The 81,937-nt window shown below is 66.3% G+C and carries 76 protein-coding genes and 3 tRNA genes; 34 read left to right on the top strand and 45 right to left on the bottom strand.

The features are described from left to right. Positions 1–1,804 precede the first annotated feature (1,804 nt). The 8 genes from GY24_RS04280 to rpmH form a co-directional block, all read right to left on the bottom strand. Positions 1,805–2,761, bottom strand: coding sequence for a ParB/RepB/Spo0J family partition protein (locus tag GY24_RS04280; protein WP_104474521.1), 957 nt, complete (start codon positions 2,759–2,761; stop codon positions 1,805–1,807). A 2-nt stretch (positions 2,762–2,763) separates the two neighbouring features. Next, positions 2,764–3,705, bottom strand: a complete 942-nt coding sequence (locus GY24_RS04275) for a ParA family protein (RefSeq protein ID WP_104474525.1) — start codon at positions 3,703–3,705, stop codon at positions 2,764–2,766. 561 nt (positions 3,706–4,266) lie between these two features. Then, entirely contained in the window at positions 4,267–4,896 is a 630-nt protein-coding gene (gene rsmG, locus GY24_RS04270) for a 16S rRNA (guanine(527)-N(7))-methyltransferase RsmG (protein WP_104474520.1), read from the bottom strand. A gap of 14 nt (positions 4,897–4,910) precedes the next feature. Beyond that, positions 4,911–5,495, bottom strand: a complete 585-nt coding sequence (locus GY24_RS04265; protein WP_104474519.1) for a Jag family protein — start codon at positions 5,493–5,495, stop codon at positions 4,911–4,913. Between the two features lie 7 nt (positions 5,496–5,502). Beyond that, a complete protein-coding gene (gene yidC, locus GY24_RS04260) occupies positions 5,503–6,486 on the bottom strand; it encodes a membrane protein insertase YidC (RefSeq protein ID WP_083362436.1) in 984 nt (327 codons plus the stop codon). An 8-nt stretch (positions 6,487–6,494) separates the two neighbouring features. Further along, entirely contained in the window at positions 6,495–6,803 is a 309-nt protein-coding gene (yidD, locus tag GY24_RS04255; protein WP_104474518.1) for a membrane protein insertion efficiency factor YidD, read from the bottom strand. Then, positions 6,800–7,183, bottom strand: a complete 384-nt coding sequence (gene rnpA, locus GY24_RS04250) for a ribonuclease P protein component (protein ID WP_104474517.1) — start codon at positions 7,181–7,183, stop codon at positions 6,800–6,802. Before rnpA ends, yidD begins: the two co-directional genes overlap by 4 nt. A gap of 24 nt (positions 7,184–7,207) precedes the next feature. Continuing rightward, positions 7,208–7,345, bottom strand: coding sequence for a 50S ribosomal protein L34 (rpmH, locus tag GY24_RS04245; protein WP_047408363.1), 138 nt, complete (start codon positions 7,343–7,345; stop codon positions 7,208–7,210). A gap of 426 nt (positions 7,346–7,771) precedes the next feature. Between rpmH and dnaA the strand changes: the two genes are divergently transcribed. From dnaA to GY24_RS04185, 12 genes are all read left to right on the top strand, one after another. After that, entirely contained in the window at positions 7,772–9,256 is a 1,485-nt protein-coding gene (gene dnaA, locus GY24_RS04240; RefSeq protein ID WP_104474516.1) for a chromosomal replication initiator protein DnaA, read from the top strand. A gap of 437 nt (positions 9,257–9,693) precedes the next feature. After that, on the top strand, positions 9,694–10,842 hold the full coding sequence (gene dnaN, locus GY24_RS04235) for a DNA polymerase III subunit beta (RefSeq protein ID WP_104474515.1): 1,149 nt from the start codon (positions 9,694–9,696) through the stop codon (positions 10,840–10,842). A 14-nt stretch (positions 10,843–10,856) separates the two neighbouring features. Beyond that, positions 10,857–11,747, top strand: a complete 891-nt coding sequence (gene gnd / locus GY24_RS04230; protein WP_104474514.1) for a phosphogluconate dehydrogenase (NAD(+)-dependent, decarboxylating) — start codon at positions 10,857–10,859, stop codon at positions 11,745–11,747. 60 nt (positions 11,748–11,807) lie between these two features. Next, positions 11,808–12,992, top strand: a complete 1,185-nt coding sequence (recF, locus tag GY24_RS04225; protein WP_104474513.1) for a DNA replication/repair protein RecF — start codon at positions 11,808–11,810, stop codon at positions 12,990–12,992. Further along, positions 12,985–13,506, top strand: a complete 522-nt coding sequence (locus GY24_RS04220; protein WP_193953495.1) for a DUF721 domain-containing protein — start codon at positions 12,985–12,987, stop codon at positions 13,504–13,506. The genes recF and GY24_RS04220 overlap by 8 nt, the downstream gene beginning before the upstream one ends. 121 nt (positions 13,507–13,627) lie before the next feature. Further along, a complete protein-coding gene (gene gyrB, locus GY24_RS04215; RefSeq protein WP_083362428.1) occupies positions 13,628–15,607 on the top strand; it encodes a DNA topoisomerase (ATP-hydrolyzing) subunit B in 1,980 nt (659 codons plus the stop codon). A 134-nt stretch (positions 15,608–15,741) separates the two neighbouring features. Continuing rightward, positions 15,742–18,324 (top strand): DNA gyrase subunit A, encoded by a 2,583-nt coding sequence (gyrA, locus tag GY24_RS04210; protein ID WP_104474512.1) that lies wholly within the window; start codon positions 15,742–15,744, stop codon positions 18,322–18,324. Then, a complete protein-coding gene (locus GY24_RS04205; protein WP_104474511.1) occupies positions 18,317–18,721 on the top strand; it encodes a DUF3566 domain-containing protein in 405 nt (134 codons plus the stop codon). The genes gyrA and GY24_RS04205 overlap by 8 nt, the downstream gene beginning before the upstream one ends. A gap of 70 nt (positions 18,722–18,791) precedes the next feature. Beyond that, positions 18,792–18,865, top strand: a tRNA-Ile gene (locus tag GY24_RS04200). A gap of 68 nt (positions 18,866–18,933) precedes the next feature. Continuing rightward, positions 18,934–19,006 (top strand) — tRNA-Ala (locus GY24_RS04195). Between the two features lie 752 nt (positions 19,007–19,758). Further along, positions 19,759–20,745, top strand: a complete 987-nt coding sequence (locus GY24_RS04190) for an Abi family protein (protein WP_104474510.1) — start codon at positions 19,759–19,761, stop codon at positions 20,743–20,745. A gap of 394 nt (positions 20,746–21,139) precedes the next feature. Continuing rightward, a complete protein-coding gene (locus GY24_RS04185; RefSeq protein WP_104474509.1) occupies positions 21,140–22,792 on the top strand; it encodes an SIR2 family protein in 1,653 nt (550 codons plus the stop codon). 404 nt (positions 22,793–23,196) lie between these two features. On the opposite strand, the gene GY24_RS17445 is transcribed toward GY24_RS04185, so the two are convergent. Genes GY24_RS17445 through GY24_RS17430 form a run of 4 tightly spaced genes read right to left on the bottom strand, consistent with a single transcriptional unit; the run spans position 23,197 to position 25,762 of the window. After that, positions 23,197–23,727, bottom strand: a complete 531-nt coding sequence (locus GY24_RS17445) for a hypothetical protein (protein WP_133161107.1) — start codon at positions 23,725–23,727, stop codon at positions 23,197–23,199. Further along, positions 23,711–25,084: a relaxase/mobilization nuclease domain-containing protein gene (locus GY24_RS17440; protein WP_133161106.1), complete on the bottom strand. Its 1,374-nt coding sequence runs from the start codon at positions 25,082–25,084 to the stop codon at positions 23,711–23,713. The genes GY24_RS17445 and GY24_RS17440 overlap by 17 nt, the downstream gene beginning before the upstream one ends. Continuing rightward, positions 25,084–25,494, bottom strand: coding sequence for a plasmid mobilization protein (locus tag GY24_RS17435; RefSeq protein WP_133161105.1), 411 nt, complete (start codon positions 25,492–25,494; stop codon positions 25,084–25,086). The genes GY24_RS17440 and GY24_RS17435 overlap by 1 nt, the downstream gene beginning before the upstream one ends. Continuing rightward, positions 25,487–25,762: a hypothetical protein gene (locus GY24_RS17430; protein ID WP_133161104.1), complete on the bottom strand. Its 276-nt coding sequence runs from the start codon at positions 25,760–25,762 to the stop codon at positions 25,487–25,489. The genes GY24_RS17435 and GY24_RS17430 overlap by 8 nt, the downstream gene beginning before the upstream one ends. Before the next feature lie 666 nt (positions 25,763–26,428). Here GY24_RS17430 and GY24_RS04165 point away from each other — a divergent pair. Further along, positions 26,429–26,767: a hypothetical protein gene (locus GY24_RS04165; protein WP_104474505.1), complete on the top strand. Its 339-nt coding sequence runs from the start codon at positions 26,429–26,431 to the stop codon at positions 26,765–26,767. Between the two features lie 794 nt (positions 26,768–27,561). On the opposite strand, the gene GY24_RS04160 is transcribed toward GY24_RS04165, so the two are convergent. The 6 genes from GY24_RS04160 to GY24_RS04140 all read right to left on the bottom strand — a co-directional run bounded on the left by GY24_RS04160 (position 27,562) and on the right by GY24_RS04140 (position 31,528). Continuing rightward, positions 27,562–27,792 (bottom strand): hypothetical protein, encoded by a 231-nt coding sequence (locus GY24_RS04160; RefSeq protein ID WP_104474504.1) that lies wholly within the window; start codon positions 27,790–27,792, stop codon positions 27,562–27,564. A gap of 34 nt (positions 27,793–27,826) precedes the next feature. After that, on the bottom strand, positions 27,827–28,177 hold the full coding sequence (locus GY24_RS04155; RefSeq protein ID WP_104474503.1) for a hypothetical protein: 351 nt from the start codon (positions 28,175–28,177) through the stop codon (positions 27,827–27,829). Continuing rightward, positions 28,177–28,335: a hypothetical protein gene (locus GY24_RS17610; protein WP_161498681.1), complete on the bottom strand. Its 159-nt coding sequence runs from the start codon at positions 28,333–28,335 to the stop codon at positions 28,177–28,179. The genes GY24_RS04155 and GY24_RS17610 overlap by 1 nt, the downstream gene beginning before the upstream one ends. Further along, positions 28,328–29,239 (bottom strand): metallophosphoesterase family protein, encoded by a 912-nt coding sequence (locus GY24_RS04150; protein ID WP_104474502.1) that lies wholly within the window; start codon positions 29,237–29,239, stop codon positions 28,328–28,330. The genes GY24_RS17610 and GY24_RS04150 overlap by 8 nt, the downstream gene beginning before the upstream one ends. 1,081 nt (positions 29,240–30,320) lie before the next feature. Continuing rightward, positions 30,321–30,767, bottom strand: coding sequence for a hypothetical protein (locus GY24_RS04145; protein WP_133161103.1), 447 nt, complete (start codon positions 30,765–30,767; stop codon positions 30,321–30,323). 242 nt (positions 30,768–31,009) lie between these two features. After that, complete coding sequence (locus tag GY24_RS04140; RefSeq protein WP_133161102.1) at positions 31,010–31,528, bottom strand: hypothetical protein; 519 nt, start codon at positions 31,526–31,528, stop codon at positions 31,010–31,012. Positions 31,529–31,824: 296 nt separating this feature from the next. Here GY24_RS04140 and GY24_RS04135 point away from each other — a divergent pair, with 296 nt between their 5' ends. Next, positions 31,825–33,213 (top strand): hypothetical protein, encoded by a 1,389-nt coding sequence (locus GY24_RS04135; RefSeq protein WP_104474499.1) that lies wholly within the window; start codon positions 31,825–31,827, stop codon positions 33,211–33,213. 71 nt (positions 33,214–33,284) lie between these two features. On the opposite strand, the gene GY24_RS18010 is transcribed toward GY24_RS04135, so the two are convergent. From GY24_RS18010 to GY24_RS04110, 5 genes are all read right to left on the bottom strand, one after another. Next, positions 33,285–34,034 carry a hypothetical protein gene (locus GY24_RS18010; protein ID WP_233279186.1) on the bottom strand — a complete coding sequence of 250 codons (750 nt, stop codon included), beginning with the start codon at positions 34,032–34,034 and terminating at the stop codon, positions 33,285–33,287. Further along, positions 34,021–35,685, bottom strand: a complete 1,665-nt coding sequence (locus tag GY24_RS04125; RefSeq protein WP_233279185.1) for an Eco57I restriction-modification methylase domain-containing protein — start codon at positions 35,683–35,685, stop codon at positions 34,021–34,023. Before GY24_RS04125 ends, GY24_RS18010 begins: the two co-directional genes overlap by 14 nt. Positions 35,686–35,978: 293 nt before the next feature. Further along, positions 35,979–36,719 (bottom strand): protein kinase family protein, encoded by a 741-nt coding sequence (locus GY24_RS04120; RefSeq protein WP_104474497.1) that lies wholly within the window; start codon positions 36,717–36,719, stop codon positions 35,979–35,981. Positions 36,720–36,917: 198 nt separating this feature from the next. Beyond that, positions 36,918–38,711, bottom strand: coding sequence for an ATP-binding protein (locus GY24_RS04115; protein ID WP_104474496.1), 1,794 nt, complete (start codon positions 38,709–38,711; stop codon positions 36,918–36,920). An 86-nt stretch (positions 38,712–38,797) separates the two neighbouring features. Continuing rightward, on the bottom strand, positions 38,798–39,157 hold the full coding sequence (locus GY24_RS04110) for a helix-turn-helix domain-containing protein (RefSeq protein ID WP_104474495.1): 360 nt from the start codon (positions 39,155–39,157) through the stop codon (positions 38,798–38,800). Positions 39,158–39,823: 666 nt separating this feature from the next. Here GY24_RS04110 and GY24_RS04105 point away from each other — a divergent pair. After that, entirely contained in the window at positions 39,824–40,684 is an 861-nt protein-coding gene (locus GY24_RS04105) for a hypothetical protein (RefSeq protein ID WP_104474494.1), read from the top strand. A gap of 120 nt (positions 40,685–40,804) precedes the next feature. On the opposite strand, the gene GY24_RS18220 is transcribed toward GY24_RS04105, so the two are convergent. Continuing rightward, positions 40,805–41,056, bottom strand: a complete 252-nt coding sequence (locus tag GY24_RS18220) for a helix-turn-helix domain-containing protein (RefSeq protein ID WP_407662145.1) — start codon at positions 41,054–41,056, stop codon at positions 40,805–40,807. 71 nt (positions 41,057–41,127) lie between these two features. Between GY24_RS18220 and GY24_RS17425 the strand changes: the two genes are divergently transcribed. From GY24_RS17425 to GY24_RS04080, 6 genes are all read left to right on the top strand, one after another. Then, entirely contained in the window at positions 41,128–41,577 is a 450-nt protein-coding gene (locus tag GY24_RS17425; protein WP_133161101.1) for a MarR family transcriptional regulator, read from the top strand. Next, entirely contained in the window at positions 41,574–42,674 is a 1,101-nt protein-coding gene (locus GY24_RS04095; protein WP_104474492.1) for a tyrosine-type recombinase/integrase, read from the top strand. Before GY24_RS17425 ends, GY24_RS04095 begins: the two co-directional genes overlap by 4 nt. Before the next feature lie 79 nt (positions 42,675–42,753). Next, positions 42,754–43,566 (top strand): hypothetical protein, encoded by an 813-nt coding sequence (locus GY24_RS04090; RefSeq protein ID WP_104474491.1) that lies wholly within the window; start codon positions 42,754–42,756, stop codon positions 43,564–43,566. Positions 43,567–43,800: 234 nt separating this feature from the next. Beyond that, positions 43,801–44,412, top strand: a complete 612-nt coding sequence (locus GY24_RS17420; protein WP_133161100.1) for a hypothetical protein — start codon at positions 43,801–43,803, stop codon at positions 44,410–44,412. 296 nt (positions 44,413–44,708) lie between these two features. Beyond that, complete coding sequence (locus tag GY24_RS04085; protein ID WP_161498680.1) at positions 44,709–46,943, top strand: Ig-like domain-containing protein; 2,235 nt, start codon at positions 44,709–44,711, stop codon at positions 46,941–46,943. Positions 46,944–47,006: 63 nt separating this feature from the next. Further along, a complete protein-coding gene (locus GY24_RS04080) occupies positions 47,007–47,456 on the top strand; it encodes an NUDIX hydrolase (RefSeq protein ID WP_104474489.1) in 450 nt (149 codons plus the stop codon). A gap of 106 nt (positions 47,457–47,562) precedes the next feature. On the opposite strand, the gene GY24_RS04075 is transcribed toward GY24_RS04080, so the two are convergent. Continuing rightward, on the bottom strand, positions 47,563–48,087 hold the full coding sequence (locus GY24_RS04075; RefSeq protein WP_104474488.1) for a DNA helicase: 525 nt from the start codon (positions 48,085–48,087) through the stop codon (positions 47,563–47,565). A gap of 147 nt (positions 48,088–48,234) precedes the next feature. On the opposite strand from GY24_RS04075, the gene GY24_RS04070 reads away from it, so the two are divergent. Together GY24_RS04070 and GY24_RS04065 are read left to right on the top strand one after the other, a co-directional pair. Continuing rightward, complete coding sequence (locus GY24_RS04070; protein WP_083362422.1) at positions 48,235–48,774, top strand: peptidylprolyl isomerase; 540 nt, start codon at positions 48,235–48,237, stop codon at positions 48,772–48,774. Between the two features lie 153 nt (positions 48,775–48,927). Further along, a complete protein-coding gene (locus tag GY24_RS04065) occupies positions 48,928–49,632 on the top strand; it encodes a rhomboid family intramembrane serine protease (RefSeq protein WP_324778127.1) in 705 nt (234 codons plus the stop codon). 232 nt (positions 49,633–49,864) lie between these two features. On the opposite strand, the gene GY24_RS04060 is transcribed toward GY24_RS04065, so the two are convergent. Beyond that, positions 49,865–50,107: a cell division protein CrgA gene (locus GY24_RS04060; protein ID WP_083362420.1), complete on the bottom strand. Its 243-nt coding sequence runs from the start codon at positions 50,105–50,107 to the stop codon at positions 49,865–49,867. 79 nt (positions 50,108–50,186) lie between these two features. On the opposite strand from GY24_RS04060, the gene GY24_RS04055 reads away from it, so the two are divergent. The 3 genes from GY24_RS04055 to GY24_RS04050 are packed head-to-tail and all read left to right on the top strand — an operon-like array spanning position 50,187 to position 51,796. Next, positions 50,187–50,999: a class E sortase gene (locus GY24_RS04055; protein ID WP_104474486.1), complete on the top strand. Its 813-nt coding sequence runs from the start codon at positions 50,187–50,189 to the stop codon at positions 50,997–50,999. Positions 51,000–51,002: 3 nt separating this feature from the next. After that, positions 51,003–51,161: a hypothetical protein gene (locus GY24_RS17840; protein WP_162842923.1), complete on the top strand. Its 159-nt coding sequence runs from the start codon at positions 51,003–51,005 to the stop codon at positions 51,159–51,161. After that, positions 51,158–51,796, top strand: coding sequence for an anthranilate synthase component II (locus tag GY24_RS04050; protein WP_104474485.1), 639 nt, complete (start codon positions 51,158–51,160; stop codon positions 51,794–51,796). Before GY24_RS17840 ends, GY24_RS04050 begins: the two co-directional genes overlap by 4 nt. A 28-nt stretch (positions 51,797–51,824) precedes the next feature. Here the strand turns inward: GY24_RS04050 and pknB are convergent, their stop codons facing one another. From pknB to GY24_RS04015, 7 genes are all read right to left on the bottom strand, one after another. Further along, positions 51,825–53,522, bottom strand: a complete 1,698-nt coding sequence (gene pknB, locus GY24_RS04045; RefSeq protein WP_104474484.1) for a Stk1 family PASTA domain-containing Ser/Thr kinase — start codon at positions 53,520–53,522, stop codon at positions 51,825–51,827. Positions 53,523–53,591: 69 nt separating this feature from the next. Then, positions 53,592–55,355: a serine/threonine-protein kinase gene (locus GY24_RS04040; protein WP_104474483.1), complete on the bottom strand. Its 1,764-nt coding sequence runs from the start codon at positions 55,353–55,355 to the stop codon at positions 53,592–53,594. Then, positions 55,352–56,806 carry a peptidoglycan D,D-transpeptidase FtsI family protein gene (locus GY24_RS04035; protein ID WP_104474482.1) on the bottom strand — a complete coding sequence of 485 codons (1,455 nt, stop codon included), beginning with the start codon at positions 56,804–56,806 and terminating at the stop codon, positions 55,352–55,354. The genes GY24_RS04040 and GY24_RS04035 overlap by 4 nt, the downstream gene beginning before the upstream one ends. After that, a complete protein-coding gene (locus GY24_RS04030) occupies positions 56,803–58,194 on the bottom strand; it encodes an FtsW/RodA/SpoVE family cell cycle protein (RefSeq protein ID WP_104474481.1) in 1,392 nt (463 codons plus the stop codon). The genes GY24_RS04035 and GY24_RS04030 overlap by 4 nt, the downstream gene beginning before the upstream one ends. Next, positions 58,172–59,407 (bottom strand): PP2C family protein-serine/threonine phosphatase, encoded by a 1,236-nt coding sequence (locus tag GY24_RS04025; protein WP_104474480.1) that lies wholly within the window; start codon positions 59,405–59,407, stop codon positions 58,172–58,174. Before GY24_RS04025 ends, GY24_RS04030 begins: the two co-directional genes overlap by 23 nt. A gap of 4 nt (positions 59,408–59,411) precedes the next feature. Then, a complete protein-coding gene (locus GY24_RS04020; protein WP_104474479.1) occupies positions 59,412–60,011 on the bottom strand; it encodes an FHA domain-containing protein FhaB/FipA in 600 nt (199 codons plus the stop codon). Continuing rightward, positions 60,001–60,747 carry an FhaA domain-containing protein gene (locus GY24_RS04015; protein ID WP_104474478.1) on the bottom strand — a complete coding sequence of 249 codons (747 nt, stop codon included), beginning with the start codon at positions 60,745–60,747 and terminating at the stop codon, positions 60,001–60,003. The genes GY24_RS04020 and GY24_RS04015 overlap by 11 nt, the downstream gene beginning before the upstream one ends. 238 nt (positions 60,748–60,985) lie before the next feature. Between GY24_RS04015 and GY24_RS04010 the strand changes: the two genes are divergently transcribed. Beyond that, a tRNA-Leu gene (locus GY24_RS04010) sits at positions 60,986–61,069 on the top strand. Between the two features lie 305 nt (positions 61,070–61,374). Next, on the top strand, positions 61,375–62,556 hold the full coding sequence (locus tag GY24_RS04005; RefSeq protein ID WP_104474477.1) for a cobalamin-independent methionine synthase II family protein: 1,182 nt from the start codon (positions 61,375–61,377) through the stop codon (positions 62,554–62,556). A gap of 43 nt (positions 62,557–62,599) precedes the next feature. Here the strand turns inward: GY24_RS04005 and GY24_RS04000 are convergent, their stop codons facing one another. After that, positions 62,600–64,840, bottom strand: coding sequence for an ABC transporter permease (locus tag GY24_RS04000; RefSeq protein WP_104474476.1), 2,241 nt, complete (start codon positions 64,838–64,840; stop codon positions 62,600–62,602). 257 nt (positions 64,841–65,097) lie between these two features. Between GY24_RS04000 and GY24_RS03995 the strand changes: the two genes are divergently transcribed. Beyond that, a complete protein-coding gene (locus GY24_RS03995; RefSeq protein WP_104474522.1) occupies positions 65,098–65,733 on the top strand; it encodes a TetR/AcrR family transcriptional regulator in 636 nt (211 codons plus the stop codon). 120 nt (positions 65,734–65,853) lie between these two features. Continuing rightward, positions 65,854–66,153: a hypothetical protein gene (locus tag GY24_RS03990; protein WP_104474475.1), complete on the top strand. Its 300-nt coding sequence runs from the start codon at positions 65,854–65,856 to the stop codon at positions 66,151–66,153. Between the two features lie 72 nt (positions 66,154–66,225). On the opposite strand, the gene GY24_RS03985 is transcribed toward GY24_RS03990, so the two are convergent. Both GY24_RS03985 and GY24_RS03980 read right to left on the bottom strand, forming a co-directional pair. Continuing rightward, complete coding sequence (locus GY24_RS03985; RefSeq protein WP_104474474.1) at positions 66,226–66,957, bottom strand: esterase/lipase family protein; 732 nt, start codon at positions 66,955–66,957, stop codon at positions 66,226–66,228. Next, the gene (locus GY24_RS03980) at positions 66,954–67,475 is read right to left on the bottom strand and encodes a MarR family winged helix-turn-helix transcriptional regulator (protein WP_104474473.1); all 522 of its coding nucleotides are present in this window, start codon (positions 67,473–67,475) and stop codon (positions 66,954–66,956) included. The genes GY24_RS03985 and GY24_RS03980 overlap by 4 nt, the downstream gene beginning before the upstream one ends. A 117-nt stretch (positions 67,476–67,592) precedes the next feature. On the opposite strand from GY24_RS03980, the gene GY24_RS03975 reads away from it, so the two are divergent. The 3 genes from GY24_RS03975 to GY24_RS03965 all read left to right on the top strand — a co-directional run bounded on the left by GY24_RS03975 (position 67,593) and on the right by GY24_RS03965 (position 69,971). Then, complete coding sequence (locus tag GY24_RS03975; protein ID WP_083362405.1) at positions 67,593–68,210, top strand: NAD(P)H-dependent oxidoreductase; 618 nt, start codon at positions 67,593–67,595, stop codon at positions 68,208–68,210. An 82-nt stretch (positions 68,211–68,292) separates the two neighbouring features. Beyond that, a complete protein-coding gene (locus GY24_RS03970) occupies positions 68,293–69,192 on the top strand; it encodes a hypothetical protein (RefSeq protein WP_104474472.1) in 900 nt (299 codons plus the stop codon). Then, complete coding sequence (locus GY24_RS03965; protein ID WP_104474471.1) at positions 69,189–69,971, top strand: DUF2510 domain-containing protein; 783 nt, start codon at positions 69,189–69,191, stop codon at positions 69,969–69,971. Before GY24_RS03970 ends, GY24_RS03965 begins: the two co-directional genes overlap by 4 nt. Before the next feature lie 126 nt (positions 69,972–70,097). Here the strand turns inward: GY24_RS03965 and GY24_RS03960 are convergent, their stop codons facing one another. From GY24_RS03960 to GY24_RS03920, 9 genes are all read right to left on the bottom strand, one after another. Next, a complete protein-coding gene (locus GY24_RS03960) occupies positions 70,098–70,484 on the bottom strand; it encodes a DUF1304 domain-containing protein (RefSeq protein ID WP_104474470.1) in 387 nt (128 codons plus the stop codon). Positions 70,485–70,526: 42 nt separating this feature from the next. Beyond that, positions 70,527–71,624, bottom strand: coding sequence for a DUF2804 domain-containing protein (locus GY24_RS03955; RefSeq protein ID WP_104474469.1), 1,098 nt, complete (start codon positions 71,622–71,624; stop codon positions 70,527–70,529). Positions 71,625–71,656: 32 nt separating this feature from the next. Further along, positions 71,657–72,343, bottom strand: coding sequence for an HAD hydrolase-like protein (locus GY24_RS03950; protein WP_233279183.1), 687 nt, complete (start codon positions 72,341–72,343; stop codon positions 71,657–71,659). Positions 72,344–72,392: 49 nt separating this feature from the next. Next, entirely contained in the window at positions 72,393–73,088 is a 696-nt protein-coding gene (gene nucS / locus GY24_RS03945; RefSeq protein WP_083362399.1) for an endonuclease NucS, read from the bottom strand. Positions 73,089–73,097: 9 nt separating this feature from the next. Continuing rightward, positions 73,098–74,174 (bottom strand): LacI family DNA-binding transcriptional regulator, encoded by a 1,077-nt coding sequence (locus GY24_RS03940; protein WP_104474467.1) that lies wholly within the window; start codon positions 74,172–74,174, stop codon positions 73,098–73,100. A 46-nt stretch (positions 74,175–74,220) separates the two neighbouring features. Next, the gene (locus GY24_RS03935) at positions 74,221–75,198 is read right to left on the bottom strand and encodes a nucleoside hydrolase (RefSeq protein ID WP_104474466.1); all 978 of its coding nucleotides are present in this window, start codon (positions 75,196–75,198) and stop codon (positions 74,221–74,223) included. Further along, the gene (locus GY24_RS03930; RefSeq protein ID WP_104474465.1) at positions 75,195–77,417 is read right to left on the bottom strand and encodes an arylsulfatase; all 2,223 of its coding nucleotides are present in this window, start codon (positions 77,415–77,417) and stop codon (positions 75,195–75,197) included. Before GY24_RS03930 ends, GY24_RS03935 begins: the two co-directional genes overlap by 4 nt. Before the next feature lie 53 nt (positions 77,418–77,470). Further along, positions 77,471–78,823 (bottom strand): MFS transporter, encoded by a 1,353-nt coding sequence (locus tag GY24_RS03925; protein ID WP_161498679.1) that lies wholly within the window; start codon positions 78,821–78,823, stop codon positions 77,471–77,473. Positions 78,824–79,089: 266 nt separating this feature from the next. Beyond that, complete coding sequence (locus tag GY24_RS03920; protein ID WP_104474463.1) at positions 79,090–80,352, bottom strand: MFS transporter; 1,263 nt, start codon at positions 80,350–80,352, stop codon at positions 79,090–79,092. Between the two features lie 91 nt (positions 80,353–80,443). Here GY24_RS03920 and GY24_RS03915 point away from each other — a divergent pair, with 91 nt between their 5' ends. Then, positions 80,444–81,505: a LacI family DNA-binding transcriptional regulator gene (locus tag GY24_RS03915; protein ID WP_104474462.1), complete on the top strand. Its 1,062-nt coding sequence runs from the start codon at positions 80,444–80,446 to the stop codon at positions 81,503–81,505. Positions 81,506–81,937 lie beyond the last annotated feature (432 nt).

Below are 81,937 nucleotides of genomic sequence, written 5' to 3'. Positions count from 1 at the left end.
CGAGTTGCTCGCACGAGATCAGTGTCGGGCTCGGCCAGCGCTCGCCCAATGCGCTCGGAAGTAACGGGCATGCGGAGGGCAGCCCGAGGCTGTGGGCGGGGCGCCGGCATCGATATGAGTTGTCACCTGCGAGGGGCACCTATCGCAGTCGCCCCACGCGTTGGGTGTCCCGCGAGAAGGGCTCGGGCGACCCAATTGGGCGACCGAGGTGGCTTCGGTCGCAAGCTCCCTCGAGCCACCGGGAGGGAGGGACGCCGGACACTGTGCGCGTTGTCTTGGGAGGGCGGAGGGCTGCGCTGGGGGCGGCCAGTTGGAGTGCCGGCTTCGCGCAGTGTGGCGGCGGGACAGCTGGCGGCAGGAGCTAAGTTCTGGCGCGGAGGTGACTCCGGCCGCGGGCGTCCTCGAACTGCGGGGAGAGGAACAGACGGACACCACGGACCCTCACTTGGGCAGCGGGAAGGGCTAGGGGAGCCACAGGAGCGCTGTTCTGTGGGGGAGGTGGCTTTGGTCGCAAGCTCCCTCGAGGCCACCGGGATGGAGCGACTCCGGGCACGGTGAGCGCTTGCCAGTAGCGCGGGGAAGGCCATGTCCGAGGAAGCAGACGGAGCGCCAGCTGCGCGCAGCGTGCCGGCTCGAGGGGTGGCCACAGGAACGGCGTTCGGTGGGGCGAGGTGGCTTCGGTCGCAAGCTCCCTCGAGCCACCGAGAAGAGTACTGGCCACAGCGTTGCGAGCTGCCCTCGAGCACCACGAGGGCAGCTCGCAGCGACGGACTGGAGACCGGCCGCGGCGCGTGAGGCAGCCCCGCGAGGAGCGCAAGTTGAGTTCGAGCTGCGCGCGCAGAGTGTCACCGAGAGTAGCGGCCCAGGGAGCGGCGCGCTGTGGGGATAGTGGCTTCGGTCGCAAGCTCCCTCGAGCCACCGGAGGGAGCGCCGCCAGACACCGTGGGCGGTCTCCTGGGAGCGCGGAGAGCTGCGCTCGAGCCAGGCGTATTGGAGCGCCGACTGCGCGCAGCGTGGAGGCGAGAGGGGTGGCGCCAGGAGTGCCGTGCTGTGGGGGAGGTGGCTTCGGTCGCACGCTCCCTCGAGCCGCCGGGGAGGGTACTGGGCACAGCGATGAAAGCACGCTGCGAGCAGCACGAGGACGGCTCGCGACGGCGAGTACGAGACCGGCCGCGACGGGTGAGGCGGCCCCGCGAGGAACGCCAGTTGAGTTCGCGCTGCGCGCAGCGCGGCGGCAGGAGAGATGGCAGCAGGAACGTCGTTCAGTGGGGGAGGTGGCTTCGGTCGCACGCTCCCTCGAGCCGCCGGGGAGGGGTGCAGGGAGGGCGCCAGAAGCAGGTCGATGCGGAGCGCGGAGAGCAGAGCGGAGCTACAGACGGAATGTCAGCAGAGAGCCGAGCGCTGCGCGCCTTGCTCTGCCAGGCGCGCCTCAGCTACGCACAGAACGTCAGTCCGAAAGGTGGCGCGAGAGGCGGCGGTCGGCCCGGCGCGGTGCGACGGATGAGGCTTCGGTCGCACGCTCCCTCAAGCCAGCGGGAGGGGTGCAGGCCGGGTGTAGAGAGCGTCAGATTGCGGGGGAGTCATCGCGGACGTCGGAGACGGGCGCAGGCTACGCAAGCGAGCTGCTCGCGGGGCGCGGCGCCAGCGGTCGCTGCTGACGCCCAGTCGCCGGCCGGGAAGGGGGCGCCGAACGCCCGAGGCCCGCGATGTTTCACGTGAAACATCGCGCGGATGCGCGACGCGTACAAAAATCGAGTGCCCCATGTTTCACGTGAAACATGGGGCACTCGCGAAGGCGCTGGCGTTACTTGGTGAAACCCGGCTCGCCGATCTCACCGAGGATGCGGTTGAGGTCGCCAACCGTCGCGAAGTCGATCGTGATCTGACCCTTGCGGGCACCCAGGTGCATCTTCACGCGGGTGTTCAGACGGTCGCCCAAGCGCTCGGCGATCTCGTCGAGGTGGGCCTGCTTCTTTCCGGCGTTGGGCTTGGCCGCCGGGGCGGGCTTCGGCGCCTTGCTGGCGACAGCCTCGGCGCTCCGCACTGACAGGTCTTCGTTGACGATCTTGTCTGCGAGGCGCTGCATGGCCTCGGGCTCGCCCATCGAGAGGATGGCGCGCGCGTGGCCGGCGGAGAGCACGCCGGCAGCCACGCGCATCTGCACGGGGGAGGGGAGCTTCAACAAGCGGAGCGTGTTGCTGATCTGCGGACGCGAACGACCGATGCGGTTTCCGAGCTCCTCCTGGGTGATCCCGAAGTCGCTGAGCAGCTGCTGGTAGGCCGAGGCCTCTTCGAGCGGGTTGAGCTCCGAGCGGTGCAGGTTCTCGAGCAGGGCATCGCGCAGCATGTCGTTGTCGGCTGTGTCACGGATGACGGCCGGGATCGTGTCCAGGCCAACCTCACGCGTCGCGCGCAGACGGCGCTCACCCATGACGAGCTCATACTTGCCGGGCAGCGTGGCATGCGGGCGGACGACGATCGGCTGCAGCACGCCAATCTCGCGGACGCTGTGCACGAGCTCAGCGAGGTCCTGCTCGTTGAAGACCGTGCGCGGCTGCACGGCGTTGGGCACGATGTCGGCGGGGTTCAGGTGCGCCAGACGAGCACCCGGAACGACGACCAGCTCCTCGCGGCTCACCTCGACCGTCCGAGCCGCGCCGACGGTGTCGGGGAAGAAGACGTCGACGGGACGCTCTCTCACCTCGTCGACCATGGGGATGAGTGCGCCGATACCGCGGCCGAGGCCGGTTCGCTTTGCCATACTTACTTCCCTCCAGTGCGTGCTGAAACCTGAGGTGCTCCACGACGCGCCATCTCGGCGGCCGCTTCTTGGTAGGACAGCGAACCCGAGGAGTTCGTGTCGTAGCTCACCACGCTCTGGCCGTAGCTGGGCGCCTCGGAGACGCGCACGGAGCGGGGGATGATCGTGCTCAGAACCTGCTGGGGGAAGTGATCCCGAACGTCCTGTGCCACCTGATTGGCCAGGTTGGTCCGGGCGTCGTACATCGTGAGCAGAATGGTCGAGACCCTCAGCACGGGGTTGAGGTGCTTCTCGATCATCTCGATGTTCTTCAGCAGCTGGCTGAGCCCCTCGAGCGCGTAGTACTCACACTGGATGGGGATGAGCACCTCGCTGGCCGCGACGAAGGCGTTGATCGTCAGGAGGCCGAGGGAGGGAGGGCAGTCAATGAACACGTAGTGGTACGGCTCGTCCATCTCAGCGAGGTGCACGTCGAGTGCGCGCCGCAGGCGCTGCTCACGGGCAACCAGGGAGACCAGCTCGATTTCTGCCCCAGCCAGGTGAATATTTGCGGGAACGCAGTACAGTTCGCCCTCTTCGGGGCTCTTCTGAACCACCGATTCGAGCGGGAGGTCCTCGATGATGACGTTGTAGATGCTCGGAACGTCTGCGCGGTGCTCCACACCCAGCGCGGTCGAAGCGTTACCCTGCGGGTCGAGGTCGATGACGAGCACTTTGGCGCCGAGCCGCGCGAGGGCTGCGGCGAGGTTCACGGCGGTGGTCGTCTTTCCGACGCCACCCTTCTGGTTGGAGATCGTCAGGACGCGCGTCTTCTCGGGGAGCGGCAGCACGAGCTCGGCGATTGCCTGCCGGCGGCGGGTGAGGCTCGCGACCTCCTCGGCGAGCGGTGCCTTGGCACTGGGGGAGGGGGCGCCCACCGTGGCCGACGCCGCATCCTCGGCCATGGCCGCGTGCGTGGCGGCATCCCAATCGATGGCGGCGCTGACGGCGGGCACCGAGACGCGCGCCGAGGCGCGAGCGGGGGAGGGGGCCTCGGGCGCCGCGGGCGCGGATTCGGGGCCGTGAGCGTCCGCAGGAACGGGATTCTCGATGGATTGTTTCACGTGAAACGGTGCTTCTTCCTGGTCGTCGCCCGAGTCAGCGTCGGTGAAACCGATGTCGTCGGTCTCGTCAACGCTCGGCGTCGTTGTGGGTGGGCCATTTTCAGTGCTGTGGGAGGGATCCTCCGGTGCACTTGAGTTCAGCTGCGCATCGACGATCGCGTCGAATGCGGCGAGGGAAACGCTGGGGGAGTGTGATTCCTGCTCCGCGGGGGTGCCGACCGCTGGATCCGAGACGGTATCCTCACGTCCCTTTTTGTGGAACCATCCACGGCTCGCGGCACTCGCCATCTGTAATCCATTCCCTGCGGTCGGCGTCTTCAGAATCTGCCGATGCGAGCCCGCCCAGTACTGAGCGAGCAGCACAGCATACGCCGACCACGGGATGAAAAGCCGAGACGGCGACTAACCCACTGTAGCCCGAATGACGCGAGTTTCCTCGCTCAGAATGCCCTCACCGAGGACAAGAACCTCCACGGAGCTGAGCTTGTACTTGCGAATGGCCTTCTCGGCCGCGCCGATCTCGGCCGGGGCGCCTGCGCCCTTCATGAGCACGAGCTCTCCGCCGCGCTTGAGCAGGGGAGCGGTCAACGGCAACAGCGTGCGCAGGGCGCTCACCGCACGGGCCGTCACCTGGTCGAAGGATCCCTCACGCTTGGTCTCCTCGGCGCGCGAGCGCAGAACCTCGACGTTCTGCAGGCCGAGTTCCTGCACCTGGGAGTTCAGCCAGGCGACGCGTCGCTCCATCGGCTCGATCAACACGAAGTTGACGTCGGGGCGGGCGATGGCGAGCACCAGACCGGGCAGGCCGGCACCGCTGCCCACGTCGCCGACGAGTCCGGGGCGGAGCAGGGGGGCGACGATCGCGCAGTTCAACACGTGCCTGGTCCACAGCCGGGGGAGTTCCAGCGGCCCGATCAGGCCGAGCTCCTCGCCGTGTGTCGCCAGGTTGGTGGTGAACGCGCGGCCGAGCTCCAGCTGCTCCCCGAAAACCGTTGCGGCGGCCGAGGGTTCTTCTTCGAGCGTGTCGATCATCGTTTCACGTGAAACTAGGCGCGGCGGCTGATCACGGTGTGGCGGTCGCGGCCCTCACCATCGGATTCCGAGGTGTAGCCACGCTCGCCCACGATGTCGTGCACGAGCTTGCGCTCGTAGGACGACATGGCGGGCAGTGCCGCGGAGGAGGCGCCGGCCTCGATGCGCTCGATGGCGCGGGTGACGAGGGCGGTGAGCTCTTCCTCACGGGCCTCACGCGAGCCGCCGATGTCGAGGATCAGGCGGGAGAACACGCCGGTCTTGCTCTGCACGGCCAGGCGGGTCAGCTCCTGCAGGGCGTTCACGGTGTCGGGGCGGGAGAGCACCGAGATGTTCGCGCCCTCGCCGGCGTTCACCGAGAGGTAGGCGCGGCCGTTGCGGGCATCGATGTCGATGTCGCCATCGAGATCGCAGATGTCGAGGAACTCCTCGATGTAGTCCGCGGCGATGTCGCCCTCCTGCTCGAGCTGGGCCTGGGAGGGCGCAGCCGAGCGCTCCGGCGCGGCCGACTCGAAGCTGGCGTCGAATGCTGCGGTGTCGGTGGCCGGTGCCTCGACGACCGCGTCATCGGCGGTCGGGATGTTCTGAACGTCGGTCATCTTCGTCCTACTTCTGCTCGCCGGGCTTGATTTGCTTCTTGGCCCGGTTCTTGCTGATCGGCTGCTGCCGCTGGGTCTTCTTGGCCGCTTCTTCGTCTACGACGATAACGGTTCCGTCGGTGGCGATGAGCTTTCCCTTGCGGGCGAGACGCTCCTCGCGGGCCTTGGCGGCCTCGCTGCCGGGGGTGGGCATGTTCCGGATGACGATGAACTGCTGGACCATCGTCCAGACGTTCGAGGTGAGCCAGTAGAACATGACACCGAGCGGGAATGCGACACCGGAGAAGGCGAACACCAGGGGGAGTAGGTAGAGCATGATGCGCTGCTGCTTGAACATCGGGCTCGCCTTGGTCTCCGGCGACATGTTCTTGGAGACGATCTGGAGCTGCGTGATGAACTGCGAGGCGGTCATGAGGATGACCATGATGGCTGCGATGACCATGACGGCTGCGTCAAACGGCTGGCCGGCGATCATGAGGGTCCACTGCGAGGCGAACGAGCTGTGCAGCGGGGCTACGCCGAAGAGCGAGGCGTCACCGAACTGCTTGGCGAGCGTCTCGTTGAGAGGGCCGACGCCGGACTTGCCGTGCTGTGCGTCGTTGAGCACAGAGAACAGGGCGAAGAAGATCGGCATCTGCAGCAGAAGCGGCAGGCAAGAGCTCAGCGGGTTGGTGCCCGTCTTCTTGTAGAGCTCCATCGTCTCGCGAGACATGGCCTCGCGGGAGAACTGGTCCTTCTTGCCCTTGTACTTCTCTTGGATCTTCTTCAGCTGCGGGGCAACCTCCAGCATGCGGCGCTGGTTCTTGATCTGCTTGACGAAGATCGGGATCAGGGCGGCGCGCACGACGAGCACGAGGCCGACGATGGAGAGCACCCAGGTGAGCCCGGCTGCCGGGTCCATTCCGGCGACGCCCAACACCCAGTGCCAGCCGACCAGAAGGAGCTCAACGGCCCACTTCAGCGGCCAGAGAATGATCGAGATCAAGTCCATTGTTGGGGTTAGCCCTTTCCTTGGCCTGCAACGACAAAGCCGAATGCATTCACGCGATAACGCTGAACGCGCTTGAGGGGAACATCATCGATCCCGCCCTCTGCCCAGGGGTGGCAACGCACCAGGCGTCTGACCGCAAGGGCCCCGCCCACGATGACGCCGCGATCCTGCACCGCCGTGAGCGCGTAGTGCGAACACGAGGGGTAGTAGCGACAGACATCCCCGTACAGCGGAGAAATCACCGCGCGATAGCCGCGCAGCAACAAAACTGCGATGTTGCGCGGGACGAGAAGGATCGTGGCCAGGAATCTGTTCACGATACGTTTTCTCGGCGCCGCGCAGCGCCAGGGTTCGCCGAACGCGCCAGCGAGGTGGCAAGTTCGCTTCGCATGGTCTCCCAGGAAGCGTCGGAGCTCCCAGGCAGGGCGCGAATGACGACGTCGATGCCTGGGTGAACCTGGTCAAGCAGCTCAGAGCTCGCCGCCTTGAGCCGGCGCCGCACGCGGTTACGCTGCACGGCCCCGCCGACCGTCTTGGCGACGATAAAGCCAAAACGAGCGCCCCGGGCGCCAGAAGTCTGCACTTCGGGGCCGGAACGCACGTACGTCACAAGATGAGGTGTGACGTATCTCCGCCCCCTCCGAACGACGCCTTTATAGTCGTCGGCCGTTGTGATGCGGTTCGCCTTGGCAAGCACTGGGCTTGAATGAAGCCTGGGTGCTTAAGCGGAAAGCTCGACGCGACCCTTGCGGCGACGAGCGCCCAGGATGGCGCGGCCGGCGCGGGTACGCATGCGCAGGCGGAAACCGTGCACCTTGGCGCGACGACGGTTGTTCGGCTGGAACGTTCTCTTGCTCATTGTGTGTACTCCACGTGTTGGATCTCCACGAGCCTTGGAGTGGCCGGGAAAGAAATTTGGGCAGCCAGAAGGCTGGGGTCAACCTATTAAAACTACGGCCTGCGCGGGCTGTGGTCAAACCGGAAGCCCGGCTGGCGCCGGATTCTCTACGGTATTCCCAGCTTGCGGGAGGGCCTGGGGAGGCCGCTCGTCGGGCGATTTGGAGCAAGTCCTCCAAGAGATTAGCGTAAAGCACCGAGTTATCCCCAGCAAGATGCGCGTAATTCCGGTAGTTTTGTCGGGGTTACACACAGGGGTGGATAACTCTGTGAGTACTTTTCACTTTCTCGGATGCGCCGCCCGCGGCATCCCGCATTGCACCACTGCACTGCGACGCCGAGAGGGGCATCTAGCGCCGAAGAGTCACCGAGCAAGTGTGGAGAAACAATGGCCGACGTCGAACAGCCGATCGAGAACACCTGGGCCGCGGTACTCGCGGGTCTCTCCGCCGACAGCACAATCACGCCCATGCTCTACGGATTCCTCAATCTGGTCGAGCCCAAGGGCATCGCCGCGGGGACCTTCTATCTGGAGGTGCCCAACGACTTCACCGCGAGCATGCTGAACCAGCGCATGCGCACCTCGCTGCTCGCCGCGATGAACGCCATCGGCACGCCGGCGATCGCCAACTTCTACGTGGTCGTCAACCCCGAGCTCGAGAGCGAGGTGGCCACCCAGCAGGCTTTCGAGACGCCGGAGGCCGGAACCCTCGCCGCGGCCGCGATGCCGGCCCACCTCGCCGCACCTCCGCTGGTGCAGCCGCAAGCGAATGTCGTCGAGACGCCGGCGACGCCGCAGTCCGTGTTCGAGCACAGCTCGCCGGAGCAGTCCAATGACACCCGGCTGAACCCGAAGTACAGCTTCGACAACTTCGTCATCGGGCAGTCCAACCGTTTCGCCCACGCCGCGGCCGTCGCCGTCGCCGAGGCTCCCGCGAAGGCGTACAACCCGCTCTTCATCTATGGGGACTCCGGGCTGGGCAAGACCCACCTCCTGCACGCGATCGGCCACTACGCGATGAGCCTGTACCCGGGTGTGCGCGTGCGCTACGTCAGCTCCGAGGAGTTCACGAACGACTTCATCAACTCGATCGCCAACAACCGCGGCGCCGTCTTCCAGTCCCGCTACCGCAACATCGACATCCTGCTGATCGACGACATCCAGTTCCTGCAGGGGAAGGCCGAGACCCAGGAGGCCTTCTTCCACACCTTCAACACCCTGCACGACCACAACAAGCAGGTGGTCATCACCAGCGACCTGCCGCCCAAGGCGCTCACAGGCTTCGAAGACCGCATGCGCAGCCGCTTCGAGTGGGGCCTCATCACCGACGTTCAGGTGCCCGACCTGGAGACGCGCATCGCCATTCTGCGCAAGAAGGCGCAGTCCGAGCGGATGCAGGCGCCCGACGACATCCTCGAGTTCATCGCGACCAAGGTCTCCTCGAACATCCGCGAGCTGGAGGGAACGCTGATCCGCGTGACCGCGTTCGCCAGCCTCAACCGCACGCCCGTCGACATGAACCTGGTGCAGACGGTGCTCAAGGACCTGATCACGCTCGACGAGGACAACGTCATCGCGCCGGCCGACATCATCACGAACACGGCCGACTACTTCAAGCTCACGGTCGACGACCTCTATGGCTCGAGCCGCTCGCAGGCCGTCGCCACGGCACGCCAGATCGCCATGTACCTCTGCCGTGAGCTGACGAACCTCTCCCTGCCCAAGATCGGCCAGCTCTTCGGCAACCGCGACCACACCACGGTGATGTACGCGAACAAGAAGATCAGCGAGCTCATGAAGGAGCGTCGCTCGATCTACAACCAGGTCACCGAGCTCACCAACCGCATCAAGCAGAACCACCGCTACAAGTAGGGTCTTGCGCTCGCCACGCCCGGGCCGCCAGAATATTCCACTACTCACATGTTGGGGATAACTTGTGGATAGTTAATGAGCAACTCCCGAGAAGCTGTTGAAGAATCCCGTGTTCTTGTGGGTTTGGGCCTGGTGGCACTCGGCGCAGAGCATCCACAAGGTCGTTAACGCTCACACAAGTTCAACAGGCGGGACCCGCCTAGTTCGCTGTGTATACATCGAATTAACATAGTTATCCACAGTTTCCACAGCCGTTAAGACCGTTAAAGAATTCTTAAAGAGATCTCTGATGCGACAACCTTGTGGACGGACAGGCCGCCCAGGTGTCTAAACGAATGACAAGAAACCCACGCCGTAATGGCAGGGGTTAGCATGGAGCCCAGTCCGACAGCCCCGCTGTCAGACGTAGACGACCAGCAGCGAACAGGAGCGCCTTCGTGAAGTTTCAGGCCAACCGGGATGTGTTCAGCGAGGCGGTTTCCTTCGCCGTCAAACTCCTCCCGCAGCGCACAACGCTGCCCATCCTGAGCGGCGTGCTCATTCAGGCCACCGAGACCGGGCTGATCCTGTCCTCGTTCGACTATGAGGTCTCGGCCCAGACCGAGATTGCGGCCGACGTCGAAGAGACGGGGACCGTCCTGGTCTCCGGCCGTCTCCTGGCCGAGATCGCGAGCCGACTCCCGAACGCTCCCGTGCGCTTCAGCACGGAGGAAAGCCGCATTGTCGTCAGCAGCGGGTCCGCCAGTTTTACCCTGCTCTCCATGCCGGTTGAGGAATACCCGAGCATCCCGCAGATCAGCTCCGAGTCGGGGCTCGTCCCCGCCGAGGAATTCGCCGCAGCCGTGGCCCAGGTCGCGGTCGCCGCCTCCCGCGACGATGTCACCCCCGTCATCACGGGCGTCCAGCTCGAGGTGAGCGAGAACAGCCTCGGCCTCGTCGCCACCGACCGCTACCGCGTCGCCGTGCGCGAGATCAACTGGGACGGCGGCAGCAACACCACTTCCGAGCCCATCACCGCCCTGGTTCCGGCGCGCACCCTGCAGGAGGTCGGCAAGACCTTCGGCAACGCCGGCAACATCTCCGTCGCGATCACGAACACGGATGACCGCGAGCTGATCGCCTTCACAGCGAACAAGAAGACCGTCACCAGCCTGCTCATCAAGGGCAACTTCCCGCCCGTCCGCCGCCTGTTCCCCGACACGATCGAGAACTACGCGGTGATGAACACCGCCGAGCTCATCGAGGCGACCCGCCGCGTCGCACTCGTCCTCGAGCGAGAAGCCGCGCTGCGCTACAGCTTCTCGCCCGACGGGCTCACGCTGGAGGCGATCGGCTCCGAGCAGGCCCAGGCCTCCGAGACCATCGACGCCGTGCTCACCGGAGACGAGATCGTGGTGTCGCTGAAGCCCCAGTTCCTGCTCGACGGCCTGGGCGCCGTGCACTCCGAGTTCGTGCGCATCTCGTTCACCCGCACCGAGAACCCGAACAAGCCCGGGCCGGTGCTGATCACCAGCCAGAGCTCGAAGGAGCAGCCGGGCGCCGACAGCTACAAGTACCTGCTGCAGCCGAACCTGCTCCTCCGCTGACAAAGGAGTTCCCCATGCACATCGGTCTCGTCGGCCTCGGCAAAATGGGCGACAACATGCGTGCCCGATTGCGCGCCAACGGCATCGAGGTCACCGGGTTCGACCGCAACCCGGCGGTCACGGATGTCGCGAGCATGGCCGAGCTGGTCGCCGCACTGCCGGCGCCGCGCACCGTCTGGGTCATGGTTCCGGCCGGAGCCATCACCGACGCGGTGATCGAGGAGCTGGACGGCCTGTTGGAGGCCGGCGACCTGGTGATCGACGGCGGGAACTCGCGCTTCACGGAGGACTTCAAGCACGCCGAGCTGCTCGGAGCGCACGGGATCGACTACATCGACGCCGGCGTGTCCGGCGGGGTGTGGGGCCGGGAGAACGGCTACGGCCTGATGGTCGGTGGCAGCGCCGCGCAGGTGGAGCGCGTCATGCCCGTCTTCGATGCGCTGCGCCCGGAGGGCCCGCGCGAGGAGGGCTTCGTGCACGTGGGCGAGGTCGGCGCCGGGCACTACGCCAAGATGGTGCACAACGGCATCGAATATGCGCTGATGCAGGCATACGCAGAGGGCTATGAACTGCTCGACGCGCGCACCGACCTGATCAAGGACGTTCCCGGAACGTTCAAGGCGTGGCAGCGCGGAACCGTCGTGCGGTCCTGGCTGCTCGAGCTGCTCGTGCGGGCCCTCGACGAGGACGCAGACCTCAGCGACATCGAGGGATACGTCGACGATTCCGGCGAGGGCCGGTGGACCGTCGAGGAGGCCATCGCCAACGCCGTGCCCGTCCCCACGATCAGCGCGTCCATCTTCGCCCGCTTCGTCTCCCGCCAGGAGGACTCGCCGGCGATGAAGGCCGTCGCGGCGCTCCGGAATCAGTTCGGCGGCCACGAGGTGAAGAAAGCCGACAGTTAGCGGGCCAGCGAAGCGGAGTGCAGAGCACTCTGTCAGAGGGCCCCGGCTAGGGTTGAGGCCGTGTTCGTTTCCCACCTGAGCCTCGCCGACTTCCGCAATTACGCGGTCGCCGAGGTCGAACTGCGCCCGGGGCCGAATCTGATCGTCGGCCGCAACGGCCAGGGCAAGACGAATCTCGTCGAGGCGCTGGGCTACCTCAGCACCCTCGGCTCGCACCGGGTGTCCAGCGACCAGGCCATGATCCGCGCCGGCCAGGATGCCGCGATCATCCGGGCCCGGCTCGAACACGCACAGCGCTCGATCCTGGCGGAGGTCCAGCTGAACCGGGCCAGCGCCAATCGCGCGCAGATCAACCGCTCGGCGATCAAGCCGCGGGAGCTGCCGCGCTACTTCTCCAGTGTCCTCTTCGCACCGGAGGACCTCTCGCTCGTGCGCGGCGACCCGTCCGGGCGCCGACGCTTCCTCGACCAGCTCCTGGTGCTGCGCTCCCCGCGCCTGGCCGGGGTGCTGGCCGACTACGACCGCGTGCTGAAACAGCGCAACACCCTGCTGAAATCGGCCAGGGCCCGCGGCGTGCGCGGCGACGCGCTCTCCACCCTCGACATCTGGGACGAGCGCCTCGTCGCGCTCGGCTCCGAGATCATCGACGAGCGGATGCAGCTGACCCGCGCCCTGCGGGATCCGCTGAGCCGGGCTTACCACGCCGTCGCCGGCGACGATCACGGGCCAGAACTCCGCCCGCTGCTCAGCATTTTCGGCGGTGCGGCCGCCGACGCCGAGGACGAGGGCTTCGGCGGGCCGGGTTCGACGGGCTCAGTCAGCGGCGACGGGTGGACCGCCGGCGAGAGCACCGCGGAAAAATTTCGCGACTCGCTTCGCGAGGTGCGCGGCAAGGAGCTCGACCGTGCGATCACGCTGATCGGGCCGCATCGCGACGACCTCGTGTTCATGCTGAACGCGCTCCCGACGAAGGGTTACGCCAGCCATGGCGAGTCGTGGTCGTTCGCGCTCGCGCTCAAACTGGCCGCCGCCGAGATCCTGCGCCACGAGTCGGCATCCGGCGACCCCGTGCTGATCCTGGACGATGTCTTCGCCGAGCTGGACCAACAGCGCCGCAGCCGACTGGCCGAGGCGGTGACCGGCTATGAGCAGGTTCTCATCACGGCAGCCGTGCTGGAGGACATTCCCCCCGCACTGACCGCCCACACCATCCACATCCGCGCCGGGGAGGTCGTCGATGGGTGACCAGCCGATCGGGACGAACGAGCAGACCGAGGCAGGCGAGACCGAGGCCAGCCGCGTCTATCTGCACCTCAAGGACGTGTTCGGCGGGATGCCGCGCGGGCCGCGCCTCAAGCGCAAGAAGCGCCATGACCCGACCGAGAGCCAGGCCTTCGGCGTCGGCCGCGACCCGAAGGGGCTCGGCGCCTCCCTCGAGATGCTGACGAACCAGCTCGGCTGGCGGGCGCCGCTCACCCAGGCCGAGCTGCTGAACTCGTGGGCTGCGATTGCCGGCGCGGAGACCGCGAAACACTCGACGCCGCTCGGCATCGACGAGGGTGTACTCACCGTTCAGTGCGAATCGACGGCCTGGGCAACACAATTGCGCTTGATGCGGGTCGAGATCATGACGCGCATCATCACCGAGTTCAAGGAAGCGGGCGTCGTTTCGATCCGCTTTCAGGGGCCGAACGCCCCATCGTGGAAAAAGGGCCCCAGATCGATTCCAGGGCGCGGTCCGCGCGATACCTACGGCTAAGCAAACAAATTAGGTCACCTGCGCAAATTGAGGCCGTCAGATCGCGAAATCTCCCCGGCTTGAGCGCCCTCTTTGATAGGATTGAGCGTCGCCCAAACGACGGTCAGGAGCCCAATTTCATATGACATCGGAACCGAACACGAGCGATCCAGTGCCCGAGTACGGCGCAAACGAGATCCAGGTTCTTGAAGGCCTCGAAGCGGTGCGGAAGCGCCCGGGTATGTACATCGGTTCCACCGGTCCCCGCGGTCTGCACCACCTCGTCTACGAGATCGTCGACAACTCCGTCGATGAGGCTCTCGCCGGCTACTGCGACACCATTGACGTGACGATTCTGGCCGACGGCGCCGTCCGCGTCGACGACAACGGCCGCGGCATCCCCGTCGACCTGAACCAGGGCCTCGGGATCTCCACCGTCGAGGTCGTCCTCACCGTTCTGCACGCCGGTGGAAAGTTCGGCGGCGGCGGGTACGCCGTCTCCGGCGGCCTGCACGGCGTGGGCTCCTCGGTCGTGAACGCGCTCTCCAGCCGCCTCGAGGTCGAGGTGCGCCGGCAGGGCCACGTCTGGCGCCAGTCGTTCAAGCACGGTGTCCCCGACGCGCCCCTCGCCATGGGCGAGCCGTCAGAGGAGACCGGCACCCGGATCACCTTCTGGCCGAGCCCCGACACCTTCGAGACCGTCGAGTTCGACTACGAGACGCTCCGGGCACGCTTCCAGCAGATGACGTTCCTCAACAAGGGCCTGCGCATCAACCTCACCGACGAGCGCGAGTCGAGCCGTGACGAGGAGGGCAAGCCCCGGCACAACTCCTACCTCTACGAGCAGGGCCTCAAGGACTACGTCGAGTACCTCAACAACGCCAAGAAGGCCGAGATCGTCCACGACGAGATCATCTCCTTCGAGTCGGAGGGCGCCGACAAGAAGATCGCGCTCGAGGTGGCCATGCAATGGACCACGGCGTACACCGAGAGCGTGCACACCTACGCGAACACGATCAACACGCACGAGGGCGGAACCCACGAAGAGGGCTTCCGCGCCGCGCTCACCACGCTGGTTAACAAGTACGCCCGCGAGAAGGGCATCCTCAAGGAGAAGGACGAGAACCTCTCCGGCGACGACGTGCGTGAGGGCCTCACCGCCGTCATCTCGATCAAGCTGGCCGAGCCGCAGTTCGAGGGTCAGACCAAGACCAAGCTCGGCAACACCGAGGCGAAGGCATTCGTGCAGCGCGTCGTCGGCGTCGAGCTGGCCGACTGGTTCGACCGCAACCCGAACCAGGCCAAGGACATCATCCGCAAGTCGCTGCAGGCGGCGACCGCCCGCCTGGCCGCGCGCAAGGCACGCGAGGGTGCCCGCCGCAAGGGGCTGCTCGAGTCGGGCGGCATGCCGGGCAAGCTGAAGGACTGCCAGTCGAAGGATCCGTCGATCTCGGAGATCTTCATCGTCGAGGGTGACTCGGCCGGCGGTTCCGCCGTGCAGGGCCGCAATCCGGAGACGCAGGCCATCCTGCCGCTGCGCGGCAAGATCCTCAACGTGGAGAAGGCGCGCCTGGACCGCGCACTCGGCAACGCCGAGGTGCAGGCCATGATCACCGCTTTCGGAGCGGGCATCGGCGAGGACTTCAACACCGAGAAGGTCCGCTACCACAAGATCGTATTGATGGCGGATGCCGACGTCGACGGCCAGCACATCACCACGCTGCTGCTGACGCTGCTGTTCCGGTACATGCGCCCGCTCATCGACCTCGGCTACGTCTACCTGGCGCAGCCCCCGCTGTACCGGCTCAAGTGGTCGAACTCGGCCCACGAGTACGTCTACTCCGACCGGGAGCGCGACGCGCTGCTGGTCGAGGGCCAGGCCGCGGGCAAGCGGATCCCGAAGGACAACGGCATCCAGCGCTACAAGGGTCTCGGCGAGATGGACTACTCGGAGCTGTGGGAGACCACGATGAACCCCGAGTCCCGCACGCTGCTGCAGGTCACCCTGGACGACGCGGCCGCGGCCGACGAGATCTTCTCCACGCTGATGGGCGAGGACGTCGAGAGCCGTCGCAACTTCATCCAGCAGAACGCGAAAGACGTGCGCTTCCTGGACATCTGATCGACGCTGCCGCGCAGGCGGCACCTCGATCACGGCCCGCGCCAACCGGCCCCTCCGGCCGGTTGGCGAAGCCCGCAGGGCAGGCCTGTGGAACGCACGGAAAACTTGAGTAGTAGAAGTAGACGAGAAGGCAAATGGCAGACGAAGACAACACCACCGGTGGCGAGCAGCTGAGCGCCGAGGAGCAGCAGAGCGCTGCCCACTTCGCGGCACACGGCAAGATCGACCAGGTCGACCTGCAGCTCGAGATGCAGCGCTCCTACCTCGACTACGCCATGAGCGTGATCGTCGGGCGCGCTCTGCCCGACGTGCGCGACGGGCTGAAGCCCGTGCACCGCCGCGTGATCTACGCCATGTTCGACGGCGGATACCGCCCGGACAAGGCCTTCTCCAAGTGCTCGCGCGTCGTCGGCGACGTCATGGGCCAGTTCCACCCGCACGGTGACAGCTCGATCTACGACGCCCTCGTGCGCCTGGTCCAGCCCTGGAGCCTGCGCTACCCGCTCGCGCTCGGCCAGGGCAACTTCGGCTCCCCGGGCAACGACGGCGCAGCCGCCCCGCGTTACACCGAGACCAAGATGGCCCCGCTCGCCCTCGAAATGGTGCGCGACATCGACGAGGACACCGTCGACTTCCAGGACAACTACGACGGCCGCACTCAGGAGCCCTCCGTGCTCCCGGCGCGCTTCCCGAACCTGCTCGTCAACGGCTCGGTCGGCATCGCGGTCGGCATGGCCACGAACATCCCGCCGCACAACCTGCGCGAGGTCGCCGCCGGCGCCACCTGGTACCTGGAGAACCCCGACGCGACCCGCGAAGAGCTGCAGGAAGCGCTCATGCAGCGCATCAAGGGACCCGACTTCCCGACCGGTGCCCAGATCCTGGGCACCAAGGGCATCCACGACGCCCAGCGCACCGGACGCGGTTCCATCACCATGCGCGCCGTCGTCTCGGTCGAGGAGATCCAGGGCCGCACCTGCCTCGTCGTCACCGAGCTGCCCTACCAGGTCAACCCGGACAACCTGGCGATCAAGATCGCCGACCTGGTCAAGGACGGCAAGGTCACCGGCATCGCCGACATCCGCGACGAGACCTCCGGCCGTACCGGCCAGCGCCTCGTCATCGTGCTCAAGCGTGACGCCGTCGCCAAGGTTGTCCTGAACAACCTGTACAAGCACACGCAGTTGCAGGAGAACTTCGGCGCGAACATGCTCGCGATCGTCGACGGCATCCCGCGCACACTCTCGGTCGACGGCTTCATCCACGCCTGGGTGATGCACCAGGTAGAGGTCATCGTGCGCCGCACCCAGTTCCGCCTGAAGAAGGCCGAGGCGGAGGCGCACATCCAGCGCGGCTACGTCCTCGCCCTCGACGCCCTCGACGAGGTCATCGCCCTGATCCGCCGCTCGCCGGACGTCGAGAAGGCGCGCACCGGCCTGATGGAGCTGCTCGGCGTCGACCAGTTGCAGGCCGACGCGATCCTCGCCATGCAGCTGCGCCGCCTGGCCGCCCTCGAGCGCCAGAAGATCATCGACCGCCTGAACGAGCTGGAGCTGGCGATCGCCGAGTTCCACGCGATCCTCGCCTCCGAGGTGCGCCAGCGCGAGATCATCATCGAGGAACTCGCCGAGGTCACGGCCAAGTTCGGCGACGACCGCCGCACCGAGATCATGTACGGCTACGACGGCGACATGAGCGTCGAAGACCTGATCCCGGAGGAGGAGATGGTCGTCACCGTAACCCGCGGCGGCTACGTCAAGCGCACCCGCAGCGACAACTACCGCAGCCAGCACCGCGGTGGCAAGGGAGTCAAGGGCGCCCAGCTGCGCGCGGATGACGTCGTCGAGCACTTCTTCGTCACCACCACGCACCACTGGCTGCTGTTCTTCACGAACGCCGGACGGGTCTACCGCGCCAAGGCGTACGAGATCCAGGAGGCCGGCCGCGACGCGAAGGGCCAGCACGTCGCGAACCTGCTCGAGATGCAGCCGGACGAGGAGATCACGCAGATCCTCGACATCCGCGACTACGAGGTCGCCAAGTACCTGGTGCTGGCCACCCGTGAGGGCCTGATCAAGAAGACGGCGCTCTCGGAGTACGACACCAACCGCTCGCGCGGCATCATCGCGATCAAGCTGCGCGAAGGCGACGAGCTCGTCTCGGCCATGCTGCTGAACGAGGACGACGACGTGCTGCTCGTCTCGCGCAAGGGCATGTCGATCCGCTTCCGCGCCAGCGACGAGGCCCTGCGCCCGATGGGCCGCAGCACCTCCGGCGTCGGCGGCATGCACTTCCGTGGCGACGACGAGTTGCTGGACGCATCCGTGGTCAGCGACGAGGGCTTCGTCTTCGTCGTGACGGAGGGCGGCTACGCCAAGCGCACCTCGGTGGACCAGTACCGCCTGCAGAACCGCAACGGTTTGGGCATCAAGGTGGCCAAGCTGAGCGAGGATCGGGGCGACCTGGCCGGTGCGATTATCGTCGAGGAGCAGGACGAGGTCCTTGTGGTTCTTGCCAGCGGCAAGGTGGTACGCTCTGACGTCGCCGAAGTCCCTGCCAAGGGGCGCGACACCATGGGCGTCGTCTTCGCGAAGTTTGCGGACGATGACCGCATTATCGCGATCGCGAAGAACACCGAGCGCAATCTGGAGCAGGCCGACGAGGAGTCGGCTGCCACGGAGGGCGAACCCGGGAAGGAAGATTCCGTAAATGAGTAGTACCGCAGAAAAATTCGCGAAGAAGGCGAGCCGTCGCCCGGCGGCCAAGCAGGTGCGCCTCAAGCTGGTCTACATCGACTTCTGGTCGGCCGTCAAGCTGTCGTTCCTGATCGCGGTCTGCCTCGCGATCGTCACGATCGTGGGCACCTTCCTGATCTACACGGTGCTGGACCAGACCCAGATCTTCGACGAGGCCGACAGGCTGTTCAAGGACGTCACCGGCGGCTCGGCAACGCTCACCAGCTTCATCTCGCTGCCGCAGGTGATGGGATTCACCACGGTCGTCGCTCTGCTCGACCTCGTCGTCGTCACGGCGCTCGGGGCGATCATGGCGGTGCTGTACAACTTCAGCGTGAAGGTCACCGGCGGCATCCTCGTCGGCTTCACCAACAATTAGACGCGCGCGGGCTTCACGCCCGATTTCGCCATTTCGGTTTTGGTCAGGTAGTGTCATACCTGCCCATTCCGGGGATATAGCTCAGGCGGTTAGAGCGCTTCGCTGATAACGAAGAGGTCCCAGGTTCAAGTCCTGGTATCCCCACGAATAGGCCGGATCGAGAAATCGACCCAGCCATTCATCTCGAGAAGCCTTCGCAGATCGCCTCTCGAGGGGCCTTAGCTCAGTTGGTAGAGCGCCTGCTTTGCAAGCAGGATGTCGGGAGTTCGATTCTCCCAGGCTCCACAGTTACAAGAAACGCCGGCTTCCGCTAGATCAGCGGAATACCGGCGTTTTTCGTTGGATGCAAAGCGGCTCAGGAATATCAGTTGGTAGTGATTCTGTAGAGCGTGGTAGTAATACGTGTTGGTTGCAGTGCGCCCCAGCGCGCCTTGTCGCCCGCGGAAACATGCGGGACGGTGCTGGCGATATTTCCAAGTGTGCCCCGGAAGCGCCCCAACAGCCTGGGGTCATCTGATGGCACTGCGCCTCGCGGAGGTTCACAGAGTGATCTCAGCGACAACCGCCTCGAGAGCACTCCAGTCAGAAGGTATGGTGGCATCCGTGAACGCGTTCTTACACATATGTGAGGTTTGCGGTGCTCGAGCTACCTTGACACCAGACGAGTCATACGAAGCTGGCTGGGACTATCCACCACGCACGGGTGTGGCGGGAGTAATCTCTCCGCGCAAGTGTGGCGATTGTCCGATCACAGGCACCCTGTGGTGGGCGGTCCAAGAGGGTGAGCTGGATTCGGCAGATCCATTGGGTTGGCCGGCAGCACGTCGCGAGGTGCTTGCGAGAATCTTGAACGAGCAAACGCCGGTGCCCCCTGGGTGATCCTGACACTGCCGGGGTGCCGATCTCCTCGAGCCTGCTACAGCCACGTTGACGGATGTCGGCGCCGCCCGTTAGGCTAGCTACATAAATACCAGTCCCGCTGTCCCTCACTGACTCTCGAGTCGCCGAGGTGACATGGGCTGGTTTTCTTTTTGGCCATGATGGGTAACGTGAAAGACCATCTTCCGTACGACGCCCAGCTGGCTAAGATGCTCGAGCGCGGGCTCACCTCCGCTGATCGCCCGGGCGCGATCGCAGCGCTCAAGAGGATCGGCTACTACCCCCTCTCTGCATATACCTACCCCTTTCGTGAGTCCGCTACGGATACTGACGTTAAGGCCGGGAGAACTCGCGCAGAAGCCTTCAGGCAGGGCTCAACCCTGGAAGACTCGCTAACGCTTTATGAGTTCGACCGGAAGCTGCGAGCGATTCTCTTGCAGGCGCTTCAAGAAATCGAAGTTGGTCTCGCGACCAAGATCGGCTACATCCTTGGAAAGCGTGAGGGAGATGGTCACTTGCGCATCGAATGCTTGGACGCGGCCGAGTGTAATAGGCCAAACTCTGAAGGCGAACTCGCGCACGCCCTCTGGGTGCGACGTTTCGAGAAGCTGCGCAAGGACGCCAAGGACGAGGAGTACGTCAAGCACCACATTCTCAATCACGGCGGCGAAATCCCAATCTGGGTGGCCACAGGATTCATGGACTTTGGGTGCTTGATTCGGCTGTACTCGCTGATGGACAAGCGAGATCGCAAGAAGATCGCGGAGGAGCTGGGCCTCGGCGGCAACGGAGCCGATACTCTGCACAGGTGGTTGCGAGCACTGAACATCCTTCGCAACAACTGCGCACACAATAATCGCGTGTGGAATCGCGCCACTGTCGACGTGCCGCCCAAGCCTTCTCTGCAAGTGGCGCCAGAGCATCTGCATCACCTAAATGATCTGACGAACGATCAACGCCAGAAGATATATTTGCTCATTGCGCTCACGGCGCATCTGAACCGTGCGGTCAACCCGGCCAGCACCTGGGCGTGGTCAGCTCTGCCAACGCATGCGAAGAAGCTCGGCAACGTGGGTGGCATGACCCTCGAGAACACGATGGGTTTCCCCGCCCACTGGCGGAACCTCGCACTTTGGCAGAAATGATCCCTGGAGGGGTCATTTGGTGGCGGTCCTGACCCTGTGGATAACCATGGCCTCGGTAGCTGTCGATTGAAACCGGGAAGGATGACGGCCGATGTCACCACCGAGCAATTCGAAACTGTCAGGAAAGGCGCGGGTGCCGCGGCGAAGGCCTCGAGAAGCCGCATTCTGGACGCCGTCGTCGGGCCAAGTGAAGTGCCATGCCCGCCCATCGTTAATGCCCGAACAGAGCCTCATGACAATCACAGAATCAATGACTGACGAGACCTGGTTCTGTGCCATAGTTCAGACTTGGTCGAAGGCTTTGGACTGAATGGTCCGCGAGTAATACGTGCGACTGTGGCTGCTCAATGCGGTCTGACAGGAGCGCTTCGTGCGGAAGATTGGTGGATTACAGATGGGTGAAGACGTTGCTGATCAGGCTTGCGCTGGGCCGAGTGCGGGCCGCACCGCGGTTCTCTTGGGCGCTGGCGCTTCCGCAGACGCAGGCCTGCTCCTCACATCAGAGCTTGCAGCTGCAATCATCGAGAAGGCAAATGGATTCTCAGTCAATTCTTTCGAGCCAGCGATACCTGACTGGGTTCGCGCGCTCAATGCGGCTTATGCCGGCATGGTCGGATATCGCGGAGCCCGTGGCAACAATCCGCTGTCGGCCGTCAATATCGAGACTCTAATTTCTGCGGTACGTCTGCTTCGGGCGCGTGACGACCACGAAGTTGCGCCGTTCGTTTCCTCGTGGGCACCTGCCCTCAGCAACTTTGGATCGGTTGATCTCCCGACGCAATCGGCGCGCGCCTTGTTGAGGGCTATTGCAGATTCGTCGAATAAATGGCCGGGTTTTGCAGACCGTGACGTTACTGAGGCGGTTGCCGAGATCGCGCGAGCAGCAGTTCGCCCTGACCTGAGTAGGCCATTTGCGGATGCGGAAACGTTCATCCTTAACTCGCTGGTGGAGCTTCTTGGAGGTCACAAGGATGTTGATTATTTTGAACCACTCCTGGATCTCGCACGCACCCAACCGGGCGGTGCGGATGTCATCACGCTGAACTACGACCTCACGATTGAAACGGCCGCCGCAACAGGCGGGGTCGCCATCAATCGGGGAATCGAATCCTGGCGGCCCGGCGAAAATCTCGACATTGATCCCGTCGACGGCACGCTCAACCTCTTGAAGCTACATGGCTCACTAGATTGGCGTCCTTCGGCGCCACAACATGGATCGGATCCCCAACTATCCCCACGCGGGATAGAGATCGTGAATCCTGGCATCGCCCGCGATGTTCCGCGTCCCGACTTGCCTTGGATCGTAGTAGGCGATCGGGAGAAACTTGCAACGGACGGGCCGACGCTCGCACTGAACTTCGCGGCCCGATCGGCTCTGCTCCGCACGAATCATCTCGCTGTGATCGGGTACTCCTTCGGGGACGCACATATCAATGCGATGATTCGTGACTGGCTTGCCGCGGATCCCGCTCGAACGATGTCAGTGTTGGATGTCCGATGGCCTCGTGAAAAGTATTACCGCCCTAACTTGGACTTCCGATCGGCGTTAATCGCCCGATACGGAAGACATAACGATTCTCAAGGCCAGCCGATCCTCCCGCGAGTGGTGCCACTTGAAGGCTTAGCTTCTGAGCGATTCGCGGATGTTCTACGTGCGCGTCCGGAGCAGGCCGCGGATCCGCTCGCGAGTGCAGTTACCGCGCGGGATGGTGCGGCAATCCAAGTCAAAGTCACTTGGCATGGGCCGGATCTCGCGGAGGCAACTCTATCGATGTGGCCAGAAACTAGTTCCAGATACCAGGTCACATCTAGCATCATCCTCTACGAGGACCTCCCAGCTCCCTCTTCAGATTCGGCAAACCATGGCTGGGCGCAAGACCCGTGGTATCAGGTGTGGCCAACAGGGGTCACAAAGACCGTGTATGTGCCCGCAGATACCGTGCTTCCCGTGGAGCTTCGGATCGAGGGTGCCTCAATCGTTGGAGCCCAGGGTTGGACTATCCATATTCATAACGACATAGAACGGGACCTCGAACAGCTCGGGTAGCTACTCTCCGCTGTTCACCGCACTAAACCCTTGGCCATCCTGGCCGGGGGTTTCGTGTTTCCGTCCCCAGGCGCGAGGCCCATTGAGGCGGACCAGGTTGCAAAGCGACACCCTGCGTTATGCGTTCGCAGAGAGCCACAATCCCTCGGCTTTCCCCTTGAGTAGGAGTGGGGCCATTTGGTGGCGCAACGACGTTGCGCCACCAAATGACCCCAGTGAGATCCTCGTCCCACGTGCCTACGCACGCGGAACGATAGGCGCAGGCCCGAGGTCCTTTACTTGCCGCAGCCGAGGCGAACAATGATCCAGCACGAGCACGGATTCCACCATCACCCGGGACCCCACGCGTGCGACTTGGCCGTCCATGACGGCGAGCGTCCGTTCGGGGCGTCCGCACCGGAGCATTAACGCCAGCCCTTGTAGGCCTCTGCCACCACCTTGCCGAGCTTTAGGACGAGCCAGATCGCAGCGCCTGCAAAGGTGAGCGTGGTCAGGGCGATCAGGAGCTTCTGCCACCACTCGGGTACCGAGGCAAAGCTGTCCCAGGCCCATCCGAACAATGGCCCCACACCGAAGATGCCGCCGGCCATGTCGAGCAGCTGCGCAAACACCAGCGCGACCAACGCGAACGGCAGCAGGGCCAGTGCGACGTTCCCAACGCCCCGCCACTTGAGGGCACGAGGTAGGCGCTCCATGCGTGCTTCGGCCTTCGCAAGCACCGCTATGGCCTCCTGAAGCCGCATAGCGACCTGAGTGCTCTGCTCGGCGCCCAGGGCAGCGAGGCGCTGCTCTTGTGCGTCGAACAGGGCGGCCACACGCTTCTCGCTGGCCGCGGCAACCTGTCCTACGACGACGGCTGCGACCTTGTCGGCGTCGACGCTGACGCGTGCCTTCGATTTCACCGCCACTGCAAGCTGATCAACGCTCGATGTCATGGCCTCCACTCGATCGTTTGTCTTCCGACTGAGCTCGAAAGCGGAGAGGTCGGTTTGCTTGACCGTCTCGCCGCCCGCCAGCTTCACCGTCGTGCTTCCGGTCACTGCCTCGCTTAGCAGCTTCACCGTCTCGCCGACCTCGCTGACGCTGCTCTGCAGCTTCGCGATCTCGCTTGATTGCGCCGCGGAGCTTGTCTCGGGTTCCCGAGAGGTCGACAGCCGCTCGATCACCTGCGTGCTCAAGTTCTGCGCCGTCACTAGGTCCGAGACCGTGCCCACGATCACGCTCTGTTGTTCCTGAACGGTCTGCAGCTGCGATTGCATCGACGTCAACAACTCGAACAGCTTCGAGTTCGACTGCTGCTCCTGTTCCTCTGCTTGCAATTCCTGAACTCTCGAAAGTGCGCCCATGATCCGTCTCCTCTGTAATCGTCGTCGGTAGTACAACCACCTGCGCCTGTTGTCGTGAGCGCTGCTGGTTGTACTTGAAAACCTCGTGCGCGCCCTTATGGGTGAACTCGCTTGAGAGCGAAGAAGCTTTGCGGCGACGAGTGCGTCGTTTCGGGCCGGTCTCGTCGAGACCCTTGTATGTCCATCCGGTCGACTCGTGCGCGGGCGTTCCGCCGTCTGCACTGCCCGTGATCCTGTGGACCTCTTCGACAAGCTCGATGCCGTTCTCGGCGAGCACCTCGCGGAAGTGAGCGGTGTCGACCGACCGGGAGTCGACCAGGGCGTCCTCGATCTTGTCGCCGAGTTGCTTGTCGAACTCAGAGAGGTTGCTGCTCTCGCGATCCTGCTCCCAGTATGAGCCTTGGTCTCGCGACGTGACTTTGCGGCCGTCCTTCTCGACGGTCTTGCGCTCGAGCACTTCGAGCTCGTGCTCACGCATCAACTGATCGTTGGCCTTCGCGACCATCCAATGGAGGTGGTTTCCCTGCAGTGCTTTGTTGGTCACGTCGTCGTGGTTGATCACCTTGATGTGGTTATGGGGATGCCCACCATGGCCGTCGATGTGCGTGATTACGAGCACGTCCGAGTTGGGGTGCAGCCGTTTTGCATACTCGTAGCCGAGCTCATTCACCTGCCGTACTTGCTCGGGATCGCGCGGATCGAACTCGGTGTTCTTAAAGCTCTGGATGATTGAGCGTGCTTCGATCTTGCGACCGTACTTCTCGGTCAGCGCCTCGGCCCGCGCCACGAACTCCTCCGGAGATCGGTGGTCGCACGTCATCGCCGCGACGCGATCGGTGCCGTTGGCCTTGTGGGTATGAAACCTCTTGCTGCCCTTCGCTCCGTAGAGCTCGTAGTCGACGGCGCTACGGGTCTTGGCGATTCGCTTGACATGAACGATGCTCATCAGCGGTACCCGCCAAGTTGGGTGCGCACTTCCACGAGCAGAGCTCGCAGATCTGACAATAGCTCCGTCACGGTTGCCTCGTCGTCGGCTGCAGTGATGACCAGTGCCCGACTTTGATTGCCTAGCCGAGCCAGCTGGTTCACGTTCCCGCCAACGCGGTTCACTGAGGTGCGAAGCTCGACCAGCTCGCGAGCCGGTGCCTGCGGTGCTACGTCGATCGCAGCTGCCATCGACGGCGATGGACGAGCGGCATTGACCGCGTCAAGTGCCGCCGCCCGCATGAGCACCGAAGGGGCTATGCCATCCCGTGCCGCTGCACGGAGAATGCGGTCGAGCTCGCCTTCGTTGAGGCGAACACTCACAATGCGCCTGCGATTCGGTCGCCGCGTATCTGCAATCGGATTAGCCATGATTGGCCCACTTCAGTTGCAGCGGGACCGGTGCGAGCTCTGCCTTCCGGAAGCATCCCGAGATGCTTCCGATGTCGCCACCGAACTCCGTTGCTCTGGCGAGCGTCGTCGGCGGGGCACCAAGCTCCGTCTCTCTGGCGAGCGTCGTCGGTGCGGTACTCCGATCGGTGGCACGCGACATCACCAGTTCCGCCCCGACTTCGTCGGTTCCCACGGTGAGCCGCGCACTCCCAATCGGAGTACCGCAGGTGATGGTCGTGGTAGTCATTTCTCCGCATCCCCCCCTTGTCGTTTGCTACAAAATTACTACCAACTACTCTATGGTTACCATCATCACGCAAGCAACATTTTCGTCATACATCGCTGGCGCTCGTGTTCCTCAAATGAGCTTGCGGGGGAGAGCTTCGCCCTCCCCTCGACCCCACCTGAAGGGCGCCCTGCGGGCTTGAGGTACTCGCCCTCGCGGCGAGCACCAGCGCAGACTCTGCCGCCGACAAGTTGGCAGAATCTGCGCCACGCGCGACGGCGATGAGCGTACTCGGGTGGAGCCCGGCGGTGCGCGTACCTCGACGCTCATCGTCAAGCGCATGCAAATCGACCCGTCGAAGCTTGCCAAAACGGCCGTTACGCAACCACATCGGTCGCCCGCGAAGCAGAAGCGTGGCCAGAACCTGGCCGCTCAGTGGTCACTTAGTGGCCCACCCGCTGATTGCCAGGGCAGTAGGAGTCACGTCGTGGCCACACCGTGGTCCGCGCTTGCCCACTCCGCGGCCACCACGGGAATGCAGGGCGGGTAGCGACCAGTGAGTGGTCACATCGTGGTCACTGGCCGCCCACTCCAGACCCGCACGAAGAAGCCCCGCCATCGGGATTGGATCGTCGTGATCTTGGCCAACGGCATCTGCGAGCGCGAACTTCCCCTAGCGTGGAGCCCATGGCCCTCACCCCGGAGCAGCGCGCAGCGCAGCGAAAGATCGTCGGCACGTTGACCCTCAAGAGCGGCATGTGGTTTGAACCCGATGGCCAGTTTTGCATCTGGCGAGACGAGCGCGCGTCAACGGAGTGGGGCAACGGGATTCCCGAGCTCAGCGAGCACTTTGACACGCTGGAGATTCCGTATTTCGTTCGGGTCGAGGTGCTGACCATCGGGAAGCGGAAGAAGCCCGGATTCACACTGGTGGTGCGATGGGATGACCTCCCGGCGCTGACGCGGTGGGTGCCGTCGTTCGAGAAGCAGATCGACAACGTTCGTGCCGAGATCGAGGCGTGTTGATCGGGCCATCAGGCGTTGGACGTTTTGCGACGTGGCGATGAACGAGGCAAAGTGGATGGGCTACCTCAGCGATGCAGCGTTCGTGCTCGGTGCCACAGGGGTAGTTCCGCGGGGCAGCAAGCATCCGGGACCTTGGGTCACGGCGTAGCGCGAGGCTGCTCGGAGCGGCCGCAGCTGGATGACCAGCGAGCGGCAGATGTTGCTCGACGAGCGTTTGCCGGGATGGCGGGAGTCACCGTCATAACCGGCGCCCGAGTTGAGGGAGGGCCCGCCACCCGAAAGTGACGAGCCCCGACTGCCTAGAAGAGGTCAGTCAACCACTCGCGGGCGAATGCCATGATTGCAACGACAGCTGTCTTGACAGCTACCCCAATCACGAAACGCTTACGCGAAGCGGCACCACAATGAGAACAGTTACCTGTGTTCATCGGTGGAACTCCTTCGAACGTGGCCAGACACGGGTCCGAAGGGTGCTGCTTCGATATGTCCAGAGGCGTGAGCCAATGAGGCGTCCCCAAGGGGGTGCCTTTGGATTGCAATTGCAACCCAACACACGTAGGATTCCTAGTAGTTATTACAGGGGAATCCACTTCCCTCGCGCACCACTCGGTGAGCAAGAGCCCAGACCTGCGAAGTCTGGGCTTTTATCTTGCCCGGGAGAACCTACTGGCGTAAACATCTCCCGCCGGCCCCCTCAAGGCGCGAATGCCGACTCCTCAATTGTAGGAGAAGGGCATCCGTCAATGTGGGCGAATGAGCCCGCTAGCGGATTATTCGGCAAGAACTGTGGATAACTAGCTGGCGCGCTCGACCAGCACCATCGTCCCGGTCTGCTTTCCGATGGTGAAGCGGCGGCCGAGCTCTGGACCTCCTGGCACAGTCACCTCGACGAGAGCGCCGAGTCGGATAACCTTGTCCAACGCCGAGGGCGTCACCTCGCGCACCCGGTACCCAGTGCCGTTCTGCAGGGTGACCAGATCACCGACGTGTATGTCGGCGGCCGGGAGACGTTCAGCTTTGCTCATGCGTCCAGCATGACCTGTTTGCTTCGGTTCATGGTCAAGCGCTGAACGCGTCGTCGACCAGCGCCTGCGCGGCGCGGGCGACCTCTTCCAGACGACCTTCGCGGATCGCGTTCACAGGTGTGTCGTAGTCGAGCCAGGGGTTGGCGCCGATGAACCAGAGGCGTGCGACATGCTCGCCCTCAGCCTCGACGACCTTCTGCAACTGCTCGTAGGCGAACGCCAGTCGACGGACTGCCTCGGCGCGCGGCGCGGGGCCACCTTCCTTCGCCCACTTGTGGGTGATCTTGCTGTCCTTCGACCCGGCGAGAGTGGCGACGAGAGTGCCGCCGAGCGCTGCGTTCAGGCGGCGCGTGATCTCGCGGACATCGAGTCGGTCGCCGGTCACTACTCGCTCTCCAACGTAAAAGTTTGAATCAGGATGCCGCGGCGCAGGAACTCGCCGTTCTCTGCTGCTTTGGCTGCGCCGTATGCAACAATCTCGCGGTGACTTTCCTGCGGGTCGGCTGAAGTCTCGATCACCTCAGATTTTTCCGGTTCAGCCATCGGTTTCCTCGATCTTTGGTCTTGTCATGAACTGGGTCTCCCAGTCTCTTGTGCGCCGAACCCGTGGCGGCTTTGGTGGACCATTCAGCCATTGCCAGTTCAGCGTCGAAAGCTCGAGTAGAGCGAGATTCTTGGACTGGCCGTCACAGCCGAGCGAAACGATCTGCTGCCCAGAGCCGAGTGTCGTGCAGTCAGCCGCGTGCATATGCCCATGGGCAAGCAACTTCGGGGCGACACCGGCCCAGACCTTTGTGACGAGCTCGCGCGATCGACCTGAGTAGCGCAGCGCATCAGCACTCCAACTCATTGGGTTGCTGCTAAGCACGGCCTCGGAAGCCGGGGTTCCCCCGTCGATCGTTTCATGCGTGAGCAGGACATCTGCAGGACCACCGCTGATGGCACGCAGTACGTCCTGTTCCGTTGGCAACTCACTCGGGAACCAGTCGATGCCCGGTTTTCGCAACTCGAAGTCGACGGAGGCTGCACCGCCGAATGATACGAACATCCGGTTGCCAATCTCGAATCGGTAGCCGCGGGGGAGTACCTCAACTGTCTTGCTCAGCTCTACCGGCTTGCCCGGCCGCGCATTGAACTCCCTCTCGAGCCAATTCCAGTCCTCATGGTTCCCTGGGGTGACAAGCACGCGAGAGATCGCGGCCCTGTCGCACCAGAAGTCGACAGCGTCGAGGAAATTGCGACCTCGCGCGCCGGACCAGATTCCAAAGTCGCCGGCGTGCAAGATCGTTCGCACGCCGGAGGTCTCGCGGGCAACTGACGGGATGGCTTTACCGATCCAGTCGAAGTTTCCGTGCCAGTCGCCGGCGACGACCACATGCGTCTCTTTCCTCGAGCCGGTTGTGAAATCGGACGGCGAGCGTTTGCCGGATGAACCTTCATCGTTCACGGGGCGAGTCCTCGCTTGATGAGGTTCTGCATTGCCTCATCTTGTGCGAGAAAGGTACGAGCGACAGCATGGAAGGCGTTCTGTTGTTCCTCGCTCGTGAGTGCCTCCCAGCGGGGGAGCACCCCGCGAGTGGCAGACGCCCCCTGATTCGTCAGACATCGAGCCGTCTCTTCGACAAGCTCAATCCGAAATGGGGGCCAGACCTCGCGCCACATGTTCAACGTCTTCTCCAGTATTTCTCTATTTCAAAGCCAAGCATTGGGTGCATTTGTGAGGCTTCTACGACCCTTTTGAAGACTCGACCAGTTCCTTGACTGCTTTGTTATCCACGCCTTTACGGAGCCACTCCACCGGAGTTTGCGCCCATACGCGACGAGACCCGATTGTGGCCTTGTCATGAACCCTGCGGCGCTCTGCCAATCCCGCCTCGGACGGATTGCTTCGATCACAGAGGGAAAGTCCGGAGGGATCTGCCCTGGGAAGCCAGCGCAGAACTGCCAGGTGGGGAAATGTAGACGGCCAGAGACTTCGATTGCGTCGAGAGGGTTCTCGGTGACAGCGGTAACCGCGCTCGCCTCGTCCCAACCTAAGAACTTTGTTGGAATCAGGTGGCAGACGGGTCATAAGCAAGCAGGTTAGCGGGAAGGCGTGGAGGCCGCTTTTCGCGTGCAAGCGGTCCCCTGGGGCGTTCTTCTGTGTTTCTGAAAGGCAGAATTTGCTCGGAGACCAACAAAAGGGGACCGCGACGTTGTCACCAGTTCGGGCTAGTAACGGGGCTCCAAGGGGCAATCAAGGACTCTAAGTTCCCAGAGAAATCACAGTCACGAATATGCCGCGCCTTCGAGACAGCGTCCCGGTGCTTTTCCGTCGAGTGGCTGGGATTCTCGCCCCGCCGATGTTGGTGCTGAAAGCTCCGACTGTTCCCGTTTCGCCGTGATTTATCGCGACTCTGAACCGGAAACAACAAGGTCTCGCCCAACTGGATGGGCTCTTCCTGTCGGCGCGCGAGGGGTCCGGGCCGGCCTTCCCGGTCATTGCTGTCTCTGTGGCGGCTGACCCGACCGCCGCACCGGATGGGAGATCACTCCTCTGGGAGGAACGTGACGACGACGTCGTCGTAGGTGCGTAGGGCCTGTTTGGAGGATAAGGCCACGCCTTGGTTCACCTGGCCCGGGTATGACAGGTCCCGCCAGCGTCGCCATCCGTTGGCGTCGAAGTAGAGCTCGAGAAGCCTGCGTCGGGCTGTGCTGACCTTCTCGGCTGGCATCCATAGGTCGGAAATTTCAACGACGTCGCAAGCAACGATCTGCGATCCGGGCATAGACGCTTCGAGCTTCGCCAGCCACGTCTCTTGACCCATCGTCAGCGTGCCCACATACATCGCTTTGACCTCTCGTCTCAAGATCGGGAAGGGGGCCACAGGTCGGTCCGCGGCACCAGCTGCCGTGACGCTAAGAATAGTTGGATGTCTCACAAACGGCTGTATGGCCGAGATCGGGCCGTCGGCGGGCAAATGATTGACCGCCATGAAGGATCGGCTTTCCCTGTCTCGACGCTGAAACCCGGAAAAGAGGGCTCTCGCCGAATAGTGCGGATAAGTGCGATTATCCGGTGCTGAATACCAGCCCCTTGAAGTGAGATGGTGTTGAGTTGAAAAGAGGGTTGAAGGGCGCGTAGGGGCACAGCAGCCCCGTGTCAGGAATTGTGACAACGAGGCTGCTGATTTGCTGCGTGAGCTGATGCTCTCGGCTGAGGCCAACGACCCAGTCCCTAGCTGGCGGCTTCCAGGTCGGTTTCGCCAGGAGCGCCATAGGTTGCATCAAACCACTCGATGAAGCCGAGAGTGGTGCCCCATTCCTGGGCGATGCGTTCGTGAACCGCGCGCTGATCGTGCCCGGGGAGAAAATCGCGACTGTCGGCGACCTCCTCGCCGCATCCGCAGCCACATGTGCGGGGCGTATCCAATGGACGAAGCGGGTAGGTGACAGGGTTGCGGAAGCTGTCGACGGTGGTGCCGATCAGTGCGTCGTAGTCAGCGTCACCAGGGCCGAGCACCTTTCCACGAAGTGCGAACTTCGTCCGGCCGCCCTCCAGGTCCGGGAACTCGTCGAACTCGATCTTCCCGCCCTTGCGGTCGAGTTTGACGACCATGGCCACTTCTGAGTTGTACGAGTAGGTCGCGATCTTCACTTTGTGCACGCGTCGACCAAGGGCCCAGACTCCGCGATTCTGCGCGAAATTGGCCTTGGGTGAGAGGGTGGGATCCCAGCCAACCCAAGTGCGTGACATGGGGTCCTTCTGAGGGTCACGCGGCTGCACATCGCCTAGCTTGAAATTTATTGTCATGATGATTTACTCCTCCTGATGCGAGCCAGAAAAGGACTGGCTTGTGCTTGATTTATATTTAACATAGTGGAGCCCTTTGCAAAACACAATGCTTGCGTGATTTTTATGGCGAGGGGGTGGCGGTGGTTGTGTCGCTGCGCCAGTCGCGCTAGTCGACACCGTGGGCTCTCAGGAGCCGTGGGTGTCGATAGGTGAACCGCGTCAGACGACGCGCGATCCCGATCTGCTTGAATGTGCCCATGCCAGACGCTGCTCCTTCAGTTCTCACCTTGACCGCGCCCTTCCACATCTTTCGATCCAAGGGGGCGAACCGGATCAGGTACCAGAGCGCCTCGCGTATCTCGGAAGGATTCGACAAGGACGCGGCGCCGACAGTCGGTGCGATCTGCATTGCGGTGCACGAAAGCTCTGAGGACGAGGAAGATGGCGCTGTCGGTGATTCGATTGTCGCGCTCGCCCTGGTTCGGGGCGTTGCAGGGGTAGCAAGTGGGCTTGTGAGAGCGACGCTCACACCGATCTATCGGCTTCCCGCTGCTGTGCCGGTGGCTGACCTACAGAGGAAGCCTGTTGCTCTCGGAAAGATACCGCCCGACTTTCACTCGCGACTCCTCTCGGCCGAGACGGCGCAGGCGCTGGTCAAGCACCTCGAGGCGTTCGATCCCACGCTCAGGGAATGGATCGCCGCCGTGCTCGGAGATGCACGCGAGTTCCCCGAGGGCGTCCAGCAATCTCGTGTTGAGGCCAAGGACGCTGTCCAACTTGCTGCGCAGATGGCAAACATCGAGCTGCCAGCCGACGCCTTCGTGTCGCCGCCGTCGGAATCCGCGAACGAGACGCTCCTGCAGACTGTGCTCAACGCGGGATACGAGCATGACCTGGAGGAGGAACTCCTGCCACTCGATCTTCAGCGCTTCGACGGAAAACTGGTCGGTGATCAGCGGGCGGCGAGCGTCGCAGTGTTCATCGACAAGAATGGCGGGGACAAACTGATGGTGATGTCGGTCAACAAGAAGCCGATCGAACTCGAACTTGGTGTGGACCTCCTGTACTGGGATCAGGTCCACGATGCGTTCACGTTCGTCCAGTACAAACGACTCGAGAAGTTCAAGTCCAACGATCCGCACAATGGGCACGAGTGGGCTTATGCCCGTAAGGGTGAGATAACCAAGCAGCTTGCTCTCATGCCCATGGGTCGTCAGGTGGCGAAGTTGGCGGCCGACTGGAGAGCGTTCGGCACGCCATTCTGGTTCAAGTTTGTTCGCGGTGACGCGGGCAGAAAGCTCGACAATAAGACGCTCAAGGGTATGTACGTCCCTGCCGACTGGCTCCGCCTCGCCGTCGAGGAGGACACGTTTAAAGTAGGCCCGCGGGGAGGTTTCCGTCTCACTTACGACAACGCCAAGTACGTCGATCGGACGACGTTCGCTCAACTAGTTTCGCGCGGCTTCGTCGGCACCGCCGGCGCAAGATCCAAAGCGTTCAAGAAGCTCCTTCAGTCGAAGGACAGAGAGTTGATTGTCGCGGTGCGAACGGAGTGGCAGGACGACGAGGATCCCGAGCTGAACGACTTGTCTCCAGAGGCAGACGGCGTCGCCAGAGCAGTCGGGTTCTCCAATTTGCCGTTCTAGAGGGTGTGACTGGAGATCACGACAGGATGTGTGACCTGCTCGTCGAGACTCGCGAAACGCGGGAATCAACGCTAGATCTTTGTGATCTTGCCGTCCGTGCCGTCGTAGAGGTCGAAGTTCCGTTCGCCAACGAGCTCGATCATCTCGTCGAGTGCCTTGTCGATGTCCACACCGGTCTCGTGGTCATTGACCTCGAATGCGCGAATTGACGGATTGAACGGATTGGAGTCGAGTAAGAAGACGAAGAACTTCTCGAACTGCTCTTCCCGACCGGCTGGGTCGTTCCGACCCGTGAACAGGCGCAACCTCGGGAAAGCGTTGCGGAAAGTGCTCTTTCGCTTCTTTTGTGCCCCATCCGCTGAGCGGTCGTCGGTTTCGGCCCCCACGTCGAAAAACATGAACGCCGCGAGCACCGCATACGGAAACCGGCGGTGGAGCGTGACGGATTCGATGAGCATGTCACCGCGACGGTTAGTGAGGTTCTTCTGGTAATTTCTGGTCGCGCTGTCGCGCCACATGATCGTCTTCACACTAACGGCGAAGATCAGCCCAGATTCCTCGGTCGCCCACGAGACGTCTACCTTCTTGGCGCCGATGCCCCCAGATAGACGGCGCTCAGCACCGCTTGATCCGAGCTGGCCCGGTTCTGCGGGCAGGACGTTGTCCATGCCGCGATCGCGAAGTTCGGCGGCGATAGCTTGTGCCAAGTTGTCGCTGAGGCGCTGGTTCCAGTTCTTCTTGTTCGCCTGGGTGTCAGTGTCAGCGGGCTTCACGCCCGCTGCTTTCACGGCGGCGAGAAGACGACCCTCAAATCTGGACACGTCGACCCCTTGATGTGCGGCGCGCTGAAAGTTCTGAGTATGCGTCCCGGAGTGCTCTAACTTCTGATCGCGCCATTCCAAGCTCTCCAATTAGCAGTACGTCGTCAACCAGCTTTGCTGCCTCCAAAAGCTGACCGTATCGAAGCCGAGACGCCAACTGCGGACGCAACGCCACCAGCTTCTCCCGAGCAGCTTCTACGACCTCGGGTCGCGGGACAGGAAGCCGGTCGGCCTCGCGGGGCTCGATCTTGAGCATTCCACCCCCGTAGGCGCGTCCCACTGTCTCCGCGCCGACGAGTGTCATCGACGTGAGCGAAGCGAGTGGGAGTAGCTGACGACCGAGATCGCGGTGCTGCTCGTTGAGGTAGATACCGTGGATCGAGTTCAGGTGCAGAGCACCCGCTTCATTCGTCGTGATGCGGGGAGTATCGGCGTTCATATAAGTCAGGAACAGGTCGGCTGTCTTGACGAGTGGCACCCGCCACCACGGCTTTCGCACGCGGCACTTGTACGCCTGGTCGACCTTTGCGATCTCACCCGCGTCAAAGTACCTCTGCGCAGCCTCGGACGGTGTGCCGCTTGGGCGCAGTAGGTAGGTCGCTGCGCCCTTCTTGCCCATCGCGCGCCACGCATCGTCGGAAAACATCAGTCCTCGAAGATGACTGCTGCCAGGAGGGGACAGCTTGAGCAGTTCGGAGCGAGGGATGCCTTGATCGGCGGCTTCCTGTGGCGACATGGTGAAATACCGGTTGTTGCCAGTCACCATGCCGAGCGTCGTCTCGCCCCACTCATGGAGCGTAGTGAAGCTCGTGTCGAGGAGTGAGTTGTACGCAGAGAGTGCGGCGGCGCTCAGAAGCGAGGGTGTCCACTTGTCGGCGGAGTTCTTCGGTGTCCACGTCGTCGCGGCAAGCGTCTCGTCGAGAGCCGCAGCATTCTGCGCTTGGTAGATCGACATGTGTTTCGCACTGCCCTCGTCGAAGCCCTCGGCGAGCAAAAGAACGACATCCTCTTGTGCTTCGGCGAAGACTCGCTCGGTGAAAAGCACGAGGTCGACCTTGGCGAAACGATCCATGAGGAACTTGCGCACCTCGGCGGCGTAATTAACCGACAGGAGCTCGGCTGGGATCACTAGGCCCAAGCGCCCACCGCGCTTGAGCATGAGCGCGGAATGGACAGTAAACGCTGCCCACGAAGACGCGAGACCTGAGAGGTTGACGCCAGCTTTGAGCGCCGCTTCGCGAGATCGCGTGCGTGCGTCGCCGGAGAAGTCCTGGTAGCGGATGTAAGGAGGATTTCCGATCACCGCAGAGTAGGTTCCGCTTGGCTCAACGAGGAAGAAGTCGTTCGTTTCGATCTGCGGATCGCCCCCAGCCTCACGCACTAGGCGGCGGGCTTCGGCGGCGGATGCAACGTGAATTTCTACCCCGTCGACGCGAGGCGGCCGCGCGGGTCCAGTGTTGTACGTGGCGAGCTTCTCAACCGCGTGAGTGAGGAACGCCGCCTCCCCGCAAGAGGGCTCCAGGACCGTGTCGTCGGCACTGCGGATTGCCCAATTGACGACGAATGCGGCGATCCGTTCGGGAGTGAAGAATGCGCCGCGAGCCTTGCGGATCTCCGGAGTGTCCGGGACTGGTGCAAGGTGCATTGGCATGGTTCCATTCTGTCTTGAGGGACTGACATTGATTACCAGCGACGCACCAACGTGTGCGCTTCCGGGCCACCAAGCGGGACGGCAAGCGAGCTGAGGCATATGCGGTCAGACCGGGCGAGAGAGTGTCAGTGCTCTTCGAACGGATCATATGGTTCGGTGAACCATGCCGTGCGAGGGGCAGAGCCAAACCAGCTGGAGAGAGTCGTCGATGGGGCCTGGCTCAAGTGGCTGGTTGCACTCAGGGCAGTCGCGGCCGGGCGGAAGACGGTCGAAATCGACTTCGTCGCTAGTCATCAGAGCGACGCGGGCGGCTCGGCCGCGAGGGAGTCGGGCTCGTTGATGAACGCGAGAAACCGCCGGCCCTTCTCCGAGGTGCGTGGTGCGAAGATCCCGTCGACGCCCATCGTCGTGGTCAGCGGGACTGCGCCAAGTCCGGCGCGCTCTATGTCAGCAATTGCTTGAGTAACGGCGGAACGCCAGACCCGCTCCTCCACGCCGAGTGCGGAACCGAGCGGGCTGGAGATCCCGCCCATCATGATGTTGGAGTGCTGGTCGTAGAGCCCTCGTGATTGGAGCCATGCGGCGGGATCGGTGAAGTAGTGCAGCAGCCAGATGTGGAGCTCGTCGAATTCACCGACGAGCCGAGTGAACTGTTCGCGCTCACTTATAGAGAACGGTGCCCAAGAGCCACCGTTAGCGACGGCAGCAGCGAGCCGCTGGCGCTTCTGCTGACTTGCGGTCTCTGCGGCAGCACGTTGTGCGCGGGTGACGGCGGCAATGAAGTCATCGGATCCCACGACGTCCTCAATTGTCGCCGTCCCATCGAGTCGAACTATGGCGTCTGTCAGGGACTTCGCAATCGCGATATTGAACTCATGCTGCCGCTCTGCCTGTCGGGTCTCAAGCGCGTGAGCAAGAGTCTCCGCGGCGAGGGGCCCAACGACTGGGACGAGATTGAGGGCTGCTTTCCCAGCAAAGACGAAGAAGTCCTCGGCGGGTTCATGTGGCGGCACTAGGTTCTCGAGATCGGTCACGAGCCCATCCTGTACTACCCAGCTGACACTCGCACATACTGCGCGCTGCGCGCTAGATAGTTCTCATGGCTGGCCTGAGGCCGGCAGGTTGGACGACCGGGAGGAACTGGAGTGAAGTCACCGCCAGGAAAGGGAAGAGCCCGCCCCCGCGGGTGCGCGGGAGGCGGGCTCTTATCTCGCAGTGATTTGGATGTCGGGTCAAGCAGCAACGTCGTCGTTTGCGCGATCGGCGATGATCTGGTCGAACGCCAGAACCGTCAGACTGAGACGCTCTAGCTCGGTCATCAGGCGCGCATCAAGGGCTTTGGACCGCTCGACTAGGGCTTGGTACCCCGGCCTCCACCGCGCGGTGCACCCCGTCTTCTTGCAAAGGAAGTCAGATCCCATGCGGTGGTAGGTGCCGTGCTCATGCGCACAGCTCGACGTTGCTCCGTCAGCGAGCACACGCTCAGTCCACTCCTTGACGTCCAAGTCGCACAGCTCACGCGCAAACTGCGCGGTGGCGATCTCGGCGTCGGTGATATGGGTATCTGGCGGAACGAGAATCCATGTCTTGGGTCGCTTGCTGGCCGGATCTGGCTTGATCTCCTGGACGGTCCAGCCGGCCTTGCGGAGGTCTGGGGCGACGCGACGCATCTTGCCGCTGATACCTCGTTGCTCTGGCCAAAACTTGTCGTCACTTGGCCGCGGCAACAGCGTGTACAGCTCCTTGCCAGTCCCAACCCATCGTTCGGTGATCTTTCCGATGATCGCGCCAAGGAACTTGTCCGTGCGTACTATGTCCTCGGCCACGGACTGTTGCGCCTGTATGTAGTGGTCCAGACTGCTTGATCCCGTGGCGAGATCGAGCGCAGCGAGTACCTCTGCGAAGTCAGCCATACGGGGCTTCTCAGCGAGGTGGACCTTGGGTAGTTTCTGCAGAGTCAGCACGACGAGATCTAGCAGGCCGCCGACCATCGACGGGTACACCTCGTCCCAAGCAGCGTTGAGCTCCCGCTCTGAGCGACGCCCGGTGGCAGGAATCACCTCGAGATCGCCCCACACGCAACGTTCTGCCAGGTCGCCGGCAAGACTTCCTACGTCGATTCCAGTGAATCCCAGAACACCCTGGACCTGGATGATGCGGGCGTCGTCGTCTGTGTAGAGCGAGCGATCCACGTCAGACTCACCGGTCACGTAGCGGCACAGGCCGTCGGACAACCAGCGAGGGATCGAGGACAGGTTGTCGAAGATCACGCTGCGGGAGTGGGCGCCGGCATGGAGCAACCGGTCAGCGTCGCTCGGAGGCCGTCGGACTGCTGCGGCCGTCGGGTCGAAGAGCGAGAAGATGCGCCGTGCGCTGCTGGTCTTGGCGGTACCTTGCTCACCCAACAGTGCAAGTATCGGGCAGGGAAGGCCGATCAGGATTACCGCTGCGATCAGCCAACCGGTAATCAACTCCCGGTCGGCTGCAGAGGGGAGATTAACGAACTCCCACAGAGGATCCAGGCTCCCGTTGCGTGTGGGTGTGGGCAAAGCCGCCGTCACGTTAGTGCGTCGGAACAGCACGGGGATCTCAGCGTAACCGTTGAGAACTTCCCAGCCGTCCGGGGTTACGCGAACGACTTGCTCCGTTGCATCACCGAGGTCGATGAAGATCTCGTCATCACTGGTACGAGATGCGCGCATGTGAAGCTTCGTGGGAGCGACCGGGTCACCCGGGTCGTCAGCTTCGTACTCCAGTGCGCTCATCGCGTCGCTCAGCGCGTTCTGCGAGGCGGTGCGCCGGGTCTTGCGACGGAACAGTCCGCCGACCTCTTTGCGAACGGAACGCTTGCTCCCGACGAGCGGAATAGCGATATGTCCGCCCTTTCGAACGCCAAAAGCTTTGCCGTCCAAATCGACGCCGAGATTGTACTCATCGAGGGCCAAGTCGACGAGCTGCTGCGCTGCTGACCGTTTGCCAGAACTCTGGGCCTCGAAGTCGTCTTCGGATAGGATTGAAGTAGACATCAGGAGATCTCCTTTGCAGATCTGCCGTGTCAGGGTCGTCGAGTTACAGCTCGGCGGCCCTAACGTTTTATATGGGGTATCGAACGTCAGGAAGCGGCGAGTAGCCGACTGAGCTCCGCTTTTCGCTCCACGCTCAGGCGTGGCCAAGTCGTGACCATCTGTGCGGCCATCACTGCGAGGTCGTCGAGGGTGTTGGGTTCAGACGGATGCGCTTCAACGAGGTCACTCATCGCGAGCACTGGTGCTGCCAGACGATCGAGGTCAGACTCACGCACCATGAACTGCTTGCCAACTTTCACTGCCGGGAGGCGCCCATCGTGAACGTACCTCCGTAACGTGTGCGGGTGTGGCCAACCGCGTTCAGATGCCGCACGCAACGAAAGCAACGGGTCATCAGCGTTCGACAGGCGAAGGGTCTGGGGCAGAGTCGTAGTTGCAGTGCACATGGGGACCTCTCAAGTGGAGTTCCTTCTGTCCTGCAGTCCGGAATCGGAGGTTGCTGCCACCATATGAGATTCAAGGAGTGGGACTGTGGCGTGATTGCAACCGCTTGTAGTCCGATGGTATCGATTGTGTGCGATTAATACAACTTGACGTTTACTACACAGGGCAATCTGTCAGCTTTGCGAAGCAACGGCCTTGGACGCGCCCCCGAGCATTGACGATGATGAGCAGGCGAGCTCGCAAGCGTGGTCCTCGCTGCGCTCGGAAAGGGCAAAGCTCAGGGCGGATGCAGCTGAATGTGGCATCCCGGATGCGGAACTGCGGAACTTATCTCGCTACTTCTCTTCATCTGCTTAGAACTCTCTATTTCTTTAGGGGTAACAAAAGAGAAGTGGTGGGATTCCGTCCGCAGCTCCGCAGCTTCTTGACTCGATCCGCGCCACCAGCGGGCAAAACGGCTGCGGAACTCGGTTGCGGAACTCTTGCGGAACCTGTTCAGCGCCGAGTTCCGCGGAGTTCCGCAACGAGTTCCGGGATGGCTGCCGCGCTGGCAACATCGCTCCGACGAACGACCCGCCGGCCGAAGGCTGGCTATCTGAACTAGCTTGCGCGCAGCGCGCGCTTCGTGGAGGCGGATCAGCGCCGGACGCGGCCGATACGATCTACCCATGGCCAGTACCCAAGAGATCGAGCACAGTGGATCGAAGTTTTCCCAGGTGTTGGATGTGGCGGCGAAGTTGCCCGGCGTCCGCATCAATCGTGCGGCCTATCTCCGGGTGGCTCTCAAGCGACACTGCACCGAGGAACAGATCGAACGAGCTATCTCGGAGAGCCCGGCAGCGGCTGGCATACCGCTCAAGATCATTGCAGAAGCGGCGAACACCTCCGTCGCCTACGAGACGAGCAAAGCGACAGGGATCTCCACCCTCGCGGGAATCCCAGGCGGTCTCGCAATGATTGGCACAGTGCCTGCTGATATGGCGCAGTACATAGGTCACATGCTCCGCGTCGCTCAGAAGCTCGCCTATATCTATAGCTGGCCGGACCTCTTCGCCGATGACGGTGATGACGAAATGGACGAGGCCACCGAGAGCATCCTCACGCTATTCGTGGGAGTAATGGTCGGAGTGCAGTTCGCGCAGAGCGGTGTGACCAAAGTGTCGGCCATTATCGCGGCTCAGGTGGTCAAAAAGCTCCCGCAGCAAGCGCTCACCAAGGGGCTGATCTACCCGATCGTCAAGAAAGTTGCATCATTCCTCGGCGTGGCAATGACCAAGAAGCTCTTCGCCAGCGGAATCGCGAAGGCCATTCCCGTTCTCGGAGCCGTGCTTTCTGGTGGACTCACCCTGGGTACGTTCCTCCCTATGTCGAAGAAGCTCCAAAAGCACCTCGCCAGCTTGGAACTCACTAAGCCCGGTCATCGACGGGACGAGGCGGATGCCAGCGGTGAGGTAGTCCCTCTGGTAGTGGTGGAGGAGTGCGTCAATGACGCCGAACGGCCAGGGCCGACCGACCTCGACGCTGCCTAGCTAGAAGCTCCCTAAGGATTAGAAGGCGCCAGCTCTTCGATGTAGCTCATGCCCCGACGCATCTTCCCTCAAAGCAAGGGCGACTGTCGCGCCGGCCACAGTCACCCAGTGCTTTCGCATTCATGACGCCATCAGATCGCGTGACCGGCTCTCGCGATTCGCGAGGAACGCTCGCAGATCCTCTGGGTCCACCCGCCACCGAGCGGTGTTGGCGGTACCTCCCACGTTGATGGCCCGGAGGTCACCCCGCGCGATGAGCTGCCTGGTCCACCACTCGGTGACCCCGAGTGAGTGAGAGGTCTCCTTGACCGTCAGTAGTGCGCCCTCACGAGTCAGGAGTGCAAGAAGTGTAGTAATCGGTAAGTGTGTCATGTTGTACAACATTACTCATGCGACACGACAGGCGTATGCATATGTGGTGAATTTGTGGCAATCTTTCTTGTATGACTATTCCACCAACCTCAGAATCTGAACAGCTTGTACCTCCCGCCGAGTCAACTCTGCTCAAGGCGATGCACCGCAAATCCGGCCTCACTGTCGCCGACCTTTCCGCTGCGACGGGACTCAGCGTTGCCACAATCCACATTGCGTTGAATGGAATTCGCTATCGCTCTGACGGCCCCAGAATCGCGGTTCCCACTGACATCACACTCGTGAAGCTCGGGTCGCCACTCGGGATGGATCCTCAAGTACTGCGCATGATCGGCCGTGACCGTGCCGCGGACATGCTTGAGGAAGCGAAGCTCGCGGGCCCGCGAGTCGGTGTGCCCTCTGAGCAGGAGGCCGTGGCCGCAGCCGCTGCTCGCGCCGCACTCGCGGTCAAGGTGCTCAGCGCGTTTAGTTCCGATGAAATGATGGCCGAGATTCGACGCCGGAAGATGTCCGACGAGTGAGCGTCCACGACCTTTGGGATGGCCTACCCAAAGCTGAGATCGCCCGCCGGCGCCAGAAGAACGCTGTTCGCTGGCAACGGCGCTGGCGTGGTCCGGACATCAATCCGACGACGGGCCGGCTCGCACAGCACAAGCAGTCCTACTCAGACAATCAGAAGCCTCAGGCGCTGCTTGACGAGGCCGCGCAGATCCAAAGCCCTCATCAGCAGGGCACCCGCAGTAGCTCTGTCACTGTCGGCACGTTGCTCGACCGTCACTTGGCTGCCAAGGCCGACCGAGCACCCAAGACCATCGAGGCAGACGAGTATCACGCATCGGTGGTTCGCGACACGTTCGGTGATCGAGTGTTGTCGACTATCGACGCAACCGAGATCGAGATCTGGTCCCAGCGCGCGGAGCCAGCCGCGTCGAGCCGCAAGAAGCAGCTTGAGTTGCTGCGTGCAGCGATTAAGCGTGGTGTCCGCGACAACCTGGTCGGCGTCGATGTCACCGAGGGCCTTGTCGTCTCGCTCCGGCATACCGAGAGACCGTACTGGTCCTCACAGGAGTTGCGCGCGGTCGTAGATGCTGCCTCGAGCGACTTCGATGCGACGATGTTCCGGGTCCTGGGTTTCCTGGGTCTCCGCGAGAATGAGATGCGGACCCTGCGTGTCGGCGACCTAGTCGGCAACCAGCTCACCGTGCGTGACTCCAAGACGCGCGCCGGTATCCGCACGCTTCCAGTTCCAGCCAGCGTCCTTCCATCCCTCGTCGAGCTCGCTGGATCAAGGCCAAAGGCGGACTGGCTGTTCGTGAGCCCCCGTCGTCCTGGCAACGCCGTCTCCAAGGGGTACGCCAACGCGGCGCTCACCCGTGCCGTCGGTGGCGCCAACGCGATTCGGATCGATCCCATTCGGCGACTTAGTGCCCACGGGCTCCGGCACACGTTCGCAGCCATCGCGCTGTCGGAAGCCGGCGGCAATCTCCTGAGCGTCTCACGTGCTCTGGGGCATGCCCGTCCGTCAATCACGCTCGACCGCTATGGACACCTCGCACCTGCCGGTCTCGAGCCGTTGATGGCGCTAGTTGACGCGTTCGCGGTGCCAAAGGCTGCATGATCTAGAGCAATTGGCAAGCCCGTCCCGGTGTTTGATACTGGCGTGGATTGGGCGAAGGGGGCTCCAAAGATACGGTTGCATGATGCCACCCCTCATTTCCGAAGCAGAGTTCACGGGCAGTCGCGCCAAAGAGATTGCCGCTGAGTATTTCTTAGCGCTGGTTGCTCAAGTCGAGCCGCTGATCGACAGGATCAACGGTTTCAATGTTCAGGTTGATAGCGCGCTCGAGAGTGACGACCAAGACTCGCGAACAGATGCGGTTAGCCACCAAGCACGTGCTCTACTCTCGGTTGCGGCCGACAATGTGAACACTCTCGCCGCTGTAGCCGTGAAGGCAGTAATCTTGCCCGCGTTCGCGGGATACACGTTGCTCCGCAACGTGATCGAGTGCGCCGGCGTCGCGCTGTGGCTGATCGGTCCAGCGAGCAGCGACCAGCGCGTGCTGCGCGCCCTCCAGCTCTCCCGCGAGTCGCTCGGTGATCAGCGCCGGCTGGAGGCGACCAAGGCCGGTGGAAAGTACGCAGGGCTAGCCCCGACGGATTCGGTACTGCGCAAGCTAGAAATCGAGCGCGACATGCGCCCGTCTAACACCGGCGCGAGACTGATGCCACCGTCGATCACAGAGCGACTTGAGGAGGCAGAGGCGTACGTGACGCGGCACGCCGACCACCAGGAGGCCCTCGTGGTCTTTTGGCAACGCGCCAGCGGTCTCGCGCACGGCCGACGGCATGCGGTCTGGAACGTGAGCGACGCGCGGATCCGGCGCGCGGATCACGTTGGCTTCCAAGCTGTGATTGCCGCAGACATCGTGGCGTTGACTGCCCACTTCGAGGCCGCAGTCAACTACTTGGAGGACGGGGTTCGAATGCTTGAACAGCGAGGTTCTAGGTGATGTGTGCAGTGCACTCGCACGATGCCTGAGAGCCCTGCTTGGGTGGCTCCCAGTGTGTGTCTGCTTATAGGGCGGCCCAAGGTGGAGCCGCCCCCGAGGGCTAAGCGCTAAGCGATGGTCCGCTATCTGTAAACTGCGAACCAATCGCACTGGCGTCGAGTTCCGTCACCGCTGGAATTCCCACGGGTAGCCACTTCGCGCCGACGTTCAGGGAAGATGTGACGAAAGGCTGCAATGGACTCCACAAACCACGGACCGAACCAGAGAGCCATCGACGCGTTTCTCCTGAGACTTCAGACACTCACGGTGCCTGAACTCGCGGCGGCAGCTACGGCGGCCAACGACCTGATCCGGGCACGAGTAACTGACGCACTAAGGCAAAGCCGAGCAGATCACATGTGGAATATCGTATTTGCGACGGAGCGACACCGATATGGGACGATGGATTTCTTGTCGGACGCGGATCGTGCGCACGCAAAACAGAGAGCCGATGCCGCACGCGACCGCATTCTTGGAGATGAAGCGGGGCATTTCGAGCACGCTTGGTCAATCGCCGAAGCCGAGGCAGCGGCACCTGTTGAGGCAGCGCTTGATGAGCGAGATGGTGTCGATGTCGGGGCCGCTGCCTACGTTCACGCCTTCAACAGGATTTTGTTGGTTGCGAAAGCTTGCGCGAAGGAACCAGGTGCCGTTGACCAGATGACGACTGAATGGCTTAGGCCCGGAGCATACGCCGCCGAGCGCGCTGGACGCGTGCTAGTTGTTCAGGATCTTCTACCGGCGGCGCAGTTCGAGTTGTTTGCCTCGCCCATGCGCGCGGCGGGGATCGATCTGCGGCAGCTCTGAACCTCGTCATCGCCTGGATTAGGTCTTCAGGAGGCACGCCCAGATCTTGGCGTGCCCGAATAGCGCCCGAGGGCATCAGGATTCCGTGTCTTTCCGCATTAACCCCCTGCTTTGCAAGCAGGATGTCGGGAGTTCGATTCTCCCAGGCTCCACAGACAATCCCCGGTTCGCCGGGGATTTTTTGTTTTCCGGATGCCGGCGCGCGGCGCATCCAGAGTGAAATCAGTAGTTAATACGGATGTGCTCGCGCGGCCCGATTTGTACTCTCGATGCTGGTCCGCCCTGTCGTGGCCAGGATGGAGTCCACAATTTCCCGGTCGTCTCGCACCCGTTCCCGCCTGCGCGCGGGCCTGGCCACCCTCGCCATCGTCGCGCTCTCCGCTCTCGGCATGGGGGCTGCTCCGCTTGCGGCATCCGCGGCGCCCGTCACAGTGACCGGGCTGTTCCTCACGCCCCCGCCATCCACGCCGGGTTACACCGACTTTGAGGTGACGGCTGCGGTCTCCAACGACGGTGGCGCGGGCGCAACGGTGACCGGGGTCTTCCGCATATCTTCCGCCAACACAGGGCGGGTAATCCTGCAGTCGACAGAAACCTTCGTGAACGGCGTTTCCCAGGCGTTCACGATCCCGGGGAGGTTCGTCGACTCGATGACGCTCGGGCTGATCTTTGTCTTCGAGCCAGCGGGCACTTCATCGCTGTTCCAGACGAGTGATACCACTGTGGTCACGAACATCTTCTCCACGACCGCGCTGGACGTCTCACCGCTCACCGGCGGCACGACCATGTGGGCTCACACGCCGACAACGTACACCGCGACCGTGACGCCGGCTGTTGCGGGGATTCCGGTGCGCTTCCTGAGCATGCGAATCTTTCCTCCGGGAACCAACCCGTTGGGAACCGCCTACACAGATGCGAACGGTGTCGCCGCACTCACCCTGCCCACGGGGGAGCCAAGCTTCCTGCCCATGATGGTGAGCGCGAAGTTCGACCCGGCCCCGGCGCAGCCGATCTTCTCGTCGACGTCGGATATCAAGCAGCTGAACGTGGGCCCGTATCCGGCCACCGTCACGCTCGACTACACGGCGTCGCCGACCGCGGGGCAGCGCGTGCCCGTCACGCTGGTGTTGGGGCCGGGCACCCCCGCCCAGGCGATCGGAGGCAGCTTCGACATCACCCGGGCGGGTACGGCCGTTGGCTCGGCGTTGATCGCGACGACCCCGGCCGGCCTCGCCGCGACGATCGACGTGGCATGGCCCGGCACGATGGGGCTCGACGAGTTGGACTTCGCCTACCGCCCAGTGGGCTTCCTGCCTCCGATCAGCGTCGAGCCCGGTGCGATCGCGCTGGACTGGCAGGCGAACGCGACCGCGACGGAGCTCAGCGTGCCGGCCGCGGTGCCGTTCGGCACTGACCTCATCGTCACCGCACAGGTCACCGGCGCCGAGACCCCCGACTCTGGATCGGTCGAGTTCTTCCTGGACGGGCTGAGCTGGGGGTCACACCCGATCGCGAGCGGCTCCGCGACGGTCACGATGACCGGCCTGGGCGTCGGCGGCCACACCGTGACCGCGACGTTCTCCGGTGACGCCACCTCCGCACCCTCCCCGGCGCCGGCCGCAGCGGTCGACGTCACCGCACTGCCGACCACGACCGAGCTCGTGCCCGCGCCGGCACGCGTGCACCCCGGGCAGGGCGTGGTGCTGCAGGCAACGGTCTGTGCCGCGTCGACGGCCGGGGAGCCGCTCACCGGCACGCTAGACCTCCTGCTGGCCGGTGACATCGTGGCCAGCGTCGATTCCTCGCTGGCCACCGCCCACGCGACGCCCAGGGGCACCTGCCTGGGCTTCGAGACCACCGTGACGGCCGGTGGCGTCGGAGCGCACGAGATCACCGCTCACTTCCGCGCGGGTGGACCGTTCGCCGACTCTGCTGCGGCGCTCACCGGGGCCGATGCGCTGATCGTCACACCGTGGGCGACGGCGCTCACCGGCTCGCTCAGCAGCGGGAACGCGTTCATCGGCGACGATGTGCGGTTTGACGTCGCTGTCTCCGTCGGCGCCGCTGGCCGCGCCACCGTGCTGGGCGCAGCCGCAGGCGCGGGCGCGCCGCTCGCGACGGGGACCGTCGTGCTGCTGATCGATGGCGACCCCGCCGGCGACCCGGTCGCACTCGTCGACGGGCGGGCGTCACTCACCGTGCCGACCGGTTCTGCCGGATCACACACCGTCGGTGCCCGCTTCACCCCGGCCGGGGACAGCATCCGAGCCGCCGAGCTGGCGGTCGGCGGCACACTGACGGTTGCGGCGCCACAGCCTGAGCCCACGCCAGAGCCCACGCCTGAGCCGAGCCCCGAGTCGTCTCCCGAGCCGACTCAGACGCCCTCTCCCACCCACACACCGGCACCCACCGCCGCGCTGCCCGCGACCGGATTCGACGCGGGCGCAGCAAGTGGCGCCGCCCTCGGGGCCCTGTTGGCAGCCGCGGTCGGCATCGCCCTGGTGGCACGCCGACGCAGCGGGCACCGCTAGACACGCACGCTCGGAGGGCCGGTCCGCCGCGGCCCTCCGAGCATTCCGGCGTAGTGTTGCGGAATGGACATCAGGGTTGCTGCCTACGGGGTGATCATCAGGGATGGGCACATCCTGCTCTCGCACTGGAACGAGCACGGGCGCAACGCCTGGACGTTGCCGGGAGGCGGGCTCGAGGGCGACGAGAACCCGTCACAGACCGCCATCCGCGAGATCTTCGAGGAGACCGGCTACCATGCCGCACTCGACGTGCTGCTCGGCATCGACAACCACATCATCGGCTCGCACAGCCGGCTGCCCGGCGCCGTCGCACGCCCGCTGAACTCGATCCGCATTCTCTACCGGGCGCACGTCATCTCGGGCGAGCTCGCCCACGAACGGGGTGGCTCCAGCGACGAGGCGCGGTGGGTGCCGCTCGCCGAGCTGGCGGGGTTGAAGACCGTCGAGCTGGTGCGCATCGGACTCGCGTTGAACGAGGCGCAGCCGGCCAACGGCATCCTGATCGAGCGCTGATCGCCGCCGCGCGCCAGAGCACACAGAACCAGAGCGCGCAGAACCAGAGCGCACAGTAAAGGCCGCCATCCCGAGGGATGGCGGCCTTTACTGTGCGGGGGGAGTCCTAGGGGCGGGTGCCGTCGAGAGGGGACTCGTCGTCGGCGACCCAGAGCTCATCGTCGGCGCGGAAGGTCTGCCAGACGGCGTAGGCGACGCCGGCGGCGACCAGAACGGCCGCGGCGAGGGCGATGGTTCCGCCGATGCCCGAGCTCTTCTTCTCGGGAACCACGACCTTCTTCGGGGCGACGCGGTTGAACGCGGCGCGCACGCGGGCGTCCCTGGCCACATCACCGACGCTCAGCACGGTGCCGATGGCGCTGCCCAGAGCGGGAACGACGGTGCGCTCGATGGTCGCGCCCGTTCCCCGTGCGAGCTCGCGCGCCTGGTCGACGCCGGGACGGACGTACTGCGCGTAGCTGTCACGCACTCGTGGCGCGACCTCCTCGCGGGTGAGGTGGCTGAGCTGGCGGCTGGCCTCCCGGGCGACATCGTTGGCGTGGTTCAACACCGCCTGCTGCTGTTCCCACAATTCCTCGGCGCTGCTGCGCAGGTGATCGAGTTCTTTGCGACGCTTTCGTGACAGGCTCATCGGACCCTCCATCGTGTCTCTGGCGAACAGCTACCATCTTGCCACCGAATTGGCTGAGTGCGGGGCGAGAGTTTGCAGATCGCCCTGTGTATTTCGTTGCGCGCGAACAACGCCGGACGCCACAAATGCCTGTGAGAGAATGTTGCTATGTCCAAGCACACCGCTGTCGCAACGCTCAACACCAACTACGGCCCGATCAAGGTGAACCTGTTCGGCAACCATGCCCCGAAGACCGTCCGCAACTTTGTCGGGCTCGCCACCGGTGAGCAGGAATGGACCCACCCGGCCACCGGCGTGAAGAGCAACACCCCGTTGTACAACGGCGTCGTGTTCCACCGCATCATCCCCGGATTCATGATCCAGGGCGGCGACCCGCTTGGCCAGGGCATCGGCGGCCCCGGCTACCAGTTCGACGACGAGATCAGCCCGGACCTCGACTTCACCGAGCCGTACATGCTGGCCATGGCCAACGCCGGCATCCAGGGCGGCCGCGGAACCAACGGTTCGCAGTTCTTCATCACCACCGCCCCGACCACCTGGCTGCAGGGCAAGCACTCGATCTTCGGTGCCGTCGAGGACGCGGATTCCCGCGCCATCGTCGACAAGCTCGGCTCGGTCCCGACCGACGGCCGCGACCGCCCGCTCGACGACGTCGTCATCGAGAGCATCACCATCGAGCAGCTCTAGGCTGCATCTATGACCTCGGTGCCGGACTCGGCGGCAGACTATTGCTACCGGCACCCCTCGCGGCAGAGCTACATCCTCTGTCAGCGTTGTGGCCGTACCATCTGCCCCGACTGCCAGACAGTCGGGGCAGTTGGTGTTACCTGCCCTGAGTGCATGCGCGAGCAGCGGGCATCCGCGCCGCGCACCAAGCCCGCCATCCTGACCCGGATGACGGGGCAGGGCGCCCCCGTGGTGACGTACAGCATCATCGGGCTCACCCTGCTCGTCTTCGTCTTGCAGTGGATCCCCGGGCTCGGGGTGACGAACGCGCTGTTCTTCACACCGATCGCGGTGTCGACACACATCTTCGAGCCGTGGCGTCTGCTCACCGCTGCGCTCGTGCACTCCACCGGCTTCATCCTCCACGTGGCGCTGAACATGTACACGCTGTGGATCTTCGGGCAGCTGCTCGAGCGGATGCTCGGCCGCGGCCGCTTTCTCGCGCTCTACCTGATCAGCGCGCTGGCCGGCTCGGCCGGGGTCGTGCTGCTCAGCTCGCCGACGACGCAGGTCGTCGGCGCCTCCGGCGCCATCTTCGGCCTGATGGGCGCCTTCCTGGTGATCCAGCGCCGGATGGGCGGCGACGCCAGACAGCTGCTCGTGCTGCTCGGCATCAACCTCGTGATCGGGTTCATCCCCAACCTGAACATCGCCTGGCAGGCCCACCTCGGCGGTCTGGTCGGCGGCGCGCTCGTCGGGCTGATCTACATGGAGACCCGCAAGCGGGACCAGAAGGCCCTCCAGATCGTGCTGCTCAGCGCCCTCACGCTGGTGTTGCTGCTGCTCAGCCTGCGCTACGTGTTCTTCCCACTGGTCTGAGCCCGCGGCATCCCGGCCTCTCCACAGAGTTATCCCCAGAATCTATCCACAGGGTTATTAACACTGGGGATAATTACACGGATGTAACTTTCCACACGGGTAAACCCCTGTGGATAACTTTCTTATGGGGTTACAGCACGGGCTGTGGACGCCGGCCGCGGACCGGCGGGCACAGCGGGCATGAAAAAGGCCGCCACCCGAGGGTGACGGCCGAATCACGCGGAGCGCTGAGTCAGCGCCAGCGGGTGGTCATGAGGAAGCCGATGAAGGCGATTCCGAACCCGACGAGGATGTTCCACGAGCCGAGCGCGGCGACGGGCCAGGCTCCCTGGCTCACGTAGAACACGATGATCCACACCAGTCCGAGCAGCATGAAGCCGAACATGACGGGCTTGAACCACACCGCGTTCGGGGCGTCTTCACCAGAGCGGTTCTCGACCACTGGTGCGGGCTTCGATGATTTCGTGCGTGCCATGCGTGCGATTCTATCCTGAACACCATGGGGATACCGAGCACCGCCGTGGCCGGTCGCCCAGCTCCCATAGGATTGCAGCATGAGTGAGGCCGCCGAGACGCCCAGGACTCGGCGCCCGGGCCGGGACCGAGGCCGCGCTCGCCCCCGGGTCAGCGTCGCGGGAGTGCTCGGCGAGCTGCTGGTCACCGCCGGCGTGCTGGTGCTGTTGTTCCTCGCCTGGCAGCTGTGGTGGAACGACGCCATCATGGCAAACCAGCAGAAGAGCTCCGCGGCATCCCAGAGTCAGGAATGGATCGCCCAGGCCGGGGCCCCGCTTGCGCCACAGCCGGACGCCGCCGACCCCGAGGTGCCCGTCGACTTCGGGCCGACGCCGGTTGCCGAAGCCCCGGAGCACGGTCAGATCCTCGGCGTTCTCTACGTTCCCCGCTTCGGCCCGGAGTATGCCCGCAACATCGCAGAGGGCACCACGCTGGACGTCCTGAACAGCATGTACCTCGGTGTCGGCCGCTACGACAACACCCAGATGCCGGGCGAGCCGGGCAACTTCGCGGTGGCCGCCCACCGCAGCGCCTGGGGCGGCGGCATGCACCTCGTGAATGAGCTGCAGCTCGGCGACGCCATCTACGTGCAGACCGCCGACGGCTACTACACCTACCGCTTCCGCAACCACGAGTACGTGCAGCCGAGCGCAGGAGACGTTCTCGCGCCGGTCCCGCGCCTGCCGGAGGCCGCCCCGGTCGAGGCGATCATCACGCTCACCACCTGCAACCCGCTGTACTCGACCGACGAGCGCATCATCTCGTACGGGGTGTTCGAGAGCTGGCAGCCGCTCAGCGCGGGCCCGCCGGCGGAGATCGCCGCACAAGTCGCCGCTCAGGTGCAGGAAGGCTGATCGATGTACGGTGCTTTATGGCGGGTCCTCCCGGGCCCGGTCTGGCTGCGCATCCTGCTGCTGCTGGTGCTCCTGACCGCGGCCATCTACTCCCTTGCCACCTGGGTCTTCCCCTGGGTGGAGACGCTCATCAACAACCAGGAAGCGACGGTCGGCACATGACCCGCGTACTCGTCATCGACAACTATGACAGCTTCGTCTACACGCTGAACGGCTACCTGCAGGAGCTCGGCGCCGAAACCACCGTCGTGCGCAATGACGACTACCCGGTGGCGGACGCCGCGGACCGCGCGGCCGAGTACGACGCCGTGCTGGTCTCGCCCGGCCCGGGCAAGCCCGCCGACGCGGGCGTCTCGATCGCGACGGTGCGTGCCGCCTACGCCGCCGGCCAGCCGCTGCTCGGCGTCTGCCTCGGCCACCAGGCCATCGCGGAGGCCTTCGGCGCCACCGTGACGAACGCCGAGGAGCTCATGCACGGCAAGACCTCGTTGGTCGCCCACGACGACAGCCCGTTCTACGCCGGCGTGCCGCAGCCGTTCACGGCCACCCGCTACCACTCGCTCGCCGTCGTCGAGGAGACGGTCCCGGCCGAGCTGGTGATCACCTCGCGCACGCAGGGTGGGGTCATCATGGGCCTCAGGCACGCCTCAGCGCCGCTCTACGGTGTGCAGTTCCACCCGGAGTCCGTGCTGACGGAGGGCGGCTACCGGATGCTCGGAAACTGGCTGGAGGGCGCTGGGCTGGCCGGGGCCGCGGCGCGCGCGCTCGACCTCAACCCGCTGGTGCGCCTGGGCTGAGCCCGGCTCACGCCGGTCGGGAGTCCGACTACCCCGCGCAGTAGGTGAGCTGTACCTCGGAGCGCTGGGGCACATCGCCGGGGGCGAGCGACTGTCGCACGATCGGGTCGTTCGGCTGCGCGTCGCAGTTGTCGTCGCGCACCGGTGTGGCCTCCAGCTGCAGCTCTGGACCCTGCAGGATGGCCGTCGCCGCGCTGAGCGTCTGGCCCGTCAGGTCGGGCAGCTCCACGAGCCCGCTGGAGATCGTCACGTCAACGGTGTCGCCCTCGTGGCCCTCCGTGCCGGCTGCCGGCATGGTGCTGAGCACGGTGTCCGCGGCGATGGTCGGCGAGTTCTTCTTGGTCGTGAGGCCGAGCTGGAAGCCGGCAGCCGTGAGCTTCGCCTCGGCGTCGGCCAGGCTGATGTTGCTGACATCCGGGATGGCGACCGCCGTCTTGCCGGTGGACACGTAGACCTTGATCGTCGTGTTGGGGGTGACGATGGTGCCGGCGACGGGATCGGTGCGAACCACCTGGTCGGCGGGCACCGTGGAACTGGCCTCGCGCATCTCGGTGGCCTGCAGCTCCTGCGCGGCCAGGGCCTCCTGCGCCTGGGCGAAGCTCTGCCCGGTGAGAGCAGGCACCTCGCGGGAGGAGGGCGGCAGCTCGGTGCTGGGGCTCAGGTTCATCGCCCAGAGCATCACCGTGATGACGATGACGATGACGCTCATCACGCCGGCCCAGATCCAGAGGGCGGGTGGGCGGCGCTGGGTGCGCACCATGTTGGTGTCTTCAGAGAGCTGCTTGAGCGCCAGTTCTGACGCGGAAACGGCGTTCGGGTTCTGGCTGAACAGCGCGGTTGCCGCGGACTCGGGTGCCGGGTGGATCGGCACGTGGCCGGCGGCGGCCATCTCCAGCTCCGAGCGGAACTCCGCGGCGCTCTGGTAGCGCTGATCCCTGTCCTTCGTCATCGCGCGGGCGACAACGGCGTCGAGCGCGGGGGAGACCTTCGGGTTGAAGCTGCTCGGCTTGGGGGCAGCCTCCGAGACGTGCTGGTAGGCGACGGCCACCGGGGTGTCGCCGCGGAAGGGGGGACGCGCGGTGAGCATCTCGAACAGCACGACACCGGTCGAGTAGAGGTCGGTGCGGGCATCGACGATCTCGCCCTTGGCCTGCTCCGGCGAGAAGTAGGAGGCGGTGCCGAGGATGGCGGTGGTCTGCGCGACCGTGGTCGAGGAGTCCGAGATCGCGCGGGCGATGCCGAAGTCCATGACCTTGACCTGGCCGTTGCGGGTGATCATGATGTTGCCCGGCTTGATGTCGCGGTGCACGACCCCGGCTCGGTGGGAGTACTCGAGAGCGGTGAGCACGCCCTCGAGGATGCGCACAGCCTCCGTCGAGTCGAGCGGGCCCTGCCGGATGATGTCCTTCAGCAGCGTGCCGTCGACGTATTCCATCACGATGAAGGGGAGCTGGGTCTCGTGCCCGCTGGGGTCGGTGACCGTCTCCTCGCCGGCGTCGAAGACGCGCACGATCGTGGGGTGCGCCATGCGCGCGGCCGCCTGGGCCTCCTGGCGGAAGCGGGTACGGAAGGCCGGGTCGCTGGCCAGCGACGGCTTCAGCAGCTTGATGGCCACTGTGCGCCCCAGACGCGAGTCGGTGCCGCGGTGCACATCAGACATCCCGCCGCGCCCAATGAGCTCGCCCACACGGTAGCGCCCAGCGATCAGGCGACCTTCCTCAGACAAAACAAATCTCCCTCATAGCTCGGCGCACTTACGTGATATTACCCTCGGATGGGTGTCGTGCCGGTGCTACTAGGGCTTCGTGCTCGATCCCGGGGTCGGCGTTGGTGCAACTGCCTCAGGCGTGGCCTCGGAAACGTCGACGGTCAGCGCCGGCGAGCTCGGTGATTCGAACGGGCCGCAGAAGTAGGTGAAGGTGACCGAGAACGGCTCGTTGCCCGCGGTGATGACTGCGGTGCGCGATCCGCCGGGGCTCTGGTCCTGCACCTTGACGGTTGCGTCGCCGCCGGACACGCTGACGCCGTATCCGCTCAGCTCCTGACCGCTGGGGCAGCTCTGCGCCGGCCACGAGATGGTGACGTCGCTGCCCGGTTCGAACGGCTCGGAGCCTCCGGCCAGCGAGGGCGCGGAGCTCGGGGCACTCGGCATGACCACATCGCCCCAGACGGTGACCGTGATGGTCGTGCCGATGGCGACGTTCTTGCCGGTGGGGTTGACCGCGTAGACCCGGTTCACGTCGTCCTGCGAAGTCGCGGCGTTGCCGGTCTTGACGTCGGCCGTCATGCCGAGCTCGCCGAGCATGGCGCGGGCCTCGTCGGCGGTGCGCCCGACGAAGTCGGACTCGACGATCGGGGCCGTGGTCGGGGCGGGAGGAGGCGTGCTCGGCTTGACCGACGGGGTCGTCGGCGGGGTCGAGGCCACGGTCGACGGAGTGGTGGGCGGCGTCTTCGGCTCGTTGTTCTGCGTCGCGAGGGCCACGATGGCGCCGATCAGCACGATCGCGAGGAGCGCGATCAGCGCGATGAGCGGCCAGGTCCACGGGCTGCGCTTCTTCTTCGGCTTCTCGGCGACGGTGGTGTCGGCCGCCGTCATCGAGCCGGCGATGCCGCTCGTGGCGGGCAGGATCGTCGTGGCAGCCGTCGGCGCGCCCTGCTGGGTCGGGAAGAGCGCGGTGAGGTCGTCGCCCGCCGCGGTGAGCCCGGCGATGGCCGGCACGGAGGCGGCGGCCGCCTGCACGTCGCCGCGGCGCAGCGCCGTCGCCGCCCGCGCGAGGTGCGCGGCGGAGGCGGGCCGTTCGGCCGGGTTCTTGGCGATGCAGGCGAAGACGAGGTTGCGCACCGGCTCGGAGACGGTGAGCGGCAGCTCCGGCGGGGCCTCGTTGATCTGGGCCATCGCGATGGCGACCTGCGACTCGCCCGTGAACGGGCGTCGACCGGCGAGGGCCTCGTAGGCGACGATGCCCAGGGAGTAGATGTCGGTCGTGGGGGATGCCGGGTGGCCGGAGGCCTGCTCGGGGGAGAGGTACTGCACCGTTCCCATGACCTGGCCGGTGGCGGTCAGCGGAACCTGGTCGGCGATGCGGGCGATGCCGAAGTCGGTGATCTTGACGCGCCCGTCGGGCGTGATGAGGAGGTTGCCCGGCTTGATGTCGCGGTGCACCAGGCCGGCGGCGTGCGCGGCGTGCAGGGCAGACGCGGTCTGCGCGACGATGTCGAGCACCTTGTCGGTGGGAAGCACGTGTTCGCGCTCGAGGATCGTGGAGAGCGCCTCACCAGGCACGAGCTCCATCACGAGGAAGGCGCTGCCCTCTTCCTCGCCGTAGTCGAAGACGTTGGCGATGCCCTCATGGTTGACCAGTGCGGCGTGGCGGGCCTCGGCACGGAAGCGCTCGAGGAAGCCGGGGTCGCCGAGATACTCGTCCTTCAAGATCTTGATGGCAACCTGGCGGCCGATGACGAGGTCTGTGGCCTGCCACACCTCGCCCATGCCGCCGATCGCGATCCGCGAAAGGAGCTCGTATCGTCCCCCGAAGGTGAGCCCTGTTGTAGGTCTCATTTATTCAGCACCGCCTCTAGTACCTGTTGTGCGACCGGTGCGGCAAGAAGGTTGCCGTACCCCGTTTGGCCCAATCCCCCGCCGTCCTCGATGAGGACGGTTATCGCAAACTCTGGATCATTTGCGGGAGCGAAACCGGTAAACCAGAGAGTGTACGGAAGGTCTCCGCCGTTCTCTGCTGTGCCTGTCTTACCGGCGACACTAACCCCGTCTATTCTTGCATTACTCGCGGCCCCGTTCTCGACTCCGTTGACCATCATTTCGGTCATCGTCGCGGCGGTTTCCGGGCTGATCGCGCGCTGGAACTCGCTGGCCTCGAAGGTCTGCAGCGGGCTGAGGTTCGGAGCGGTGATCAGCTCGACGAGATTCGGGTTCATCACCATGCCGCCATTGGCGATGGCGGCGGAGACCATCGCCATCTGAATGGGGGTCGCGCGGACATCGAACTGGCCGTATGCGCTCATCGCCGTCTGGGCGTCATCGAGCCCGCGCGGGTAGGTGCTGGCCTCGACCGCGAGCGGGATGTCGAACTCGGTGTTGAAGCCGAAGCGCTCGGCCTGCTCGCGGATGGCGGTGTCGCCGAGTGCGATCCCGAGCTCGGCCATCGGCACGTTGCAGCTCAGGCGCAGCGCGGTCGCGATGGTGACGGTCTCGCCGCCGCCGCAGTCGTCGCCGCCGCTATTGCGAATGACGGTGTCGGTGCCGGGGAGCTGGAAGGTGAGCGGGTTCGGGAACTCGCTGTCCGGCGTGTACTTGCCCGACTCGAGGGCCGCGGCCACCACGACGAGCTTGAAGACGGACCCGGGAGGGTTCATGTCGCCGCCGATGGCGCGGTTGATGAGGGGGTCGCCCGGGTCGGCGAGCAGGGCGGCATAGGTCTCGTCGACGATCGCCCCGTCGTGCACGGCGAGGGCGTTGGGGTCGAAGTCGGGCTTGGAGACCATGGCGAGGACGCGGCCCGTCTTCGGCTGGGTCACGACGACGGCGCCGGTGTAGTCGCCGAGGGCGTCCCAGGCGGCCTGCTGGGCGACAGGGTCGATGGTCGTGCTCACCGCGGCGCCCTTGCGCTCCTGGCCGGTGAACAGGCGCTCCAGCGAGTCCAGGAACTGCGAGTTCGCGGTGCCGCTCAGGTAGCTGTTGAGCGCGCCCTCCAGGCCGGTCGGCTCGCCGTTGACCGGGAAGAAGCCCGTGATCGGGGCGTACAGCGTTCCATTGCTGTAGAGGCGCTGGAACATGTAGTTGTCATCGGACGGCACCGACTCCGCCACCGGGGAGCCGCCGACCAGGATCGGGCCGCGCTCCACCTTGTAGCTGTCGTAGAGCGTGCGCTGGTTGCGCGCGTCGTTGCGGAGATTGTCGGACTGCAACACCTGGATGACCGTGGCCGAGCTGAACAGGGTCAGGAACATCAGGAAGACGACGATGCTCACGCGCTTGAGTTCGCGGTTCATTCGTTCACCACCAGACGGGGCTGATTGCGCACCGTGTCGGAGAGGCGCAGGAGGAGGGCCGCGACGATCCAGTTCGCCACGAGCGAGGAGCCGCCGGCCGCCAGGAAGGGTGTGGTCAGGCCGGTGAGCGGGATCACGCGGGTGACGCCGCCGATCACGATGAAGCACTGCAGCGCCACGACGAAGGCGAGCCCGACGCCGAGCAGCTTGCCGAAGTCGTCCTGGCCGGCGAAGCCGATGCGGAACCCGCGGGCGATGAAGAGCAGGTAGAGCGCGAAGATCGCGAACAGCCCGGCCAGGCCGAGCTCCTCGCCGAGGCTGGCGATGATGTAGTCGCTCTGCGGCACGGGGGTCAGGTCGGGGCGGCCCTGGCCGAGGCCGGTGCCGAGCAGCCCGCCGTTGGCCAGGCCGAAGATGCCCTGGACGAGCTGATAACTGCCGCCCGGCGCGTCGTAGATGGCCGGGTTGAAGGCGTCGAGCCAGTTCGTGAAGCGCCCGTTGACGTAGTCGAGGGTCTGGCTGGCCACGAGGGCGCCACCGAGGAACAGGCTGAAGCCGAGCAGCACCCAGCTGAGTCGGCCGGTGGCGACGTAGAGCATGACCATGAAGAGGCCGAAGTAGAGCAGGGCGGTTCCGAGGTCGCGCTGGAACACGATGACGGCCATCGAGAAGGCCCAGACCACGAGCAGCGGGCCGAGGTCGCGCATGCGCGGCATCCGCATGCCGAGGAACTTGGTGCCGACCATGGAGAGGCTGTCGCGGTTGCGCACCAGGTAGCCGGCGAAGAACACGGCGAGGGCGATCTTGGCGATCTCACCGGGCTGGAAGGTGGCGAACTCGCCGATGCCGATCCAGACGCGGGCGCCGTTGACCTCGCGGCCGAGGCCCGGCACGAGCGGCAGCAACAACAGGGCGAGCGCGATGAAGCCGGCGACGTAGGTGTAGCGGAACAACACCCGGTGGTTGCGGATGACGATGATGACGACGATCGCCGCGATGATCGCCATCGCGCTCCACACGATCTGGCGCACGGCGGCGCTCGCCCAGCCGACATCGCCGTAGGCGAGGTCGATGCGGTAGATCATGGCGATGCCGATGCCGTTCAGCACGGTGGCGATCGGCAGGATGAACGGGTCGGCGTCGCGCGCGACGAAGCGCATCGCCACATGCATGCCGAAGACGAGGAGCGAGAGGCCCGCGCCGAGCACGATGAGCGTGGTGTCGATGTGGCCGAGCGCGCCGAGCTGTACCAGCACGATGGCGATGGCGTTGATCGCGCAGGCGGCGATGAGCAGCAGCAGCTCGAGGTTGCGGAACTTCTGGGGGATGCGGATGCGGCGCACGGGGTTCGACGCCGTCTGCGCGCTACTCCGGGACACGGCTGGCATCCAATCTGGCGACGATTTCTCGGGCCTCTGTGAGCGATCCGGCGCTGATGGTGGCCTCGACGATCTTCTGGTCGTATGGCTTCAGGTCGGCCAAGGCGATGTCGGTCTTCACGTACAGCTCGTTGAGGTCGATCGGGCCGAGGCTCTGCTGCACGCCGCGGTAGATGGCGACGGTGCCGCTGGAGCTGCCGACGAAATAGCGGGTCTGGGTCCACTGGTAGGCGAGCACGCCGGCGATCACGATGGCCGCGGCGATCGCGATGATCGAGCCGAGCCAGACGGCGCGGCGGCGGCGTACGCGGCGGCGGTCCTCCTCGATGAGCTCGTCCAGGTAATCCTGCGAGTCCGGCTCGAAGTGGCTCTCGCGCACGGGGTGCAGGCGGAACGGGGGCAGGCGCATGGTGCGGGCGCGAACCGGCTCCGGGGAGGCGAAGCTGAGGGGGGATGCGGCGGAGCCGACGACCAGCGGGTCGGTGCGGAGCGGCGAAGTCTCGCCGATGTCGACGATCACGACGGTGACATTGTCGGGGGCCCCGGCATCCAGGGCGTCCTTCACCAGGCGCTGGGCGAGGTCGTGGGCGCGGCCGCCCTGGGTGAACTCGGCGCGGATCTGGTCCAGCGAGACGACGCCGCTCAAGCCGTCGGAGCAGATCAGCCAGCGGTCGCCGGTGCGGGTGGCCAGGATCGAGGTGTCGATCTCCGGCGCGGAGTCCACGTCGCCGAGCACGCGCATGAGCACGCTGCGCCGCGGGTGGACGGCCGCCTCCTCCTCGGTGATGCGCCCGCTGTCGACGAGGCGCTGCACGAAGGTGTGATCGACGGTGATCTGCGAGACGTCGCCGTCGCGGAAGAGGTAGATGCGGGAGTCGCCGATGTGGGCGATCGCCACCTCGTCGCCGAGCACCGCGAGGGCGCTGACCGTCGTGCCCATCCCGGTGAGCTCGGTGTGCTCGAACACCGTCTCGGCGAGCAGCGCGTTGGCCCCGATGAGGGAGGCCTGCAGCGCGAACTCGGCCTCCTGTGGGGTGGTGTAGACCTGGTCGGCCTCGGCGATGCGGGTGATGGCGATCGCGGATGCCACATCTCCGCCGGCGTGGCCGCCCATGCCGTCTGCGACCACGAACAGCCCGGTCCCGGCGAGGCCGGAGTCCTGGTTGTTCGAACGGATGCGCCCGACGTGTGAGACCGCCGCACTGTCAGAGACCTTCGCCATGCGCCTACCGTCGCAGCTCGAAGGTCGTGGAGCCGATCTTCACCGTGGCGTTCAGTGGGACCGGGGTGGGGACGGTGACCCTGGCCCCGTCGAGGAAAGTTCCGTTGGTGGAGTCGAGGTCTTGCAGCATCCACTGGTCGTTCCACAGCATGAGGCGCGCGTGGTGCGTGGAGGTGTAGTCGTCGCGAATGACGATGGCCGAGTCACTGGAGCGGCCAATCGTGATCTCGTCGCGCCCGAGGGGGAACTCAGCGCCGGCTTTGGCGCCGGAGGTGATGACGAGCCGGTGCGCCGTCTGCGCGCTGGCGACGTCTCGCCCGAAGGCGGGCGTCAGAACGGGCTCGGCGACGGCGGCCGCACTGGCCGAGACGGGCCCGGCCGGGGCGGGGGAGGCGAAGACGGGGGCCGCGGCGGAGGGCTTCGGCGGGGAGCTGTGGCCGTTGCCGGCCGGCGGGGCCGTTGCGACGGCATCCGTCGGCTGCAACTTGCGCACGCGCTGGCCGAACAGATCGGAGCGCAGCGCGTAGACGATGGCGAACACGAAGAGCCAGAGCAGCAGCAGGAATCCGAGCCGCAGGACCAGCAGGGTGAGCTCACTGGTCACGGGGCCCCCAGAAACCGTCCATGTTGTTGCGCTGGGTGGCGTCGCCGGGGCCCTCGGCCGGGCGGGCGGGCGCGGCCTGGGCCAGCACACGGAAGGTGATGTTGGTGCGGCCGATGGTGATGACCGAGTCGGGTTCGAGCACGGCCTCCGTCACGGGGGAGCCGTTGAGCTTGGAGCCGTTGGTGGAGCCGAGGTCGCGCACCTTGGCTCGCCGCCCGTCCCACGCGATCTCGACGTGGCGTCGGCTGGTGCCGGTGTCTTCGACGGTGATGTCGGCGTCGCTGCCGCGGCCGATCACGGTGCGCGCCTTGGTGAGCGGGTGCCGCTGGCCGTTGATGTCGACGACGGGCGCCCAGGAGACCTCGCCCTTGACGTTGCTCGAATCGACCTGCACCATGCCGAGGCTGAGCCCCGGGTCGCTCTGCAGGGTGATCTCGAGGGGGCCGGCGAACTGGAACCCCTGGCTCGCGGCGTGCCGCTGCACGAGTTGGGAGAGCTCGTCGGTCAGTGCCGGGCCGAGGGAGCGCATGCGCTCGTAGTCGTCGGCGCTCATGCGCACGGCGAGCCTGTTGGGCACGAGCACGCGGTCGCGGGAGACCACGGCGGCCTGCGTGTCGAGTTCCCTACGGAGGGCGGCGGTGATCTCAACCGGCTGCAGCCCCGAGCGAAAAGTCTTCGCAAAGGCGCCGTTCACGGCGCGCTCGAGACCTTTCTCGAAGTTGTCCAGTAAGCCCACAGCTCACCTGCTTCCAGTTCTGATGACTATCAAATGTTAGTCGGGCACGCTGGGAACCCGCCTTTGTGGCGGGTTTTCCCGCCTGTTGTCCGGGTGATTCGGAGGGCTTCCCCCGCAAAACTCGCCCTTGAGGATGACAGGTCTTGGGGCCGGGCGCATCTTTTCCGGATGTCGCGACACTCCGGGCGAACCCCTCAAATGGTGCTCGGCTTGCTGGCGTGATAATCTCAACGAGTTCGCGCGAGTGGCGGAATTGGCAGACGCGCTGGCTTCAGGTGCCAGTGCTCGAAAGGGCGTGGGGGTTCAAGTCCCCCCTCGCGCACGCGAATATGAGTTTGGATGCCAAACAGCTCAGACAGAAGGCCCCCGAGGAATCGGGGGCCTTCTGCTTTTAACGCGCGGATGCCGCCCGCGCCGGGGAAGGCCACCGCCGAGGGCGACCGCGGAGCCGTCACGCAGAGACACACTCCACCGGCACCAGACCCGCGGTTCGCTAGCGTGGAAAGTGGCTCGGAAACCGGAAGCCTCCGCCTTGAGCGGCCTCGTCGTTGAGGCCTGCAAGAGCCTTGGCCACCCCTGGCGATCGGCACGCGAAATGCGCCGATCAGCCACTCCCCGAGGAGCATCATGTCGAACATCGCCACCACCACTTCCGGAAGCCTGCCGCGCACGCAGGCCCTCATCGAGGCGAACGCCGCCCGCGCGCTCGCGGACGACGGCTTCAGCCTGCAGAGCACGACCGAACTCGATGAGCTGACCGCACGCGCCGTCTCGGATGTCGTCGAGAAGCAGCGGGCGGCCGGGATCACGCTCGTCGGCGACGGCGAGTTCGGAAAGGCCATGTCGAACCCCGTCGACTACGGCGCGTGGTGGTCATACTCCTTCCAGCGCGTCAGCGGGCTCTCGCTGACCGAGGTCAACGCGTTCAACGAGGCCCCGGTCCGCTCAGAGCCGGGCGCCGTCAGGCTGACGAGCTTCCTCGACCGCCGCGACCGCCAGCTGTTCCCTGCCGTCTACGCGGAAGCCGTCGAGGTCGGCCGCAACGCCACCGCCTTTCCCACCACCACCGGGCCGCTGGCCTACCGCGGTCAGGATGCCGTGGCATCCGACATCCGCAACCTGAAGTCCGCACTCGCCGACGGCGAACAGGGCTTCCTCACCGCGATCGCCCCCGGCTCCGCCTCGCGGGTGCGCAACGAGCACTACGCCACCGATGAGGAGCACCTCTTCGCGTGGGCCGACGCCCTCCGCGAGGAGTACCGTGCCATCGTTGACGCCGGACTGATCCTGCAGCTCGACGATCCGTCGCTGGCGGAGAACTGGGACCAGATCAACCCCGCGCCCACCGTCGCCGAGTACCAGGCGTTCACGCGGCTGCGTGTCGAGGCCCTCAACCACGCGATCGCCGGGCTGCCGAAGGAGCAGGTCCGTCTGCACCTGTGCTGGGGCTCCTGGCACGGGCCGCACACGACCGACATCGAGCTGCAGGACATCCTCCCGGTCATCCTCCAGGCGAACGTCGGCTCGATCTCGTTCGAGGCGGCCAACGCCCGCCATGAGCACGAGTTCGGCGTGTGGGCGGATGCCGCCGTGCCCGACGACCTCGTGCTCGTCCCCGGCGTCGTCGGCCATGCCACCAACGTCGTGGAGCACCCGGAGCTCGTCGCCCAGCGCATCCGCCGCTTCACCGGCATCGTCGGCGCGGACCGTGTGATCGCCTCGACCGACTGCGGCCTCGGTGGCCGGATCCACCCCGACCTCGCCTGGGCAAAGCTCGCCGCTCTGGGCGAGGGCGCGCGGCGCGCCTGACCCGCGGCTGTCGCGGCATCCGCTCCGCGCCACTTCGTGCCCTCTACGCCATTTCAGGTGGCGCAGAGGGCACGAAAGTGGCGCAGAGCGGGCGGCCTCGCCGCTTGGCGCGCCGGTTCTGCGCCGCGCTGATCACGAGGTTCGCGGCCAGGCCGCACGCGCCCCAGGCCACGAGGGTCAGCAGGGCCGGGCCGACGCCCGCGCCGCCGTAGTAGGTGATCCCGCGCACGGCGTCCAGGGCCGCGGGCAGCGGCAGCACGTCGTGCAGCGTCTGGAACAACCCGGGCTGCATATAAGTGGAGAGGCCGCCGCCGGATGCCGGCACCCCGACGAACATGAACACCGTCACGACCGGCACGACCGCGAGCAGGCCCATCACCCGGGAGATCGCGGCCGTGACCAGGCCGAGGCTGGCGATCGTCAGCACGCCGATGCCGAGCAGCGGCCAGACGGGCCCGTGGTAGGCGCCGACCAGGGGCCCGGCGATCAGCCAGACGGTCAGCGACATGAACGCCGACCAGCCGAGCAGCGTCGGCAGCTGCTTGCGCAGCCGCAGCGCCCAGGGGGCGCCGCCGGTCAGCACGGTGATCCCGAGGAACCCGGCCATCACCCAGCCCATGGTGATGTAGAGGCTGACGGAGCCGCCCGTGTCGGTCGCAGTGAGCGGCGCGACGTCGACCTGCTCCAGCTCGACGCCGGCCTGCTGCGCCGCCTGCTGGAAGACGCGCTGCAGCACCATCTGCTGGCCGGTGCCCGCTGCGCCGGCGGAGTACAGCGTGGCGCTCGGGTGGGCGGCATCCGGCAGCACGAGGGCCCCGACGAGCTCGCCGCTGTAGACGAGGTCGCTGGCCGCCTGTGCCGAGTCCTGCGTGCTCAGGGCGAGCATGTCGCCGGTGCCCCCGGCCAGTCCGTCGGCGAACTGCTGCGCCGCGCCCTCTGTGCTGCTCACGATCGCGACCGGGAGCCCGACCGGGGTCGGGCTGTGCATCGCGGTGAGCATGAGGCCGAGCATGAGCGCGACCATGGAGAAGGGGAAAGCGGCGAGCATCAGGTAGCGCACCGGCCGGGAGCGCGGCTTGCCGCCGGCCAGCGGCACGAGGCGTTCGGCGCCCGGTGACGCCGCGGCGACGGCAGCAGAGGCCACGACGGGCGCTGCGGCATCCGCGTGGCCTGTGATCGCCGTGTTCCCCGCGTCGTCCGCGGTCTCGGACGCCGCGGCGAGCAGAGCCTGGGCCTGCTTGCGCCGGCGGAGGGCGTCGACGCCGGCGGTGGCGAGCAGCGCGAACACGATCGCGACGACGAAGCGGATCAGGTAGCCGAGGGTGCCGTCGCCGCCGAAGTACAGCACGGAGCGCAGCGCCTCGCCCGCACCCGGCAGCGGCAGGATTCCGTGCAGCCAGCCGAAGAAGCCCGGCATGGTGTGCACCGACATGGCCAGGTTCGACGCGGGCATGCCGAGCACGACCACCAGCATCATGCCGACGAGCACCGCGGCGGCGCCGAGGATGCGGGAGAGGAAGAGCTGGACGAGCCCGATGCTGAAGACGGTGAGCCAGCCGATGCCGAGGACCGCCGCCGTGTGGCCGCTGAACGAGCCGATCACGGGGCCGGCGATGAACCAGACGAGCGCGCTGATGAGCGCGGACCAGCCGACCCAGACGGGCACGAAGCGGCGCAGCGTGAGGAGTTCCGGGGCGCCCGTGAGCAGGAGGCCGATGGGCATGTAGCCGGCCAGCATGAGCGCCATCGCCATGAACATCGCCGCGATTCCGGCGCTGTCCCCGGCCGGCAGCGGGGTGAGCTCGTCGACCTGGATGTCCATGCCGGCATCGATCGCGACGGGCGCGAGGATCTGCTGCACGACGGAGGCCTGCGAGGCGCCGGCCGCGGATGCCGTGTGGATCACGGCCGTGGTGTCGGCCGTGTCGTTGCCCGGCAGCTCGATGGCGCCGGCGATCTCGCGGTCGTGCAGCAGCTGGAGCGCCTCGTCGGTGGTGTCGACGATGCGGACGGAGGCGGGGGAGTTCTCGGCGCGCTCCAGCCCGAACACGACGTCCTGCGCGAGCTCGCCGCTGCCGATGACGGCGACCGGCATGTCGTGCGGGGAGGGGGCGTGCATGGTGGCGAGGTACACGCTCGTGGTCATGATCACCATGAGGAAGGCGAAGACGAGCGATCCGATCACCGTGGCGATGGCGGTCTTGCGCTCCTTCGCGGCAAGCGCGGCAGTCGCGTCGAGGTCGGGCTGGCCGTCGAGATCAACGGGGGAGGGTTTCTGAGGCATCTGTCTTCCTGGCCGGCACGCGGCCGCGATCGAGTGCGCGCCGTCGGTGCGGCGCGGAGGGGTGTGGCCCCCTGGAATCGACGCAGACCCGGACGACGCGCCGGTGCGTTTCCAGGGTGCGGCGATGGGGACCCGGATCAACCAATATAAGTCACGTGACTTATAAAGTGAAATTGGCGGGTAGAATCGGGGTGATCGCCCCGGGCCTCGGCCCGTCCGACGGGCGAGATGTCGACGAGTGATGATCGGTGGAGAACGTGGCCAGACCCAGCGCGCCTGCCAAGGACGCCCTGATGAACGCGGCCGAGCGGCTGATCGCCCAACACGGCATCGCGCAGGTGTCCAGCCGCCGGATCGCCGAAGAGGCCGGCAACACGAATCACTCGGCCGTCGCCTACCACTTCGGCAGCCGCGAGGGGCTGCTGCAGCAGATGGTCGAGCGCCAGGTCTCCGAGCTGGAGCCGCGGCGGGCCGCCATGATCGACGCCCTCGGCGACGACGGCGAGATCATCGACTACGTGCGGGCCACCGTGCTGCCGATGACGGAATCGCTCGGCGCACTTCCTCAGCCGAGCTGGCGCGCGCGCTTCATCCGGCAGGCGCTGGCCGATCCCGCGATCGGGCACCTGTTCGACGAGGACCCGCTGCTCGGCCCGAGCCTGCGCCGGGTCGCGCGGATCCTGCACACCCGCCTCAGCCACATCCACCCGGACGTCATCAACGGCCGCTTCACGCTGATGGCGCACATGATCACCACGGCCTGCGCCACCTACGAGGAGCGCATCAGCGAGCACCCGGAGCAGGCGGACTGGTCGGCGACCGGCCGCTTCCTGACGGATGCCGCCGCCGGCCTGGTCAGCGCACCGGACACCTCCGGGATGACCTCCGCCTAAGGGCTGGGCGCTCGGCCCGAGGGTGAGGGCCGAGGGCGAGGGCCCGGGTGGATGCCGCGGCATCCGTTGCCCGGGAGGGGCACCCTCGCTACACTCGGGCCCACGACCAAGGGGGGGTGGATGGACGCGCAGACGGATCCAGTCGGCGTGCGGCCCGTGTTGGGCACCGCGGTCGGCGCCCTCGTGGCCGGGCTCGCGGCGCTGTGCTTCGTCGCGCTGCCGCTGATCGGCGCCCCGCTGGGCGCCGTGGCCGTGGTGAGCGGTCTGCTCGCGCGACGGGAACTCCGGCGCAACGACGGCGTGCGGGGCTCCCGGATCTCGCTCGCCGGATTCCTGCTCGGCGCGGCCGTGCTGGCCTTCGACGCACTGCTCCTGCTGCTGCCGTTCCTGCTGGCGGCCCTCAGCGCACTCAGGGCATAGCCGCCTTCGGGCAGGACCGGCCTCGGACAGCGTCGGTCCGAGACAGAGTCAGTCGGCCTCGGCGGGCCCGTCTCAGTGCACCGGCGGCTGCGGTGCGCGCAGCAGACCGCTCACGGCGCGCTCCACGGTCTCGCCGAGCAACCTGTTGCCGAGCGGGAGGAAGTGGCCGGCGATCGGCATCTCGATGTTCAGCGCCCCGTCGAGGGCGCTCTTGTCAGGGATGTGCGGGTCGAACTCCGCGTAGACCGAGACGATCTTGCCGTTCGGGTTGCGCTGGCCGGCGAGCCACTGCAGCACCTCGTCCTGCGGCGAGAAGGCGCGCAGCGTCGAGGTGGGCAGGAAGCGGGCATAGCTGGAGCCGGAGAACGGCGTGGAGACCGCGACCATGCCGACGAGCTCGAGCCCGAGCGGGGCCGCGGCAGCCGTCGCCATCAGCTGCTTGCCGATCAGCCCGCCCTTGCTGTGGGCGAGCAGGATGACGCGGTCGAGGCCGTGCTCCGCGCTCAGCCGGGCGAGGGCGACCGCCACCACCTCGGCTGAGCGGGTGATCGGCATCCGGTTCAGGCCGAGCTCCGGCACGGCGAACACGCGATGCCCGCTGGCATTCAGCCGCCGGGCGAGCGGCTCCAGGAACAGCCACGTCTCGTAGACGCCGGGCAGCAGGATGACGGCGGGCAGCTCGGGGCTGCCCTCGGCGAAGGAGTCCGGTCGGCGCCGCTTCAGCAGCGACCTGGCCTGCTGCCAGCCCGCATAGACGTAGTCGAGCCACCACCAGAATGGCCGCTCCCACCGCCGAATGGTCATCTGCCTATTGTGCGCCCCCCAGCGCCCTGCCGCTCCCCGAGGTTGTGTGGTTCTGCCGCGGCCGGCCGGGTGAAGTGGGCCAGCGTGGCGATGGCCTGGTCGAGCTGCGGCTGCGGCAGCGGCGACGCGTAGCCCGCGACGATCGCACGCCCCCGCTCGAGCAGGCTGCGGCCGGATGCCGTCAGGCGCACCGTCTTGTCTCGCCGGGACTCCGCCGACACCGCGGCCGCGACGAGCCCGGCTTGCGCTGCGGCGTCGACGTGCCGGCTGACGCTGCTCTTGTTCATGCCGAGCAGCGCCGCGATCACCTGCTGATTGAGCGCGCAGTCGGGGTCGTCGAGCGTGCAGAGCAGTGCGTAGCGGGCCAGCGGCACGCCGAGCTCGCGCTGCAGTTGCGCGTCGAGGGCCGCCTCCATCGCCGCCACCGTGTGCCGGGCCTGCAGCCAGAGCGCGATGAGCTGCTCCTCCGCGTCGAGGGCGGCCGGGGGTCTGCCGGCAGCGCCGGGGGTGTCTGCCATGGTCACAGTCTAGCGAACACGGTTGCGCATGCAACTGTTTCAGGTGAAACTGTTACGCGTGGCATCCGGCCGCCCGGCACCTGCTCGGCATCCGTCCACCCGAGTGAGAGGCCGCCCATGCACGTTCTCGTTGTTTTCGACCACCCCTACGGTGCGGAGGCGCACGAGAACGTGCCGCACAACCGCAGCCTGGCCGCCGCCGCGCTGGACGCGGTGCGGGGCGGGCTCGCGGCCGCCGGGCACAGCGTCGATATCGCCGACCTCGCCGCGGAGGGGTTCGACCCGGTGATGAGCGCGGCCGAGCTGCGCGCCTGGCGCACCGGAGGGCCGATGCGGGAGGACGCCGGCGCCCTGCAGCGCCGGCTCTCCGCGGCCGACCACCTGGTCTTCGTGTTCCCCGTCTGGTGGATGGCCATGCCGGCCGGCACGAAGGGGTTCCTCGACCGGGTGCTGGCCAAGGGCTTCGCCTTCGACGAGCCGCGGATCGGCGGCGCCCTGCGCAGCAGGCTGCCGCGGCTGCGCGGGGTGAGCGTCGTCTCGGTGATGACGACGGATGACACGCTCTACCGCTGGTGGTTCGGCCGGCCCGCCGCCGCCATCCTCGGGCGCGGCACCTTCCGCCTGATCGGCATCCGCCGCTTCCGGCACATCTCGATCGGCCGCTCCACCCAGCGCGGCGCGGCCAGCCGGGCGCGGGCACTCGCCGGCGTGCGGAGGCGCTTCGCCGCGCTCTGAGCCCGCGGGGCCCACGAGGGAAAGCGCAAGTTGCGCCGGGGCGCTGTCACGGAGTGGCCGCCGCGCCCGGTAGCGTCGGAGTATGAGTGTTCCCGTACCACCGCTCGGCCTGCTCCTGGACGTCGACGGCCCGATCGCCAGTCCCGTGACGCGCACGATCGCGATCGACTCGATCATCAGCGACCTGGTGACGCTGGCGGATGCCGGAATCCCCATCGTCTTCAACACGGGGCGCTCCGACGCCTTCCTGCGCGAGGAGGTCGTCGCCCCGCTCGTCGCGGCCGGCCTGCCGGAGCACGCCCGCGTCTTCGCGGTCTGCGAGAAGGGCGCCGTCTGGTTCGCGATCACCCCGGAGGGTGCAGGCGAGATTCAGGTGTCCAGTGAGCTGGCCGTTCCGGCCGCCTACGGCGCGGCGATCGAGCAGCTCGTCGCGGAGCGCTTCTCCGAGCACATGTTCTTCGACCAGACCAAGCGCGCCATGGTCTCGGTGGAGCAGCACAAGCACGTCGAGAGCGCCGACTACCGGGCGCAGCAGGCGGCGTTCGACGCGGCGGCCTTCGCCGAGATGGGGCGCCACGACTTCGGCGTCGAGCACGACGGGGTGAGCGCTGCGGCATCCGACGGCGAGGTGGCCTACCGGGTCGACACGACGATCATCTCCACGGACATTGAATCGGTACAGCTCGGCAAAGACCTCGGCGCGATGCGCGCGCTCGAGATGCTGCGACCGAACGGGCCGCTGCCGCTGCAGTGGCGCACCGTCGGCGACTCACGCACCGACTACGCCATGGCCGACTGGCTGAACGAGCAGGGCTACGCGGTGGCCCACGTGGACGTGCGGCCCGCCGACGGCGTGCCGGAGAAGCCCTACCCCGTGCTGACCGCCGGGGATCTTATTCACGACGAGGCGGGGGCGGCTTTCCTCGCCCGTTGGGTTGAAATGGTGCGCGGCACGGCCGCGCAGGATGGAGATGTGCGATGACCTTGAGCTCCCCGAACGCCACGCTGCCGGCCGCCGGCTGGTACGCCGACCCGCAGGATGCCGCGCAGCTGCGCTGGTGGGACGGCTCCCAGTGGAGCACGCACACCTCCCCGGCGCCGCAGCCGACCGCCCCTGCGCGCGTTGCACCGGCCTACGGCGAGTACGTGAGCCCGGCCGCCCAGGCACAGGGGGCGCCGGCATACGGCGGGCAGGCCTCGGCCGCGCAGCCCTATTCTGCGCAGCCCTACTCGGCCCAGCCGTATGGCTCGCAGCCCTACTCGATGTCGGCTGCGCAGCCGGGCCTCGCGCAGGGCGCGCCGACGACGGGGTGGCAGATCTGGGCGATCGTGCTGATGCCCCTCGTCTCGCTGCTGCTCCTGTTCACCTGGGACTTCCGGTCGTTTCTGCAGTTTGTGCTGGAGAACCCGGACGTCTCCGAGGCGACGCTGCTGATGAACCCCGGCTACGCGCTGATGACGCTCGGCAGCTGGGCGCTCGCAGCCGCCCTGATCGTGTTCGCCGTGCTGGACTGGCGCTGGCTCGGCCGGCAGGGCTACCCGCGCCGCTTCCACTGGGCGTGGGCCATCCTGAGCAGCTTCGTCTACGTGATCGGCCGCTCCATCGTGGTCAAGCGCCAGGCCGGGCGTGGCCTCGCCCCCATCTGGGTCGCGCTCGCCGTCAACGTCATCACCGCCGTCGCGGCGATCGCGTGGGTCTTCGCCATCATCGACATGTTCATCAGCTCTACGCCGGGATTCGTTCCGGGCATCGCCTCCTAGAGCCACGGATGCCGGCATCCGCCGTGCGCCGCTTCCTGCGCCCTGCGCCACCTCTGCTGGCGCGCGGCGCAGAAGGTGGTGCAGCGGCGCGGGCCTGGGTGCGCGCGTGCTGAGGCGACCGCGGGCCTAGCCGAGCAGCGCGATCAGCAGCAACACGAGACCGATCAGCGGTGGGGTCAGCTGCACGAGGGCGGCGCGGAGCTTGCGGCGGTCGGAGGTGAGCAGCACCAGGCCCGCCGCCACCATCGATCCCGCCCCGGCGAAGAGCAGCGCGGCCCCCGGTGCCAGCGCGCCGGTGGCCGCGAAGCCGATGCCGACCGCCACCGTGATGGCCAGGAACAGGTTGTAGAAGCCCTGGTTGTAGGCGAGCTGGCGGGTGGTGGCGGCATCCGCCTCGCTCGTGCCGAACGTCTTGCGGGTCGACGGCGCCGTCCAGCGCAACGACTCGAGCACGAAGATGTAGACGTGGACCAGCGCGGCGAGGGCGAGGACGATCAGGGCGAATGCGAGCATGCAGTCATTCTGCCCGCTCACACCGCCGCGCCGAAAGCGGCGCTACCAGCGGTTGTGCACGTGCTCGGCCCAGCCGTAGACGCCGTCGACCCGCAGCACCGCGCCGGTCTCGTCGGTGGCCGTGCCGCTGTAGCTGCCGAAGCACTGGTGCGTCTCAGAGCCGATGACGAGCATGTTGGTCTGCGAGGAGCGGTCGAACTCGGGGGTGAAGACGAGGTCGAGGTGCTCACCGCGGATGCGCCAGGGCGCCAGGAAGTCGCTCGTCGAGTACTCCCAGACCAGCTCGTCGCCGTACTTGGTGAGCCGGCCGTCGACGGCCAGGGAGTTCTCGGTTGACCCGGTTCCGGCCGTCCACTTGCCGCCCAGCTGGAGGCCGATGCGCTTGCCGTCGACGATGCCGGATGCCGCGCCCCAGTTCCACGTCATCGAGTACGGCCAGCGGCCGCGACCGTGGTCGAGGGTCGCCCAGGAGTCGCCGGCGGCCAGCTCGTGCCGCACGCCGTCGATGGTGACGCTGCCGCGGGCGGGCCGGGCCACGTCCTTGACGGTGTACTGGAACAGCCGCTCGCCCCACGGCACGACGACGCCCATGCCCTCCTGGCCGGCGGGCCGCTCTGCGACAATGTCGACGCTGACCCGGGCCGAGGCTGCGCGCAGCCGGGTGCCGCCCGCGCCGGCAGCCGCGGCGCCAGAACCGGAGTCCAGCTCGCCGGAGTCCAGCTCGCCGGCATCCATCTCGCCGGCATCCATCTCGTCAATGTCGACGGTGAGCGCCTTGGTGCGCGCCCGGGCCGGGCCGGCGCCGAGCGTGCCCGGCAGGGTCGCGCTGCCGCTCAGCGGGCTGATCGCGACGAGGTCGATCTCCTCGCCGGTGGCCCGATCCCGCACCCAGAGCTGGTGCAGGCTGGCGTAGTCGAGGCTCGACACGGTGATGCTCACGATGTGGGTCGGCGAGGTGACCGCCCAGTACTCCCAGCGCTTGTTGCGGCCCCAGCCGTAGCCGCCGCGGCCGATGCGATCGGTGTCGATCAGCGGATGCCGCACCCAGCCGACCGCGGCCGGGTTCAGCCTGCCGTTCGGCAGGCAGAGCGGAACGGGCGCCGTGATCTCGCGTTCGGTCGTCGTCTGGGTGCGCGTCATGGGAACTCCGTTGTTCGTGGCGGCGGGGGTTTTTAGCCGAGCAGCTTCTTCGCGAGCTGGTCGGTGGAGTACACGGTGGCGTAGGCGTCGGCGGCCTCGGCGGGGGAGCCGTAGCCCCACTCCACGAGGATCGTCGGCACGCCGTTGGCGGCCGCGCCGATGGTGTCGTAGCTGCGGTCGCCGACCATGACGGCGCGGGAGACGTCGTGCCCCTGCTCCTCCAGGCGGCGCAGGGCCTCGGCCACGATGTCGGCCTTGGCGCTGCGGCTCTCGTCCTCGGTGGCGCCGCAGATCACGTCGAAGTACTGGGCGAGGTCGAAGGCCTCGAGGATGCGCGTCGCGACGGCCTCCGGCTTGCTGGTCGCCAGGGCCAGCGGCACGCCGGCCGCCTTGATGCGCTCGATCAGCCCGGCGACACCGGGGAAGACGGCGGTGTCGAGGGCGCTGCCGTTGTAGTCGGCGCGGTAGGTGCGCATGGCCTCCCAGGCCTGCTCCTCGTCCATGCCGGCGCGGGCGCGGAAGGAGTCGAGCAGGGGCGGGCCGACGTAGGCGAGCAGCTCGGCGGCATCCGGAACCGGCCGGCCGAGGGTCTCGAAGGTGCGGGCCAGGGAGGCGGTGATGCCGGGGGCCGAGTCGGTGATGGTGCCGTCGAGGTCGAACAGAATGGCGGACCAGGTGCTCGTCGCGGTCGTCACGGTAGTCAAGGTGGGGGTACTCACCGAGCCATCCTACGGTTCGGCCGCTGGGAGTCGGCCTATCGACACCGCATTAGAAGAGGCGGTGGTGCCCGTCGTCGAGGCCGCGCATGGCGTCGTAGTCGAGCACGAGGCAGCGGATGCCGCGGTCCTCGGCCAGCGTGCGAGCCTGCGGCTTGATCTCCTGCGCCGCGAAGACGCCCTGCACGGGGGCGAGGTGCGGGTCGCGGTTCATCAGTTCGAGGTAGCGGGTCAGCTGCTCGACGCCGTCGATGTCGCCGCGGCGCTTGAGCTCGACCGCGACGGCGCCGCCCGCGGCATCCCTGGCCAGGATGTCGACCGGGCCGATCGCCGTCATGTACTCGCGGCGCACCAGGGTGTGGCCGTCGCCGAGCAGCTCGATCTGCTCGGCCAGGAGCTTCTGCAGGTGCGCCTCGACGCCGTCCTTCTGCAGGCCGGGGTCGATGCCGAGCGGGTGGTCGCTGTCGTGCTCGACCTCGTAGATGCTGACCACGAGCTTGTCGGCGGTCTTGGTGTGCGTGACCGTCCAGAGCTCGGTGATGCCGGCCGCGGCCTGGTCCTCGTCCGGCTCGCTCGCGGCGAGCGTGCACGGCGGGCTCATCCAGTTCAGCGGCTTGTAGCTGCCGCCGTCGGAGTGCACCAGCAGGCTGCCGTCGGCCTTGACCATCAGCAGGCGCTTCGCGAGCGGCAGGTGGGCGGCGAGGCGGCCGGCGTAGTCGACGGAACAGGTAGCAATGACAAGGCGCACCGTCTGAGTTTAGACGCTTCGACCTGTGCTCTCGGATGCCGCGGCGCTGTGCTTCGGGTGGGCGGGCCCGACGAAGGTCTCGCGGTAAACAGCGACCGGCGTGGCAGGGTCGCCGGTGGGGGCGTCGCCGGTCAGCGCGGCGTCCAGGACCCGCATGATCTGTGCTCCGTTGGCGCCGACATCGATGCAGACGGTGCTGACGGCCGGGCGCACCTGGGCGGCCAGCGGCACCTCCTCGCAGGCGATCAGGGCGAGCGCTCGCGGCACGGGAATGCCGAGGTCTTCCGCGGCGCGCAGGGCGCCGAGGGCCATGGGCAGCGTGCCGACCACGAGGGCGTCGACGGCCGGGCGCTCCCGGAGCAGGGCGGTCACGGCCTGCCGGGACAGTTCGAAGTCGTACCCGCCGTCGATCTCGATCGCGGGGGCCCCGACGCGGCGGAGCGCCCGCTCGTAGCCCAGGCGGAGCTTGTCGGCGTGCGTGCCGTCGGCACGCCCGACGAGGAGGGCGACCGATCGGGCCCCGGAGTCGATGAGCTCGGCGGTGGCCCGTGCCGCGGAATCCAGGTGGCCGCTGTCGGCGACGTGCGCGCCCTCCACGCCCGACGTGCCCATCGTGGTGAGGACGGGGATCCCCTGGCGCACGAGCGCGGCGATGGCGGACTGCGCCTCGGGGGAGTCGATCGGGTCGGCGGTGGCGATGATCGCCGCGTCGATACCCTGGCTGGGCAGCTTCTCGAGCACCCGCACCAGGCGGCCCTGGCTATGGGCGAGGTCGTGCAGGGCGACGGTCATTCCGCGGGCCTCGGCGGCGGCGGCGATCACCTGGGCGAGGGCGCCGTGGAACGGCTGGGCGATGTCGCCGACGATGAGCGCGATGGTGCCGGTGCGCCCGATGCGGAGCGTGCGTGCCGCGGCGCTCGGGTGGTAGTTGAGCCGTGCGGCGGCGTCGTTCACCCGGTCGAGCGTTGCCGCGGTGACGCGCTCCGGCTCGTTGAGCACGCGGGAGACGGTCGTGCGCGAGACGCCGGCCAGGCGAGCGACGTCGAGAATCGTCGCCGCGCCCGCTGTTGCGTCTCTGCCTGTCATCCTTGCGATCTTAGTGTCGCCCGCGCCCGCGCCGGGGCCGGATCCGTCAGAACGGCCCGGTCACCGTCTCGAGGAAGAGGCGGGAGAACGATTCGCCCCGCACCGCGAGCACGACATCGACGTTGCCGGCCGCCTCGTGCGTCTCCGCGCCGCCGGCGCCGAGGCCGGTGCGCAGGTCCACGACGGTCTGGCCGCGGGTGATCCCGGGCGCCAGCGCGACCTCGACCTGCGCGCGGCGCAGGGTGAGGCCGTCCGGGTCGATCACGGCGCAGACGGTTCCGGCATCGCCGATGGCCGCGGCGCCGACGCCCGCGATCCGCTCCTCGTTCTCGGTCACGACCGCCAGGTGCGCCAGCAGGGTGCCGACCGTCGAGGCGACCGAGCCGGGTGCGGCAGCGCCGAGCGCGGCGATCTGCTCGGCCGAGCAGGTGACGGCGTAGAACGCCTCCAGGCCGTACATGGTGGTGGCGACACCGCTGCGCAGCACGATGGCGGCGGCCTCCGGGTCGTGCCAGACGTTGAATTCGGCGCTGGCGGTGGCGTTCCCGGCACCGACGGCGCCGCCCATGAACACGATGCGCTCGATGCGCGGCAGCAGCTCCGGGTACATCGTGACGAACAGTGCGATGTTGGTCAGCGGCGCCAGCGCGATGATCGTGACGGGGGCGTCGGCATCCTGCAGCGTGCGGCGCAGCAGCTCGACGGCGTGGACGCCCTCCGGCTGGCGGCTCGCGGCCGGCAGCACGGCGTCGGCGACGCCGTTGCTGCCGTGGATGTAGCTGGCGTCGATCGGCGACTCGAGCAGGGGCTGGCGCGCCCCGGCCGCGACGGGGATGTCGCGGCGCCCGATGAGCTCCAGCACCTGCAGCGTGTTCTGCACGACCTGCTCGAGGTGGACGTTGCCGCCGACGCAGGTGACGGCCCGCACGTCGAGCGCGGGGCTGAGGCCCGCCAGCATGAGGGCGAGCGCGTCGTCGATCCCGGTGTCGACGTCGAGGATGACCGGGCGCGCTGCCGCGCTCATTCGCTGGCCAGAATCGACTCGGCCAGCTCCAGCGCATCGTCGGCGGCCGGGTGCACGTCGACGACGATGCGCTCGAGCAGCCCGGCGCTCACCGGGCGCAGCGGTGCGCTGCTAAACGTGCTCACCGGCGCCTCGCCGACATCCATGCCCCAGAAGGAGAGGTGGGCCGAGGTGTTGCCGAGGTGCACGGATGCCACCACCTGGTCGCCCACGACGAGCTCGACGTCGCCCGTGCGGTCCTCGTGCGCGGTGAGCCGGAACCCGGCCGTCCGCACCTCGGCGCCGAGCGGCTCGGGGGAGCTGACGCTGACGTGCTCGCCGAGCATGGAGTGCTCGAAGACGAGGCGGCCGGCCTCGCAGCGCAGCAGGAAGCCGCCCTGCACGTTGCCGCTGGAGAGCAGCACGCCGCCCTCGGCGCTCGCGTCGGCGAGGAAGTGCGCGGTGACGTCGATGGAGCGGTTCGAGCCGGTGACGGCGCTGGAGAGCGGCACATGGCCCTGGCCGGGGCGCAGCACGAACTGGCGCTCGGCGTAGAGGCCGACGGGGCCGCGGATGCCGATGAGCTCGTGCAGTGGCCGGTCGTCGAGCGGGAACATGTCGTGCGCCTGCGCGGCCTTCCACCACAGCCCCTGCAGCTCGCTCAGCCGCTCGGGCTCGCTCGCGGCGATGTCGATGGACTCGGCGAAGTCGTTGCGGGCGTCGTAGAGGCGCCACTCGTCGTTCTCGTACGGTTCACCGCCGACGTGCCTGGTCACCGCGCGCCAGCCGTCGTGCCAGATCGCCCGGTGGCCGAGCATCTCCCAGTGCTGGGTGCTGCGCCCGATCTCGGGGCTGTCGCTCGTGAGTGCCGCCGCGACGCTGGAGCCGTCCATGGGGGCGGGCGGCTGCACGCCGAGCAGCTCGAGCAGCGTCGGGGCGATGTCGATGGCGTGCACGAACTGCGGGCGCACCGATCCGGCCTCGACATTGCCGGCCGGCCAGGAGACGACGAGCGGGGAGCGCACGCCGCCGAGGTCGACGAACTGCTTGTAGCGCCGGAACGGGGTGTTGCCGGCCATCGCCCAGCCGGTCGGGTAGTGCGCGCCGCCGGTGCTGGAGCCCAGCTCGTCGAGCAGGGGCAGCAGCTCGGCCGCGCTGCGGCGCACGCCGCTGTACGGCGCGTTGGTGTCGACGTCGCCGCCTGCGCCGCCCTCTGGGCTGGCCCCGTTGTCGGAGAGCACGAGCACGATCGTGTTGTCGCGCTCGCCGAGGGCGCTCAGCTCGTTGAGGAATCGGCCCAGCTGCGCGTCGGCGTGCTCGAGGAATCCGGCGAAGGCCGCCTGGAGCTGCGCGAAGACGGTGCGCTGCTCGTCGTCGAGCTCGTCCCACGCCGCGACGCCGTCGACGCGTTCGGTCAGCGTCGTGCCCTCGGGGGAGAGGCCGAGCTCGATCTGGCGCTCCAGCCGCTCGCGCCGGGTGACGTCCCAGCCCGTGGTGAAGGTGTCGACGTAGCGGTCGATGAACTCCCGCGGCGCCTGGAACGGGGCGTGCGTGGCGCCGAGCGCGAGCTGGAGGTAGAACGGGTCGTGCGGTCGGTAGGCGACGTGGTTGCGCACATAGCTGGCCGCCTTGTCGGCGAGGTCCTCGCTCAGGTGGTAGTTCGGCCGGTCCGGCACGGCCGTCGGGTGGTTGTCCTCGTAGAGCTCCGGCTCGTACTGGTCGGTGCAGCCGTCGAGGAAGCCGTAGTAGCGGTCGAAGCCGCGAGCGAGCGGCCAGTTCTGGTACGGTCCGGCCGGGGTCAGCTCGTGCAGCGGGGCGAGGTGCCATTTGCCGACGAGGTAGGTGCCGTAGCCCTCCTCGCGCAGGATCTGCGGCAGCAGTGCGACATCCGGCCGGATCGCCCCGCGGGAGTTCGGGAACCCGGTGTCGGTGTCGGCCAGGAATCGCATGCCGATCGCGTGGTGGTTGCGCCCGCTGAGCAGCGAGGCCCGGGTCGGCGAGCAGAGCGGCGTGACGTTGAAATTGCTGAAGCGCACCCCGGATGCCGCCAGGGCGTCGATCGTGGGCGTGCTGATCTCCGAGCCGAAGCAGCCGAAGTCCGCCCAGCCCGTGTCGTCGAGGATCACCACGACCACGTTGGGCCGCTTGGCGCGGGCGCTGCTCGGTTCCGCCCAGGAAGGCGTCGAGTCTGCGACCGTCTCGCCAATGATTCCGGCAAATTCTGCGGGAGAAGTCGACATGGGTGAAGGGCCTTTCCTGGGCGGTGTCACGAGTGGGCTGACGCGCGGGGCGGCTAGCGGGTGGGCACGGCCGCGCGACGGCCGACGTTGGCGTGCGCGTGGGCCCCGAATCGCGGCTTGACCGTGATCGTGAAGAACAGGGCGACGATCGCGATGAACAGGATGTACGTCGAGACGCTCCACGTCGCACCGCCGGTGGCCGAGGTGAGCGACTGGGCGATGAGCGGTCCGAAGCCGCCGCCGAGCACGGTGCCGAGCTGGAAGCCCATCGACATGCCGGAGTAGCGCACGCGCGGGTCGAACATGTCGGCGAAGAGCGTCGCCTGCTGGCTGAAGAGCGTGCCCACGAGCAAGCCGCTGACGCCGGTCGCGGTGAACAGTCCGACAACGGTGCCGGTGCCGATCAGCCAGAACATCGGGAACGCCCAGAGGGCGAGGGCCACCAGGCCGACGCTCAGCACGCGCTTCTGCCCGTAGCTGTCGCCGAAGTGCCCGGCGATCGGCGTGATGATGAGGTTCACGACCGAGGAGAAGATGTTGGCCAGGAGCACGATGGTCGGGTCCATGCCGAGCACGCCGGAGGCGTAGCCGAGCACGAAGACGCCCTGCACCAGGCCGAGGGTGGTGTCGCTGGTGTGGATGAAGATCGCGGCCAGGATCTCCTTCGGGTAGCTGCGCAGCGCCTCGAGGACGGGCATCTTCGCCTCGCTCTTCTCCTCCTTGACGGCGGTGAACTCCGGCGTCTCCTCGACGCGGAAGCGGAGGAAGAGGCCGACGAGGAGCAGTGCGGCGCTGGCGAGGAACGGGATGCGCCAGCCGCCCGCGACGAGGCCCTCGATGCCCATGGTCGCCGTGAGGATCGCGACGACACCGGAGGAGAGGATCACGCCGATCGGGGCGCCGGCCTGCACGATGCTGCCGAAGAGGCCGCGGCGGTTGGCCGGGGCGTGCTCGACGGCCAGCAGGGCCGCCCCGCCCCACTCGCCGCCGATGCCGATGCCCTGCAGGATGCGCAGCAGCACGAGCAGGATCGGCGCGATGGCGCCGACCTGGGCGTAGGTGGGCAGGAAGCCGATCAGCACCGTGACGATGCCGGTGAGCATGAAGGTGAAGAGCAGCACGCGCTTGCGGCCGACGCGGTCGCCGAAGTGGCCGAGGATGATGCCGCCGAGCGGGCGGGCGATGAAGCCGACGGTAAAGGTGGCCAAGGAGAGCAGGGTCGCCACGGCGGGGTCATCGGCCGCGAAGAAGACCTGGCCGAACACCAGGGCAGAGAGCGAGCCGAAGACGAAGAAGTCGTAGTACTCCAGCACGGAGCCGACGGTGCTGGCCGCGACGGCGCGCGTCGCCGATCGCCGCTGGTGCTGCTGCGTCGGCGCGCTCTGTGCCGAAATTGTCGTGTCCATTTCTCTCCTCATTGACAGTGGACCAGCTCAAAATGTGGGGGTGGTGTATGCAAGCCGGATCAACTGGAATCGATCCCGGAATCGATTCCATTTCCGCAGGGAAGAGTATGTCAGCGCAGCGGTTCACGTCAAGCCCGCGCGATTGCGCGGGCGGGAGTGGCGCGGGAGTGGCGCGGGAGTGGTGCGGGAGCGGCGCGGGAGTGGTGCGGGAGCGGCGCGGGAACAGGGTGCAGGGGCGAGGGGCGGCGGGTCGCCGCCCCTCGCCGCTAGGCGGTGGGGGCGGGAGCCCGGCGTGAGGCCTCGCGGGCGGCCGGGGCGCAGAGCCCGGCCAGGAGCAGCAGCACGAGCACGACGATGAGGGCGTTCAGGATGCCGAAGTGCTGGCCGAGGAAGCCGAGCAGCGGCGGGCCGGCCAGGAAGGCGCCGTAGCCGATGATGGCGACGGCGCTGACCCGGGCGGCCGCGTGCTTCGCGTCGTCGGCCGCGGCCGACATCCCGACGGGGAAGCCGAGGGCGCTGCCGAGGCCCCAGAGGATGGTGCCGATGATGATGACGGGCATGCCGCCGCCGCCGAAGAGGAACAGGCCGAGGCCGACGATGCCCAGTGCGGCGCAGGCGCGCAGCACCGGGACGCGGCTGAAACGGTCGAGGATCGGGCCGCCGGCGACGCGGCCGACCGTCATCGCCGTCACGAACACGCCGAAGATGATGGCGCCCGTTGTGTTGTCGAAGCCGTGGCCGTCGACGACGGCGAGGGCGATCCAGTCGTTCGCCGAGCCCTCGGCGAACGAGGTGCCGAGCACGATGACGCCGATCAGCAGGAGGCGGGCGTCGGCGAAGACGGCCAGGTTCTCGCGCAGCCGGGCGGCCCAGGGCAGGCGGGGCGCCGCGGTGTGCGGATCGTCGCCGACGGATTCGCGGATCGGAATGTATCGGACCGCGACGAAGATGGCGGCGACGATCAGTGCCGCCATGATCGCCAGGTGGGCGCCGACGGGCACGTGCAGGGCGGAGGCGGCGGCGCCGAGCGCGGCGCCGGCCATGGTGCCGAAGCTGAAGAAGGCGTGCATCAGCGGCATCAGCGTCTTGCCGATCTCCCGCTCGGCCGCCGCGCCCTCGACGTTCATCATCACGTCGACGGCGCCGTTGCCGAAGCCGAACAGCGCCATGCCGACCACGATGACGGGCAGCAGGGTGAACACGCTGCTGCCGAGGCCCACCGTGACAAGCCCGGTGGCGACGATGCAGAGGGCGAGGATCATGCCGAGGCGCGCGCCGAAGCGGGCCAGGATGGCGGCCGACAGGGTGAGCCCGATGATCGAGCCGATCGACATGCCGAGGATCACCAGGCCGACGGTCTCCAGTGAGATCTGCAGGTCGTCGCGGACCGCGGGGATGCGCGAGACCCAGCTGGCGACGCTCAGGCCGCTCAGGAAGAACACGGCGAAGACGGCGTTGCGCCAGGCCAGCAGGCCGTGCCGCGGGGTCGGCGCGGTGGCGATGGCGGGCGGGGAGATCGGCTCTGACATGGCGTTCCGATGTTCGGGTGGGTGTGGCATCCGGTGTGCGCGATAGCCATAGTATCGAATCGATTCGATTTGTTCGATCTAGACTACCCACATGACGGATGCCGCTGCAGCACACGCTCGCCCGACACTCGCCGACGTGGCAGCCCGCGCCGGCGTCTCGGCCTCGACGGCCTCGCTGGCCTTCAGCGGCTCCGGGCCGGTCTCGGAGGCGACCCGCGAGCGGGTGTTCGCGGCAGCGAAGGCGCTCGACTATGCCGGCCCCGACCCGCGCGCGCAGTCGCTGCGCCGCGGCCGTTCCGGGATCGTCGGCGTCGTGCTCGAGGAGCGGGTGCGCGCCGCCTTCCTCGACCCGGTGAAGATTCAGGTGCTCGACGGCATCTCGGAGGGCATCGTGCCGCTCGGCGCCGGGCTGTTGCTGCTCACCGACACCGGAGAGGGGGCCGTCAGCGTCGCCAACGCCCCCGTCGACGCGGTCGCCCTGATCGGCTGCAGCCCGCGGCTCGCGCACACCGTCGCGCAGCTCCGGCTGCGCGGCATCCCGATGGTCGCCATCGAGGGCCACGCCGGGGACGACATCATCGAGATCTCGATCGACAACGAGGATGCCACGCGCCGCGGCGCCGAGCACCTGCGGGAGCTCGGGCACAGCCGGGTCGCCCTCGTCACGCTGCCGCTCGACCCCGAGCGCACGCGCGGCCCGCTCACGCCAGAGCGCGAGGACGAGAGCACCTCGGCGACGACGAGCGAGCGCATCGCCGGCGCCCGCATCGTGTTCCCCGGCATCGGCGGGGTGACCGCCGGTGCCAGCGACGTCGAGGAGGGGCGGCTGGCTGGCCTCGCGCTGCTGGCCGACCCCGAGACCCGGCCGACGGCGGTGATCGCGCAGAGCGACCTGCTGGCCGCCGGCGTGATCCGTGCCGCGGAGGAGCTCGGCCTCGCGGTGCCGGCCGACGTGAGTGTGCTCGGCTTCGACGGCGTCAGGGTCGACGGGCTCGCGCCCTACGACCTGACGACGCTGGTGCAGCCGTCGGCGGCGAAGGGCCGCGCGGCCGGGGAGGCGCTGGTGCAGATGCTGGCCGGCGAGCATCCGGAGGGCACCTGCTTCAGCAGCGTCTTCCACCGCGGCAACACGACGGCCCCGCCCGCCCGCTGACCGTTGGCTTCGGTCGCTGGCGCTCCCTCGAGCCAGCGGGGATGAGCGCGTCCCGCTCCCCTTCCACGTCGGCTGGAGGGAGTGAGGAACGAGCGACCGAAGCCGGGGTGCCCATCCCGCTGGTCGAGTAGTGAGGAACGAGCGTATCGAGACCTCGCACGAGAAACAGTCCCAGCTGGGAACCGGGTCTCGATACGGCCCTGGCGGGCCTACTCGACCAACGGGGAGCGGCGGCCTTGGCTTCGGTCGCTGGCGCTCCCTCGAGCCAGCGGGGATGAGCGCGTCCCGCTCCCCTTCCACGTCGGCTGGAGGGAGCGAGGAACGAGCGACCGAAGCCGGGGTGTAGCAACACCCGCTGGTCGAGTAGCGAGGAACGAGCGTATCGAGACCTCGCGCGAGAAACGGTCCCCGCTGGGAACCGGGTCGTCGATG

Origin of the sequence: Microterricola pindariensis (assembly GCF_002936985.1) — a bacterium.
GTDB lineage: Bacteria > Actinomycetota > Actinomycetes > Actinomycetales > Microbacteriaceae > Microterricola > Microterricola pindariensis.
Note: the sequence above shows the minus strand (reverse complement) of the source record. Positions and strands in the feature narration are given on the sequence as shown.

Coding starts and splice junctions, on each gene's coding strand:
- GY24_RS04280 (WP_104474521.1), bottom strand. CDS start 2,761: ATGGCAAAGCGAACCGGCCTCGGCCGCGGTATCGGCGCACTCATCCCC.
- GY24_RS04275 (WP_104474525.1), bottom strand. CDS start 3,705: ATGGCCGAGGATGCGGCGTCGGCCACGGTGGGCGCCCCCTCCCCCAGT.
- rsmG (WP_104474520.1), bottom strand. CDS start 4,896: ATGATCGACACGCTCGAAGAAGAACCCTCGGCCGCCGCAACGGTTTTC.
- GY24_RS04265 (WP_104474519.1), bottom strand. CDS start 5,495: ATGACCGACGTTCAGAACATCCCGACCGCCGATGACGCGGTCGTCGAG.
- yidC (WP_083362436.1), bottom strand. CDS start 6,486: ATGGACTTGATCTCGATCATTCTCTGGCCGCTGAAGTGGGCCGTTGAG.
- rpmH (WP_047408363.1), bottom strand. CDS start 7,345: ATGAGCAAGAGAACGTTCCAGCCGAACAACCGTCGTCGCGCCAAGGTG.
- dnaA (WP_104474516.1), top strand. CDS start 7,772: ATGGCCGACGTCGAACAGCCGATCGAGAACACCTGGGCCGCGGTACTC.
- gnd (WP_104474514.1), top strand. CDS start 10,857: ATGCACATCGGTCTCGTCGGCCTCGGCAAAATGGGCGACAACATGCGT.
- GY24_RS04220 (WP_193953495.1), top strand. CDS start 12,985: ATGGGTGACCAGCCGATCGGGACGAACGAGCAGACCGAGGCAGGCGAG.
- gyrB (WP_083362428.1), top strand. CDS start 13,628: ATGACATCGGAACCGAACACGAGCGATCCAGTGCCCGAGTACGGCGCA.
- gyrA (WP_104474512.1), top strand. CDS start 15,742: ATGGCAGACGAAGACAACACCACCGGTGGCGAGCAGCTGAGCGCCGAG.
- GY24_RS04205 (WP_104474511.1), top strand. CDS start 18,317: ATGAGTAGTACCGCAGAAAAATTCGCGAAGAAGGCGAGCCGTCGCCCG.
- GY24_RS04190 (WP_104474510.1), top strand. CDS start 19,759: ATGATGGGTAACGTGAAAGACCATCTTCCGTACGACGCCCAGCTGGCT.
- GY24_RS04185 (WP_104474509.1), top strand. CDS start 21,140: ATGGGTGAAGACGTTGCTGATCAGGCTTGCGCTGGGCCGAGTGCGGGC.
- GY24_RS17445 (WP_133161107.1), bottom strand. CDS start 23,727: ATGACATCGAGCGTTGATCAGCTTGCAGTGGCGGTGAAATCGAAGGCA.
- GY24_RS17440 (WP_133161106.1), bottom strand. CDS start 25,084: ATGAGCATCGTTCATGTCAAGCGAATCGCCAAGACCCGTAGCGCCGTC.
- GY24_RS17435 (WP_133161105.1), bottom strand. CDS start 25,494: ATGGCTAATCCGATTGCAGATACGCGGCGACCGAATCGCAGGCGCATT.
- GY24_RS17430 (WP_133161104.1), bottom strand. CDS start 25,762: ATGACTACCACGACCATCACCTGCGGTACTCCGATTGGGAGTGCGCGG.
- GY24_RS04165 (WP_104474505.1), top strand. CDS start 26,429: ATGGCCCTCACCCCGGAGCAGCGCGCAGCGCAGCGAAAGATCGTCGGC.
- GY24_RS04160 (WP_104474504.1), bottom strand. CDS start 27,792: ATGAGCAAAGCTGAACGTCTCCCGGCCGCCGACATACACGTCGGTGAT.
- GY24_RS17610 (WP_161498681.1), bottom strand. CDS start 28,335: ATGGCTGAACCGGAAAAATCTGAGGTGATCGAGACTTCAGCCGACCCG.
- GY24_RS04145 (WP_133161103.1), bottom strand. CDS start 30,767: ATGGCGGTCAATCATTTGCCCGCCGACGGCCCGATCTCGGCCATACAG.
- GY24_RS04140 (WP_133161102.1), bottom strand. CDS start 31,528: ATGTCACGCACTTGGGTTGGCTGGGATCCCACCCTCTCACCCAAGGCC.
- GY24_RS04135 (WP_104474499.1), top strand. CDS start 31,825: ATGCCAGACGCTGCTCCTTCAGTTCTCACCTTGACCGCGCCCTTCCAC.
- GY24_RS04125 (WP_233279185.1), bottom strand. CDS start 35,685: ATGCCAATGCACCTTGCACCAGTCCCGGACACTCCGGAGATCCGCAAG.
- GY24_RS04115 (WP_104474496.1), bottom strand. CDS start 38,711: ATGTCTACTTCAATCCTATCCGAAGACGACTTCGAGGCCCAGAGTTCT.
- GY24_RS04110 (WP_104474495.1), bottom strand. CDS start 39,157: ATGTGCACTGCAACTACGACTCTGCCCCAGACCCTTCGCCTGTCGAAC.
- GY24_RS04105 (WP_104474494.1), top strand. CDS start 39,824: ATGGCCAGTACCCAAGAGATCGAGCACAGTGGATCGAAGTTTTCCCAG.
- GY24_RS18220 (WP_407662145.1), bottom strand. CDS start 41,056: ATGACACACTTACCGATTACTACACTTCTTGCACTCCTGACTCGTGAG.
- GY24_RS17425 (WP_133161101.1), top strand. CDS start 41,128: ATGACTATTCCACCAACCTCAGAATCTGAACAGCTTGTACCTCCCGCC.
- GY24_RS04090 (WP_104474491.1), top strand. CDS start 42,754: ATGATGCCACCCCTCATTTCCGAAGCAGAGTTCACGGGCAGTCGCGCC.
- GY24_RS17420 (WP_133161100.1), top strand. CDS start 43,801: ATGGACTCCACAAACCACGGACCGAACCAGAGAGCCATCGACGCGTTT.
- GY24_RS04085 (WP_161498680.1), top strand. CDS start 44,709: ATGGAGTCCACAATTTCCCGGTCGTCTCGCACCCGTTCCCGCCTGCGC.
- GY24_RS04080 (WP_104474489.1), top strand. CDS start 47,007: ATGGACATCAGGGTTGCTGCCTACGGGGTGATCATCAGGGATGGGCAC.
- GY24_RS04075 (WP_104474488.1), bottom strand. CDS start 48,087: ATGAGCCTGTCACGAAAGCGTCGCAAAGAACTCGATCACCTGCGCAGC.
- GY24_RS04070 (WP_083362422.1), top strand. CDS start 48,235: ATGTCCAAGCACACCGCTGTCGCAACGCTCAACACCAACTACGGCCCG.
- GY24_RS04065 (WP_324778127.1), top strand. CDS start 48,928: ATGCGCGAGCAGCGGGCATCCGCGCCGCGCACCAAGCCCGCCATCCTG.
- GY24_RS04060 (WP_083362420.1), bottom strand. CDS start 50,107: ATGGCACGCACGAAATCATCGAAGCCCGCACCAGTGGTCGAGAACCGC.
- GY24_RS04055 (WP_104474486.1), top strand. CDS start 50,187: ATGAGTGAGGCCGCCGAGACGCCCAGGACTCGGCGCCCGGGCCGGGAC.
- GY24_RS17840 (WP_162842923.1), top strand. CDS start 51,003: ATGTACGGTGCTTTATGGCGGGTCCTCCCGGGCCCGGTCTGGCTGCGC.
- GY24_RS04050 (WP_104474485.1), top strand. CDS start 51,158: ATGACCCGCGTACTCGTCATCGACAACTATGACAGCTTCGTCTACACG.
- GY24_RS04040 (WP_104474483.1), bottom strand. CDS start 55,355: ATGAGACCTACAACAGGGCTCACCTTCGGGGGACGATACGAGCTCCTT.
- GY24_RS04035 (WP_104474482.1), bottom strand. CDS start 56,806: ATGAACCGCGAACTCAAGCGCGTGAGCATCGTCGTCTTCCTGATGTTC.
- GY24_RS04030 (WP_104474481.1), bottom strand. CDS start 58,194: ATGCCAGCCGTGTCCCGGAGTAGCGCGCAGACGGCGTCGAACCCCGTG.
- GY24_RS04025 (WP_104474480.1), bottom strand. CDS start 59,407: ATGGCGAAGGTCTCTGACAGTGCGGCGGTCTCACACGTCGGGCGCATC.
- GY24_RS04005 (WP_104474477.1), top strand. CDS start 61,375: ATGTCGAACATCGCCACCACCACTTCCGGAAGCCTGCCGCGCACGCAG.
- GY24_RS04000 (WP_104474476.1), bottom strand. CDS start 64,840: ATGCCTCAGAAACCCTCCCCCGTTGATCTCGACGGCCAGCCCGACCTC.
- GY24_RS03990 (WP_104474475.1), top strand. CDS start 65,854: ATGGACGCGCAGACGGATCCAGTCGGCGTGCGGCCCGTGTTGGGCACC.
- GY24_RS03985 (WP_104474474.1), bottom strand. CDS start 66,957: ATGACCATTCGGCGGTGGGAGCGGCCATTCTGGTGGTGGCTCGACTAC.
- GY24_RS03980 (WP_104474473.1), bottom strand. CDS start 67,475: ATGGCAGACACCCCCGGCGCTGCCGGCAGACCCCCGGCCGCCCTCGAC.
- GY24_RS03975 (WP_083362405.1), top strand. CDS start 67,593: ATGCACGTTCTCGTTGTTTTCGACCACCCCTACGGTGCGGAGGCGCAC.
- GY24_RS03970 (WP_104474472.1), top strand. CDS start 68,293: ATGAGTGTTCCCGTACCACCGCTCGGCCTGCTCCTGGACGTCGACGGC.
- GY24_RS03965 (WP_104474471.1), top strand. CDS start 69,189: ATGACCTTGAGCTCCCCGAACGCCACGCTGCCGGCCGCCGGCTGGTAC.
- GY24_RS03960 (WP_104474470.1), bottom strand. CDS start 70,484: ATGCTCGCATTCGCCCTGATCGTCCTCGCCCTCGCCGCGCTGGTCCAC.
- GY24_RS03955 (WP_104474469.1), bottom strand. CDS start 71,624: ATGACGCGCACCCAGACGACGACCGAACGCGAGATCACGGCGCCCGTT.
- GY24_RS03940 (WP_104474467.1), bottom strand. CDS start 74,174: ATGACAGGCAGAGACGCAACAGCGGGCGCGGCGACGATTCTCGACGTC.
- GY24_RS03935 (WP_104474466.1), bottom strand. CDS start 75,198: ATGAGCGCGGCAGCGCGCCCGGTCATCCTCGACGTCGACACCGGGATC.
- GY24_RS03930 (WP_104474465.1), bottom strand. CDS start 77,417: ATGTCGACTTCTCCCGCAGAATTTGCCGGAATCATTGGCGAGACGGTC.
- GY24_RS03925 (WP_161498679.1), bottom strand. CDS start 78,823: ATGGACACGACAATTTCGGCACAGAGCGCGCCGACGCAGCAGCACCAG.
- GY24_RS03920 (WP_104474463.1), bottom strand. CDS start 80,352: ATGTCAGAGCCGATCTCCCCGCCCGCCATCGCCACCGCGCCGACCCCG.
- GY24_RS03915 (WP_104474462.1), top strand. CDS start 80,444: ATGACGGATGCCGCTGCAGCACACGCTCGCCCGACACTCGCCGACGTG.